This window comes from Streptomyces sp. cg40, from assembly GCF_050320165.1.
Classification (GTDB): Bacteria; Actinomycetota; Actinomycetes; order Streptomycetales; family Streptomycetaceae; genus Streptomyces; species Streptomyces hokutonensis.
In genome coordinates, this window is sequence record NZ_CP190128.1 from 4,971,141 (window position 1) to 5,084,496 (window position 113,356).

General features: G+C 70.4%; 97 protein-coding genes, 1 tRNA gene and 2 pseudogenes (2 of these 100 only partly in view). 49 read left to right on the forward strand and 51 right to left on the reverse strand.

Annotation, left to right across the window (positions count from 1 at the left end; all coding sequences use genetic code 11):
- A protein-coding gene (locus tag ACQHII_RS21915) for an alpha,alpha-trehalose-phosphate synthase (UDP-forming) (protein WP_427920899.1) crosses the window boundary here: on the forward strand, positions 1-357 show its 3' end. The gene continues 1,125 nt to the left of window position 1, outside the view; 357 of the gene's 1,482 nt are visible here — the last part of the coding sequence; its start codon lies off the left edge, out of view; the stop codon is at positions 355-357.
- Positions 358-640: 283 nt separating this feature from the next.
- Here ACQHII_RS21915 and otsB read toward each other — a convergent pair whose 3' ends face one another.
- The 3 genes from otsB to ACQHII_RS21930 form a co-directional block, all read right to left on the reverse strand.
- A complete protein-coding gene (otsB, locus tag ACQHII_RS21920) occupies positions 641-1,513 on the reverse strand; it encodes a trehalose-phosphatase (RefSeq protein ID WP_427920900.1) in 873 nt (290 codons plus the stop codon).
- Positions 1,514-1,575: 62 nt separating this feature from the next.
- Positions 1,576-1,827 (reverse strand): DUF3263 domain-containing protein, encoded by a 252-nt coding sequence (locus ACQHII_RS21925; protein WP_381243906.1) that lies wholly within the window; start codon positions 1,825-1,827, stop codon positions 1,576-1,578.
- A 53-nt stretch (positions 1,828-1,880) separates the two neighbouring features.
- Positions 1,881-3,116 (reverse strand): extracellular solute-binding protein, encoded by a 1,236-nt coding sequence (locus ACQHII_RS21930; protein ID WP_427920901.1) that lies wholly within the window; start codon positions 3,114-3,116, stop codon positions 1,881-1,883.
- Positions 3,117-3,260: 144 nt separating this feature from the next.
- On the opposite strand from ACQHII_RS21930, the gene ACQHII_RS21935 reads away from it, so the two are divergent.
- From ACQHII_RS21935 to ACQHII_RS21945, 3 genes are all read left to right on the forward strand, one after another.
- Complete coding sequence (locus ACQHII_RS21935; RefSeq protein ID WP_427920902.1) at positions 3,261-4,202, forward strand: ROK family protein; 942 nt, start codon at positions 3,261-3,263, stop codon at positions 4,200-4,202.
- Complete coding sequence (gene nagA, locus ACQHII_RS21940; RefSeq protein WP_427920903.1) at positions 4,202-5,413, forward strand: N-acetylglucosamine-6-phosphate deacetylase; 1,212 nt, start codon at positions 4,202-4,204, stop codon at positions 5,411-5,413. Before ACQHII_RS21935 ends, nagA begins: the two co-directional genes overlap by 1 nt.
- A gap of 120 nt (positions 5,414-5,533) precedes the next feature.
- Entirely contained in the window at positions 5,534-6,463 is a 930-nt protein-coding gene (locus ACQHII_RS21945; RefSeq protein ID WP_427920904.1) for a 1-phosphofructokinase family hexose kinase, read from the forward strand.
- 126 nt (positions 6,464-6,589) lie between these two features.
- Here the strand turns inward: ACQHII_RS21945 and ACQHII_RS21950 are convergent, their stop codons facing one another.
- Positions 6,590-7,543, reverse strand: coding sequence for a CBM35 domain-containing protein (locus tag ACQHII_RS21950; protein ID WP_427920905.1), 954 nt, complete (start codon positions 7,541-7,543; stop codon positions 6,590-6,592).
- A gap of 153 nt (positions 7,544-7,696) precedes the next feature.
- On the reverse strand, positions 7,697-9,355 hold the full coding sequence (cdgB, locus tag ACQHII_RS21955) for a diguanylate cyclase CdgB (RefSeq protein ID WP_427920906.1): 1,659 nt from the start codon (positions 9,353-9,355) through the stop codon (positions 7,697-7,699).
- 305 nt (positions 9,356-9,660) lie between these two features.
- On the opposite strand from cdgB, the gene ACQHII_RS21960 reads away from it, so the two are divergent.
- Positions 9,661-10,233 carry a flavin reductase family protein gene (locus tag ACQHII_RS21960; protein WP_427920907.1) on the forward strand — a complete coding sequence of 191 codons (573 nt, stop codon included), beginning with the start codon at positions 9,661-9,663 and terminating at the stop codon, positions 10,231-10,233.
- Positions 10,234-10,281: 48 nt separating this feature from the next.
- Positions 10,282-10,761, forward strand: coding sequence for a GNAT family N-acetyltransferase (locus ACQHII_RS21965; RefSeq protein ID WP_427920908.1), 480 nt, complete (start codon positions 10,282-10,284; stop codon positions 10,759-10,761).
- 7 nt (positions 10,762-10,768) lie between these two features.
- On the opposite strand, the gene ACQHII_RS21970 is transcribed toward ACQHII_RS21965, so the two are convergent.
- Both ACQHII_RS21970 and arfB read right to left on the reverse strand, forming a co-directional pair.
- Positions 10,769-11,644 carry a sigma-70 family RNA polymerase sigma factor gene (locus tag ACQHII_RS21970; RefSeq protein WP_427920909.1) on the reverse strand — a complete coding sequence of 292 codons (876 nt, stop codon included), beginning with the start codon at positions 11,642-11,644 and terminating at the stop codon, positions 10,769-10,771.
- A gap of 87 nt (positions 11,645-11,731) precedes the next feature.
- Positions 11,732-12,160, reverse strand: a complete 429-nt coding sequence (arfB, locus tag ACQHII_RS21975) for an alternative ribosome rescue aminoacyl-tRNA hydrolase ArfB (RefSeq protein WP_019072464.1) — start codon at positions 12,158-12,160, stop codon at positions 11,732-11,734.
- 208 nt (positions 12,161-12,368) lie between these two features.
- Between arfB and ACQHII_RS21980 the strand changes: the two genes are divergently transcribed.
- From ACQHII_RS21980 to ACQHII_RS21995, 4 genes are all read left to right on the forward strand, one after another.
- A complete protein-coding gene (locus tag ACQHII_RS21980) occupies positions 12,369-12,944 on the forward strand; it encodes a TerD family protein (RefSeq protein ID WP_200717071.1) in 576 nt (191 codons plus the stop codon).
- A gap of 199 nt (positions 12,945-13,143) precedes the next feature.
- Entirely contained in the window at positions 13,144-14,406 is a 1,263-nt protein-coding gene (locus ACQHII_RS21985; RefSeq protein ID WP_427920910.1) for a DUF1266 domain-containing protein, read from the forward strand.
- Between the two features lie 147 nt (positions 14,407-14,553).
- Positions 14,554-15,240, forward strand: coding sequence for a DUF4232 domain-containing protein (locus tag ACQHII_RS21990; RefSeq protein WP_427920911.1), 687 nt, complete (start codon positions 14,554-14,556; stop codon positions 15,238-15,240).
- Between the two features lie 51 nt (positions 15,241-15,291).
- Entirely contained in the window at positions 15,292-16,182 is an 891-nt protein-coding gene (locus ACQHII_RS21995) for an NAD(P)-dependent oxidoreductase (RefSeq protein ID WP_427920912.1), read from the forward strand.
- A 54-nt stretch (positions 16,183-16,236) separates the two neighbouring features.
- On the opposite strand, the gene ACQHII_RS22000 is transcribed toward ACQHII_RS21995, so the two are convergent.
- Positions 16,237-16,647: a peptidase inhibitor family I36 protein gene (locus ACQHII_RS22000; RefSeq protein WP_427920913.1), complete on the reverse strand. Its 411-nt coding sequence runs from the start codon at positions 16,645-16,647 to the stop codon at positions 16,237-16,239.
- 191 nt (positions 16,648-16,838) lie between these two features.
- Here ACQHII_RS22000 and ACQHII_RS22005 point away from each other — a divergent pair, with 191 nt between their 5' ends.
- Positions 16,839-17,801 carry a GNAT family N-acetyltransferase gene (locus ACQHII_RS22005; RefSeq protein ID WP_427920914.1) on the forward strand — a complete coding sequence of 321 codons (963 nt, stop codon included), beginning with the start codon at positions 16,839-16,841 and terminating at the stop codon, positions 17,799-17,801.
- Positions 17,802-17,849: 48 nt separating this feature from the next.
- Here the strand turns inward: ACQHII_RS22005 and ACQHII_RS22010 are convergent, their stop codons facing one another.
- Positions 17,850-19,268 carry a M1 family metallopeptidase gene (locus tag ACQHII_RS22010; protein ID WP_427920915.1) on the reverse strand — a complete coding sequence of 473 codons (1,419 nt, stop codon included), beginning with the start codon at positions 19,266-19,268 and terminating at the stop codon, positions 17,850-17,852.
- Positions 19,269-19,309: 41 nt separating this feature from the next.
- Between ACQHII_RS22010 and ACQHII_RS22015 the strand changes: the two genes are divergently transcribed.
- Positions 19,310-19,756: a hypothetical protein gene (locus ACQHII_RS22015; protein WP_427920916.1), complete on the forward strand. Its 447-nt coding sequence runs from the start codon at positions 19,310-19,312 to the stop codon at positions 19,754-19,756.
- A 48-nt stretch (positions 19,757-19,804) separates the two neighbouring features.
- The gene (locus ACQHII_RS22020; RefSeq protein ID WP_427920917.1) at positions 19,805-20,305 is read left to right on the forward strand and encodes a hypothetical protein; all 501 of its coding nucleotides are present in this window, start codon (positions 19,805-19,807) and stop codon (positions 20,303-20,305) included.
- Positions 20,306-20,333: 28 nt separating this feature from the next.
- Here ACQHII_RS22020 and ACQHII_RS22025 read toward each other — a convergent pair whose 3' ends face one another.
- The gene (locus ACQHII_RS22025) at positions 20,334-21,014 is read right to left on the reverse strand and encodes a pentapeptide repeat-containing protein (RefSeq protein ID WP_427920918.1); all 681 of its coding nucleotides are present in this window, start codon (positions 21,012-21,014) and stop codon (positions 20,334-20,336) included.
- Between the two features lie 83 nt (positions 21,015-21,097).
- On the opposite strand from ACQHII_RS22025, the gene ACQHII_RS22030 reads away from it, so the two are divergent.
- Together ACQHII_RS22030 and ACQHII_RS22035 are read left to right on the forward strand one after the other, a co-directional pair.
- On the forward strand, positions 21,098-22,063 hold the full coding sequence (locus tag ACQHII_RS22030) for a zinc-binding dehydrogenase (RefSeq protein ID WP_427920919.1): 966 nt from the start codon (positions 21,098-21,100) through the stop codon (positions 22,061-22,063).
- 59 nt (positions 22,064-22,122) lie between these two features.
- Positions 22,123-23,628, forward strand: coding sequence for an MFS transporter (locus ACQHII_RS22035; RefSeq protein ID WP_427920920.1), 1,506 nt, complete (start codon positions 22,123-22,125; stop codon positions 23,626-23,628).
- A gap of 177 nt (positions 23,629-23,805) precedes the next feature.
- Here the strand turns inward: ACQHII_RS22035 and ACQHII_RS22040 are convergent, their stop codons facing one another.
- On the reverse strand, positions 23,806-25,224 hold the full coding sequence (locus ACQHII_RS22040; RefSeq protein ID WP_427920921.1) for an NAD(P)/FAD-dependent oxidoreductase: 1,419 nt from the start codon (positions 25,222-25,224) through the stop codon (positions 23,806-23,808).
- 9 nt (positions 25,225-25,233) lie between these two features.
- On the reverse strand, positions 25,234-25,887 hold the full coding sequence (locus ACQHII_RS22045) for a rhomboid-like protein (RefSeq protein WP_427925387.1): 654 nt from the start codon (positions 25,885-25,887) through the stop codon (positions 25,234-25,236).
- On the opposite strand from ACQHII_RS22045, the gene ACQHII_RS22050 reads away from it, so the two are divergent.
- The 4 genes from ACQHII_RS22050 to ACQHII_RS22065 all read left to right on the forward strand — a co-directional run bounded on the left by ACQHII_RS22050 (position 25,886) and on the right by ACQHII_RS22065 (position 29,741).
- Positions 25,886-26,821: an aminoglycoside phosphotransferase family protein gene (locus ACQHII_RS22050; protein WP_427920922.1), complete on the forward strand. Its 936-nt coding sequence runs from the start codon at positions 25,886-25,888 to the stop codon at positions 26,819-26,821. The two genes, ACQHII_RS22045 and ACQHII_RS22050, sit on opposite strands and share 2 nt — an antisense overlap.
- 143 nt (positions 26,822-26,964) lie before the next feature.
- Positions 26,965-28,215 carry an MFS transporter gene (locus ACQHII_RS22055; RefSeq protein ID WP_427920923.1) on the forward strand — a complete coding sequence of 417 codons (1,251 nt, stop codon included), beginning with the start codon at positions 26,965-26,967 and terminating at the stop codon, positions 28,213-28,215.
- Positions 28,212-28,688: an N-acetyltransferase family protein gene (locus tag ACQHII_RS22060; RefSeq protein WP_427920924.1), complete on the forward strand. Its 477-nt coding sequence runs from the start codon at positions 28,212-28,214 to the stop codon at positions 28,686-28,688. Before ACQHII_RS22055 ends, ACQHII_RS22060 begins: the two co-directional genes overlap by 4 nt.
- 72 nt (positions 28,689-28,760) lie before the next feature.
- Positions 28,761-29,741, forward strand: coding sequence for a DUF4037 domain-containing protein (locus ACQHII_RS22065; RefSeq protein ID WP_427925388.1), 981 nt, complete (start codon positions 28,761-28,763; stop codon positions 29,739-29,741).
- Here the strand turns inward: ACQHII_RS22065 and ACQHII_RS22070 are convergent.
- From ACQHII_RS22070 to ACQHII_RS22080, 3 genes and pseudogenes are all read right to left on the reverse strand, one after another.
- Positions 29,679-30,551, reverse strand: a pseudogene (locus tag ACQHII_RS22070) (helix-turn-helix transcriptional regulator); the annotation flags it as partial. The gene ACQHII_RS22065 and the pseudogene ACQHII_RS22070 overlap by 63 nt on opposite strands.
- Before the next feature lie 74 nt (positions 30,552-30,625).
- Positions 30,626-34,078, reverse strand: coding sequence for an NACHT and WD repeat domain-containing protein (locus tag ACQHII_RS22075; protein ID WP_427920925.1), 3,453 nt, complete (start codon positions 34,076-34,078; stop codon positions 30,626-30,628).
- A 151-nt stretch (positions 34,079-34,229) separates the two neighbouring features.
- A complete protein-coding gene (locus tag ACQHII_RS22080) occupies positions 34,230-36,176 on the reverse strand; it encodes a protein kinase domain-containing protein (RefSeq protein WP_427920926.1) in 1,947 nt (648 codons plus the stop codon).
- A gap of 158 nt (positions 36,177-36,334) precedes the next feature.
- Between ACQHII_RS22080 and ACQHII_RS22085 the strand changes: the two genes are divergently transcribed.
- The gene (locus ACQHII_RS22085) at positions 36,335-37,129 is read left to right on the forward strand and encodes an FHA domain-containing protein (protein WP_427920927.1); all 795 of its coding nucleotides are present in this window, start codon (positions 36,335-36,337) and stop codon (positions 37,127-37,129) included.
- Positions 37,130-37,189: 60 nt separating this feature from the next.
- Here ACQHII_RS22085 and ACQHII_RS22090 read toward each other — a convergent pair whose 3' ends face one another.
- The 3 genes from ACQHII_RS22090 to ACQHII_RS22100 form a co-directional block, all read right to left on the reverse strand.
- Positions 37,190-37,423, reverse strand: a complete 234-nt coding sequence (locus tag ACQHII_RS22090; protein WP_427920928.1) for a hypothetical protein — start codon at positions 37,421-37,423, stop codon at positions 37,190-37,192.
- Between the two features lie 35 nt (positions 37,424-37,458).
- Complete coding sequence (locus tag ACQHII_RS22095; protein WP_427920929.1) at positions 37,459-39,951, reverse strand: ATP-binding protein; 2,493 nt, start codon at positions 39,949-39,951, stop codon at positions 37,459-37,461.
- Between the two features lie 81 nt (positions 39,952-40,032).
- The gene (locus ACQHII_RS22100; protein WP_427920930.1) at positions 40,033-40,767 is read right to left on the reverse strand and encodes a Crp/Fnr family transcriptional regulator; all 735 of its coding nucleotides are present in this window, start codon (positions 40,765-40,767) and stop codon (positions 40,033-40,035) included.
- 205 nt (positions 40,768-40,972) lie between these two features.
- Here ACQHII_RS22100 and ACQHII_RS22105 point away from each other — a divergent pair, with 205 nt between their 5' ends.
- The 7 genes from ACQHII_RS22105 to ACQHII_RS22135 are packed head-to-tail and all read left to right on the forward strand — an operon-like array spanning position 40,973 to position 45,778.
- Positions 40,973-41,758, forward strand: a complete 786-nt coding sequence (locus tag ACQHII_RS22105; RefSeq protein WP_427920931.1) for a hypothetical protein — start codon at positions 40,973-40,975, stop codon at positions 41,756-41,758.
- A gap of 9 nt (positions 41,759-41,767) precedes the next feature.
- Positions 41,768-42,184 (forward strand): hypothetical protein, encoded by a 417-nt coding sequence (locus ACQHII_RS22110; RefSeq protein ID WP_427920932.1) that lies wholly within the window; start codon positions 41,768-41,770, stop codon positions 42,182-42,184.
- Complete coding sequence (locus ACQHII_RS22115; RefSeq protein ID WP_427920933.1) at positions 42,181-43,410, forward strand: protein phosphatase 2C domain-containing protein; 1,230 nt, start codon at positions 42,181-42,183, stop codon at positions 43,408-43,410. Before ACQHII_RS22110 ends, ACQHII_RS22115 begins: the two co-directional genes overlap by 4 nt.
- Positions 43,407-44,498 carry a hypothetical protein gene (locus ACQHII_RS22120; protein WP_427920934.1) on the forward strand — a complete coding sequence of 364 codons (1,092 nt, stop codon included), beginning with the start codon at positions 43,407-43,409 and terminating at the stop codon, positions 44,496-44,498. Before ACQHII_RS22115 ends, ACQHII_RS22120 begins: the two co-directional genes overlap by 4 nt.
- Positions 44,499-44,512: 14 nt before the next feature.
- Entirely contained in the window at positions 44,513-45,163 is a 651-nt protein-coding gene (locus ACQHII_RS22125) for a vWA domain-containing protein (RefSeq protein ID WP_427920935.1), read from the forward strand.
- Positions 45,163-45,492: a hypothetical protein gene (locus tag ACQHII_RS22130; protein WP_427920936.1), complete on the forward strand. Its 330-nt coding sequence runs from the start codon at positions 45,163-45,165 to the stop codon at positions 45,490-45,492. Before ACQHII_RS22125 ends, ACQHII_RS22130 begins: the two co-directional genes overlap by 1 nt.
- A 31-nt stretch (positions 45,493-45,523) precedes the next feature.
- Entirely contained in the window at positions 45,524-45,778 is a 255-nt protein-coding gene (locus tag ACQHII_RS22135; RefSeq protein ID WP_427920937.1) for a hypothetical protein, read from the forward strand.
- 22 nt (positions 45,779-45,800) lie between these two features.
- Here ACQHII_RS22135 and ACQHII_RS22140 read toward each other — a convergent pair whose 3' ends face one another.
- Positions 45,801-50,771 (reverse strand): DUF3320 domain-containing protein, encoded by a 4,971-nt coding sequence (locus ACQHII_RS22140; RefSeq protein WP_427920938.1) that lies wholly within the window; start codon positions 50,769-50,771, stop codon positions 45,801-45,803.
- A 500-nt stretch (positions 50,772-51,271) separates the two neighbouring features.
- On the reverse strand, positions 51,272-52,948 hold the full coding sequence (locus ACQHII_RS22145; protein WP_427920939.1) for a hypothetical protein: 1,677 nt from the start codon (positions 52,946-52,948) through the stop codon (positions 51,272-51,274).
- A gap of 527 nt (positions 52,949-53,475) precedes the next feature.
- Here ACQHII_RS22145 and ACQHII_RS22150 point away from each other — a divergent pair.
- Complete coding sequence (locus tag ACQHII_RS22150; protein WP_427920940.1) at positions 53,476-54,714, forward strand: IS256 family transposase; 1,239 nt, start codon at positions 53,476-53,478, stop codon at positions 54,712-54,714.
- Between the two features lie 913 nt (positions 54,715-55,627).
- Here the strand turns inward: ACQHII_RS22150 and ACQHII_RS22155 are convergent.
- From ACQHII_RS22155 to ACQHII_RS22170, 4 genes are all read right to left on the reverse strand, one after another.
- Positions 55,628-56,140 carry a hypothetical protein gene (locus ACQHII_RS22155; protein WP_427920941.1) on the reverse strand — a complete coding sequence of 171 codons (513 nt, stop codon included), beginning with the start codon at positions 56,138-56,140 and terminating at the stop codon, positions 55,628-55,630.
- Positions 56,141-56,310: 170 nt separating this feature from the next.
- A complete protein-coding gene (locus ACQHII_RS22160) occupies positions 56,311-56,709 on the reverse strand; it encodes a toxin-antitoxin system YwqK family antitoxin (protein ID WP_427920942.1) in 399 nt (132 codons plus the stop codon).
- Positions 56,710-57,238: 529 nt separating this feature from the next.
- Positions 57,239-57,727, reverse strand: coding sequence for a hypothetical protein (locus ACQHII_RS22165; protein WP_427920943.1), 489 nt, complete (start codon positions 57,725-57,727; stop codon positions 57,239-57,241).
- Between the two features lie 23 nt (positions 57,728-57,750).
- The gene (locus ACQHII_RS22170; protein WP_427920944.1) at positions 57,751-65,571 is read right to left on the reverse strand and encodes a ricin-type beta-trefoil lectin domain protein; all 7,821 of its coding nucleotides are present in this window, start codon (positions 65,569-65,571) and stop codon (positions 57,751-57,753) included.
- Between the two features lie 302 nt (positions 65,572-65,873).
- Here ACQHII_RS22170 and ACQHII_RS22175 point away from each other — a divergent pair, with 302 nt between their 5' ends.
- Positions 65,874-70,301, forward strand: a complete 4,428-nt coding sequence (locus ACQHII_RS22175; protein WP_427920945.1) for a ricin-type beta-trefoil lectin domain protein — start codon at positions 65,874-65,876, stop codon at positions 70,299-70,301.
- A gap of 434 nt (positions 70,302-70,735) precedes the next feature.
- Here the strand turns inward: ACQHII_RS22175 and ACQHII_RS22180 are convergent.
- Positions 70,736-70,812, reverse strand: a tRNA-Thr gene (locus ACQHII_RS22180).
- A gap of 235 nt (positions 70,813-71,047) precedes the next feature.
- On the opposite strand from ACQHII_RS22180, the gene ACQHII_RS22185 reads away from it, so the two are divergent.
- The 3 genes from ACQHII_RS22185 (at position 71,048) to ACQHII_RS22195 (ending at position 73,697) form a co-directional block, all read left to right on the forward strand.
- Complete coding sequence (locus ACQHII_RS22185) at positions 71,048-72,184, forward strand: ABC transporter ATP-binding protein (protein WP_427920946.1); 1,137 nt, start codon at positions 71,048-71,050, stop codon at positions 72,182-72,184.
- Positions 72,185-72,413: 229 nt separating this feature from the next.
- A complete protein-coding gene (locus ACQHII_RS22190) occupies positions 72,414-72,869 on the forward strand; it encodes a hypothetical protein (protein WP_427920947.1) in 456 nt (151 codons plus the stop codon).
- Between the two features lie 96 nt (positions 72,870-72,965).
- Positions 72,966-73,697: a nucleotidyltransferase family protein gene (locus tag ACQHII_RS22195; protein WP_427920948.1), complete on the forward strand. Its 732-nt coding sequence runs from the start codon at positions 72,966-72,968 to the stop codon at positions 73,695-73,697.
- Between the two features lie 164 nt (positions 73,698-73,861).
- On the opposite strand, the gene ACQHII_RS22200 is transcribed toward ACQHII_RS22195, so the two are convergent.
- From ACQHII_RS22200 to ACQHII_RS22225, 6 genes are all read right to left on the reverse strand, one after another.
- Positions 73,862-75,487 (reverse strand): DoxX family protein, encoded by a 1,626-nt coding sequence (locus tag ACQHII_RS22200; RefSeq protein WP_427920949.1) that lies wholly within the window; start codon positions 75,485-75,487, stop codon positions 73,862-73,864.
- 118 nt (positions 75,488-75,605) lie between these two features.
- On the reverse strand, positions 75,606-76,550 hold the full coding sequence (gene rlmB, locus ACQHII_RS22205; protein ID WP_427920950.1) for a 23S rRNA (guanosine(2251)-2'-O)-methyltransferase RlmB: 945 nt from the start codon (positions 76,548-76,550) through the stop codon (positions 75,606-75,608).
- Between the two features lie 121 nt (positions 76,551-76,671).
- The gene (gene cysS / locus ACQHII_RS22210) at positions 76,672-78,072 is read right to left on the reverse strand and encodes a cysteine--tRNA ligase (RefSeq protein WP_427920951.1); all 1,401 of its coding nucleotides are present in this window, start codon (positions 78,070-78,072) and stop codon (positions 76,672-76,674) included.
- A 110-nt stretch (positions 78,073-78,182) separates the two neighbouring features.
- Positions 78,183-78,680, reverse strand: a complete 498-nt coding sequence (gene ispF, locus ACQHII_RS22215) for a 2-C-methyl-D-erythritol 2,4-cyclodiphosphate synthase (RefSeq protein ID WP_026179106.1) — start codon at positions 78,678-78,680, stop codon at positions 78,183-78,185.
- Positions 78,670-79,422, reverse strand: coding sequence for a 2-C-methyl-D-erythritol 4-phosphate cytidylyltransferase (ispD, locus tag ACQHII_RS22220; RefSeq protein ID WP_427920952.1), 753 nt, complete (start codon positions 79,420-79,422; stop codon positions 78,670-78,672). The genes ispF and ispD overlap by 11 nt, the downstream gene beginning before the upstream one ends.
- A gap of 306 nt (positions 79,423-79,728) precedes the next feature.
- Positions 79,729-80,211 (reverse strand): CarD family transcriptional regulator, encoded by a 483-nt coding sequence (locus tag ACQHII_RS22225; RefSeq protein WP_003953493.1) that lies wholly within the window; start codon positions 80,209-80,211, stop codon positions 79,729-79,731.
- Positions 80,212-80,801: 590 nt separating this feature from the next.
- Here ACQHII_RS22225 and ACQHII_RS22230 point away from each other — a divergent pair.
- Positions 80,802-81,461: a DUF461 domain-containing protein gene (locus tag ACQHII_RS22230; protein WP_427920953.1), complete on the forward strand. Its 660-nt coding sequence runs from the start codon at positions 80,802-80,804 to the stop codon at positions 81,459-81,461.
- Positions 81,462-81,563: 102 nt separating this feature from the next.
- On the opposite strand, the gene ACQHII_RS22235 is transcribed toward ACQHII_RS22230, so the two are convergent.
- Positions 81,564-82,244 carry a response regulator transcription factor gene (locus tag ACQHII_RS22235; RefSeq protein ID WP_009340348.1) on the reverse strand — a complete coding sequence of 227 codons (681 nt, stop codon included), beginning with the start codon at positions 82,242-82,244 and terminating at the stop codon, positions 81,564-81,566.
- A complete protein-coding gene (locus ACQHII_RS22240; RefSeq protein ID WP_427920954.1) occupies positions 82,241-83,494 on the reverse strand; it encodes a sensor histidine kinase in 1,254 nt (417 codons plus the stop codon). Before ACQHII_RS22240 ends, ACQHII_RS22235 begins: the two co-directional genes overlap by 4 nt.
- Positions 83,495-83,726: 232 nt before the next feature.
- Between ACQHII_RS22240 and phoU the strand changes: the two genes are divergently transcribed.
- Positions 83,727-84,416: a phosphate signaling complex protein PhoU gene (phoU, locus tag ACQHII_RS22245; RefSeq protein ID WP_200712019.1), complete on the forward strand. Its 690-nt coding sequence runs from the start codon at positions 83,727-83,729 to the stop codon at positions 84,414-84,416.
- A gap of 137 nt (positions 84,417-84,553) precedes the next feature.
- Positions 84,554-84,709, forward strand: coding sequence for a hypothetical protein (locus tag ACQHII_RS22250; protein WP_019062518.1), 156 nt, complete (start codon positions 84,554-84,556; stop codon positions 84,707-84,709).
- Between the two features lie 58 nt (positions 84,710-84,767).
- Here the strand turns inward: ACQHII_RS22250 and ACQHII_RS22255 are convergent, their stop codons facing one another.
- Complete coding sequence (locus ACQHII_RS22255; RefSeq protein ID WP_427920955.1) at positions 84,768-85,316, reverse strand: hypothetical protein; 549 nt, start codon at positions 85,314-85,316, stop codon at positions 84,768-84,770.
- 29 nt (positions 85,317-85,345) lie between these two features.
- Here ACQHII_RS22255 and ACQHII_RS22260 point away from each other — a divergent pair, with 29 nt between their 5' ends.
- From ACQHII_RS22260 to ACQHII_RS22270, 3 genes are all read left to right on the forward strand, one after another.
- Positions 85,346-85,594 (forward strand): SCO4226 family nickel-binding protein, encoded by a 249-nt coding sequence (locus tag ACQHII_RS22260; RefSeq protein WP_427920956.1) that lies wholly within the window; start codon positions 85,346-85,348, stop codon positions 85,592-85,594.
- 156 nt (positions 85,595-85,750) lie between these two features.
- A complete protein-coding gene (locus tag ACQHII_RS22265) occupies positions 85,751-85,942 on the forward strand; it encodes a hypothetical protein (RefSeq protein WP_427920957.1) in 192 nt (63 codons plus the stop codon).
- Between the two features lie 157 nt (positions 85,943-86,099).
- Entirely contained in the window at positions 86,100-87,479 is a 1,380-nt protein-coding gene (locus tag ACQHII_RS22270; RefSeq protein ID WP_427920958.1) for a S53 family peptidase, read from the forward strand.
- Positions 87,480-87,508: 29 nt separating this feature from the next.
- On the opposite strand, the gene ACQHII_RS22275 is transcribed toward ACQHII_RS22270, so the two are convergent.
- The gene (locus tag ACQHII_RS22275) at positions 87,509-87,859 is read right to left on the reverse strand and encodes a hypothetical protein (RefSeq protein ID WP_427920959.1); all 351 of its coding nucleotides are present in this window, start codon (positions 87,857-87,859) and stop codon (positions 87,509-87,511) included.
- 291 nt (positions 87,860-88,150) lie between these two features.
- Positions 88,151-89,551, reverse strand: a complete 1,401-nt coding sequence (locus ACQHII_RS22280) for a macro domain-containing protein (protein WP_427920960.1) — start codon at positions 89,549-89,551, stop codon at positions 88,151-88,153.
- A gap of 64 nt (positions 89,552-89,615) precedes the next feature.
- Between ACQHII_RS22280 and ACQHII_RS22285 the strand changes: the two genes are divergently transcribed.
- Positions 89,616-90,536 carry a macro domain-containing protein gene (locus ACQHII_RS22285; RefSeq protein ID WP_427920961.1) on the forward strand — a complete coding sequence of 307 codons (921 nt, stop codon included), beginning with the start codon at positions 89,616-89,618 and terminating at the stop codon, positions 90,534-90,536.
- Positions 90,537-90,591: 55 nt separating this feature from the next.
- Here ACQHII_RS22285 and ACQHII_RS22290 read toward each other — a convergent pair whose 3' ends face one another.
- The 4 genes from ACQHII_RS22290 to ACQHII_RS22305 all read right to left on the reverse strand — a co-directional run bounded on the left by ACQHII_RS22290 (position 90,592) and on the right by ACQHII_RS22305 (position 94,624).
- Positions 90,592-91,308 carry a TIR domain-containing protein gene (locus ACQHII_RS22290; protein ID WP_427920962.1) on the reverse strand — a complete coding sequence of 239 codons (717 nt, stop codon included), beginning with the start codon at positions 91,306-91,308 and terminating at the stop codon, positions 90,592-90,594.
- Positions 91,308-92,927: a hypothetical protein gene (locus tag ACQHII_RS22295; protein WP_427920963.1), complete on the reverse strand. Its 1,620-nt coding sequence runs from the start codon at positions 92,925-92,927 to the stop codon at positions 91,308-91,310. Before ACQHII_RS22295 ends, ACQHII_RS22290 begins: the two co-directional genes overlap by 1 nt.
- A gap of 31 nt (positions 92,928-92,958) precedes the next feature.
- A complete protein-coding gene (locus tag ACQHII_RS22300) occupies positions 92,959-93,651 on the reverse strand; it encodes a hypothetical protein (protein WP_427920964.1) in 693 nt (230 codons plus the stop codon).
- A gap of 211 nt (positions 93,652-93,862) precedes the next feature.
- The gene (locus ACQHII_RS22305; protein WP_427920965.1) at positions 93,863-94,624 is read right to left on the reverse strand and encodes a phosphoglyceromutase; all 762 of its coding nucleotides are present in this window, start codon (positions 94,622-94,624) and stop codon (positions 93,863-93,865) included.
- 163 nt (positions 94,625-94,787) lie between these two features.
- Here ACQHII_RS22305 and ACQHII_RS22310 point away from each other — a divergent pair, with 163 nt between their 5' ends.
- The gene (locus tag ACQHII_RS22310) at positions 94,788-96,056 is read left to right on the forward strand and encodes an MDR family MFS transporter (protein WP_427920966.1); all 1,269 of its coding nucleotides are present in this window, start codon (positions 94,788-94,790) and stop codon (positions 96,054-96,056) included.
- 129 nt (positions 96,057-96,185) lie between these two features.
- Here ACQHII_RS22310 and ACQHII_RS22315 read toward each other — a convergent pair whose 3' ends face one another.
- Positions 96,186-96,410, reverse strand: a complete 225-nt coding sequence (locus ACQHII_RS22315) for a hypothetical protein (RefSeq protein ID WP_427920967.1) — start codon at positions 96,408-96,410, stop codon at positions 96,186-96,188.
- Positions 96,411-96,756: 346 nt separating this feature from the next.
- Positions 96,757-97,203, reverse strand: coding sequence for a DUF2000 family protein (locus ACQHII_RS22320; RefSeq protein WP_427920968.1), 447 nt, complete (start codon positions 97,201-97,203; stop codon positions 96,757-96,759).
- A gap of 49 nt (positions 97,204-97,252) precedes the next feature.
- On the opposite strand from ACQHII_RS22320, the gene ACQHII_RS22325 reads away from it, so the two are divergent.
- Both ACQHII_RS22325 and ACQHII_RS22330 read left to right on the forward strand, forming a co-directional pair.
- The gene (locus ACQHII_RS22325; RefSeq protein ID WP_427920969.1) at positions 97,253-98,077 is read left to right on the forward strand and encodes an AraC family transcriptional regulator; all 825 of its coding nucleotides are present in this window, start codon (positions 97,253-97,255) and stop codon (positions 98,075-98,077) included.
- A gap of 9 nt (positions 98,078-98,086) precedes the next feature.
- On the forward strand, positions 98,087-98,731 hold the full coding sequence (locus ACQHII_RS22330; RefSeq protein WP_427920970.1) for a class I SAM-dependent methyltransferase: 645 nt from the start codon (positions 98,087-98,089) through the stop codon (positions 98,729-98,731).
- 19 nt (positions 98,732-98,750) lie between these two features.
- On the opposite strand, the gene ACQHII_RS22335 is transcribed toward ACQHII_RS22330, so the two are convergent.
- The 3 genes from ACQHII_RS22335 to mshA all read right to left on the reverse strand — a co-directional run bounded on the left by ACQHII_RS22335 (position 98,751) and on the right by mshA (position 102,358).
- Positions 98,751-100,397, reverse strand: coding sequence for a glycosyl hydrolase family 28-related protein (locus ACQHII_RS22335; protein ID WP_427920971.1), 1,647 nt, complete (start codon positions 100,395-100,397; stop codon positions 98,751-98,753).
- A 121-nt stretch (positions 100,398-100,518) separates the two neighbouring features.
- On the reverse strand, positions 100,519-101,028 hold the full coding sequence (locus ACQHII_RS22340) for a YbjN domain-containing protein (RefSeq protein ID WP_427920972.1): 510 nt from the start codon (positions 101,026-101,028) through the stop codon (positions 100,519-100,521).
- Positions 101,021-102,358, reverse strand: a complete 1,338-nt coding sequence (gene mshA, locus ACQHII_RS22345) for a D-inositol-3-phosphate glycosyltransferase (protein ID WP_427920973.1) — start codon at positions 102,356-102,358, stop codon at positions 101,021-101,023. Before mshA ends, ACQHII_RS22340 begins: the two co-directional genes overlap by 8 nt.
- A 194-nt stretch (positions 102,359-102,552) precedes the next feature.
- On the opposite strand from mshA, the gene ACQHII_RS22350 reads away from it, so the two are divergent.
- The 3 genes from ACQHII_RS22350 to ACQHII_RS22360 all read left to right on the forward strand — a co-directional run bounded on the left by ACQHII_RS22350 (position 102,553) and on the right by ACQHII_RS22360 (position 106,318).
- Positions 102,553-103,365, forward strand: a complete 813-nt coding sequence (locus ACQHII_RS22350) for a class I SAM-dependent methyltransferase (protein WP_427920974.1) — start codon at positions 102,553-102,555, stop codon at positions 103,363-103,365.
- A gap of 201 nt (positions 103,366-103,566) precedes the next feature.
- On the forward strand, positions 103,567-104,646 hold the full coding sequence (locus ACQHII_RS22355; RefSeq protein WP_427920975.1) for an NlpC/P60 family protein: 1,080 nt from the start codon (positions 103,567-103,569) through the stop codon (positions 104,644-104,646).
- 283 nt (positions 104,647-104,929) lie between these two features.
- Complete coding sequence (locus ACQHII_RS22360; protein ID WP_427920976.1) at positions 104,930-106,318, forward strand: PP2C family protein-serine/threonine phosphatase; 1,389 nt, start codon at positions 104,930-104,932, stop codon at positions 106,316-106,318.
- A 40-nt stretch (positions 106,319-106,358) separates the two neighbouring features.
- On the opposite strand, the gene ACQHII_RS22365 is transcribed toward ACQHII_RS22360, so the two are convergent.
- The 4 genes and pseudogenes from ACQHII_RS22365 to ACQHII_RS22380 form a co-directional block, all read right to left on the reverse strand.
- Complete coding sequence (locus ACQHII_RS22365) at positions 106,359-106,694, reverse strand: DUF2516 family protein (protein WP_078532710.1); 336 nt, start codon at positions 106,692-106,694, stop codon at positions 106,359-106,361.
- 136 nt (positions 106,695-106,830) lie between these two features.
- Positions 106,831-107,484, reverse strand: coding sequence for a hypothetical protein (locus tag ACQHII_RS22370; RefSeq protein ID WP_427920977.1), 654 nt, complete (start codon positions 107,482-107,484; stop codon positions 106,831-106,833).
- A 94-nt stretch (positions 107,485-107,578) separates the two neighbouring features.
- Positions 107,579-108,025, reverse strand: coding sequence for a helix-turn-helix domain-containing protein (locus tag ACQHII_RS22375; RefSeq protein WP_381243724.1), 447 nt, complete (start codon positions 108,023-108,025; stop codon positions 107,579-107,581).
- A gap of 79 nt (positions 108,026-108,104) precedes the next feature.
- Positions 108,105-108,397, reverse strand: a pseudogene (locus ACQHII_RS22380) (DUF1330 domain-containing protein).
- 307 nt (positions 108,398-108,704) lie between these two features.
- Between ACQHII_RS22380 and ACQHII_RS22385 the strand changes: the two are divergent.
- The gene (locus ACQHII_RS22385; RefSeq protein WP_427920978.1) at positions 108,705-109,001 is read left to right on the forward strand and encodes a hypothetical protein; all 297 of its coding nucleotides are present in this window, start codon (positions 108,705-108,707) and stop codon (positions 108,999-109,001) included.
- 51 nt (positions 109,002-109,052) lie between these two features.
- Positions 109,053-109,919: a phosphotransferase gene (locus tag ACQHII_RS22390; RefSeq protein ID WP_427920979.1), complete on the forward strand. Its 867-nt coding sequence runs from the start codon at positions 109,053-109,055 to the stop codon at positions 109,917-109,919.
- 16 nt (positions 109,920-109,935) lie between these two features.
- Here the strand turns inward: ACQHII_RS22390 and ACQHII_RS22395 are convergent, their stop codons facing one another.
- Entirely contained in the window at positions 109,936-111,057 is a 1,122-nt protein-coding gene (locus ACQHII_RS22395; RefSeq protein WP_427920980.1) for an FAD-dependent oxidoreductase, read from the reverse strand.
- Positions 111,058-111,110: 53 nt separating this feature from the next.
- Here ACQHII_RS22395 and ACQHII_RS22400 point away from each other — a divergent pair, with 53 nt between their 5' ends.
- Positions 111,111-111,803, forward strand: a complete 693-nt coding sequence (locus ACQHII_RS22400; RefSeq protein WP_427920981.1) for a TetR/AcrR family transcriptional regulator — start codon at positions 111,111-111,113, stop codon at positions 111,801-111,803.
- Between the two features lie 58 nt (positions 111,804-111,861).
- On the opposite strand, the gene ACQHII_RS22405 is transcribed toward ACQHII_RS22400, so the two are convergent.
- Positions 111,862-112,434 carry a DUF6817 domain-containing protein gene (locus ACQHII_RS22405; RefSeq protein WP_427920982.1) on the reverse strand — a complete coding sequence of 191 codons (573 nt, stop codon included), beginning with the start codon at positions 112,432-112,434 and terminating at the stop codon, positions 111,862-111,864.
- A gap of 185 nt (positions 112,435-112,619) precedes the next feature.
- On the opposite strand from ACQHII_RS22405, the gene ACQHII_RS22410 reads away from it, so the two are divergent.
- Positions 112,620-113,356, forward strand: partial view of a LysR family transcriptional regulator gene (locus ACQHII_RS22410; protein ID WP_427920983.1) — the 5' portion only. 196 nt of this gene lie beyond the right edge of the window; only the first 737 of its 933 coding nucleotides appear in the window; its start codon is at positions 112,620-112,622; the stop codon falls past the right edge of the window.

Consider the following 113,356-nt stretch of genomic DNA (forward strand, 5'->3'; position numbering starts at 1 on the left):
GTCAAGGACGACTTCGCCCGTTCCCTCGCCGCGTACCGCCTCGCCGACGTGGCCCTCGTCAACCCCATCCGCGACGGCATGAACCTCGTCGCCAAGGAGGTCCCGGTCGTCTCCGACGAGGGCTGCGCCCTGGTCCTCTCCCGGGAGGCGGGCGCCTTCCAGGAACTGGGCAAGGACGCCATCCCCGTCAACCCGTACGACGTCATCGGCACGGCCGACGCCCTCCACGAGGCCCTGACAATGCCGCACGAGGAACGCGCCGAACGGACAAAGAGGCTGGCCGTCGCGGCCACGGCCCTCCCCCCGGCCCAGTGGTTCCTGGACCAGCTGAACGCCTTGCGGGATCAGGCGAGTTGATCGCGGGGCGCGGGCGGCAGAGCACCGGAACGACCGACCGGGGACGCCGGGGCCGGCGTGACAACCTGGCCCAACCCCCGCCAACACCCACGCCCGATCCGCGGAGTTGAGCATCGAGCCCGAGGCGCCGCCAACGGGGCCACGGTCCCGCCGGGCGGCGTCCGCCACGTCGTTGCGGCGGACCCGGCCCGTCATCGCCGACACGGAGCCCGGAGGCCGCCGACCGACGACACCCGGGCCGCCGCGAAACCCTGGCCCAACCCCCGCCAACACCCCCACCCCATCAGCCGAGTTGAGCCGCCAGCGTCGACAGCAGCCCCACGACCCCCGCCGCCCCGTCCACCACCAGGTCGGCCCGTTCCCGTAGTTCTGTCACCTCGTCGTTGCCGCTGCACACGAGGAGGCCGGGGAGGCCGTCGGAGCGGAGTTTTTCCACGGCGGCGAAGGCGGGGAGGTCGCCGAGGTCGTCGCCGGCGTAGAGGACGGACTCGGCGTTCGTCTCACGGAGGTAGTCGGCCAGCGCCACGCCCTTGTCCATGCCGGGTGGGCGCAACTCCAGGACCAGGCGGCCGGGTTCGACGATCAGGCCGTGGCGGGTGGCGAGGTCGGTGAGGGGGGCGCGGAGGGCCTCGAAGGCGGCCTGGGGGTCGGTGGCGCGGCGGGTGTGGATGGCGACCGCGCGGCCCTTCTCCTCGATCCAGGTGCCCTGCCAGGCGCCGATCCGGTCGAGGAAGCCCGGGAGTTCGGCGCGGACCGCCGCGACGCCCGGGTGCGGGGCGGGGGCGCTGACCGTACTGCTCACCGCGTCCCAGCGCTCCGTGCCGTAGTGGCCGAGGACGACCAGGTGTTCCAGGCCCGGTACGCCCGCGAAGCCGCCGTTGCGGACCGCGACGCCCGCCGGGCGGCCGGTGATCACGGCGACGGCGGCGACCTTCGGGGCGAGAGCGGCCAGCGCGGGCACCGCGCCGGGGTCGGCGCGCGCCTGCTCGGGGTCCGCGACGATCGGTGCGAGCGTGCCGTCGAAGTCGAGCCCGACCACCGCGGCGGAGGGGCGCGCGAGGATCGCTTCCAGGCCCTCGCGCCCGGCACCGGTGCGAGGGATCGGCAGTACATCCGGGGAATGGACGGGATCGGTGGAGTCCTTGGGGCTGCCCATACGGCGACCCTATCCGGGCGGAGCCGACCGCACCCCTCGCCCGCCACCGCTCGGCCGGACCCTCACCTCTCCGAACGCCGCGTCTCACGCACCCGTCTCAGCCTGTTCACCGTCACCGGGTCGTGGGCGAGCGCCCGCTCGTCGTCCAGCAGGGCGTTGAGCAGCTGGTAGTAGCGCACGGGGGCCAGGCCCAGCTCCTCGCGTATCGCGCGCTCCTTCGCGCCGGGGCCCGGGAAGCCGCGGCGCTCCAGCGCGAGGATGTCCTGTTCCCTCCTGTGGAGCGGAGGAAGACGCGAGGGTCGGTCCTTGTCCATGTCCTGCACCGTAACCTCCGCCACTGACAACGGCCCCGGCCCGTCCCGGTCGCCTACTTCCCGCTCTCCGCCAGCGTCGCCGCCGCCTGAAGCTGCCCCAGCACCGCGCCCGGGCTGCCGTTCGCGGCGACCGCCTTCCCTATGCGCTTCTTGATGTCGGCGCTGACCGTGGCCCAGGAGGTGTTGCCGACCGGGTAGAGCGTGGAGAGGGGGAGCTCCTCCAGGAACGGGCGGAGGTCCTGGTCCTCCTTCGACGCCTCCATCACCTTCGACGCGGAGTTCGTCACCGGCAGCAGGTCGTACTCGCGGGAGAAGGCGAGGACGTTCTTCTCGCTGTAGACGTAGTCGAGGAAGTCGCCGATCTGGTCGCGGTGGCCGTTCTGCTTGAACGCGGTCATCCAGTCGGCGACGCCCATCGTGGTCTTGGCCTTGCCGGTGCGTCCCGGCATCGCGACCGTGCCGAACTTGACGCCCTTCTTGGCCGCCTGCTGGATGAGAGTCGGGTGTCCGTTGAGCATGCCTACGTCACCGTTCGCGAAGGCGGCGAACGCGTCCGCGCGGTTCAGCTCGGCGGGTGCGACCGGTCCGGTCAGCCCCTTGCCGACGAGGTTGTCGCGCAGCCAGGTGAAGGTGGAGATGTTCTCCGCGGAGTCCAGGGTGTAGGAGCTGCCGAGGTCGTCGGTGTAGCCGCCGCCCCCGCCGAGCAGCCACTGCATGGTCTCGGCCTGCGCCTCCTCGGAGCCGAGCGGCAGCGCGAACGGGTACTTCACGCCCCGCTCCTTCAACGCCTGGGCGTCGGCGGCCAGTTCGCTCCAGTTCTTCGGCGGGGTCAGTCCGGCCTCGGCGAAGAGGGTCTTGTTGTAGAAGAGGACGCGCGTGGACGCGGCGAACGGCATGCCGTACTGGACGTGGTCGACATTCCCCGCGTCCGCGAGCGGCTCCAGGAAATCGGCCTCCACGGGGATGGAGAGCAGGTCGGCGGTGGAGTACAGCCTGCCCTCGTCGGCGTAGTCGGCGTACGCGCCGATCTGCGCCATGTCCGGGGCCCTCCCCGCGTCGACCATGGCCCTGACCTTGGCGTCGACCTCGTTCCACGAGTACACGCTGACGTCGACCTTCACCCCGGGGTGCTTGGCCTCGTACGCCTTGACGAGCGTGTCCCAGTACTTCCGCGAACTGTTGGACGCCGAGTCGCCGTAGTCGGCGGCGACGAGTCTCAGGGTGACGTCACCCGAGTCCCCGCCGAGGCCGCAGCCGCCGAGGACCGCCGTCATGCCCAGTACGGACATCGCCGCGATCATTCCTGTCCTGCGCCGCTGCACTGCTGACTCCCCAAAGCTTTGCTGTCGTGACGTTCACTCCGCGAACCCATAAGGTCTACACCACGTGAGTGGACTAGACCTCTCCAGGGTAGACGGGCCACACTGTCCCCCGTGAGACATGTCATCGCCCTCGACGTGGGCGGCACCGGGATGAAGGCCGCCCTAGTGGGGGCCCACGGCGAGCTGCTGCACCGGGCCCGCCGGGCGACCGGCCGCGAGCGCGGACCGGACGCGGTCGTCGAGCACATCCTCGGCTTCGCCGCCGAGCTGCGCGCGTACGGCGAGGAGCGGTACGGCGAGCCCGCGTCCGCCGCCGGCGTCGCCGTCCCCGGCATCGTCGACGCCGAGCGGGGCGTCGCCGCCTACTCGGCCAACCTCGGCTGGCGCGACGTACCCCTGCGCGACCTGCTGGCCGGAGAGCTGGGTGTCCCGGTCGCACTCGGCCACGACGTCCGCACCGGCGGCCTCGCCGAGGGCCGGATCGGCGCGGGCAAGGGCGCCGACCGCTTCCTGTTCGTACCGCTGGGCACCGGCATAGCGGGCGCCATCGGCATCGACGGCCGGGTGGAGGCGGGCGCGCACGGCTTCGCGGGCGAGATCGGCCACATCGTCGTACGACCCGGCGGCGCTCCCTGCCCCTGCGGCCAGACCGGCTGTCTGGAGCGGTACGCGTCCGCGGCGGCGGTGACGGAGGCGTGGGCGGCCGTTTCCGGGACCCCGGACGCGGACGCGGCGGACTGCGCGAAGGCGGTGGCCTCCGGGGACCCCCGCGCGGAGAAGGTCTGGCAGGAAGCCGTCGACGCCCTCGCCGACGGCCTCGTCACCGCCCTCACCCTCCTGGACCCCCGCACGATCATCATCGGTGGCGGTCTGGCCGAGGCGGGGGAAACGTTGTTCACACCGCTGCGGGAGGCGGTCGAGCGCCGGATCACCTTCCAGAAGCTGCCGGCGATCGTCCCCGCGGCCCTGGGGGACACAGCAGGGTGCCTCGGTGCCGGCCTCCTGGCCTGGGACCTCCTGACCACAACCGACCGTATGGAGGTAACCCCCTAATGCCAACCCACCCAGGGGCGCGGGGAACTGCGCGACCAGCCACGACGAGCCCGCACCCCGCAACGTCCAATGCGCCCCTGATCCTGTCCGGCGCCACAGTGGTACTCCCCACAGGAACCGTCCAGAACGGCCGAGTGATCGTCGACGGCACCCGAATCGCCGGTGCCGCCCCCGAGAACGCCCAGGTACTCGACGTCACCGGGTACACTCTGGTCCCAGGATTCGTCGACATCCACAACCACGGCGGCGGCGGAGCCTCCTTCACCTCCGGCACCGTCGAGGACGTCCTCAAGGGCATCCACACCCACCGCCTGCACGGCACGACGACCCTCGTCGCCTCGACCGTCACCGGCGAGATGGACTTCCTGGTCCACCGTGCCGGCCTCCTCTCCGAACTCGCCGAACAGGGCGATATCGCCGGCATCCACTTCGAGGGCCCGTTCATCTCGCCGTGCCGCAAGGGCGCGCACTCCGAGGCTCTGCTGCGCGAGCCGGACCCGGCGGACGTGCGCAAGCTGGTCGACGCGGCGCGCGGCAGCGCCAGGATGGTCACGCTGGCGACCGAACTCCCGGGCGGGCTCGACTCCGTACGGCTGCTCGTCGAGCACGGCGTGATCGCGGCGATCGGGCACACGGACGCGTCGTACGAGCAGACGGTGGAGGCGATCGACGCGGGCGCGACGGTCGCCACGCATCTGTACAACGCGATGCCGCAGCTCGGTCACCGCGAGCCCGGTCCGATCGCGGCGCTCCTCGAGGACGAGCGCGTCACCGTCGAGTTGATCAACGACGGTACGCATCTGCACCCGGCGTCCCTGGAGTTGGCGTTCCATCACGCGGGTGCGGGCCGGGTGGCGTTCATCACGGACGCGATGGACGCGGCGGGCTTCGGCGACGGGCGTTACATGCTCGGCCCGTTGGAGGTCGAGGTCAGTGAGGGCGTGGCGCGGCTGGTAGAGGGCGGTTCGATCGCGGGGTCGACGCTGACCCTGGACCGGGCTTTCAAGCGGTCGGTGACGGTGGACCGGCTGCCGGTCGAGGAAGTGGTCGCCGCGATCTCGGCCAACCCGGCGCGCCTGCTCGGGAGTTACGACGAGATCGGCTCGCTGGAGCCCGGCAAGTACGCCGACCTGGTGCTGCTGGACTCCGAGTTCGGCCTCAAGGGCGTGATGCGGCGCGGCGCTTGGGTGGTCGAGCCCCAACTGGGCTGATATGTGACGTGGTTGACGTCGGCGGTTGTCCTGGGGGACTGGGAGGACCGCCGCCCGTTTGGCATCATCGAGCCTCCGGAGCAAGCGCGTTCACGCGGAAGTCGGGGGAGGTCGACGCGGGTGATTCTCACGGTCACACTGAACACCGCGCTCGACATCACCTATCGGGTAAGGGAGTTGCGGCCGCACGGCACCCACCGCGTGTCCGAGGTGACCGAGCGGCCCGGCGGCAAGGGGCTGAACGTGGCCCGCGTGCTGGCCGCCCTCGGCCACGAGGTGACGGTGACCGGGTTCACGGGCGGCGCCACCGGACGGGTCGTACAGGAGCAACTGGCCGGTACGCCGGGTGTGCTGGACGCGCTGGTCCCGGTCTCCGGGGCCACCCGGCGCACGACGGCGATCGTGGACGAGCTGACCGGTGACACGACTCAACTCAACGAGCCCGGTCCGACGGTCACTTCGGCGGAGTGGTCGGCGTTCCAGGAGGCGTACGAGGGCCTGCTGGGCGGGGTGTCGGCGGTGGCGCTGTGCGGGAGTCTGCCGCCGGGGGTGCCGGTGGGCGCGTACGCGGGCCTGGTCCGCACGGCACGGACGGCCGGCGTCCCCGTATTGCTGGACACCAGCGGCGAACCCCTCCGCCGCGGAGTCGCCGCCCGCCCCGACATCGTCAAGCCCAACACCGGCGAACTGGCCGAACTCACCGGCTCCCACGACCCGTTGCGCGCCACCCAGGACGCACGGCGCCGGGGCGCCCGCACGGTGGTCGCCTCCCTGGGCGCACGGGGCCTGCTCGCGGCGACCCCGGAGGGCACCTGGCACGCGACGCCCCCGGCCCGCATACACGGCAACCCGACCGGCGCGGGCGACTCGGCGGTCGCGGGCCTGCTGTCGGGATGGGTGGAGCGACTGCCGTGGCCGGACCGGCTGGCCCGCGCGGTCGCCCTGTCGGCGGCGACCGTACTGGCGCCGGTGGCGGGCGAGTTCGACCGGGCGGCGTACGAGGAGCTGCTGGGGCGGGTCGCGGTGACCGGGGACGCCAGCGCGGCCTAGGGCCTGTCCGACAATTCCCGTGGTCGCCCGGAGGGCGGCCTCGCGCCCGCTGCGGCAGCAGCTCATGTCACAGAAGGTGCGTGCTCTGGGGTCCCCCCCGGCCGAAGGCTGGGGGAGTGCCCTAGGTCAGCCGTTCGCCAGGTAGACCTGGTCGAAGTTGACGTCGCACTCGTCGCCCTGCTCGCAGGAGATCTTGATGGTGTTGGTGCCCTTGTTGAGCTGGACGGACGCCCAGGTCTCCGTCCAGCCCTTCTCGTAGTCGCCCTCGGCGGCCTTCGCGAAGTTGCTCAGGTTGAGCGGGCGGGACTGGGCCGTGCCGTTGACCGTGAGGGTGGCGGTGGCGTCCTTGCCGGGTACGCCGTAGTTGACGTAGAGGCGGTAGCCGCCGCTCTTCGTGATGCCGCTCACGTTCCACGTCAGGGTCGCGCCGACCGCGTTGAAGCCCGAGACATAGACACCGCCGTCGGCCTTGGCGCCGTCCACGTCGGATGCCGTGGTGGCGCCGCCGCCCAGCAGCAGGGCCTTGGCGTCGATCTTCGGCAGTTCCGCCGCGTCCGACGCGCTGCTGCTCGGCGACGGACTCGACGAAGCACTCTGCGAAGTCGAGGGTGTCGAGCCCGCCTCGTTGCCCGTCTTGCTGTCGTCGTTGCCGTTCATCATCGCCACGCTGATGCCGATGACCACCGCGGCGACCACCGCGATCGCGCCGATCAGCAGGCCCTTGGTGTTGGGGCCGCGGCCCCGGCCGCCGCCGCGGCCGCCGTCGTAGGACGGGGGCTGCTGGGTGGGCGGGGCGCCGAAGGACTCGGGGGCCTGGTAGGCGGCGTTCGGCTGGGCGCCGTAGGCCTGCTGCTGCGGGACGGTCTGGCCGTACGGCTGCTGGTACTGGGCGGTGGGGGCGGCGGGCGGGCCGCCGTACTGGCGCTCGCCGACCGCGCGCACCCGGTTGACGGAACCCGGGTAGCCGTAACCGCCGCCGCCGGACGGCGGCTGGGCGCCGTTGGCCTGGCCGTCGGCGTACAGGTAGCCGAACGGGTCGTCGTCCTCGGGCGTGCTCGCGCCGTTGTTGCCGGGCGTCATCCCTAGGTACTCCTCAACAGGTGCGGGTGCGGGTACGTCAGCTTCAGATGCGTCTTCGATTGCGTCTTCGATACGTCTGGAGAACTGCGAGCCTACCCGCTCCGCGTGGTCCAAACGGGTGACTCGGGCCGCATCACAACGCTGACCTGGAGATCATCCCGCGCGTCTGTGCTGTTTGGGACGAGATCGTTTCTCGATGTACATCCGTTCGTCGGCGGACTTCAACACCTCGTCCGCCGTCATGCCGCAGTGGGCCCACCCGATGCCGAAGCTGGCCCCGACCCGCATGGCCCGGCCGTCGACCCGGATGGGCTGGATGATCTCGTTCCGCAGGCGTACGGCGAGGTCGGCGGCGTCTGCCTTGCCGAGGCCGTCGGCGAGGACGACGAACTCGTCACCGCCCAGCCGGGCCACCGTGTCGCCGTCGCGCACGGCCCGGCCGAGCCGCCGGGCGACCTCGATGAGGACCGCGTCGCCCGCGTTGTGCCCGAACCGGTCGTTGATCGACTTGAAGCCGTCGAGGTCGCAGAAGAGGACCGCGAGCCCCTTGGTGCCGTCGTCGCGCTCGCCCTCGGGGGCGATGGTGTGGACGTGGTGGTCGTAGGCGTCGAGGAGATCGGCGCCGCGGGGGTAGTCGAAGCCGTGGCCGTTCGCGTCGTAGGCCGGGTGTCCGTAGGCGGCGTCGAGGGACTCGACCTCGCCGGGGAACGCGGAGGTCGGGCGCTGGCAGAGGCGGGCGGAGAGGCGGGTGCGCAGCTCGGCCGAGTTCGGCAGGCCGGTGAGCGCGTCGTGCGCGGCACGGTGGGCGAGTTGGAGCTCGCGGCGCTTGCGGTCCTCTATGTCCTCGACGTGGGAGAGGAGGAAGCGCGGCCCGTCGGCGGCGTCGGCGACGACGGAGTTGCGGAGCGAGACCCAGACGTAGGTGCCGTCCCGGCGGCCCAGGCGGAGTTCCGCCCGTCCGCCCTCCGCCGAGGTTCTCAGCAGGGTGCCTATGTCCTCGGGGTGGACGAGGTCCGAGAAGGAGTAGCGGCGCATCGCGGAGGCGGGGCGGCCCAGCAGGCGGCACAGGGCGTCGTTGCTGCGGAGTATTCGGCCGTGCTGGTCCCCGCCCATCTCGGCTATCGCCATGCCGGAGGGGGCGTACTCGAAGGCCTGCCGGAAGCTCTCCTCGCTTGCGCGCAGGGCCTGTTGCTCGCGTTCGAGTCTGACAAGTGCGCGCTGCATATTCGCACGTAGACGCGCGTTGCTGATCGCGATGGCGGCCTGGAAGGCGTACATCTGGAGCGCTTCGCGCCCCCATGCGCCGGGCCGGCGGCCGTTGCGCGGGCGGTCCACGGACAGGACGCCGATCAGTTCGCCGCATGAGCCGCCGGCGACGCCGGGCGTGTACATGGGCGCGAACAGCCGGTCGGAGGGGTGCCACTCGTCCTCGAAGCGGGGCGCGGGGCCGTCGGTGTACCACTGCGGTACGTCGTCCTCGTCGAGGACCCAGCCCTCGGTGTGCGGTATGAACCGCAGGTCGCCCCAGTCCTCGCCCATGCCGAGGCGGCGCTCCCAGGAGGCACGGGAGCCGACCCGGCCGGTGATGAGCGCCTCGGCGGCGGAGTTGCCGGAGAACGCGGCGACGACGAGGTCGCCGTCGGGGCGGACGAGGTTGACGCACGCCAGCTCGTACCCGAGGCCCTTGACCACGCCGTCGGCGACGGTCTGAAGGGTGTCCGCCAGGCTGCGGGCGGTGTTCATGTCCGCCATGACCGTATGCAGTTGCCGCAGGTTCTCAAGACGGACGTAGGGTTCCGACTCGGTCTCCATACTCGCCCTCCCCCCGAGACCTCGCAGCGAATCAAGGGTCTTCTTCCCCGCCACTGAATCACAGCGCGCTGCCCACTCGGTACACAGGGTCAACAATTACTACCCCTTGTGACTCAAGTCACAGCGGAAGATGAACAATTGAGTGGAGTTTCTGCATTTTCCCTGTGCGTTTACTGAACGCAAACTTTGTGGGTGTGTGGACATGATGCACGACGATGTTCCGCCGCGTGGGCCATTGGTCCTAGGACCCGTCCGGGACCGAAGTCCGATGCGGTGCGCGGCACTCGGAGATTAGCGTTCCCGGCGTGCTGAACACCGCGTCGATCACCGAGTCCCTCCCCTCCGGGCATGCTGTGGGGGTGAGCAACGACGAGTTCCGCGCCGCCCTCGCCCGGCTGGCCGCGGGCGTGGTCCTGGTGACCGCGCACGAGGAGCCGTACGACCCGGACGACCCGCACGCCCCGGTCGGCGAGGACGTCGGCATGACCGCGACCGCCTTCATGTCGGTGTCCCTGGACCCGCCGCTGGTCCTGGTCAGCCTCCGCAACGGCTCCCGCATGGACGACCTCCTCGACGAACAGCCCCTGTGGGCCGTCTCCGTCCTCTCCGAGAGCCAGCGCCACATCGCCGGCCGCTTCGCCATGAAGGGCCGCATCAGCGACCGGCTGCTCTTCGACGACATCCCCTACGTCCACGGCGCGGCGTCCGGCGCGCCCCTGGTGCGCGGCGCCCTGGCCACCCTCGAATGCCGCACGGAGCAACGGGTGCCGGCCGGGGACCACACCCTCGTCATCGGCCGCGTACTGACGGCGGAGGCGACCAGCACGGACGGCGGCCCGCTGACCTATTTCCGGGGCAGATACCGGCAGTTGGGGTGACCGCGAATTCGGTCGCCCGCCGGTGAGCGCTCCGCCTACCGTGCACCCATGACGACGACCACCACCGGCCCCGGTCCCCGCCTCGAAGAGATCACCCCGGCCAACTTCGAGGCAGCGACAGGCATTCGGGTCCGCCCCGACCAGGAATTCGCGGTCTCCCCCGTCGTGAAATCCCTCGCCGAGGCCTACGTCCATCCCGGCACCGCCTGGCCCCGCCTGATCGTCGACGAGGACCGCCCCGTCGGCTTCCTCATGGCCTTCTTCGACATCGACTGGAACCTGGACGGCACCGTCGTCCGTTCCGGCCTGTGGCGCCTGAACATCGCGGCGGACCAACAGGGGCGCGGCTACGGCCGGTTCGCCGTCGAGTCCGTCGCCGCCGAGATCCGCCGCCGGGGCGGCAAGGAGCTCTACGTCACCTGGCACGAGGGCCCGGGCGGGCCGGCCGGGTTCTACGCCGGCCTGGGTTTCCGCCCCAACGGCGAGCTGAGCGAGGGCGAGACGGTCGGCGTGCTGGAGCTGCCGTAGCCGCGCCTCACACGAGCCGTACGTCCAGCAGCGCCACCTTCTCCGGCTCCGTCACGATGTCGATGGCGGCGATGCGGTCGCCGACGAACGTGAAGGCGAGGGTGCGCACGGGACGGTCGTCGACGAGCAGGGCGATGCCCGTGACGCCGTCCACCAGTGCGGGCCACGCGAAGCTCGCGAAGTGCGCGAAGCTCGCCGCGCCGGACGCCACCGCGGTGGCACCCGCGGTCACCGTGTCCCCGGAGCGCGCCACCACGTCCGGGTCGAGGACCTTCACCAGCGCCTCGAAGTCGCCCTCCCGCACGGCGGCGAGAAACGCGTCGGCGACCACCCGCTGCCGTACCGGATCCCCGTCCGGCGCCGGCGCGCCCCGCACCCGCCGCCGCGCCCGGCTCGCCAACTGCCGTGCCGCCGTGGGCGTACGGCCGACGATGGACGCGATCTCCTCGAACGGCACCGCGAACAGGTCGTGCAGCACGAACGCGAGCCGCTCGGCGGGCGTCAGGGTCTCCAGTACGACGAGGAGCGCGGCCCCGACCGAGTCGGCGAGGAGCGCGTCCTGTTCGGGACCGGGCGCGGCGGCCGGGACCGGGGCACCGGCGTCGAGGGGCTCCTCGGCGCGGGAGGTGCGGGACCGGAGCATGTCGAGGCAGACCCGGCCCACGACGGTGGTGAGCCAGCCCCCGAGGTTCTCGACCCTTTCCGCGTCGGTCCGGCTCAGCCGTACCCAGGCCTCCTGCACGGCGTCGTCGGCCTCGGCGGACGAGCCGAGCATGCGGTGCGCCACGGCGTGCAGGCGCGGGCGGTGGGATTCGAACCGGGCGGCGAGAAATTCACCGTCCCGTCGTCGGGTGAATTGGCGGTGGAATTCGAAGTCGCCCACGGGTGAACACTCCTCGTCGCGGTCCGTCGTCACCGCTACGACGGAGCGCGGGCCGGGGATGTGACAGCCGGCGGCGGGAGCCGGGGATTATCCCCAGTCGCGCCCGGTCCGCCCCCGCTTGGTGTCGGAGCGGGCCTTCTTCTCGCGCAGCCGGCGTTCGTTGATGCCCCGGGGAATCCGGGTGGGCCGGCGCGGCTTGGGCGGTGGCGCGGTGGCCTCGGCGAGGAGCGCGGCGAGGCGTACGGCGGCGGTCTCGCGGTTGCGCCACTGGGAGCGGTGCTCGGAGGACCGTACGGTCACGACGCCGTCGACGAGCCGGGAGGCGAGGCGCTCCAGCGCGCGGGCCTTCCACACCTCGGGCAGGGCCTCGGTCTTCGCCAGGTCGAAGCGGAGCTCCACCTGGGAGTCGCTGGTGTTGACGTGCTGCCCGCCCGGCCCCGACGACCGCGAGAAACGCCACATGAGCTCGGCCTCGGGCAGGGAGACGGAGCCGCGGATGAGATAAGGACCGGACATGCCTCCATGGTCGCCTGCCTGTCCGGTCCACGTCACGCCAATTACCCCGGACGTTCCGGAAACGGCGGGAGAAGAGGCGGGCCAAAGGGCGGGTAAAGAAAGTAAAGCCACGTGGAACCTTCGATACCCCTCTTGGCGTTCATAGAGGTACCGGTAGCTTCGTCCCCAGTACGAAGCCCGCACCGCAACGAGGGAAGGACTCCCAACAATGGCTGTAAGCCTGTCCAAGGGTGGCAACGTCTCGCTCACCAAGGAGGCCCCGGGCCTGACCGCCGTCACCGTAGGCCTCGGCTGGGACGTCCGCACCACCACCGGCACGGACTTCGACCTCGACGCCTCCGCGATCGCGGTCAACCCCGAGGGCAAGGTCTACTCGGAGGGCCACTTCATCTTCTTCAACAACAAGTCGACCCCGGACCAGACCATCGTCCACACCGGCGACAACCGCACGGGCGAGGGCGCGGGCGACGACGAGGCGATCAACGTCAACCTGGCCGGCCTCCCGGCGGACGTCGAGAAGATCGTCTTCCCGGTCTCGATCTACGACGCGGAGACCCGCTCGCAGAACTTCGGCCAGGTCCGCAACGCGTACATCCGCATCGTGAACCAGGCGGGCGGCGCCGAGATCGCCCGCTACGACCTCTCCGAGGACGCGGCGACGGAGACGGCCATGGTCTTCGGCGAGCTGTACCGCAACGGCGCGGAGTGGAAGTTCCGCGCGGTGGGCCAGGGTTACGCCTCGGGCCTGGTCGGCATCGCCCAGGACTTCGGTGTGAACGTCTGACGGACACCCCGCCCGCAGTGCACTGTGCGAGGCCCCTGACCGCGTGACCGCGGCCGGGGGCCTCGGGCACAGGGAAGGGCGTTTCCGGAGATCCGGAGATCCGGAGATCCGGAGATCCAGGGGCCCACAGGGGTGTCTCAGACCCGTGTGGGAGTGTGCCGGGGTCAGCAGCGGCTGGACCCTGGAAGGACAGCGCACCATGTCGTTCGGACCGCCCTCGGCCGGTTTCGGGCCTCCCCCGCCCGCCGGTCCGCCCGCCTGGATTCCGCCGACCGAGACCGAGCGGGCCCTCGCCGGGGCCAGGGCGCGCGGCGACCGGCCCGCGTACTACGACGTACTCGCCCGGACCCACCTCTACTACGAGATGTCCCGCGAGGCCTACGACGCCCAACCCGACCGTGTGCACCGGGTGTTCATCCGCGACGTCCGACGCGGCACCCGCCACTGGGAGCTGTTCACCGACGGCATGCTCCCCGCGCCGCGCCCCGACATGGTCTACTCGCGCGCCTCGCTGCGCTGGATCGCCGACGCCTGGACCCCGCAGTGCCCGCCCACCCTCGTCGTCAACCCCGGCACCCCCTGCGAACTCCCCCTCCCCTACGGCCCCCCGGGCACCACGGACTGGTCGCGCGCGGCCGAACACATGGGCACGCCCGCCACCGCGATGCGCCTGCGCGCCCTGCACGTCGGCGGCGCGCTGCACGGCCCCGTCGCCCACGGCCTGGCCTGCGGAGCCCTCCTCTGCGTCAGCAACGGCTCGCTGTGGAACGCGCCGGCCTGGCACGGCAGCGGCTACGACGGCGAGCGCCGGCGGCTGCGCGAGTGGTGGGGCATCACCACCCGCGCCGAGTGGCAGCACCATCTGGGCAACCTGCTGGCCCGCGAAGCGTCCAGCTCCGTATGGGAGTTCGCGCTGAGCCTGCGCCGCACCATCGCCCGTGACTTCGGCGGCCACGTCGACACCGGCTACTGGCGCGAGGCCGTCGCCACCGTCATCCGCGCCGAGTCCGAGGGCTCCACGGTCATCACGGAGGACGGCGTCACGAAGACCGACCCGCGACCCGCCTCCGAGACCGAGGCCCGGATCGAGGGCGTCCAACGCCTCATCGGCCGCATCACCCGCTACGAGGCCCGGATGCGGGCCGACGGCATCCTCGACGAGAACCGCCATGTCACCTCCGTCGAGGCCTGGGACCTGGGCCGCGCCTCGAAGATGGCCCGCTGGGGACTGGGCGCCCGCTTCTGCACCCTCGCGGAGACCGAGTCGGCCCTGGTCCGCGCGGGCCGCGCCGCCACCCTCACCCACCGCTCCTGGCCGGACTTCTCGGCCGGCTACGTCCTCGGCCGCTGCCTCCACTTCGACGAGGAGGAGTTCGGCCCCTGGTACCAGGACATGGTCACCGCGCACCGGATCCTGCTGTCCGATCCGGGGAGCCCCTGGCTGAACATCCCCTTTCGGTAGGCGGAACACAGTCTGGCCGAGATCCGTCTCCTGGAGTCTGATGCGACGTCAGAACACCTCGGTTACAAGTCTGTTGAAAATTCACACGTACTGTGGTGATCAACACGGCGCCTGTCGGCGCCACTTATCCCACGGAGAAGTACCACGATGCGTCTGCTCCACGCCGCCACGGCACTCGCCGCCACGTCCGCGCTCGCCCTGGCGCTCACCGCCTGCGGGAGTGGGAGTGACAACGACACCGCGGGCGACCAGTCGTCCGCACCGACCTCCTCGTCCTCGGCCACCGCGGCCGACGGCGCCTCGGCCGAGAACGCGGGTGACACCAAGGACGCGGGCAGCAGCACCAGTGGAAGCGGCGGCAGCACCACAAGCGGCAGCAGCACCAGTGGCGGTACGGGAACGAGCACGGGCAGCGGCACGAGCCGTTGCCACACCGCCGGGCTGGGCTTCTCGTTCGGCTCCGGCGACGGCAAGGTCAGCAGCTCGGACGACCAGCAGCAGCTGGCCGTGGTGCTGAAGAACAAGACGTCCGCCGCGTGCACCCTCCAGGGCTTCCCCGGGGTCGACCTGAAGTCCTCCGGGGGAAGCTGGTCGCTGACCCGCAGCGGTGCGACGCCGAAGAAGGTCACCCTGGCCGCCGGCGACAGCGCGACGTTCACCATCAGCTTCCTGCCGTGGACCCAGGGCAGCGGCACCGAGTTCAAGGCCACCTCCGTCGTCGTCACGCCGCCGAACGAGACCACCTCGGCCACCCTGACCTGGCCGGGCGGCAGCGTCCTGCTCCAGGACGGCGCCACGCACCCCGGCACGTACACCGGCCCCGTCGGCAGCTGAGGTCCGCCGGACGGAAACGACGGACGCGACGACTGCCCTGGCGGTGATTCCGTGCCCTCGCGTGTAGCCCTCGTCGGTGCCGGCCGGATGGGGACACCTCTGTGCGGACGCCTCGTTGCGGCGGGTCACACGGTGACCGTTTCCGACCTGCGTCCCGAACGGGAGGAAGCGGTGCGCGCGTTGGGCGCGGACTGGGCGCCGTCCGTCGCGGCGGCCGCGGCCGGGGCGGACGTCCTGGTCACCGTGGTTCCCGGACCCGCCGAGGCGGCGGCAGCTCTGCCGGATGCCGTGTTCGCCGCCCTGGCGCCCGGGGCGGTGTGGATCGACATGACGAGCAACTCCCCTTCAGTCGCAAGGGAGTTGCGCGAACGCGCCGGCGCCCACGGCGTCGACGTCCTCGAAGCGCCCATGGGCGGCAGTCCCGACGACGCCGAACACGGGCGCGTGCGACTGTTCGTGGGCGGTTGTGCCGAAGTCCTCGACCGGTGCGGGCCGCTGATGGAGGCCGTGACGACACCGGACCGGATCCGCCACATGGGCGGCCCGGGAACCGGCTGCACGACGAAACTCCTCATCAACCTCCTCTGGTTCGGGCAGGCCGCGGCAACCGCCGAGGCCCTTCTGCTCGGCAGCCGAGCCGGCATCGACCTCGCGACCCTGCGGGACACGCTGGCCGGCAGCGCGGCGGGGAGCGACTTCATCCGCCGGGACCTGTCGGCGCTGTTCGCCGGGGACTACCTCCGCTCCTACGGCCTCGACCGCATCCACGACCAGCTCGAGGTCATCACCGGTGAGGCCCGCGACCTCGGTACCCCGCACGAGATGGCCGACACGGTACTGCGCATCCACCGGCTGGCCCTGGAACGCTTCGGCCCCGTGGACGGCGAACTCCTGGCCGTGGCCCTCCTGGAGGAGGCCGCCGGCACCCTGCTGCGCCCCTGACGGCCCCACCGGGCGCTCGGCCCGAGCCGCGCCCACCCTCTCCGGCGTCCGGACTCAGCAGTTGGCGAGCCACTTGTGGGACAGCACCTTGAGGCCGGGGCCGCCGCTGACACCAGGGCCCTTCACGCCCTGCCCTATGCAGCCGAGATACCCCGTGTAACCCGTTCCGGAATAGAGGCCGACCCCCTCGTACGAGGAAGAAGTCCCGTTGTTGTAGACCGACTTGACGTTGCGGTCGTCGGCCCATGAACACACCACGGATCCGCTGGTCCAGTTGTCGTCGGCGTTGCTCCAACTGCACCGGTTTCCGGTGTAGTTGATCTGGTCCCAGACGCACAGGCTGCCGGAAGGGCAACTCGCGGCGGCTTCGGCGGAACCCGGTGCCAACAGGCCCAGAGCCGCTACCGTGGCGGCGACGACGGTCGCGCTCAGAGTCCTGCGGACGGTGCGTGTCGTGACGTTCATTCATGGTCCTTTTCCGTGAGTGATCCGTCCGGCCGAGAACACGTCTCGGGCCGGCCCCTCGGCGGTGCGTGCACGGACTGTCGAACGCCGACCTTGTCGCGATCTTGTCGAAACCTTGCCGGACCTGTACGCGACTGCTGTGCGGCGCGTACGACGAGAACGGCGGAGCCCCCGGCGGCTAGCGTGCCCCCATGTTCCTCGAACCGCTCACGTCGACCGAGGCCGGCGCGCTGCCCGGTGAGCTGCTGACCGAACTCGCCGCCCTCTACGCCTCCAACCACGCGTTCCACGCCCTCAGCGGCGACTTCCCGGACCCGGAGGACATCCGGCCCGAGCAGGTGGCGACGGCGCTGGCCGACGAGCTGGCCGACCCGGAGGTGGAGGTGCTGCTCGCGCGCAGCGCGGGACGGCTCGTCGGCATCGCGATCACCCTCGGGACCCACCCTGACCCGGCCGACGAAGACCCCTGGATCGGCCTGCTGATGATCGACGCCACACAGCAACAGCAAGGCCATGGACGGCAGTTGGCGTCCCTCGTCGAAGACCGCTTCCGCACGGCCGGCCGAACCGCCGTACGCCTGGCCGTCCTTGACAACAACCCCCAGGCCCTCGCCTTCTGGACCACCCTTGGCTACGAGGTCATCGACCACCGCCCCGACCGCCAACTCGGCCGCCCCTGCGCGGTACTGCGCAAGCAGCTCCGCACAACCCGCCACTCCGCCCGCGTCGCGGTACTCGACCCCACCGGCGCCGTCTTCCTCTTCCGCTACGACGACGCCGAGACCGGCGGCACGTTCTGGGCCCTCCCCGGCGGCGGCCTCGAAGGAGACGAGACGCCGCGCGAGGCCGCCCTGCGCGAACTCCGGGAGGAGACCGGCTGGACCGACCTGGAACCCGGCCCCCTCCTGTCCACCAGAGAGGTCGACCTCACCTTCGCCGGCACCCCGACCCACCAGCACGAACGCATCTACGTCACCCACGGCCCCCACCGCGAACCCACCGGCACCCACCTCACCGCCACCCACACCCAGGAGGGCATCCGAGCCTGGCGATGGTGGTCCCGGGAGGAGCTGCGAGAGGCGACGGAGACCGTGTGGCCCGCCGAACTCGCCGTACTCCTCGACGAGTTGAACGAGAAGGGCGATGCGCCCTGAGGGTCGCCCGCTGACCGACCCGAGCCAGCCCGAGCCAGCCTGCCAGGGTCAGGCGTGGGCCGGCTTCCCGTCCCCGTACAGCCAGTCCCGCCAGATCACCCCGAAGTCCTTCCCCGGTGCCATCCGCTCCACGTAGGCCGTGAACTGCGCGGTGTCCGCGTTCCCGTGGCGGTGGGCGGCGGCCCAGCCCTGGACGATGTCGTAGAACCGGGCGTCGCCGACCGTCTGCCGGATCTTGTGCAGCACCATCGCGCCACGCTCGTAGACGGGGCTGTCGGAAATGTGCGCGGCGGAGCTGGGACGGGCCGGCGGGAAGGCCCAGACGGCGTCGCTCTCGGACGGGTCGTCGAAGTAGGTCCCGTCATAGAGCGCGTCAAACGACTCCTGAGCCGTGTCGCCGCCGTGGTCCTCGGACCAGAGCCACTCCGCATACGTGGCGAAGCCCTCGTTGAGCCACATGTCCCGCCAGGTCTTCGGGGTGACGGAGTCGCCGTACCACTGGTGGGCGAGTTCGTGGACGAGGGTGGCGGTGTCGGGGGCGCCGGGGAAGAAGGGGCGGTTCTGGGTCTCCAGCGCGTACCCCGCGTCACCCCGCCGGTCGACGATCGCGCCGGTGGAGGAGAAGGGATACGGGCCGAAGTTGTACTCCTCCCACTCCATGATCTCCGGGATCCGCGCCAGCACCTTGCGGCTCGCTGCCGCCTCCTGCGGATCGACCGCCACATAGACGGGAAGGCCGTTGCTCGTCGTCGTGCGGGTGATGTCGTAGTGGCCGATCGCGACCGTGGCCAGGTACGTCGCCATGGGCTGGGCGGTGCGCCAACGGTAGGTCGTCCGGCTCTTGTTGGTCGTCTCCGTCCTCAACTCCCCGTTGGAGACGGCCTGCAGACCCTTCGGAACGGTGATCGCGATGTCGTACGTCGCCTTGTCGGAGGGGTGGTCGTTGCCGGGGAACCACGCCATCGAGCCGACCGGTTCGCCCAGCGCCACCGCACCGTCCGCCGTACGCAGCCAGCCCTCCTCCGAACCGTCCGCGTCGGTGAGCGTCTCCGGGGCGCCGGAATAACGGACGGTCGTCTCAAAGGTCGCGCCCTCACGAAGGGCGGAGGACGGCCGGACCGTCAGCTCCTGACCGCTGCGGGTCCAGCGGGCTTTCCGTCCCCCCACCGTCAGCGACTCGACCGTCATGCCCTTGAAGTCCAGGTGGAAGGAGGAGAGTTCGGCGGTGGCGCGGGCCGTGATCGTCGCCGTGCCGGTCAGTTCAGGTGCGTCGGGGGTGTAGGCGAGGGCCAGGTCGTAGTGGGTGACGTCGTAGCCGCCGTTGCCCGCCTTCGGGAAGTACGGGTCCCCCAGGCCGGAACCGCCGCTCGCGCCCCGGGCACCCGACCCCGACCCCGAGCACGCGCTCAGGGCGAGGGCCAGCACACAGGCGAGGGCCACGGGAACAAGCCGTACGGATCGGGGCACGTCCGCGATCCTACGAGTCCGGAGCTCGTACGCTCGGCTCCATGCCCCGCTCCGCCAAGAAGCCCCGCCGACTCGTCGCCGACGGACGCACCTACCTCTGGAGCCTGCGCCACAGTCACACCGACGACAGCCACACCGACAGTCGGCCCGTGGACTGCGTCTGCGTCTGCGTCCACACCCTCACCCTGCGCCCCCAGCCGGCCGGCACCGGTGGGCCGCTGCGCATCGTCTTCGTCGCAGGACCGGGGCGGTACGTCCCGGGCGGCGCCCCTCTGGGCTCCGGGGACGTGGGGTACGTCCGGGGCGCCTCCCTCAACCTGCACGAACCCGGCGCCGTCCGCGCCCTGCTCGACGCGGCGTCGGCCCGAGGGTGGCTGCCACGAGCGGAAGAACCGCAGGCCGTGGAGGTCGACGGCTGGTCCCTCCTGGAGGCGGCAGCCGCCGCACGGAACAAGGACGGAGACCGTCCCACCGGCCGGCGCGAGTGATCGCTCCGGCTGCCGTCCGCCCTCCCGAACCGTGACACCATCACCTACGTGCTCGACATCGGCTACGCCCTCTCCAACCGCTTCCCGGACCCCCCGCAGACCGACTACCGGCGCGCCGACGTCCACGCGCTGCGGCACGACCTGTTCTGCGGTGACGTGTATCTCGCCGACACCAAGGCGGACCGTGAGGTGGCCACGGCCTGGGGCTGGGTGCCGGTGCTCGACTTCGCGTGGGCGCTGTGCGACATCGTGGAGCGGGTCGACCAGGACCCGGCGGGTTCGCGGGCGTCCCGCCCGCAGCGGGCGGAACTGGACTTCACCGAGTCCACGGACCGGATGCTCTTCGAGCGCCGCTTCGGCTGGGTGGACGTGGAGGCCGACTGGATGCGGCGCGACGAGGAGCCGCTGACCTTCTCGCACACCGAACTCCGCCGCGAGGCAAGGGACTTCCTGCACGACCTGATCGCCGACCTGGTCGACATGCACGAGGACCTCGGCGAGAACCCGGCGATCTGGACGCTTCAGGCGAAGTTCCCCCGGGTGCGGTGAGCGACCGGGGGCTGCGCCCCGGAGTCCCTCAGCCCTCCACCCGGATCCCCATCTGCACCGCCAGCACCGGCGCCAGATCCAGCAGTTGCCCCATGCTGATCACGGCCCCCGACAGCCGGTCGATGCCCCGCGTGATCTCCAGCTCGGCCGCCCCGCGCAGATCCACGTCGGTGAACGTCACCCCCGTGAAGTCCACCCCCTTCAGCGCGCAGTCCACGAACTCGACCCGCTCCAGCCGGGCATCGAGGAAGTCCGGCTCCACGAGCACACACCCCTCAAAAACCACATCCCGGAGCCGCGCCTTGCGCAGATTCAGGTAGTCGATCTTCCCGCCCCGAATCACCACCCGCTCCAGCACGGCACCGTGCAACTGCACACCCCCCATCCTGGCGTCGACGATCTCGACATCGCGCAGGGTCGACTCCGCGAGGTCGGTGCCGACACCCCGTATGCCGGTGAGGACCGAGTCCAGTACCCGGGCGTGGTGCAGCCGCGTCTCGTCCAGCGCGCAGCCCGTCAGCGCGCAGTCCATGAACCGGGCGCCCCCGCCGTCCTGCCCGGCGAAGTCCGCGTCCTTGATCTCGAGCCCGTCGTAGTCCCCGTCAGGCTCCAATTCCCCACCCCCATAAGCCTCCAGCGCCGGCAACCGCACCTCCGGCCGCCGCGCCCCCTTCACTCCACCCGTCCCGCCAGCCGCTCTCCTCGCCATGCCCCCATCCTGCACCCCACCACTGACAACGGGACCGGCGAACCCTTGACCTCAAGCATGCTTGAGGTCGAAGAGTGACCTCCATGCATGCCATACGACTCCACGCCTTCGGCCCCGCCGACAACCTCGCCTACGAATCCGTCGACACTCCCTCCCCCGCCCCCGGCCAGGTCCGTATCACCGTGGCCGCCGCCGGCGTCCACCTCCTGGACACCGCGCTCCGCAGGGGCGAACAGGGCCCGCTGCCCGAACTCCCCACCCTCCCCACGATCCCCGGCCGCGAGGTCGCCGGAGTGGTCGAGTCGCTCGGGGAGGGGGTCGCGGACCTGTGGCTGGGGAAGCGGGTGGTGGCCCACCTCGGATTCGCACCCGGCGGCTACGCCGAGTCGGCCGTGGTCGACGTCGACCGGGTGCACGAGATCCCCGCGAACCTGGACTTCGACCAGGCCGTGGCCATGATCGGAACGGGCCGTACGGCGATGGGAATCGTGCAGTTCAGCGAGCTGAGCACGGACTCCGTGGCCATCGTCCCGGCCGCCGCCGGAGGACTGGGCACCCTCCTGGTCCAGTACGCCAAACACGCCGGCGCCACCGTGATCGGCCTCGCGGGCGGCCCCGAGAAGGCAGCCCTCGCACGGGCGAACGGCGCCGACCTGGCCGTCGACTGCACAACCCCGGACTGGCCGGAGAAGGTACGAGCCTGGCTGGACGGCCGACACGCGACCACGGTGTTCGACGGAGTGGGCGGAACGGTCGCCCGCAAGGCGACGGACCTGCTGGGCCCCGCCGGACAGCACATCGTCTTCGGCTGGTCGAGCGGAGAACCGTACGAAACCGAACACGCATCCGAACGAGTGCTCGGCCCCGCGATGATGCAGAAGACCGGCGGCCCGAGCCCCGTCCGCACCCTCGAACTCCGGGCCCTCACCGAGGCCGCCGAGGGCCGCCTCGTACCGGCCGTACAACGGTTCCCCCTGTCCGCGGCAGCACAGGCGCACCAGGCACTCGAGACCCGGCGGACGACCGGAAAGGTGGTGCTGGAGCCGTGACCCCACCGAACCACCCACCCGCAGATGCGATACATACCGATTCATGGTCTTCTGGGCAGATGAGCGTCACCCAAACAGGTGAATCATCGACCGCGGAGTCCGATCCCCGGCGTTGGTGGGGCCTGGTGATCATCGCTCTCGCGCAGCTGATGGTCGTCCTCGACGCGACGATCGTGAACATCGCGCTCCCGTCGGCACAGCACGACCTGGGCATGTCCGACGGCAACCGCCAATGGGTCATCACCGCCTACACCCTCGCCTTCGGCGGTCTGCTCCTGCTCGGCGGCCGGGTAGCCGACCTCGTGGGCCGCAAGCGAACGTTCATCATCGGCCTGATCGGCTTCGCCGGGGCCTCCGCGCTGGGCGGCGCGGCCACCACCTCGGGCATGCTCTTCGGCGCCCGAGCCCTCCAGGGAGTCTTCGCGGCAGTCCTGGCCCCCTCCGCCCTCTCTCTCCTCACCACCACCTTCACCGACCCGAAGGAACGCGGAAAGGCCTTCGGGATCTACGGCGCACTCGCGGGCAGCGGTTCGGCGATCGGCTTCATCGCGGGCGGCCTGCTCACCGAGTACCTGAACTGGCGCTGGTGCCTCTACGTCAACATCCCCATCGCGGTCATCGCCGTCTTCGGCGCCGTAGCCCTCCTCCACGACCGCCCCGGCCACACCGGCGCCCGCCTCGACGTACCCGGCGTCATACTCGGCTGCGGCGGACTGGTGGCCATCGTCTACGGTTTCAGCGAGGCGGAACCACGAGGCTGGACGGACTCGATGGTGCTCGGCCTGTTCGCGGCCGGTGTCGTGCTTATCGCGTCCTTCGTGTGGTGGCAGACAAGGGCACCCAGCCCCCTCCTCCCCCTGCACATCATCAAGGACCGCAACAGGGCCGGCTGCTTCCTCACCATGGGCCTGGCCGTGATCGGCATGTTCGGCATGTTCCTGTTCATGACCTACTACCTCCAGGTCATCCTCAAGTACTCCCCCGTGAAAACGGGCCTGGCCTTCCTCCCCCTCACGGTCGCGATCATCATCGGCTCCACCCAGATCTCGGCCCGCCTGATGCACCACGTACCACCGCGCACCCTGATGGTGCCGGGCGCGATCCTGGCCGCAGCGGGCATGTCCTTCTTCACCCGCCTGACCGTCGACTCGGACTACGCGACGGAACTGCTCCCCGGCCTGATCCTGATGGGCCTCGGCATGGGCCTGATCTTCATGCCGGTCTTCGCCACCGCCACCGCAGGCGTAGCCCCCCAGGACTCGGGCGTGACGTCCGCAACGGTCAACACGTCACAACAGGTGGGCGGTTCGATCGGCACGGCCCTCCTCAACACGATCGCCACCACCAGCAGCACGGCCTACATCACCGCCCACCTCCACAACCCGGCCCACAAAGCCCTGGTCACCAGCAAGGGCATAGTCCACGGCTACACGGTCGCGATCTGGTGGGCCGTAGCCGTCATGCTCCTGGCAGGCCTGGTAGCGGGCCTGATGGTGACGGCACGAGCACCGAAGCACAACACGACACCGCAGACACAGCCGAACGAGTCGGAGCCGGCGATCTGATCAGCCGCGTACGGCGCGAAGGTGACGTGTCGGGGGGTGTCCGCCCGCAGCGGTTGGCGCGTCAACACCCTCAAATTCCTGCGAGACCGATTCCGCGCCGTTCCGAGGACGGACACCCCCCGACACGGCACCGACCCACAACGAACCGCAGGCGACCCACCCACACACCCGCAGATCTCAGTGGCGCCCGGCCACCCGATCGGCAATCCGCGCCAACCGCGAAGACTCCGCACCATGCCCGCCCAGTTCACGCCGGTCCGCCGCACGATAGGTCGCGTACATCCCCTGCACCCCCAGCCAACGGAACGGCTCCGGCTCCCACTTGCGCACCTTGTGGCCGACCCACGGAAGACCGGTCAGATCAGTAGCCGCACCCTCCCCGGAATCCAGCCGAACCAGATCCCGCAAGGTCCGAGCCGCGAGGTTGGTGGTCGCCACCCCCGAGCCGACATAACCACCGGCCCACCCCAGCCCCGTAGCCCGATCCAAAGTCACCGTCGCACACCAGTCGCGCGGCACCCCGAGCACCCCCGACCAGGCATGCTCGATCCGCAGCCCGGCCAGCGACGGAAAGAACCGCACGAGAATCTCCCGCAGCGCCTCGACAGTCGCCGCCTGCGTCCGACCGTCGTTGTCGGTCCTCGACCCGAACCGATACGGCACCCCACGCCCGCCCAACGCGATCCGCCCATCGGCGGTCCGCTGCGCGTACATGTACGCGTGGGCCATGTCGCCCAGCGTCTCCAGCCCGTCCCACCCCACCGAAGCCCACTGCTCGTCACTGAGCGGCTCGGTGGCGATCATCGAGGAGTTCATCGGCAGCCAGGTCCGCCGCTGCCCCTTGAGACTCGCGGTGAAGCCCTCCGTGCACCGCAGGACATAGGGCGCACGCACACTGCCGTACGGCGTGACCGCGCACCGGGGCCGGATCTCGGTCACGGGCGTCGACTCATGGATGACAACGCCCAGCGCCTCGGCGGCCCGCGCCAGCCCCTTCACCAGTTTCACCGGATGCAGCCGAGCCCCGTGCGGAGTCCACGTCGACCCGACCGCGTCCGCGACGCGAATCCGCTCGGCGGTCTCACGGGCGCCGTACAACTCCCGGTCCTTCTCGCCGTACGACAGCTCGTGCTCGTGAAAGGCCTTCAGCCGGGCCAACTGCGCGGGCGTACAAGCGACTTCGAGCACACCACCCCGATGGATGTCGGCCTGGATCCGCTCCACGTCCGCGACCTTGACGACCTCGGCAACGGTGTCGTTCATGGCCTTCTGCAACCGTACGGCGGCTTCAGCCCCATGGAGTTTGGCGTACCGGTCCCGCCCGGCGATCCCGTTGTACAGCCACCCGCCGTTGCGCCCCGAGGCGCCGTAGCCGCAGAACTTCTGCTCCAGGACCGTGACGCGAAGAGAAGGATCGGCCTTCTTCAAGTAGTAGGCGGTCCACAGCCCCGTGTACCCACCGCCGACGATCACGACATCGGCGGAGGCGTCACCGCCGAGGGGCTCCCGCCGCGCGGGAAGCCCGTCGTCCGCGTACCAGAAGGAGACGCCACCGTTCACGACACCGCTGACCGAACCGCTTGCCGAGCTGCTCATATCCGGACGCTAACCCCTGAGGGCGGCCACTGTCTCCTTCGGATTCCATGCTTTTCCGCACCCTCTGACCAGCGGATAACACGCCAGCCCGATCGCCATGGAGGTGAAATGCCCGAGATCGGTGAACGTCCGATGGGTAGCCAGCGGCACCCCATAAACAGCCAGCACAACCACCAGATACAGATACCGCCAAGGCACGGCGATCCGATACACCAGCACACCCACCACCCCCGCCAGCGCGTAACTCACCCCGATATCAAGGGTGTCGACGGACGGCTGCGGCGCCATACCGTTCTTCACGGCCCACAACAACGCCCCCTCGCTGATCAGCGAGGCCAGCACATGCGCGGCCACACACACCATCAGCCACCGCGCAGTCCCCAGCCACCGCTCCGCCTGCGCGTGGAACACCGTGTAGAGCACGGCGTACGGGAGCCAGCGCCCCCCGTCGATCCACATCGCGCTGGCGAACAGCACCCGCACCGGGTTGTTGGACAACTCGTGGATGTTGGTGGACCGCTGCCGCAGGAAGTCCTGCTCGAAATCCGGCGACATATGGTGCATGGCGACCGTGGTGACAAAGAGAATCCCCAGCCAGACATACGTGCCGGGGGCGCTGCGGACGTAAGTCCACACCCTGTGGAGGCCCCGGGTAATTCGCATGAGCCGATTCACGCACGCAAGTATCGTCCGAGGCGTGATCGACATTCCGGCCGGCCTAGCCGCCTCCCAGCAGAGGTTCAACGGCGAGGCCGGCCGGGCCTTCGTCGCCGAGCTCCCCCAGCGGGCGGCCGACTTCCTCTCCCGCTGGTCACTACGGCTCGACGGCCCGTCCCACTACGGCATGTGCGCCCTGGTCCTCCCCGTACTGCGCGCCGACGGCACCCGGGCCGCGCTGAAACTCCAGTACCTGGACGACGAGACGGCCGGCGAGCCGATCGCACTGCGCGCTTGGGCCGGCGAAGGCGCCGTAAAACTTCTGAAGTACGACAACACAACCGGCACCCTGCTCCTGGAACGCCTCGACGCGTCCCGCGCCCTCACCCACGAACCGGACACGCGCACCGCGACCCTCGTCATCGCCCGCCTCCTGGCCCGCCTGACGACGGTATCCGCACCACCGGAGCTGCACCGGAGCCTCGGCACACTGACGACGGCCATGCTGGAACGCACCCCCGCAGCCCTCCACCGCCTCCCGGACCCGTCCGACCGAGACCTGCTCGCGGACTGCGCGGCGGCCGTACGCGAGGTGGCCGCGGAGCCAGGAGACCGCCTGCTGCACTGGGACCTGCACTACGACAACGTCCTCGGCACCGACAGCCCGAACCGCGACGATCGCGGCCCCTGGCTGGCGATCGACCCCAAACCGCTGGCGGGCGACCCCGGTTTCGAACTCTTCCCGGCCCTGGACAACCGCTTCGAGCCCGACGAAATCCGTTGGCGCTTCGACGCCATGACCGACGTGATCGGTATCGACAGGGCACGCGCACGGGCCTGGACGCTGGGCCGGGTGCTGCAGAACACGCTGTGGTCGATCGAGTCCGGCCGACCACCGGCATCCGACCACCTGGAGATCGCCCGCCGGCTGCGCGGCTGACCGACCACCGTTCGATACAACCCCTGGTTGTGGCTGTGCGGCGGGTCGGTTGTTTGACCTGTGGCGGTGGCACTCGCTTGGATCCCTGAGGTCAACGCGGGGTTGTTCGGCAGACCTCAGCAGACTTCGGCAGAGGGAGTGCGGTGGCCAGGCGAGCGCTGGGCCGGCAGTTCGGCTGGCTGTGGGCGGCGTTCGCGGTCAGTTCCTACGGCACCGGCCTCGGCTTCGGCGCCTTCTCCGTGCTGGCGATCATCGTGCTGCACTCCGGCCCGACCCAGGTGGCGGTACTGGCCGCCTCCGGGCGGGCCGTGGGCTCACTGATCGCGGTGCCGCTCGGCCCCTGGGTGGAGTTCCGCCGCAAACGCCCGGTGATGATCGCGATGGACCTGACCCGTTTCGCGGCCCTGCTGAGCATCCCGGTCGCCTACGCACTCGGCGGGCTGACCTTCGCCCAGCTCCTCCTCGTCTCCATCACCGTCGCCGCCGCGAACATCGCATTCAACGCGGCGAGCGGCGCGTACCTGAAATCCCTGGTCCCGTCCGAGGACCTGCTCGTCGCGAACGCCCGCTTCGAGTCCACGACCTGGACCTCGACCATGCTCGGCCCTCCGCTCGGCGGGGCCGCGATCGGCATGCTCGGCCCGGTGACGACCGTAGTGGCCGATGCGGTCAGCTACCTGCTCTCGGCCCTCGGCATCCGCGCCATCGGCGGAACGGAACCGCACCCCGCCCGAACCGGCGCACCACGACTCCGCGCGGGCGACCTGCTCGACGGCTGGCGCTACATCCTCGCCCACCCCACCCTCCGCCCCCTGCTCCTCAACGCGATGACGGTCAACGGCCTGATCATGGCCTCCGAGCCGCTGCTCGCCGTCCTCATGCTGGGCCAACTCGGCTTCGCGCCCTGGCAGTTCGCGCTCGCGCTCGCGGCCTCCTCCGGCGCCGGCGGCTTCGTCGGCTCACGCCTCGCACGCCCGCTGGCGGCCCGGTTCGGAGAGCACAGGGTGCTGCGGACCTCCGGAACGCTGCGCGCGTGCTGGCCGCTGGGACTGGCGTTCGTCGGCCCCGGGGTCCCCGGCCTGCTCCTCGTCGCCGCCCTCCAACTCGCCCTGGTGACCTGTATCGGCGTCTTCAACCCCCTCCTCGCCACCGCCCGCCTCACCCGGACCGCCCCGGACCGCGTGGCCCGTACCCTCACCGCGTGGTCGGTCAGCACCAGCGCGGCGATCGCACTGACGACGGCCGCGTGGGGATGGGTGGCCGCGGCCACGACCCCCCGCACGGCGATCGCGCTGGCCGGAGTCCTCCTGCTGGCCAGTCCGCTCCTCCTCCCCCGCCGCGAGCCAGCCGAACGGGACGTGGACCCGAGCCCGTCTTCTACTCTCTCCGCATGATCCGCACCGCGAACCCCACCGACATCCCCGTCATCCACGCCCTGATCCGCGAACTCGCCGCCTACGAGAAGGAACCCCAGGAGGCGAGGGCCACTCCGGAACAGCTCCACGAGGCCCTCTTCGGCGAACACCCCGGCGCCCACGCCCACATCGCGACCGACGACACCACCGGCGAACCGGTCGGCTTCGCCCTGTGGTTCCTCAACTTCTCGACCTGGCGCGGAGTCCACGGCATCTACCTGGAGGACCTCTACGTCCGCCCCACCGCCCGCGGCTCCGGCCACGGCAAGGCCCTCCTCACCGAACTCGCCCGCATCTGCGCGGCCCGCGGCTACGAACGCCTGGAGTGGTCCGTCCTCAACTGGAACACTCCGTCGATCGCCTTCTACGAATCACTGGGCGCCCGCCCCCAGGACGAGTGGACGGTGTACCGGCTGACGGACGACGCGCTGAGCGCACTGGCCGGGAACTGACGGCCGACGGTGCGAATTCGCGCACACGATCATGCGCGGACTGGGCAGGGTCCCCGCATGAGCTTCACGAATATGCCAACTTTCTTACCGGGCCTCGAACTCTCCCGCCGTTTCTACACAGAAACCGTCCGCCCCCTCCTCGAAGAGGCCGCCCCCGGCCTCCCCCACTCCGCCGCCCGCATCGGCGGCGGCTCCGAGGTCCTCGGCTACGACACCCCCCGCTCGCGGGACCACGGATGGGGCCCGCGCCTCCAACTCTTCCTCCGCCAAAGGGACTTGACCCGGCACGCGGGCCGTATCAGACACCACCTCGCCGAACACCTTCCGAGAACCTTCCACGGCCACCCCACCCACCACTGCGTCGAAGTCACCCACACCACCGCGTGGTTCACCGACACCCTCGGCTTCGACCCGACCGACGGCATGACGCCCACCAACTGGCTGACCACCCCCACCCACCTCCTCACGGAGGTCACGGCGGGCGCGGTGTTCCACGACGGCCTCCACCAACTCGGGCCCCTGCGCCACGACTTGCGCTGGTACCCGCACGACGTCTGGCTGCACGTCCTGGCCCGCGAGTGGCGGCACGTCACCGACCGCGAGGCCTTCGTGGGCCGCTGCGGCGAGGTGGGCGACGAGCTGGGTTCCGCGGTGGCCGCGGCCCACCTGAGCCGCCGCCTGATGCGCCTGTGCCTCCTCATGGACCGCCGCTACCCGCCGTACGACAAATGGCTGGGCACCGCCTTCGCCCGCACGACGGCCGGCCACCGTCTCACCCCGGTCCTCACCTCCGCCGTCACCGCCACCGACTGGGGGACCCGCGAGAAACACCTGGCCTACGCCTACGAAGCCGTGGCGGGCATCCACAACCAGCTGAACCTGACCGACCGCGTCGACCCGACGACCCGCCCGCACCCCTCCGGCCCGTTCCGCGTCCTGACCGCCGAACGCTTCACCGCCGCCCTCCTCGCCCGCGTCACGGACCCGGCGCTGAGACACCTGCCCGAGCGCCGGGTCCGTGACGCGGGCGAGCAGCGAGAGCGCGGATGCTGACGGACTGTCGTCGTCCGCCGTGGCCACGACGATCCGCTGCCCCTCGCCCTCCGGAACGCCCAGGGACTGGAGGTTGAGCTCCATGCGCCCGACGACCGGATGGTGCATGCGGTAGCTCGCGAGGGCCCACTTCCGGACCCCGTGCTCGGCCCACATCGTGGCGAACTCCGCGCTCTTCATGGCCAGTTCGCCGATGAGCGAGGCCAGCCGGGGGTCGTCGGGGTGCTGCCCGGCGGCGAGCCGCAGCTTGCCGACCACGTTCCTGGCCTTCTTCGGCCAGTCCACGAACAGGTCCCGGGTGTGCGCGTCCAGGAACACCAGCCGCGCCATGTTCGGCCGCAGATCGGCCTGTTCGGGGATCCGTACCTCCAAGTGCCCGGCGAACAGGGCGTGTCCGGTCCGGTTCCAGGCCAGTACGTCGCTACGACGGCCGAGCACGATCGCGGGCGCGTCACCGAGGGCGGCGAGGAGCTGCCGGGTCGCGTCACCGGCCCGCTCCGGCGCGGACCGGCGCGGGGTGGCGACCCGCCGCGCCGCACCGGCCAGGTCGTGCAGATGGACACGCTCCACCTCGTCGAGCCCGAGCGCACGGGCCAGCGCCTCCAGCACCTCCACCGACGCGTTGAGCGAACTCCCCTGCTCCAGCCGCGTGTAGTACGACAGCCCCACCCCGGCCAGCCGGGCCAACTCGTCCCGCCGCAGCCCCGGCACCCGCCGCCGCTCCCCGTACTCCGGAATCCCCACGTCCGCCGGCCGCAACCAGGCCCGACGGCTCCTGAGGAACTCTCCCAACTGCGGCTTGCTGTCCATGGGCCGAGTATCCGGGAAGGGGGTGGCGGGGTGCCTGCCCCTGGCATGGGCAGGCAGGGCGGCATCGGCCCCGGTTATTCGGGGAGCAGGTGGGTCCGGCGCTCGTTCGGCGTGAGCGTGCGGAAGATACGTTTCCTGGCGGTCGCCAGCAGGGCGTCGAGGTCTCCCTCGGCACCCCAGACGCGTACGGTCCCGTCCTCGGAGGCGGTGGCCACCCGGCGGCCGTCGGGGAACCAGGCCAGCCGCTGGACCCGGTCCCGGTGGATGCCGATCACCCGGTGCTCCCGCCCGGTGCGCGCGTCCCACAGCCGCACCGTGCGGTCGTCGGAGGCCGTGGCCAGCAGCCGTCCGTCGGGGGAGTGGGCGACGGCGCGGATGCGTGCCTCGTGGCCGCGCAGCTCGGCGGCCTGCTCGCCGGTGGCGACGTCCCACAGCCGTACCGTGAGATCGGCCGAGCTCGTCGCCAGCCGGGCGCCGTCCGGGGCGAACGTGACCGCGTCGACCCAGCTCTGATGCCCGGTCAGCCGGTGCCGCAGGGTGGCCGAGGCGACGTCCCACAGCTGCGCCGTGTGGTCGTCCGAGCCGGTCGCCAGCAGATCGGCGCGGGGTGACCAGGCCACCGCGCAGACCCACTGGGAGTGCTCGCCGTACCGGCCGAGCACCTGCCCGGTCCCGGCGTCGAGCACGGTGGCCCGCCGGTCCCGCCCGGCGAGGGCCAGGCGCCCGCCGTCCGGTGACCAGGCCAGTGCCTCGACGGTCTCCTCGGTGGTGAAGACGGTCTCCGTCCCGGCTTCCGCTCCGGCCCAGGTGCCGTCGGCGGCGGGTTTCCAGATCCGGACCGTGTCGTCGTCCGCGCAGCTCGCCAGCGCCCCGCCGTGCGGGTGCCAGCGCAGGTCGTTGACACTGGTGCCGTGCCCGGCCAGGGCGACCACCGGGCTGCCGTCGGGCGCGCCCCAGACCCGCACCACACCGTCGACGTCCCCGGAGGCGATCAACTCCCCGTCCGGGCTCAGGTCGAGGCCGGTGACCAGGCCCGGATGCCGGGCCGTGGCGTACAGCTCCGCGCCGGGGACGTCGACCGACCAGATCCGGGCGGCGCCGTCCTCCGCACCGGCCGCCAGTTGCTCTCCGGCCGGGGACCAGGCCACGGTCTCCACCCGGGTGGCGTGACCGCAGAGTCTGGCCCGCACGTCGCCGTGGTCGAGCGTACGGACCCTCACCTCGGGCCCGCGTGTGGACAGCGCGAACTGGTCGCCGGCCGGTGAGCAGCGCAGGCTGACGATCAGTTCGTCGCGCTCGGGAAAGGTCCGCCGCACCTGGCCGGTGGCGGCGTCGATCACCTTGATCCACTGCTCGCCGGAGACCAGGAAGGCCCCGTCCACGGTCCAGCCGAACGGCGTGGCATGGCCCGAGGGCCGGTCCCCGACCCGCTGCGGCCGCCAGTTCTCCCGCGTCCAGAGGATGTAGCTGCGGTCGTAGGCGGCGGAGAGCAGCCGAGTCCCGTCCGGGGACCACGCCAGCTGGTATATCTCGCCGCTGTGCCCGGCCGGTTCGGCGACCTGGGCCCACCCGGCGGTGGCGAAGATCCGGATGCGCCGGTCCCTGGAACAGGTGGCCAGCAGCTCGCCGTCGGGCGAGAACGCGACGTCCCGCACGGTGTCGGTGGCCGCGTCGAGCACGGCGACGGTCCGGCCCGTGGCCGGGTCCCAGACCCGGGCCGTACGGTCCCGCGACCCGGTGGCCAGCAGCCGCGCGTCCGGCGACCAGTGCACCGCGACGATGCCGTCGCCGTGGCCTTCCAGGACCGCGCCCGCCGCCCCGGTGGCCGCGTCCCACAGACGTACGGTGCCGTCGAGCGAACCGGTCGCCAGCCAGACACCGTCCGGGGACCAGGACATCGCGCGCACCCCGGCCCGGTGGCCGGTCAGCACCGCCCGGGTGTGGTTGTGGGCCAGCGCGGTCATCAGCGCGCGCACCGCCGTCGAGGTGGGCGGGCACTCGGTGAGGACGGTCGCGGCCAGCAGGGTGCCGAACTCGGGTTCGCGCTCGGCGTTGGCCAGGACGTACTGGCCGATCGACTCCGAGACCCGCAGCAGGAAGTCCCGGTCCCGGCTGCGCGAGGCCACGACCAGTTCCCGCACCGCCACCGTCGCACCGTCCGCGGTCTCCAGACCGGCCAGCCAGCGCCCGGCGACCGCCAGCCGCTCGCCGGTGAGCAGGTAGTCGGGGCTGCGTCCCGAGGCCTGCCAGTCCGCGGCCCAGCGTTCCAACTCGCTGCGGCTCTTGAGGAGTTCGGCCCGGACCGTCACCTGCTGCTGGAGCGGCGGCCACTGCCGGAACAGCGCCTCGTGGGCGACCTGGACCGCGGGCACGTCGTCGACTCTCGTGACCACCAGCAGCCGGGCCGCGTCGAAGGGCCGCAGGATCTCCCGCTCGGTCGGCGAGAGCTCGGCCGTAGGAACCCGGCGTTTGACCGGTTCGCCCGCCTCCATCCCCACCAGGAGCAGCAGCGCGGTCAGCACGGTGTCCGCGCCGTGCTCGTCGACGACCGTGGCGAAGACCTCGTCGGCCTGACGGGCGAGGGCGCCGGTGACGCCGCCGAGCGCCAGATAACTCTCCTTGGTGGCGATCTTGGAGTCGCCGACCGAGAGGTAGAGTTCCCGCAGCAGATAGGCGAGGAGCGGCAGCGCGTCGGCGGTGCCGGTGTCCTCCACGATCCGCGCGACCAGTCCCGGCTCGAACGCGCCGCCGGCCAGCCGGGCGGGCTGCTCGACGGCGGCCACCAGTTCGGCGGTGCTCATCGTGCCGAGGGCGGTGGGAGCGGTGAACAGCTCCTGCTGCGCCGAGGCGAGGAACTCCGGCAGGAACTCCACGCGCAGGGTGGCCACCACCCACAGCCTGCGGTCCTCCCGCAGCGCCTCGGCCAGCCCGGCCAGGAAGCGCTCGCGCCGCTCCGGCGGCGAGGCGGTCACCAGTTCCTCCAGCTGGTCGACGACCAGCAGGGTGCGCCCGGATCTGACCGCCGCCGCGCCACGGGGCCTGGCCGCCAGCGCCTCCTCCAGATGCCGCAGGGGGTCGGCGCCGGGCACGATCACCGGCAGCAGCCGCCACCGGGACTCCAGCAGCCGGGGCAGCACGCCCGCGTGCACCAGCGAGCTCTTGCCGCTGCCCGAGGTGCCGGTCAGACAGACGAACCGTTCCGCCGGCTGCTGCGCGGACAGGTGCAGCCGGCGGATGATCCCCGCGATCTCGTCCTCCCTGCCGAAGAACACCGCCGCGTCACCGCGGTCGAAGGCGGCCAGTCCCGGGTAGGGGGTGCGGTCGCTGCCCCAGGCGGGTCGCGGAGCGGCGGGGTTCGAACGCTTCTGGACGACCACCTGCCCGGCGATCACCACGCAGACCAGGACCACCACCGCCAGCGGCGCGATCCGGCTGACCAGCCTGACGGCCGGCGACTGCGCCCCGTTCGCGGCGAAGTTGGCCAGGACCTCCAGCAGGGTCGCCGAGACCAGCACGACAATTTGCACAGGAAGCAACGAGCGCTGCCGCATGAATCCCCCAAATGCCCTTTGTCATCAGCATCCTGACACTTCACCAGGCGCCGTGTCAGGAGCACGTCGGCGGTCGACGGCGGGCACGCGGGAGCGTGAATCCGCCGGTGCCCTCACAGCGTTCGTTTCACTGCCTGACCGGCGTATGCCCGTTCATGGTGAAGCGGGCGCCGCACTGCTCGTCGGAGCGGTCGCTCGCGTTCCAGACGCAGATCCACATCGTGGTGCCGACGTCCGGGATGAAGTTTGTTTTCGCGGCGCCCACGGAGGCCTGGAAGGTGTACGCGATGCCGTCGCTGCGGTAGAGCTCGGCGCCGCAGTCCTGGCCCAGGGAGGTGTTGAGGACGCCCGCGAGTTCACCGGAGCCGTTGTCGTCCAGCCAGGCGGAGCAGGCGGCGTCGTTGCCGACCCAGGAGGTGTCCGCCTCGGAGCCCTTGACCTGGGCCGGGTCTTCGTTGCCGCTGATGCCGCTGATCGACGACGAGGTGACGTGGGTGGGGGCCGCCGAGGTCGTGGCGGTCGTCGTCGCGGGGCCGGAGGGCGAACGCGGGTTGTCGGACGTGCTCGGCGGGACGGTCGTATGCGTGCCGGTCGCCACGACCGGGGTCGGGCGCCCGGACTCCGCGGTGGGCGAGGCCGAACCGCTCGGGCTCGCGGAGGACGTCCGGGTCGTCCCGGCCACGGGCTCGCCGCTGATCGAGGCGCTGCCGGACGGATGCGCGGCGCCGTTGTGCCGGGAAGGGGACGGTGCGAGCACGAAGGCCAAGACGGCGCCGAGGGCGATCACCGCGGCGATCGTGAGCAGGAGTGGGAGCGGGCGTTTGTGCCGGGGGCGGGGTAACTCGGTGGACGGGGACGTGGTTTCCGGCGCCGGATCGGCCGGCGGGTTCGGCGCCCGGTCCACGTCCGCCTTCAGGTTCGGCGTCCGGTCCGGGGTCGGGCTCGGCGTCGGGTCCGCACCCACGGCCGGCGTCCAGTCCGCGTCCGCGTCCGCGCCCACGTCCAGCGCCGGCCTCCGGTCTACGTCCGCCTTCAGGTTCGGCGTCCGGTCCGGGGTCAGGTTCGGCGTCCGGTCCGGGGTCAGGTTCGGCGTCCGGTCCGCGCCCACAGCCGCGCCCAGGACCGGCCTCCCGTCCGCGTTCGCGTCCAGCGCCGACCTCCGGTCCCCGTTCTCGCTCGCCTCCGCGCCCCGCTCCGGCGGCGGGACCGTCTCCAGTTTGCCGACCGGTGTCGCCGCGAAGGCGCGGCGCGCGGCGATGCGGGACAGGGCCTCGGAAGGCCAGGTGGGAGGAGGGGCGGGCAGGTGGGCGCGGGCCGTGGCCGCGACCTCGGCGGCGGTGGGGCGGGCTCCGGGGGCGGTCGCGAGGCAGGAGCCGATGACGGCGGCGAGGTCGGGGTCCACGGCACGCAGCGGTTCCGCGTCGGGGACGACTCCGGGCGTACGGCCCGACGCCGCGTAGAGCACGAGCGCCCCGAGCGAGTAGACGTCCGCGGGCGCGTCCACGTCCTCGTCGCCGGCCTGCTGTTCCGGTGCCGAGAAGCCCTGAGTGCCGTAACTGCCGCCGCTCCTGGTGAGCCTCGCCTGGTCCGCGGCGCGGGCGATGCCGAAGTCGATGAGCTTGACGCCGTCCCGTACCAGCATGACGTTGCCGGGCTTGACGTCACGGTGCACGATCCCGGCGGCGTGTACGGCCGACAGCTGGGCGGCCGTCTCGGCCAGCAGCAGCCACAGCGCCCCGGCGGGCAGCGGTCCGCGCAGCCGTACCGCCTCGTCCACGGTGAGTCCGGGCACGTACTCGGTGGCGAACCAGGGGCGTTCGGCGGTGCCGTCGCTCGCCAGCACGCGCGGCCCGACCCCGGCCGGCACCCGGTAGAGGAGGCCGACCTCGCGTTCGAAGCGCTCGCCGGCGACCAGCCTCGGCCGGACGCGCTTGACGGCGGCGTAGCCCTTGTCGGACGCCCCGAGGTAGACCTCGCCCATGCCGCCGACGCCGAGCAGACCGATGATGGTGAAGCTGCCGATCTCCTGCGGATCGTCCGCGCCGAGCGGTTCGGCGATCGTGCCATCCATCATCAGCAGTTCCCCGACCGCTCGCGTGCACGGGCGGGCAGGCTATCGATCAAGTCAGGGCGAGGCAACACGAGTTGGGGCAGACGTATACCCGTCGGCCGGAGGACCGGTCCCCGCGGCGCGTTCATACACTGACGCGAGCCGAGCGGAGGGTATGTGACATGGCGTACGGAAACTTCCCACCCCAGATGCTGCCGCCGGGCAGTCCCTCCGACCGGGTGCCCTCGGCGCCGCCGGGGACGATCTTCGTGCTGGGCCCGGAGGGCGGGTACGCCGTGCCGCCGCGCCGGTACACGCTGCTGTTCGGGCGCGACCGCGAGGACGTGCATGTGCCGGTCGGTGTCGACGACCCGACCGTCAGCCGCCGGCACGGGGTGTTCACCTGCACGGCCGCGGACGGCGACTGGTGGCTCGTCAACACCGGCAATCTGCCGATCGAACTGCCCGACGGCGTGCTGATGCTCACCGGCCACAAGCGGCTCATCGCCTCCGGGTACACCCCGCTGGTCATCAACTCGTCCAAACGGCGCTCCCATCTGGTCGAGGTCCGGGTGACGGACGAGGACGACCGGAATCCCCGCTCCACTAGCGGCGCGGAGACCGTGGACCCCGAGACGGTCTACGAACTCTCCCCGCAGGAGCGGCTGGTGCTCACCGCCCTCGCCCGGCGCTACCTGGAGGGCCACGACGCCTTCCCGCTCCCGCTGGCCTGGGAGGACACGGCCCGGCTGGTCAACGCCTCCCCGTACGCGACGAAATCCTGGACCCACAAGTCGGTCGCGAACACGGTCGAGGACGTCCGCGAACGCCTGCACCGCCGGGGCGTGCGCGGACTGCTGCGCGACGAGGTCGGCGAGCCGGTCGGCTCCACGCTCAGCGTCAACCTGATCAGGGAGCTCCTGAAGACGGCGACGCTGAGCGCCCAGGACATGGAGCTGCTGGCCGACAAGGACTGAACCGGGCGGATCGCAGGGTACGTGCCCCGGCCGGGCGTCGGCCGGGGCACCCCGCGTTCCTCAGCCTTCCGCCTCCCGCTCGGCCGCCGCGTGGTACGTGACGTACATGGGGCCGTCCTGAACCGCGAAGACGGCCGCCCGATCCTGCGCGGAGCTGTGCTGGCCCGATCGCGGCTCCGGCTCCGGCTGCTCGGGGGCGCGCGTCGTGTTCGTCACGCGGTTGTTGTCGCCTACGACGAAGGTGCCGGAGACGTCACCGGTGTGGATGTCTCCGCGGGTGGGTTCGGCGGACATGGGCGGCCTTTCTTTCGGTGGGTTACGAGGGGAGGTCAGGTGCCGCAGTCGGTCTGCAGGCTGGCTGCGGCCGATGCCAGGGCCGAGGCCTGAGCCGATGTGTCGATCTCGGCGCCGCCTCCCGGATCGCTCTCGAGATCGTTCTTGAACGACTGATTCAGGTCCTGGATCTCCTGAACGGCGGTCAGCATGTCGTCGAGGTCCGATTCCACGGCGCTGTCCTGGGCCTGCGAGATGGCTCCCTGCAAGGTGGACTCGACGGAATCCAGGTCGCTGATGACGGTGCCGATATCGGAGAGAAGCATGCTGTCGTCGGGCGTCGTGGACGACTGGCCCGAGTTGTAGGCGGCCATGTCACTGTTGTACGAGTCGATCGCGGCGGACATGATGTCCGCGTCGGCGCCGAACTGCTGCATCTCCGGCATCAGTTCGGGGATCCCACTCGCGCACACGGGATCGACGCTGGGCGAGGGCTCGTAGGCGGGCAAGGTCTCGTCGCTCAGGTCCGGTGTACCGACGGAGCTCGACACGACGGCCGGAGACGAGGTCGACTGTTCGTTGGCGTGGACCATGGCCCCCACCCCCACCACCGCCGCGAGGCCGAGCGTGCAGGCGAGGGCCAGTCCCGTCATGCCGCCCTTGGCGACTGCCCCACCGGCGACGACTCCCGTGTGACCGGTACTCGCCGCGGTCGTCGTGGTGTTCGCAGCGTGCGTCGAGTGGACACCGGAGGAGTGCGCCGCCGAGAGGTCGATCCGCTGAGGTACCGATGCGGTCGAGTGCGCGCCGGCCGTGTGGACGGCGAGATGCGGCTGCGCCGAGCCGCCGGAGAGGTCGACCACCGGCCGCACCGCGTGCACCGGAGCCGGGGCGGCGGAAGTGGCCGACGCAGCAGTCGAGTTGGCGACAGCCTGCACATGGACCACGCCGTGCGCCGAAGCAACTGGCGCCGACGCGACCGGCGGAGCGACGGTACTCGCCGCCCCGCCGGCGACCTGATGGGCCACCGCGTGGCCGGCGACCTGGTGCGCCACCGCATGCCCGGCAGCCTGATGAACCACCGACTGCCCGGCGACCTGATGACCCGCCGACTGCGCGTGCAGAACGGCGAGTTCGTGCCACAGCACCTCCGCCTCCAGCACCAGCGCCGTCGTCTGCGCGACCCGTCCGATCGCCTTCCGGCGGGTGCGGGCCTCGTGCAGGAAGAACTCCTCGCTCTCCCCGTCCCCCGCGCTCCTCGCCGCCGCCCAGCCGGCGCCGAGCAGGCTGCCCCACGCGTCGAACTGCCGGGACAGCGCCAGCTTCGGGGAGGCGACGCGGGCCAACTCCACGCCGAGCCGGGCGTGTCCGCTCCGCTCGGCGCGCAGCACCGCGACGTCCAGGGCCTGGAAGTGCGCGGCGACGTCGTCCGGCGTGGTGTCCACCGCCTCGGCCCAGACGGTGAACGCCCGGCAGAGCCGATCGGCGGGGAACTCCGTCCGCCGGCTGTTCAGCACGGCCTCGGCGACATCCGGCGGGCAGCTGTAGCCGGTCTCCGAGGCGAGCAGCAGACCGTGCCGCACCAGGCCCTCGGCGATCGTGTCGACGTCCGTTCCGCCGAGCAGATCGTTCAAGTGCCGCGCGGCCAGCTCGGCGCCGGACAGCGAGCCGAGCAGATGCAGCAGGTCGCGTTCCCGGGGCCCGAGCTTCTTCAGCAGCGCGGGAAGCAGTTCGGGGAGGTCGTCGATGCCGGGCAGGCCCTTGCCGGTCGCGGCCGACAGGGCGATGCGCCGCAGCCGGAGCGGGTTGCCGTCCACCGCGTCGCACAGCGCGGCCACGGTCGTCGCCTCGTCGGGCCGCAGCGCGCGGGCGAGCAGCGCCGTCACCAGTTCCGCCGCCGCCGGGGCAGCCAGCCCGTCGAGCCGGATCGCGTGCACGCCGTCGAGCGCGGAGCGCGCCTGCGAGGTGAAGACGAACGTGGACCGCGACGCCATGTCGAAGAGCCGGCGCAGGTCCTTCTCGTCGAGTGCCGCGTCGTCCAGGTAGATCCGCAGCCGCAGGGTCTTCAGATGCTCCTTCAGCACCTCCGTCGACGGCTTGTAGTTCGGTGCGTCGAAGCTGATGTCGAAGATCGCCTGCGCGAGGTCGTCGGCCGTACGTCCGCCGGCCTCGACGTAGGCCACGCCATCGTGCCCGCGCGGCAGTTCACGGGCGAGGTGGCGCAGCAGCGCGCTCTTGCCGACCCCGGCCGCGCCCCAGATCTGTACCAACTGCCGTGTCTCGACGGCCTCTTGGAGTACGGCCGCGTCGCGTGCCCGGCCGATCAGCGGTTCGGCGGCGGATCGTGGCAGCTGGGAGATCGGCCGGCGCTTGACCGGGTCCGGCAGCGGTTCCTGTTTCACGGTGATGGTCGAGCCGGACTCGGCGGTGATCCTCAGGAGGTTCACGGTGTTGCCGTTGCCCACGACCATCGCTCCGGACATGTCGCCGGTCCGGATCCGGCCGGAGGCCTCCGAAGCAGCCTCCGGAGCACCGTTGTCGTCTGTCATCTGTTTCCCCCGTCTTCTCCGAGGCCCGGGTCCCGGCACTCGGTCATGCTGGCGCCGACCCGTCGTGCGAACCCGGTGCTTTTACGTGTTCGGCGAGATCGCCGGTGATCCGGCGGGCCCGGCCGCGAGGGCGATCCGGGCGAGGTGGTCCAGGTCGAGGATCGTGATCCTGCGGTAGCCGGTCACGACCGAGCCCGACTCGCGCAGCGCGCGCAGGGCCTTGTGGATCGAGGACTCGGCCGCGCCGACGAGGGTGGCCATCTCCGGCTGCGACAGGGGGAGTTGGGCCTCGTTGCGGCCGGGAGGGCCGTAGGTGACGGCCAGGTGGTGCAGGATTCTGGCCAGCCGTCCGAGGACGTCGCAGCCGGTGAAGTCGACGATCCGGCCGGTCGCCGTGCGCATCTTGGCCACCACGCTCGCGCTGACGGCGAGTCCTATGGAGGGGTGCTGTTTCGCGCACTCCAGCAGTTCGGAGCGGAGGATGTAGCGGGCCAGCACCCTGCCGCAGGCGGTCACGGTGCCGACGCGCGGCCGGCCGTCTATCCCGGCGAACTCCCCGACCAGGTCCCCGGCCATCCGTACGGCCAGCAGCGCCTCGCGGCCGTCCTGCGCGTGCGCGGTGACCTTCACCATGCCGCCGAGCAGGAGCAGCGCGAAGTCCGAGGTGTCGGCCTCGCGGATGGTGATCTGACCGGCCGGGTAGGCCACGTGGTGGCCGAGTCCCATGAGGATCGCGCGGTCGGTCTCGTCGACCCGGCCGAGCAGTCCGGCCGGCGGCCAGTAGGTCGCGGCCCCGCGCACCCGTGTGTTGTTCATCGGCCACACCTCTCTTCCCTCGTGCAGCCGAAACCGCACAAGCCGTAGTAGTAGCCGTTCTACCCGGGGACCCCTCCTCTACGGTCTCGTCAATCATCTTGTCGACACCGAATAACAGGGACGACGGCGTATCGATCTTCGAATTGCCGGTCCCCGTCGTGATCGCGTCACATCGCATCACATCGCATCGCATCGCGGAGGAATCGTGAATCCGAGGTACGAATACCGAGCCCTGATCGCGTGCGACATCGCGGGCTCCGCGGGCCGCGGCGAGCGGCGGCTGCAGGAGATCCGCGGAGTTCTGCGTTCCGCGCTGTCCGACGCCCTGAGCATCGCGGGCCCGGACCCGCGGACCTTCCTGTACGTCGACACCGGCGACGGCTGCCACCTCGTCGCCCCGGCCGCGCTGCCCAAGGCCGGACTGCTGGTCCCGCTGCTCCCTGAGCTGAACGCGCGGATCCGCGAGCACAACCGGAACACCGCCGCGGAGACCCGGCTGCGGGTGCGGGCGGCGGTGCACGCGGGCGAGATCAGGCTCGATCCGGACGGCACCGTCTCCGGCGCCCCCTTCGAGGCGCTGGCCCGGCTGCTGGACTCGGCCCCGCTGCGGGACGCGACCCGGGCCGGCACCGGCGGCACCCCGGTGGCCGCGATCCTCTCGCACCACTTCTACGAGGAGACGGTCGGCCACGGCCACGAGGGGCTCGACGCCGACGCCTTCACCGCGGCCGACGTCCGGGTCAAGGAGTACGCCGCGAGGGCCTGGCTCTGGTATCCCGGCAGCCCTGTCGGGCCACATGTCGACCCCGGCCGCAACCCCAGCCACAACCCTGGCCACGGCCACGGCTCCGGCTCCGGCTCCGGCTCCGGCGAGCGGCCCGCATCACCCGAGCCGCGGAGTGTGGAGCAACTCGTCCAGGCCACGGGAAACGGCACGGTCTTCGCCGTGCACCGGGGCGTCCAGCACATCCGCCACCACGACCGGGGTTGATCCGCGCCGATGAACGAGGAACTCGCCGAACTGGCCGTGAGCGGCGCCACCGCTCTGGTCTCCGCGATGGGCACCGATCTCTGGCAGGAGGCGAGGTCGCTGATGGGCCGCGTCCTCGCCCAGGCGCGCGGCAGCCGCCGAGAGGAGCTGTCCGCCGCACTGCGCCGGCAGTCGACCGCCGCGAGGGGAGCGGTCGACTCCGGTGCGGTGGCCTACTGGACCGAGGCCCTGTCCCAGCTGCTCGACCGGAATCCGGATCTCGCCCGGGAGATCATGACCCTGGCCGCGCTACGGCCCCCGGAAAAGCCGGACATCGCGATCCAGCTCAATTCCGCCACCCATTCCGGTGAGGTATTCGCGGTACAGCGGGGCGTTCAGAATTTCGCCTCCGGGCCGAATTCCGGCGATTCCGGAGAACGGCCGTGACGCGGGACGACGGCCGGTACGACAGCCGACGGGACGGCCGGCGGGACGGCGGCCTCATGGACGGACGGCTGCGGGCGGTGCTGTTCGTGGCCGTCGTCATCGGCGCCTTCATCGAGGTCAGCACCCCGCACCGGCGGTACGGCCCGCTCGTGGACATGTTCGCCCTCGCGGCGGTGGGTGTCGTAGGCGCGGCAGCGGTATGGGGATCCGAGTCCGCCGCACCGCCGGCCGGGCAGCGCGACCGGCCCGGACCGGAAGACCGACCAGGCGCTACGGCTCCGGTCTGCCGGTACGTCACCGGGCCTCCGGTGCCGCAGTCGCAGCCCGCGAGGCCCCGGCCGTTCCTGCGCGAGCGGCCGACCGACCTGAGCGTGCCCCGCTTCGGCGACGGCGCCCGGGCCCAGGGCTACCCCTGGCTGCTGCCGGAGCGCACGGTGCAGAACGGGATCGCCGCCGACGAGGCCACCGTCGGTGCCTTCACCGTCCGTGCGGCCTCCGTCATCGGGCCCGGCCACCGCTGCGGCCAACCGGCCGGGCCGCGCCAGGACTCGTACCGGATCGGGCGCAGCCGGGACAGCCGGTACGCGATCGTGGCCGTGGCCGACGGTCTGTCCAGCGCGGCCTGGTCCGATGCCGGGGCCACCACGGCCTCCAGCCAGGCCGTCACCCTGCTGCGCGAGCGGATCGAGACGGCGGGCTTCGGCGGGCTCGACGTCAAGGACCTGTACGGGCGGATCGCGGCGGCGATCGCCGGGCACGCGGCGGGCCGCGGCGTCGACACCTCGCACCTGGCCACGGTCCTGATCACCGCGGTGCTCGCCGAGCCGGACGCGAACGGCGTCGCGAGGGCCTGGGTCGCGTGGCTCGGCGACAGTTCGGCCTGGACCCTCGACCCGCACGCCCCGCTGTGGCGGTTCTCGGCCGGCGAGACCAAGGACCGTACGGCCGCGGTGGTCTCGAACGAGGTCGCCGGGCGGCTGCCGGACACCCCGCACCTGGCCAGGGACCACTACGTCACGCTCGCTCCCGGCGCCGCCCTCGCGCTGGTCACGGACGGGATCGGCGACGCGTGGGCGGACCCGGCGGACAACGTCAACACGTACTTCGCGAACGCCTGGCGCTCGCCCGTCCCGGCCACGCGGTTCACCGCCGACGTCGGCTTCGACGCACCGCAGTGCCTCGACGACCGGACCGCGGTCGTGCTGTGGAACGGCGGCCGGGCATGACGGAACCTCTTCCCCTCAGCGGCCCGGCGGCCGATCCGCGGGGCTGGACTCTGCCGCGCGCGGTCAGCGTCGGCGACCTCGGACCACTGGACGAGCCGATCTCCGAACACAACGGCCAGGCCATCGCCGTAGCGCCGCTGACGGACCATCCGGGCTGGCTGGCGAAGCTCTACCGGCCCGACCAGCACCGGGAGGACGCCGACCGGCTCGACCTGTTGGTCTCCGCGCCGGACACGCTGCCGGCGGCGGAGCGCGCGCTGCTGTACTCCGGCACGTGCTGGCCCGCCGCCCGGATCCACGACACCGACGCCCCGGCCGTGGGCTGTGTGATCCCGATGGCGCCCGAGCCGTACCGTGCCGAGCTGCGGCGCGGCGACTTCCGCGAGCACCGCTTCGTGGAGATCGACTGGCTGGCGAAGTCCGACGAGTCGATCCTGGGCGTCGGACTGCCGCCTCCCGGCTTCGCGGGCCGGCTGGCCGCCTGTCGCCAACTCACCGAGCTCGCCGCGGTGTTGGAGAGCCTGGGCCTGGTCTACTCGGACTGGTCGTTCTCCAACGCCTTCTGGAGCCCGGACCAGGACTCGGTCTACCTCATCGACGTCGACGGCTGTCAGCCGCAGAAGATGTCCGACCTCCACCAGCCGAACTGGGCCGACCCGCTCACCCCGCCGGGCACCGACGCGGACACGTACACCGACCGCTACCGGCTCGGACTGCTCGTCGCCAAGTGCCTGACGGGCCGGCGCGACGCACACGCCTTCCACACCGTCGCCGCGTCCCCCTGGCCGAACCAGCCCGCGGTCTCCGAAGTACTGCTCGACATGCTCCTCGCGACCGACCGCGAACGCCGCCCCTCGGCCGCACAGCTGGGCCAGGCCCTGGACAGCGGCCCCTACCTCAGAACCCTGCCCCGCCCGCCCCGCACGGAACTGCCCCCACTCCCCCCACCGCCGGTCACGATCCCGCAGCCCCGCACCACCACACCCGTGCCGCTCTCCGATCCACCCCGATCCGATCTACGGGCCGGCTGGATCCTCGTGCTCGCCCTGGCCGTGATCGTGCTGTTCGTCATCGCCGCCAACCACTAGCCCAGAGGTGCACCATGTCGCTCTGCCTGCCCACCTACGTGGTGATCGACGCGTCCTCGTCGATGAAGCCGCACGAGAAGGTGCTCAACGCGACCCTCTCCCGCCTGCACTACAACCTGGCGACGAATCCCCGCGTCTCGGAGTTCGCCCGGGTCAGCGTGGTCGCCTTCTCCACCGATGTGCACGTGGTGATCCCGATGTCGGACATGGAGCAGGTGCCGGCCATGCCCGAGGTGATCTGCGGCGGCCGCACGGAGTACGGCAAGACCTTCGACCGGGTGCGGGAGCGCATCGAACAGGACGTCAGCGATCTGCGCGCCCAGCACTTCAGCGTGCTGCGGCCGACGGTCTTCTTCCTGACCGACGGCGCTCCCACCGACGCGCACTGGCAAAACTCCCTGCGCACCCTGGTGAACCGGGACTGGCCGCGCCACCCGCACGTGATCGCCTACGGCTTCGGCAGCGCCAAGCGCGACGTACTCCAACAGGTCGCGACCAAGGCCCTGTTCATCGCCGACGGTTCGGACACCGACTCGGCGCTGAGCGGAGCGATCACCGGCCTCCTCAACAGCCTGATCGCCTCGTCGAAGACCGGCCGGATGCAGATCGCCACCGAGGTCAAGGGCTTCGAGTACGTCGAGGTCGCCCAGGAATACGTCGACTGATGCCGGACACCGACCCGCGCTCCACGACCTCCCGAGCCCGCCGCGCCTCTACCGGCCTGACCGCACTGGCCATAGCCCTGCTCACCTGCGGCGCGGCGGTCGAGGTGACGGGCAATGTCCTCGCCGCTCCATCGAACGGCAGCGGAGCGGACTCACACCCGACGAAGACCGCGCAGCCCACCCCCACCCACTCCCGCACGCCCGAGGCACCGTCGCCACACCCGTCGCTCGCACTCCCGCCCCCGCCCTCGACCTCACCGACCGACTTGCCCAGCCCCACAACCACAACCACCGGCAGTTCGCCGAACACCCACACACCACGGCAGTGAACCGACCGTCCCATCCAAGCGGGAGACGCACATGGGAATGCTGCACGCGATCCGGATGCAGAAACTCCTCGCGGACGCCAGACGCGCACACGCACAGGGCGACCACACCTTCGAAGCGTCCATCGACATCGACCCCCGGGGCATGGCCCGGGTCAGGAACCCCATGAAGAAGATCCGCAAGGAGATCGACCTCGTCGTACGCTCCGTCGAAGCCGTCGGCTGGGAGTGCGTGAGCGTCGGCCAGTTCATGTACTCGATCAACATGGAGTTCGTCCGCACGGGTTGACGGGGCTCGCCGAAAGGTTCCGTCATCCGACCGCCGTGATCTGCCCGTCCGTCTCCTTCAGCCTGCCCCGGCGGCGGAGTTCGTCGATGTCGGAGTCCAGGAAACCGCGGATGTCCCGGCCCATCCGGCGCCATCCGAAGAACTCGCCCGCGTGCCGGACGAGTTCGTCCTGGGACATGCCGGGGCACTCCGCCGCCAGTTCGTACAGGGCCAGTTGCCGCTCGGCCGGAGCCACGTGCGCAACCTTGCGGACGGCATCGCCCTCTGCCGGAGCGCGGGCGTCCAGTTCCTCCCGGCCTGCCACGTCGAGGAACAGGCCGTCGACACCGACCTTTCCCGAGCGGACGAGACCGCGCACCACTTCCCGTACGTTGTCGCGGATCCTGTTGCCCGCCCGGGCCACGCCCCACGCTTCCCGGGCACGCTGCACCAGCAGTTCCTCGTGAATGGGGCCCTCGATCCCGATGACCCTGGTCAGAAGCGTGCGCAGGGCCGGTCGGGCCTCCGGGGTGTGCAGTTCGTACGGCGAGGAAACGGCCATCCCGCCCGTCTCGTACAGGGAGCTCCAGGGCCGGTCGGGCTCGGTGTCGACAGGAACGCGCTCAGGGTCAACCGGCGCCGAGGCAGTCTGCGGCATGCTGTTGTGCGGTTCCGAGGCACCAGGGGAGACCGGCACGTCGGGGAGCGGCACAGACGGCCCGGCGTCCGAGGCGTTCTTCGCTTCGTCGTTCTCGGCGGCCACCGCCGATGGTGTCCGTGCCGCCGTCGGTGCGGAGTCGGACATCGGCCCCCGCTCCACCGCCAACTCGACGGCCTCACGGAGCCTCAGCTGGGCGGCGGCCCGCCCGCGGTACCAGTCGGTGCCCCAGATGCGGTGCAGCCGCCAGCCGAGCCCGGCGAGTACCTCTTCTCGCAGTCGGTCGCGGTCCCTGGCCGTCCTCGACGAGTGGTACATCGCGCCGTCGCACTCGATGCCGAGCGCGTAGGCGCCGGGGAACTCCGGATGCCGTACGCCCATGTCGATGCGGTATCCGGCGACACCGACCTGCGGCTGTACGCGGTAACCCCAGTCGCGCAGCACCTCCAGCACCGACTCCTCGAACGGGCTGTCCGGCTCGGCGTCGGCCTGCAGCACATCCTGGGCCAGGACGGCGGGGCCGTTCTCGGCGTACTCCAGGTACCGCTTGAGGTGCTGGACGCTCTCGTTCGGGCTGTCGGGCAGGCGGCCGGCCCGGAAGGAGGCGACGACCTCCATCCGGAACCGCGCCCTGGTGACCGCGACGTTGAGGCGCCGCCAGCCGCCGTCCTTGTTGATGGGCCCGAAGTTCGTGCCGAACTTGTTTTGCTCGTCGGGGCCGTACCCGATGGACATGATCATGACGTCGCGCTCGTCGCCCTGGACGGATTCGAGGTTCTTGACGAAGAACCCGTCGAGCCGGTCCTCGGTGAAGCAGTGCTCCAGGTCGGGCCGGAGCAGCCGGGCCTGCTGGACGGCCTGATCGATGGCCGCCGCCTGCGCCTGCGAGAGGGCGACGACGCCGAGGGTGCGACCGGGGCGGGTGTCGAAGTGGTGGATGACCCGCCCGGCGACGAACTCCGCCTCCAGCCGGTTGTCCCGCCGGCCGCCGCGGTCGTAAACGCCCTGCGCCGGGAAGAACTCGACGCCGATGTCGTCGCCCAGGTCCAGCGCTCCCGGGAAGGTCACCATGGAGTTGCCGTAGAACGACCTGTTGCTGAAGGTGATCAGGTCCTCGTGGCGGCTGCGGTAGTGCCAGCGCAGGGACAGATCGCGCAGGGCCCCCGCCTTGCAGGCGTGCAGCAGGGACTCGAAGCTGTCGGGTACGTCCTCGTCGTACTGGTCCGAGTCGTCCTCGACCGACGAGTCGAAGAAAGACGTGGGCGGCAACTGCTTCTCGTCACCGGCCACGATCAGGGAGTCCGCCCGGTACACGCAGTTGATGGCGTCGGCCGGGCGCACCTGTGACGCCTCGTCGAAGATGACCACATCGAAGTGGTAGTCGGCGGGCAGGAATTGACTGACCGTCAGAGGACTCATCATGAAGCACGGCTTGATCAGTCGGACGACGTCGCGGGTACGGCCGAGCAGGTCCCGCACCGGCATGTGACGACGCTTCAGCTCGGCCTGCTTCTTGATCACCAGCGCCGCTCCGCCGCTGAACCGGCGTGGGCGGCGCTTGTTGCAGGCCTCGATCACGGCTCCGCTCGCGGCGGCGACCAGCCGTCGGTCGGCCTCCTGGAAGTCCGCCACCCGGGCGTCCAGGTCCGCGGAGCGGGTCGTGGCCAGCCGGCCGTCGGTGGCCAGGAGGTCGTCGGCCCAGCACTTGAGCACCGCCTGCTCGACGACAGCGGCCAACTGCCCGGGCAGGACGCCACGTTCGACCGCGCGGGGGACGAGTTCGTCGACACCGTGCCGCGCCAGGACGTCCAGCCCGGAGCGGTACGCCCGCCATTCCTCCGGCCCGCGCGGATCGGCCCCGAGCTCGTCGACGGCCTGCTGCGCCTGTTCGAACGTTCCGAACAGGGCGAAGGACAAGGGGACTTGGCGCGACTCCTCGAAGAGGTCGTGCAGCGCGGCCGAGGACTCCGCCCACCGAGCGGCCCGACGCGTCGTCGTGTCGCACCACCCCGCCAACGCGCCCCGAACAACCCGGGCCAGCAGCCCCGGCATCGGATCGATCTCCGTGCCGTCGGCCAGCCGAGCCGTGAGCAGGTCCCGCTCGACGGCCGCCCCGGCAAGTGCCGCGATACGGTCCGCCGCGGCCAACACGGCGTCCAGCGTCGCCAATTCGCTCTCGTCGTGGGGGACATAGCCGCCCAGGGCCGCTTCGTGACGTACAACAAGACGGTCGACGTCGGCAGCCGCGTTCTGCCACGCGAGCGCGTCGCTCAAGCGCTGGGGCAGGGCCTTGTCCCACACGCCCGCTCGTGTGAGGGCGACCACCGCGTCCCGGTCCTTCCGGTACTGGCCGGACATCCGCGCGAACACGCCCCGGTGCTGTTCGCCGAACCTCTCGACCAACGCGGGCAGTTGGTCGGCCCCGAGCACCTTTGCGTCGAAGACGTCCTCGGCCGCCGCACGAGCGGCCGTGCGGGCGGCGAGCGCGCCCCGCATCTCCTCGGCGGCCAGGTGCGCCTCGCGCAACCCGTCGTCGTCGAACCACCGCGCGGGCGGTCGCGCCGACGCGGAGGCCAGATCGGCGAGTTCCAGCAGGCCGAACGCGGCCTCGGCGGTCTCCGGCTTGGGCAGTCCGAACAACTCGGCCAGTTGCGCGAGACTCCCGGACGGGTCCTCCGGCAGCCCGCCGCCAACTCCTTCTGCCCCAGCGGGATCCCGCTCCGGCAGCCCCGCCTCCAGCACCCGCACGAACTGCCGTACCTCGTGCACGGTGCCCGGTTCGGCGGTCGTCATCGCGAACGGACGACGCTCCACGGCCGTCCGCAGATCCGCGAGCGCGTCCGCGGCCTCCGCGAGCACCGAGGCCGCGGCGGAGTCCTCCTTCAGCCCGCGCCAGACGAACGCCTCGCCCTCCGCCGCCGGCCGCCAGGCCCGGCTGATGGCACCGACGGCCTCCACGAGCGCCTGAAACTGTCCGGCGGTGAGCCGCCGTATCGTGCCGGTGCTCCTGGCACCGAGGGTCAGAGGCGGGGTGTCCGCCCGCTCCAGCAGAACCAGACGGCCCAGGACGTCATGGAGCGTACGACCGAGCGGTGCCCGAGGCAGGTTCATCGCCGCCGCGTAGGCGGACAGCTCCTCGCGCAGTCGACGGGCCCGGTCGAGTTCGTGTTCGGCCGCGCCGGTGATCCGCACCTCGGTGGTCAACACCCGTTCGAGCTCCGTCGCCACCGCCTTCTTGCTGGTGTCGCCGCTGTGCAGGGCCATCACGAAGTCGCCGAGGCCGACCCCCCGAAGTCTGTTGCGGACCACGTCGAGCGCGGCGGCCTTCTCACTGACGAAGAGAACGGACCGGCCGGCATGCATCAGCGCGGCGATCATGTTGGTGATCGTCTGGCTCTTGCCGGTACCGGGAGGACCGCTCATCACGAAGGAACGCCCGTCCACCGCGGCCGCGATGCACTGCCGCTGCGAGGAGTCCGCGTCGAGCACGAGCGGGGTCCGCTCCGGGAGCTGGATCTCGTCGATCCGGTCGAGGTCCGGCGGCTCGAAGCCGATCAGGTCGTCGGGCAGCCCGGCGTCGGGTCCGAGGCCTACGGCCCGGACCAGCGGATGAGCGAGGATGCGCTCCTCGTTCTGCTGGAGGTCCTGGTACATGGCCTCCTTGTGCGAGGCGAACAGCCCGAGCACCACACGCTGGTCGACCGACCAGCAGTCCTGCGTCGCCGCGACCTCCCGGGCGGCGGCGAGAACGGCACCCGGATCGGTCACGTCGCAGTCGGCCACCGGGGTCCAGTCGACGCCCAGCCGTTCCAGCTTGACCGCGAGCGCGGGGTTGTGGATCCGGTCCTGCTCCTCCGCCAGGTGGAGGAGCGACTGCCCACGGCCGTCCCGGCGAATCTCCACGGGTACGAGCAGCAACGGAGCGGAACTCGTCTCCTCGGCGCCCGCTTCACGCCAGTCCAGCATGCCGATGCCCAGCCAGAGCACCCACAGACCGTAGTCGTTGTACATCTGCCCGGATTTCTGGCGCAGTTGGTAGAGCGACGCGTCCAGAGCCGTCTGCGTGGTCTTCTGTGTCACCAGGCCGGGGGCGCGATCGGGACGACGGCCCGCGGGGGCGGTGTCGTACTCGTAGAACACCCCGCCGGTCGGAGCCACCCCCTCGTCGCCGTCGACGGGTTCGGCGTCCTCGACAGGAGCGAAGGACCAGCCTCGCGCCAGCCCGGCGAGCACAGCGGTGACATCGGGAGCCGTGATCTCCAGAGTGCCGGTCCTCGTATGACGGAAGTTCAGCAGGCGGTTGCGCCCACCCAAGTCCAGCAACGAGCTGCGCCAGCTGCCCAGAACGACTTTCAACCGGTCGAGGGCGGGGTCACCGCCCCCTGCGGCACCGCCATCGCCACGCTGTGCGGCCCCGGTTGTACGCGAACTGGGCATACAGACATACCTCCGGAACAGAAGACGCGCAGGAGGCAACCCACCCGCAACCCCCCAAGTCCGTTAATTATTCAGTGTTTACAGCCCGGCGCACCCGCTTCAGTGAAGATCTCCGATCTCCCCGGAGCGTCGGACTGATGCTGTACTCGCCTTCTGATGCTGTACTCGCCTTGGCAGCGACGCTCAACGACACGGCCGGCACGATTGCGTTTCTGCCCGCCCCGGCACCTGCCCCCACCGCCGTGCGGCCCGCGCTCAGCGTCGCCACCACATCCGACAAACACAAAAGACCAGCTCGGAAACTGTCTGGGCTGGGCTTCGGAGAGCCCCCCGTCGGATTCGAACCGACGACCTACGCATTGCGAGACCACGAGGGTTCACACTCTGGTGCCACACCGGTTGTGACAGCCCTACAAATCTCACCGGACGTCGACGTAGTCGGTGACCCGGGCGCTTCTGAGGTAGTGGTCTTCGGTCTCGCGGCTGAGGGCGATGGCCCACGTGCCGTCCTTCTCGGCGGTCACCATGCCGATGAGGTGGCCGCGTCTGTCGGTGCCCAGTTCGGTGACGTAGCGGTAGGTGGTGGAGCCGCGGGGCTTGAAGTAGAGGGTGGGGGAACCGCCGTGGAGCGGCTTCCAGGTGGTGCCGTTCTTGTACTGGAGGGTGCCGGCGAAACTGAACGCCTGGTTCTTGCGGACCGGGTCGGATGAGGCGTGGAAGCCGGTGATGCGGGTGGCGTAGCGGTAGAGGCGGACGGGTTTGGTGGTGTTGGTCGCCAGGTCCGGATTGCCGTCGAAGCGGGCGCGCCAGTAGCCGTTGGTGTTCGTGGTGGTGAGGGTGCGGGCGAAGTCCTCCTCGAACAGGGGCTTGTTGTAGCGGATCTTGATGGGGACAGTGGCGGCGTTCTTCCAGCCGCTCCTGCCGTCCTTCGAGTACTGCAGGGTGATGGTGGGCTTGGCGGGCCAGTGGGCGCGTGCGTCCTCGTAGTAGACGTAGCCGGAGACCTTGAGGGACGAGGTGTCGGTGAGGTCCGCGCTCATGTCGAGGTGAGTGGCGTAGGCGACATGGAGGCTGAAGGGCTCGGTGGCGACCTGCTGGAAGGGCATGTAGTCGGTGCCCGCGGCGAGTTGGGCTGCCGGGGCGGCGTTGTAGGAGGAGACGGGGAGCGTGTAGGCGCCGTGGCTGTCGGTGGTGGTCTCGCCGACCAGGTATTCGGGACGGTTGCGGGCGTCGAGTCCGGAGAGGGTGATCGTGGTGTTCGGCAGTGGCTGCCAGCCGGCGGTGGTCTGGATCTCGGCGTGGCCGGTGACGGTGCCGGTGGCGCCCTGTTTCAGGTTCAGGGTGTGTGTGCTGGCGGTGAAGCGGACGGGTGCCTGGGTGGTGTGCAGGTGCTGCTTGGGGCTCAACAGGTCGATCGCGCCGGGGTAGTTGGCGGAGGCCCCGGGTGCGGCGGTCAGGTCGACGGACGTCTGGACGGGTACGAAGGCGCCGGTGAAGCGGCCGTCGTCCGTGCTGGTCGCGTTCACCCGGCCCCGCCCGGTCTCGATGTCGACGGGTACGCCGGCGGCGGGAGTCGGGGTGTCCGGGTGGCGGGGGTCCGTGGCGAGGACGGTGCCGCTGACGGTGACCTGCTGGTGGAGGTAGTCCGGCACGGTCGGGGTGGCGGTCAGCTCGGGGATCCTGACGACGGTCTGGTACCGCAGGGTGTGCGGGGAGAGAGCACCGGTGACGGTGGCGCCGGAGGCGTCCTGAAGGTCGACGGTCACCCGGTAGTCGCTGAGGTCGGCCAGATGGACCGGTGCCCGCCAGGTGCCGGACGTCGCGTCCTGCCCGGTGTACTGGGTGAAGTCGGCGGTCTCCCCGGCCTCCGCTCCCCCGTCCGGCGCGTCCAGCGGATAGAAGTGCGCCGTGATGTGCGTGAGCGGGCTGGCGGAGTGCGCGGTCACGAAGACCAGCCCCGGCTCGTACCAGCCGTCCGCGTCGGACAACACGGGTCCGCCGGTGACGTTGTCCGCGTGGGCCGGAGAGAAGCCCGTGAAGAGGGTGGCGGACAGGGCGGTCGCCGTGGCTGCCGCCAGGAAGGCGCTGCGTCTCAAGATGGTTCCCCCCCAGGGAATCGGCCGACTTCGAACGGGCGCGCAAGGATCGAGGACCGGCCCGGATTCCAAGACCACCCGAAACAAGAAACCCCAGGTCAGAAATCTGACCTGAGGGTTGCCTTGGAGCCCCCTGTCGGACTCGAACCGACGACCTACGCATTACAAGACCACGAGTGATCATGCTCTTCGGTGCCGCACCGTGGTGCTGAGTGATGTTCGGCCTGATCAGTGCATGTGCGACCGATTATCCTGTGCCTCCTCGTTTCACGTCGTCCGAAGGCGTCCGGCCACCGGGCGGCCACCGCGAGCGTCACTGTCGCGAGCACTGCCGCATTCACGTACCCGCCGCGCCAGTTGTGGCGAGCCTACAAGTCTCGGAGGATGCGCCCTGGTTGCGTCCAGGGAAGTGGTGTACGGGTTCGACCTGATCCGGGGGTTTGCTCCGGCATCGGGATGGTGCCCGCATAGTTGAACGGCCACCGGCTGATCTTCGAAGTGTCGAAGCCTCGAAGGAGATCAGCACGATGACCGCACCAGACAGTCTGCCCCTGCACGCCCTCGCGGAAGACAACCTCGCTTCGGCGAGTCCCGATCTGCTGCGCGCGATGGTCAAGACGTTCGCCGACGCGCTCATGTCCGCGGAGGCCGATGCCCTCTGCAATGCCGAATACGGGCAGGTCAGCGACGAACGCGTCAACTACCGCAACGGCTATCGCCCGCGCGAGTGGGACACGAGGGCCGGCACCGTCGAGCTTGCCATTCCCAAGCTGCGCCAGGGCAGCTACTTCCCGCACTGGCTGCTGGAGCGACGCCGCCGGGCCGAACAGGCCCTCATCTCAGTGGTCGCCACCGCCTACCTGCTGGGTGTCTCCACCCGAAGAGTCGAGAAGCTCGCCGAGTCCCTGGGCGTCACCCAGCTGTCGAAGTCCCAAGTCAGCGCGATGGCCAAGCACCTGGACGAACAGGTCGCCGCGTTCCGCAACCGCCCCCTGGACGCCGGCCCCTACGCCTTCGTCTGGGTGGACGCGCTCACCCAGAAGGTCCGCGAGGGCGGCCGCATCATCAACGTCCACGCGCTGATCGCGGTCGGCGTGAATGCCGACGGCCACCGTGAGATCCTCGGCATCGACGTCGCCACCGCCGAGGACGGTGCCGGCTGGCTCGCCTTCCTGCGCTCCCTGACCGCCCGCGGCCTGTCCGGCGTCCAACTCGTCGTCTCCGACGCCCACATGGGCCTGGTCAACGCGATCGGTGCCACCCTGCCCGGCGCGAGCTGGCAGCGCTGCCGCACGCACTACGCCCGCGCGTTGCTGAGCCAGGTCCCCAAGTCGGCCCAGCCATGGGTGGCCACCCTGCTGCGGACCGTCTTCGAACAACCCGACACCAACGCCGTGAAGGCCCAGATGCGCCACGTCCTGGACGCGTTGGAGGCCAAGTTCCCCAAGGCCGCAGCCCACTTGGACGCCGCCCAGCACGACGTCCTGGCGTTCACCGCGTTCCCGCGTGAGATCTGGCGGCAGATCTGGTCGAACAACCCGCAGGAACGACTCAACAAGGAGATCCGCCGCCGCACCGACGTGGTCGGCATCTTCCCCGACCGCACCGCCCTGATCCGCCTCGTCGGCGCGGTCCTGGCCGAGCAGAACGACGAATGGACCGAAGCCCGCCGCTACATGGGACTCGACCTCCTCGCCAAGACCCGCCTCCACCCGATCGAGTCACAAACCGACGAGACCATCGTCCCGACCGAACTCACCGCCTAGCCTCAAAGAAGAGATCACCGAGTGGCCGTCGATACACCACTCCAGCGGACGTGACCTGCGCCCTCCGGCGCTCGGCCAACGAAACTTGCAGGGAAGCGGCATCGACCGTGACAGCAGTAGCTCCAAGTCTCCCTACATCTCGGCCACCCTGCGGAGTTGGCAGTGAGACAGCATCCGTCGCCGCTGATTGGTGCGGCCTCGCGTGGGCATGAATCGCGTCCGCTCAGGGGTGACGTGAAATCCCACGCAATGCAGCAGAAAAATCTTCTGTTCCTCTTGGGTCGCGGCCAATGCCGTCCAAAAAGTGTGCTCCGGGTACAGCGCGCGCAGCGGGGGCTTCGGCGCGCAAGGCTCGTAGCCCGTCTGGAATTTTTAGTCGGCGAGATAGTCGGGCAGATCGATCTGCCCTGAATCCCGGTAGGCGCGGAGGCGGTCATTGTCGTCCTCGATCACCCTCAGGACCTTATAGGCGCCAGCGACGATTCCAGGCAAAGTGCCGGACCATAGATCCCGTTACAGCAACCAGAGCCCCTGCCGCGCGATCCGCTGGCACTGCTCTGACGAATCGTCGTCGTTGGACACCAGCCCGCTGAGTAGATCCAGACATACGATCTCGCGCCGGCGGAAAGGCCACCCGCAAGCGCCGCCATGAGCACCGAGACGACGGGCACCGCCGGCTCCTGCGGGATCGACTGGATCATAGCGTGGTTCTCGATATGAAGCGCCCGAGCCTCTTCGCTGGACTGCTCCGCTGCCAACCGCCGCAGGTCGTCGGCCAGATGCGCAGCCGTTCTCGTGCAGCCACAGGCATACGCCGATCAGTCGTACCGGCCGATCTCTATATCGATCAATCGCACGCTCGCGCGTTCCTTCTTCTCACACCTGCCGGTCCAGTCGATTCGAGATCAATTAGTCATGGGCGCTTCGCTCGCTTTCGGACCCGGTCGATCAGCTTGGCGTCGAAATACTCGAACCGGTCTCGGTCGGCGTCAACCTCATCGAGAATCATCCGAGCCATCGATGCGCGACCGGTCGCGTACTCCTGATAAAGGGCCCAGATCCCCTCGCGTGCCGCGATTTGGCAGTCGATCTCCAGTTCTGGAGTGCCTGCCTCGACTTCGGTCCAGTGAGACTCTCCGCCGATGCAGGAAATGAGCTCGTCGAGGAGGCGAAAGTGGACGGCTTCTGAAGTCTCCTCGACCAGCGCCGCCATAATCATGGAGGTCACAGGAACCGCCACTTCGAACAGGAGGGACTGGATGTGGACGTGTCCGTCCAGGCTTGCCTTCGCCATCTCCTCCGGGGTACTCGCGTCAAGCAAATTCGTAAAAGTCTCGGGAATGTGGGCGCCTGTCTCACCGCATCCGCAGCGCAGGGAGGCCCAATCCACGCGCTCGGCCTGGATCAGCGACGGCCTGACAGTCATTTCCCTCCCCCGATGTGATCGCTTCTCGAAGGACGGCATGTTCGAGCCTGCTGCACAACTCCGGGTCCGACAGCGCCACACTGGTGATCATGCCGGTTTCGGGCACAATGCCCGTGATGCGGGGCCGGCTCAGTGGCAGGACGTTGTCGGTGAAGGAGTTCGCCAAGGTCTTACCACTCGAAACGTTCCCGGAAGTCGCTCAGAGTCTTCCAGAGCGGATCCGCGCGCTTGAGCTCATAGTTGCTCGTCACGACCCCTTCGGCATCTCTCTCGACCTTGGACAGCAGGATTCCGTACTCGTACTTCTCCTCCAGCCGCACGCGCCCCTCAGTGTCATAGCGGACACGTTTCCCGTGCAGGACGTTCTGGCGGTAGGAGGTCTCTTCGCACAGGCTCCCGTCCGCGTACCAACCGCGGGCAGCTCCCTCCTGCCTGCCGTTCACGTAGTGGATCTCGGAGATCCGCCGGCCTTCCGACTCTTCGTATCCGATCCCCGTGAACAGCTCGCCCCGGTATGTATAGATCAGATCCTCATCGAAATCGAGGTCGTCGTCGGAAACCTCATCCAATTTCCCGCACCCCGTCCGTTATTTGCTGACAGTTGTCGCACCGAATGATGCGCTATCCTTTCAAAGTTCCCTTGAGTCGAACATTGTAGACAGTGAACTCTTCGAGGGTGGAGCCCGGACGAGCCAGCATCCCTTCGTTCAGGGCGTTGATCTCAGAGTGGTAGCCGTTTTCGTACAGCCACAAGCATACGCCGACCAGGCGTACCGGCCGATCTCCACATCGATCAATCGCACGCTCGCGCATTCCTTCTTCTCACACCAACCGGTCCATTCGATTCGAGATCAACTGGTCATGGGCGCTTCGCTCGCTTTCAGACCCGGTCGATCAGATTGGCGTCGAAATACTCGAAGCGGTCGCGGGCGGCGTCGACCTCGATTTCGGTCCAGTGAGACTCTCCGCCGATACAGGAAATGAGTTCTCGGGAATGTGGGCGCCTGTCTCACCGCATCCGCAGCACAGGGAAGCCCAATCCACGCGCTCTGCTCTCGGCCAGCGTCGGTGCGTGAGCCTCTGGACTCGCCCGGATCTTCAGTCAGCGAGGTCGTCGGGCAGATTCAACTGCCCCGAGCCCCTGACGGCGCGAAGCCGATCCTCATCGGTTTCGATCACCTGGAGGATTTCGTAGGCGTAGCCGACAAGGCCGCGCGAGGCGCCTGACCACAGGTCTCGGTACACCCCCCAGAGCCCCTGCCTCGCGATCTGCTGGCACATGTCCGCTGATTCGTCATCGTCGGTGTCGACCAGCCGGATGAGCAGGTCCAGACATTGAATTCGCGCCCCATGGGACAGGTCACCCGCCAGGGCGGCCATGAGCACGGAGGTGACGGGCACCGCCGGCTCCTGCGGAAACGACTGAATCAGCGCGTGGTCCTCGATATGAAGCGCCCGCGCCTCCTCCCGCGACTGCGCCGCAGCAAGCCGCAGCAGATCGCCGGCCAGGTGCTCCGCCGTCTTACCGCATCCGCAGCGAATCGCCGACCAGTCGTACCTGCCGACCTCGACGTCGATCAGTCCCATGTGCCGTTCCACTCCGTTCGTCCTTACGGTAGGTCGTCCCAGGAGCCCCCGGGCTTGTGCTGTATACCGGAGATGAAGTATTTGCGGCTGGGGTAGTCGTCCTGGCACTTCACGCACACGTCCTTCGGGACGACTGTGAGACCGTTCTCCCCACGCTCCACCTGGTACGCGTGGGTCAGTCGCACGAGTTCCGGATCGCCGCCGAGAGCGCGCACCACATTACCCTCGGCGCAGAATCCGCACGTTGGACCGATGCCTCCGGGGGCACCTCCACCTCCGGACGATGCGAGGGCGATCTCCCCGGTTTCGATGTGGGTGCCACCGACGTAGGTTCGGTTCATCGGCTGGTTGCCCTTCGCGTTCTTGATGGCGAAGCCCGGCACCATGTCTTCGGCCGCCGCGAGCTGCCCCTCATGCGTCCAGCCATCAGCCGCGGGAATGGTCTTGACGGCAGGCGGCCGCTTGGCGCTGCCCGCCCCACGCGGGGTGACCTTCGCCGGTTTGGTACCGGAGGCCCCGGTGCTCGGTGAACTCGGCTTGGCGGCCGCCGCCTCTGCTTCCTCGGAGTACGCCTGAGCGTTCGCCCGCTTGATCGCCGCCATATCCGCGATGTCGGCCGCCGCGTTGTCCAGCGCCTCGGCGCCCGCTCCCGCCGCCGCGGCCGCGTCGCCGCCGGCAGCGTCCTCGGCCGCGCCCCTGAGGTCTCCCGCACCGCCCTTCACGATGCCGACCTCGCCGCCCTCCAAGCCGCCGCCCGAGACGACGCCGCCCGCGATCTCGCAGGACGCGTCGTGGTCGGCGCCACCGCCGGTCAGCCAGAACGTGCAGTTGGCGACATGGAACGGTGCCAGCAGGACAGAGTCCAGCAGGTTCGGGGCGACCTTGTCATCGAGGTTCGCTTGAGGCAGTTGCTGTGCCGCCGCGACGGTCGAGGAAGAACCCGTGTCACCGCTGGAGGTGGTGGTCGGCGGAGATCCCGGTGACGGCGACGGAGTCGGCGTGCCGCAGTCGACGGCGCACGGGTTCTGGCCGGGGTAGGTGTACCAGTCGTCGAACCCGGTCGGGTCGGAGCTGCTCGCCGGATTGTCCGCCGCGTACGTGTACCCGCCCATCTGGTTCGGATCGCCCGCCTGGAAGAGCGGGTCGGCGGTGAGGAACCGCCCCAGCGCCGGGTCGTAATTCCGCGCCCCCAGCAGGTCCAGTCCGGTCACCGAATCGTTCGGCTTGCCCAGGAAGCCGTGGTTCTCGTCCCCCGCCACCCACGTCGACGGAGTCGTGCCGCGCGGGTTGCCGTACGGGTCGTAGTACCGGCGGGTCACCGCGAGGGTGGTCGCGTCGACCGCCGTGGTCGCCGTGCCCTGCGAGGTAGCCACCTGGTAGGTGACGCTGCCGCTGCTGGAGCGGGTGACCTGGGTGCCGTCCGGCCCGGCGTAATAGCGCAGTGCCGTGCACGTCTTCGCCGCCACGTCCAGCGTCAACTGCTCGGCGCCGCCGAAGAGATAGAGGACTCGGGTCTTGTCGGTGCCGCCGACAGTCGCCGTCTGCTCCAGCAGATTGCCGTCGGCGTCGTAGAGGTACTCGCTGGTGCGGGTCGTCGTCCCGGTGGGGGTCGAGACCGTGGCCGTCCGGCCTTCGGCGTCGTATGTGAAGGTCTGCGTCTGGCCGGCCGGCAGTGCGCCGGACGTGATCGTCGACCAGGTCTGGCCCTTGCCGCCGCACGTGGTCAACGTCAGCTGGGTGCCCTTGGTGGCGCTGGCGCTCGGGTCGGTCAGGCACAGGGTGCTCTTGGCCGCGTTGACCAGCGTTCCGGTCGACGTCACGCGCCACTTCTGGGTGGCGTCGGTCGAGCAGGTGTCCATCACCACACCCGTGCCGGACGCCGTCGCGTTGCCCGCCGTGTCCAAGCACAGGTTCGCCGCCGTGACAGTGCCGTCGGTATTGACCGTCCACTTCTGCGCCGCGGCTGTCGAACTGCATGTGTTCACGTCGACCTTGACGCCCGAGCCCGTCTCCTCCACGCACAGCTTTCCGCCGCCGGTGAGGGTGAAGCCCGTGGTCAGCGGGCCCGTGGTCTTCGTGGCCCGGCTGACCGTGTTGCCCGCGTTCTTCCCGGCCGTGTCCGTGTACGAGGGGGTCTGCGTGGCCGTACCCGTGCCCGGGTTGGTGGTCGTCGTCGCACCCGCCTGGTCCGGTCGGGTCGCGGACGTGGTGCCGTCGGTGCCCGGGTACGAGGTCGACTGGGTAGTGTCCGCGAGTGCGTTGCCGGTGGTGTCGTGGTTCACCGTGCCGGTGCGGTCGCCGAGCAGGTCGTAGGTGTACGTCTGCCAGTACGGCGCGGGCCCACCCACCGTCTTCGTCTTCACCGGGGACGCGCTGGTCTGCACGGAGGCCGAGTTGCATCCGCCCACGGCGCCCACCGGTGCGGTGCCGGAGTCGGTGATGCCCGCGGTGTCGCTCCAGGCGGCGGTCAGCCGCTGGAAGGAGTCATAGGTGAAGCACTGGGTGTCGTGTGTGGTGTTGTCCTGGAGATCGTCCGTCGCGGTGAGTTCGCCGGCCTGGTTGTAGCGGTAGTTGACGACGTCCAGGGCAGTGGCCGACGTCTGGACCATGCTGCTGGTCTGCGTGGTGGCGCCGGTCGTCGCGTCGTACTGGGCGAAGGTGGCCAGTTCCTTGCCCGTGGGGCCGTAGTTGGTCTGCAGGACCCGCCCGAACGGGTCGTGGACCGTGCCGTCCAAATACGAGGGCGTATTGGCCGCGTTGATGTAGCCGCCGAAGCCGTCCAACGCGCCCTGCAGGGTGTAGCCGTAGCCGACACGCTCGGCCGGGAGGCCGCCGTCCGCCTGGTACTGGGTGGTCGCCAGCAGACCGGTGTTCGGCGTGTACGTCGACGTCAGGGCGTACGTTGTCGTGCCGCCGGCGCTGCCCGCCGTGCCCGGGAAGCCGTCTGCGGACGGAACCGTGAGGGTCGAACCAAGCGGCTGGTAGGCCGTGTTGTAGCCGGTGATCGCCTCGGTGTACGCGCTGCCGCTCGCGCCGCCGACGTAGCGGGTCGAGGAGGTCGGGTAGCCCTTGGCGAGCGTGTCGTAGACCCGGGAGGTCTGCTGTTTGGCCGGGTCTGGGGTGGCGGACCAGGGGGCCGCGTACTCGGCCGTGACGCGGTTGTCCCAGTCGTAGGCGTACGACAGGACCTGGCCGCGCGGGTCGGTGCTCTGGAGCAGGTTACCGACCGCGTCGTACTTGTCGAAGGTCGTCATGCCGGTGTTGGGGTCGGTCTGGGAGGTCCGCTCACCCATGAGGTCGTACTTGTAGGACCAGGTGTTGCCCGCGCTGTCCTTGACCGAGTCGAGTTGGCCGGCGGGCGTGTAGGTGTAGCGGGTGGCGGCGTCGGCGGCCGGGACCGCGCCGGCCGTGCCCTGCTTCCACAGGACCGTGCTGCCGTCGCCGCCGACGACGGCGAGCGTCGAGTCGGTGCGGATCTGGAGCGTCGCGCCGGTGGTCGCGGTCAGACCGCTGCTCCACTTGGACACGCCGGCGGTGGTGAGGACGGCGAGGTTGCCGTCGGTGCCGAACTGGGCGTACGCGCCCTGGTTTCCGCTCGTGTTGCTGGACCAGAGGGTCTTGCCGCTGCCGAGCGCCGTGAGGACCAGATTGCCGTCGGCCTGCATGGTCAGGCGGACGCTGTTGGAGGTCAGCGAGATGCCCGACGGGATGATGCTGCCGCCCTTGAGCGTGACCGTGGCGCCGGTGTTCTTCACCACCGATTTCACGGTCTGGCCGAGTGCGTTGGTGTAGGAGGCGGTCGAGGAGCCGCCGGCAGGCGGGGTCGTGTCCGTCTCGTCGGCGCCGGGGTAGGCCGTGCTCGTGGACCACTGCTTGACTGCCTGGTGCCACAGGGTGCTCGATGCGGCGCGGCCCTGGCCGTCGTACGTCGTTGTGGTCTCGGCAGGGATCTCGTTCTCGTTGGCCGCGTACAGGGTGGCGGACGGAGTGTGGTCCGGGTCCGAGTAGGGGGTGTAGGAGGCGCTCGGCCAGCCGTGGGAGTCGTAGAACGTGTCGGAGATGATCCGGCCGGAGTCGGAGTCGCCGTCCGCGGTCGTCTGGACCTGACGGGGCTGGAGCATCCCGTCGTAGATGCTGGTCGACGTCGAGTAGGTGCCGTCCTCGCGCAGGGTGCGGGTGGTGACGGACGACGGGGCGCCGGGCTGGGTGATCGTGCCGCCGGGGGCGGGGACCGCGCCGGGGTTCACGGAGTACGCGAACGTCATGTCCGCGCTCTGCGTCGCCTTGTCACGTCCGGGCAGCCAGACGGCGGTACGGCGGCCGAGGGCGTCGTAAGTGATGTCCGTGACGCGGTTGTTGGCGTCGACGTTCTCGACAGGGAGTCCGCGCAGCCGGTCGAGGGTGGACGTGACTTTCCACTGCTGCTGGTTGGTGGAGACGATGCTCGTCGGGTTGGTGTTGCCGCCCGCGCTGTTCCACTTGGGCAGGTAGTCGGTGTGGGTGCCCTGGCCCGTCGTGTCGAGGGAGTCGGTGACGCGGCCCGCGGCGTCGTAGGAAATGCCGCTGGTGGTGCGCCAGTTCTCGGTGCCGTCGGTGGCGAAGCCGGTGCCGACCTGGGTGCCGGTGACGCGCGGGTGGGTGACCGTGCCGTAGGCGCCGAGGGCGCTGACGGAACCGTCGCCGTCGTAGTAGACCTTCTTGTCGGAGAGCAGGGTGTCGGTGCCGGGCTTGGTGCCGCAGGGGCCGGAGACCGCGGTGATGCGGTCCGGGTAGGCGAGCAGCATGGTGTTGTCGGCCGACGAGGAAGGCGCCGCGTAGTCCGTGGTGGCGCATTTCTCCTGCGCCGCCACGGAGACGTCGCCGTGCGCGTCGACGGACTGCACCCGGCCCTGGTCGTCGTATGACGTGTCGGTGCGGGTGTGCCGCCAAGTGCCGTCGGCGAGCAGGGAGTAGCCGTGCGACTGGCTGGACTTGATCCGGCGCGCGGTGAGGTCGGGCAGGGTGGCCTTGTCCGGCGCGGTCTCCCCCGGGTGGTCCTCCTGGGTCCAGGCAGTCCACGAGGTGCGGCCGGTGTGTGCCGTGGTGGTGAAGGAGAACGGGCCGCTGACGGTGGAGGCGTTCACCGTGCCGCCGGAGGCGGTGTATGTGTCCGACTGCAGTGCGGTGCCCGCGAGTTGGTCGGCGTCGGTGACGCTGAGCACGGTGTTGCCGCCGACCTTGGCGTCCACGGTGACCGAGCGGCGGGTGCCGTCGGCCTTGTAGTCGCCGTCCATGCCCTGCAGATAGGTGGTGGTCTGCTGGGTGACCGGCTCGGGTTCCTTGCCGGTGCGCACGGTGACCGTGCGGAAGCCGCGGAACTGGTCCCAGGTGCGGTACTGGTCGTCGGTCAGGTCGGAGTCGTCACGGTGCCATGCGGCGCCCGAGTAGGCGTATGTGGAGACGTGTGCCTCGGAGCCGGCCGGGATCTTCGAGGCGTCGGGGGTGTACTGGCCGGCGACGGTGAGGTCGGCGACGGTGACGCTGTGGACGGTCGTCTTGTTGAACCAGTCGGCGATCGGCTTGGAGGCGCCGGGCACCGTCCAGTAGGCGGGATAGCAGGAGTTGGTGTTGGAGTCGGCCGACTTGATGTCGAGCGACTTGCCCGCGCATGGGTTCTGGTTGTACTCGACGGTGATGGACTCTCCGGTCTCCGTCTGCACGTTGGAGATGCGCGGCCGGTACAGCGGCGGGGCGGACGGGGAGTCGTCGTCCACCCGGTTGTCGATCTCGGTGCCGGTGAAAGAGACCTGGTTGAGCGCGAGGTCGCTGTTGCCGTTGCCGTAGGTGTCCTTGCCTGTGTGCCGGATGGACTGCAGCCACATCACGGCCTGGAGCGAGCCCGCGTCCTTGGGGTCGACAGTGGTGCCGCTGACTGGGTCGACGGCGCCGCCCGCGTCGGAGTACACCTGCCCCAGGTCGTAGCTGTCGACCGGGATCAGCTTGTCGGTATCGCCATCCTTGACGTGGACCTTGGTGGTGATGTTGTCCAGGCGCGTGGTCGACCAGAACGTCGGCGAGGAGACGACACAGACGTCCGTCGGCACCTTGGTGGCGTCGTCGGGCAGTTTGGTCTTGTCGGTCGCATCGCAGTGCAGGTCCCAGGGGACGTCCGGCCAGTGCGGTGCGGTGTTGTCGTCAAGGTTTCCGGCCGAGCAGTCGGTGAAGCCGGACGTCGTCTGGCAGCGCTGCTTGGAGGCGAAGGTGACCTGCGCGGACGGGGCGCGGCCGGCCTGCTCGTCGTCGAGGGCGTAGCCGTACGAGATCGAGGTGAGCGTGCCACCGTGAACGTACGAGGTGAGGGTGCCGGTGTCGTCCGTGGTGTCGGTCGCGGCCGCCTGGCCACCGCCGAGGTCGTAGTAGCCGGTCTCGGTCGAGTAGTCGTAGCGCTGGACGAATCCGCTCGGGGAGACGACGAAGTCCAGGTTCCAGCGCCAGCCCTCGGGCTTGTCGCAGCGGGACTTCTTGCCGTCGGCGTCGGTGTGGCACGGGTCGGAGGACCGCGGGTGCAGGACGGGAACACCCCAGGCCGCGTGTGTGGAGTCGTCGCCGGAGTCCGACGAGGCGAGCCCCTTGGTTCCGGGCCCGGTCGGTGAGTGGTCGGCACCGAAGTAGGCGGCAGTGCCGTCAGTGGTCAGAACCCGGAAGTAGGTGCCGTCGTACAGGCCGTTGGAGGCTCCGGACAGCTCCTGCACTACCGTGCCGTCGTCGCCCTGGAGCCTGAACTCCCTTATTTCGCTGGGCAGTCCGGAGGAGGTGGTCGGGACCAGGACACCGGAGTGGGAGCCGAAGGAGACGGTCGCGTTGGCGCCGCCCCAGCACTCGTCACCGGAACCCTTGAGGATCTTCTTGCCGTCGGAGTCGAGCAGCGAACCGCAGGAGCGGTACGACCGCTCCACGAAGCCCGGCTGGTAGCTCCAGCCGTCGCCGATCCAGGATGCCTGCGAATTGCGAGCCGAGGTCTCGCCGTCCACGGACTGCGAGTCGTACGCCAGTGCCACCGAGGGGCCGGTGTCCCCGACCCCCGCCGGCAGGTCGATGGGGTATGAGTACGAGTAAGCGCCGGTGCCAGTGGCCTGCCAACTACCCGCCGGGGTCAGCGAGGTCGCCGAGTAGTCACCCTGCGAACCCCGGCTGCCGGAGGTGACGGCGATCGCCGAGTCCGCGGTGGTGGTCGCGGTGAGTTGGTTCGCGGTGGCGCGGTTGACGGACTTCAGGGGCGTGCGGGTGCGGCATTCGGCGCGTTGTGGAGTCGTCAGGGCACAGGCGGGGAGGCGGGTGAGGGTGAGACGGGCTCCGTAGCCTCCGCCGTAGGCCTTGGCCACGGACGAGTAGTCGACGACCACGCTGACCTTGGCGGTACGGGACGTGGCCCTGTCCAGTCCGACCAGGAGGCCGGTGTCCGCTCCGGCCCGCAACGCCTGAGTGCGGGAGGCGAGTCGGACACGGACCTGCTGGGACTTCGCCTGCGGAGACTTCGCCTTTTCGGACGATGCCACCCACACCGGCAGCGAACCCGCCCTGGACGGCTCGGCCTTGAGGGCGACGGTGTGTGATCCAGCCTGTGGCGAGGGGGCCTTGACCGCCTGGTAGCGAGTCAGCGCACGGTAGCCGCGGGGGTGGACGGCTGTCGGGCGGGTCAGCTCGTGGTCGCCCACGGCCGGTGTCGCCGGCAGGGGCTTCGGCTTCCAGATGTCGCCGTCGAAGACGTAGGGCCCGACTCCGTTCTGTGCGACGGCACCCGTCACGAGCAGCACCATCACGGCCAGCAGAGCGGAGACAAGCGTCAGCGTTCTTCGCACACCCACGTGTGACCTACCCCCGTATGAAACGGACTTGGTGGTCCGTTGACTGAAAGGTCACGTGGTCGGCGTGATCCAGGTTGGGAGGTTAAGAACGGCCTTGACCGAACCTCAACACTTTTTGCCAATGCCATGACAATGTTGTGATTCTCCTTGACGTTTCCTGTGTACGTTTTGTGCCGGGGGAGCGAACATCACCGCCGCACGCCGTCGCCGGCGTCCTGACCCGTCGTCCGGCGAGCCGTTTACTGGCGCGGATGGTCGCAGATCTCGTGTCTGCACTGTCCGTCGTGCGAAGGAGTTGTTCCGTGCTGGCGTCATCCACCCGAAGACTGGCGCTGTTCCCGGTGCTCGGCGCACTGCTGCTGTCGGCTCTGGCCGTTCCGACCGCTGCGCTCGCCGACGGCGAACCCGCCGACACCGCCGACCCGTTGCTCGCCGCACAGGCCCAGGCGGTCGCCGACGGCACCTCCGTACCGGTCGACGCGCTGACCAGCCAGACGGACACGGTGGCGGCCAATCCGGACGGTTCGTTCACGACGACCTCGGCCGTCCTGCCGGTCCGCGTGCGTCAGGACGGCGCCTGGGTTCCGGTGGACGCCACGCTCACCGCCAGCGCCGATGGCACCTACTCCCCCAGGGCCACACCCAGCGGCGTACGCCTGTCCGGTGGCGGCACCGGCCCGCTGGCCACGCTCACCGACCCCGCCGGGCACAGCATGAGCCTGACCATGCCCTTCGCCCTGCCCGCCCCGCAGGTCAGCGGTTACACAGCGCTCTACGCGTCCGTGCTGCCCGGAGTCGACCTGTCGGTGTCGGTCACGGACCAGGGCGGCTTCAGCGACGTGCTGATCGTCCACGACGCACAGGCGGCGGCCGACCCACGGGTCCGCCGGCTCGCGGTGTCCACGGACACCGACGGCCTGGATCTGTCCGCCACCGGGGCGGGGGGCATGACGGCGACCGCACCCGACGGCTCGGTGTCGTACACGAGCCCGCCGCCGCTGATGTGGGATTCCAGCACGACAGCCGGCACGACGACGGCGCACTCGGCCGGCGTCGTCGAGCCCGCCTCCTTCGCACGGGCCGCCGACGACGAACCGATCGCCCCCGCCGTCGCCTCGTCGTCAGCCGGCCCCGGCTCGGGCGCCCAGGTCGGCCAGGTCCCGATGACCACCACCTCCAGCAGCCTCACGCTGACACCCGACACCTCGGTGCTGAACGGCCCGGACACGCACTACCCGGTCTACATCGACCCCTTCGAGAACCCGGTGACCAGCAAGTCCGGCGCCTTCGACGAGGTGTACTCCAGCTCGGCCTGCTCCGACGCCCCGCAGTACAACAAGCCGCAGACCAACGGCGAGGGTGTCGGCTACCAGCAGTGGGGCGGCGCCTGCGGGAACGGTCTCGAACGGTCGTACTACGCAATCAACACCTCCGGCCTCGACCCGTCCATGAAGGTCATCAAGGCCGAGGTGAACGTCAGCACCAAGTACGCGGCCAGCGTCGACTGCTCCCACAACCAGCCCATCACCCTGCACACCACGGGCACGATCAACGAGAACACCGACTGGAACCACCAGCCCGGAACTCTCGACGACAACGGCTACCCGGCGGTGAAGACGACCGTGCCGAGCGGGGAGAACGGCAACAGCAGTTGCAGCAACAGCACCGCTTCCTTCCGCGTCGACACCCAGGCCCAGAAGATCGCCGACGGCAACAAGGGCATCTGGACGATCGGCCTGTTCGGCAACGAGTCCAAAACCAGTTCCAATCTCGACTACCTGCGGATGTCCCAGACGCTCGCCCTGACCACCAACTTCGACATCCCCCCGGACATCCCCACCAAGGTGCACACCACACCGCCGCCGCTGGGCGCGGACGGCGACTGCGTCACCGGCAGTGCGGCCGGCTGGATCGGCGCGACGACGTACAGCGGCGCGGGCAGCAACATCCAGTTGCACTCCACCGTCACCACTCACATCTCCGGCGAGCACGCCGAAGCTCACTACCACGTCTGGGACCGCTCCGACCTCGACGCCGACGGAAACGCCGCGGACAAGGGCACGCCGGACAGCGGCATGGTCGCCTCGGGTGCGGACGCGGACGCGCCGATCGGCTTCACCCTCAAGGACGGTCACGGGTACGGCTGGGACGTCTACGCCCAGGACAACTCCTCGATCAAGATGACATCGCCGATCAGCGACCACTGCTGGTTCAACACCGACTTCACGCCGCCACAGACACCGACGATCGCCGACAACCCGCACTTCCCGCCGGTCGGCAGCGGAACCGGCGACACCTACGCGGGCAGCGACGTCCACGCGGACTTCGCCGTCTCCGCGGCCGACAACACCCCGGCCGACACCTGCGCCCCGGCCGCCTGCCAGGCCAGCGGCATCGACCACTTCCTGTGGCAGCTCGACAGCCAGCCCACCATCGCCACCGGCCAGCCCGCCAAGGTGACGTCCACCAGCGGCGCCACCGCGTCCGGCACCGTCACGATCAAGGTCACCAACTGGGGCGTGCACACCCTGTACGTCGGCGCGGTCGACCGGGCCGGCAACCTCTCCCAGAATCCGGTGAGTTACACCTTCACCGCACCATGGGACCCGAAGACCAAGATCGCACCCGGGGACATCACCGGCGACGGCAGCCCCGACCTGCTCGCCACCACGAGCAGCGGTGACTTGGAGCTGGTCCCCGGTGACAGCGACCCCGCCCAGGCACCCGCAGCGGTGCAGGACGGCCCCGTCGGCAGCAATCCGCCCGCGATCACAGGCCCGGTGATCGTCTCAACGCCGAAGGGTGCGCCCACCGGCACGTGGAGCGACTACCTGATCGCCCACCGCGGCAATCTGCACGGTGAGACGCACGACGACCTGTTCGCGTACAACACCAAGACCCAGCAGTTGTACGTGGTGAAGAACGACCTCGATCCGAAGGAGGACGGCGCCTTCCCGAGCACCCCCTACTCCACCTTCCCCGGCTTTGTCGGCCGCCGCTACGACGTCGTCACCAAGGACGACTGCGAGGCCACCGACACGGTCCCCGCCGACCGCTGCGCGAACGCGGGCTATGACCCGACAGAGCCCTGGGACATATCCCAACTGGTCGTCGACGGAGACGTGTACGGCAACGCCGACCATCCCGCTGTGCTCACGGTGGAGGGTGGCAAGCTCTGGCTCTACCAGTCGTACGGCGTCAACCACCTGGGCCACCCACTGCTGCTGGGCGACGGCGACTGGTCCGGCCTGACGCTGATCGCCCCCGGCCGGGTGGGTGGCACCTTCTCGGTCGACGGTGCCGGCAACGGCAAGGTCACCGGCGGCACGCCCACTCTGTGGGCCCGCGACGACGTCTCGGGCACCGTCTACACGTTCCCGATCGACGTGGACGGCGGCACTCTCCTGCCCAAGCTGCTGCACGCCCCGGTGCGCACCCCGCTCGTCTCAGCCGTGAAGACGTCCGCCGACGGCACAGTCTGCCTCGACGACGCGGGCGGACACACCGCCGACCACACCAAGATCCAGATCTACACCTGCAACAGCAGCGCCACCCAACAGTGGGTCCTGCACGACGATGGCTCACTGCGCGTCCTGGGCAAGTGCCTCGACGCCACCGACGGCGGCACGGACAACGGCACCCTGCTCCAGCTCTACACATGCGACGGCGCAGGGTCCCAGAAATGGACCGCGGGCGCCTCCGGCAGCCTCGTCAACCCGCAGTCCGGCAAGTGCGTGGACAATCCGGGCGCGGCCACGACCAACGGCACCCAGGTCCGCCTGTACACCTGCAACGCCTCCGCCGCCCAGAACTGGACAAGCAGCGCCGCCGCGGGTTGGAACACCCACCCCGCCACGGCCCTCTCCGTGGTCCTGCGCAAGCGTGACTTCCCGACCGTCGCCTCCCCCGGCGACGTCAACAGCGCCACCGGAGGCCCCGACGGCAAGCCCGACCTCTACGCCACGGACACCGCGGGCCAGCTGACCGAATTCCCGGGCGCCACCCCGTCGGGCACGACCGCCACCTTCGCCGACCCCGCATCACTCGGCACCGTCACCGACACGGCCACCCACCGCTGGAACCTCGCCGACGGTACGGGCACGACCGCGGCCGACCCGACGGGCAACGCGCCCGCCGTGCTGGCCGGCGGTGCCACCTGGACCTCCGACACCGACCGGGGCACTGTCCTGAACCTCAACGGCAGCACCTCGTACGGAGCGACCACCGCGACCGGCGTGAACACCGCCGGCAGCTTCACCGTCTCGGCCTGGGTGAGGCTGAACTCCCTGTCCAGCACGAACTCGACGTTCGTGTCGCAGTCCGACGACCCGGCCGTCGGCGCGGCCAACGGCTTCCAGCTCTACTACTCCTCCGCCAGTCAGGTCTGGGCTTTCGGCCGCCACGACGACGACAGCACCAGCACCGCCTTCACCGCGGCCTACGGCGCGAAGGCCGCGGCCGCGAAATGGACCCACCTCGTCGGTGTCTACGACGCCGTCGCCGGCCAGTTGCTCCTGTACGTGAACGGCCACCTGTCCGCCACCAAGACCTACACCGGCACCGACTGGAACGCCGTGGGCCCCGTCCAGTTCGGCCGCCGCCTCTTCCAGGGCACCTACGGCGAGTACGCGAACGGCCGCCTCAGCGACGTCCGCCTCTACCCGACGGCACTGCCCCCGGCGGACGCGACGGCACCCGGCAACAGCGTGGTCGTCTCACAAATCGGGTGAGGCATGAGGCACCGATGAGCTGCAGTCGTACCTCCTGTTGGGCAGAAGACGACACTCCGCCCGGACACGGGCCTCGCCCTTGGGCGCGGCCCCCCACAGGGGAAGCGAGCAGCAGGCTGACCGCGTAATCATCGGGGTGCCACAACAATCGCCCTCGCGTGCACGTCCGCTTATGCGGTTGACCAGGGGCCGATCTGCACGGTGGCCGCACGCTCGGCCACCAAGTGGCCACCACGCCGCTCCGAGCAGATCGAGGCAGATCAGCAGCAGGGGACAAAAGACCAGTTCACGGGCTGACAAAACGAAATCACGACTGGCTGCCAATCTCGGACCTACGCATAGCGATGCGTAGCCCGCAGGTGCCCGATCAGCCTGATTCCAAGGTCAACCAAAACAAGAAACCCCAGGTCAGAGTCCTGACCCGGGGTTTTCCATGGAGCCCCCTGTCGGATTCGAACCGACGACCTACGCATTACAAGTGCGTTGCTCTGGCCAACTGAGCTAAGGAGGCCTGCACGGGTGCGAGACGTGTACGAGACGTGCGCGATCACGTGCCTGGTGCAGTGTACCCAGGTCCCCGCCGCGCCCTGTCGAAAATTTCCGCGAAGTTCACATGCCCTCGGGTACTGACAGACCGGGCAAACGCCAGGTACCGTCCGTACCCAGTTCACTCGCGTGGACTACACCACCACCTTCCTACAACGGATCGTCCGGCACGTTCCTGCCGGTAGAAGGGGGCCTTCACCATGGCCACTGTTTCGTTCGACAAGGCGACCCGGATCTACCCGGGCACCGAGAAGCCCGCCGTCGATGGTCTGGAGATCGAGGTCGGGGACGGCGAGTTCCTCGTCCTCGTCGGTCCGTCCGGCTGTGGCAAGTCCACCTCGCTCCGCATGCTCGCGGGGCTCGAGGACGTCAACGCCGGCGCCATCCGCATCGGTGACCGCGACGTCACGCACCTGCCGCCGAAGGACCGGGACATCGCCATGGTGTTCCAGAACTACGCGCTGTACCCGCACATGACGGTCGCCGACAACATGGGCTTCGCGCTCAAGATCGCCGGCGTCAACAAGGCCGAGATCCGCCAGAAGGTCGAGGACGCGGCGAAGATCCTCGACCTCACCGAGTACCTCGGCCGCAAGCCGAAGGCGCTCTCCGGCGGTCAGCGCCAGCGTGTCGCGATGGGCCGCGCGATCGTCCGCGAGCCCCAGGTCTTCCTCATGGACGAGCCGCTGTCGAACCTCGACGCCAAGCTCCGTGTCTCGACCCGTACGCAGATCGCCTCGCTCCAGCGCCGTCTCGGCATCACCACCGTCTACGTCACCCACGACCAGGTCGAGGCCATGACGATGGGCGACCGGGTGGCCGTACTCAAGGACGGTCTGCTCCAGCAGGTCGACTCCCCCAGGAACATGTACGACCGGCCCGCGAACCTCTTCGTCGCCGGCTTCATCGGCTCCCCGGCCATGAACCTGGTCGAGGTCCCGATCACCGACGGCGGTGTGAAGTTCGGCAACTCGGTCGTCCCCGTCAACCGCGAGGCGCTCAAGGCCGCCACCGACAAGGGTGACCGTACGGTCACCGTCGGCGTCCGCCCCGAGCACTTCGACATCGACGAGCACAACGGCGACGCCGCGAAGTCCCTCACCAAGGACACCGAGGACGCCCCCGCCGGTCTCGCGGTCACCGTGAACGTCGTGGAGGAGCTGGGCGCCGACGGCTTCGTCTACGGCAGCGCCAAGGTCGGCGACGACCTGAAGGACCTGGTCGTGCGCGTCAGCGGCCGTTCGGTGCCGGACAAGGGCGCCACCCTGCACGTGGTGCCGCGTCCGGGCGAGCTGCACGTCTTCTCGACCTCCACGGGCGAGCGCCTCACCGACTGATCACACGGTCACGGGAAGGGCCCCGCGGTGATCCGCGGGGCCCTTCCCGTTTCCGGTCCGCTCCGGTCCGCTCCGGTTTACATCGGCCGACCGATATGACAAATACCCCGGCAGACCCGTCATTTCGAGCAGTGTTCGTCAACGCCCTACCCAATTCGAGGCACCAATCCATCCCCCGAATTGGTGACTAAATGTCGCCAAATCATTACCGGGCGCTACCCTCACACGCGTGAAGCACTCCAATAACCAACAGCCGCGACGCGGCCGGGGCCCCGCCCGCCGGGTCGGCCGCACCCTCGCCCTCGTCCTGCCCGTCATGATGGTGCTCTCCGGGACCCTCGCGGTCACCCGGGTCAACTGGACGGGAAGCCCCTCCAGTTCGACGCTCACCGCGACGGAGGTCACGGCGGCCGGAGCCTCCTCGCGGGCCGCCGCACGCGCCCCGCAGGACGTCCTGCGCGACCAGCTCATGACGGAGCTCCAGGACAAGAACCCGGGCGTCGTCCTGACCCACCTCCAGGAGGCGGTGAACGGCCACCCGTCGCTCGCCACGCACTGCACCTCCATCGCCCGCGCACTGGGCCGCGCAGCGGTCCGTATCTACGGCGCCGCACGCGCCCAGTCCTACGCCCGCCCCGTGTGCGACACCGCGTTCGCCTCCGGGGTCATGGCCGCGCACAGCTGACCGGAGCCGGCGCCCGGAGTAGGAGGTCGGTAACGGCTGATTAAGGAACGGTTGCAGCCGAAAGATGCGGTGGGGCCGCCACGTACAGTTCGGGTCATGACCGATCCGAACGCCGCGTCGCGCCCCACCCAAGCCGTGATCCTGGCCGGTGGCCAGGGGTCCCGGCTGCGCCCCTACACCGACGACCGGCCCAAGCCGATGGTCGAGATCCCGGGCACGGGGACGCCGATCATCGGCCATCAGCTCGTCTGGCTCGCCGAGGAGGGCGTGACCGACGTCGTCGTCAGCTGCGGGCACCTCGCCGAGGTGTTGCAGGACTGGCTGAAAACAGCCGATCTGCCCGTGAACGTGACCACGGTCGTCGAGACCGAGCCCCTGGGCCGCGGCGGCGGCCTCAAGTACGCCGCCGCGCGTCTGCCCCGCCCGGACAGCCCCTGGTACGCCACCAACGGCGACATCTGGACCCGCTTCTCGCTCCGCGACATGGCGGACTTCCACACCGAGCGCGACGCCGTCGCCACGATCGCGCTGGCCCGGCCGCGGATCCCCTGGGGGGCCGTACAGACGGACGACTTCGGGCGCGTGACCGACTTCATCGAGTCACCGCCCACGCAGTACGCGATCAATGCGGGGGTGTACGTCTTCTCGCCCGAGTTCGCGGGGTTGCTGCCGGAGCGGGGGGATCATGAGCGGACGACGTTTCCGCACCTCGCGCGTGAGCTGCGGTTGGCCGGGTTCCCGATTCCGCAGGGGGCGTACTGGCGGGCCATCGATACTGCCAAAGATCTGCGAGAAGCCGCGAAAGAGCTTGCTGCGCTTGGTCGTTGAGTGCGGGTCGGTGGGGGCTGAGCGCGCAGTTCCCCGCGCCCCTAAAAACCAAAAAACCAAAGACCGAAGGGGCCCGCACTTTTCAGTGCGGGCCCCTTCGTCATACGTACCGGAGTCTCAGCCGGTGGACGGCGACTGTGTCAACAAGCCCCCCACCGGCCCAGCTACCCCAACAGGCCGCCCACCAGGCCCGGCTGGCCGGAGGAGGACGAACCCCCGGTGCTGGAGCCGCCGCTTGAGCCGGTGCCGCCACTCGTGCCGCCGCCCGACGTGGGGCCGGAGGTCGTGCTGGGGGCCTGGCCGGCCGGGGAGGACTGCTGGGGCTGGGTGCGGCCCGCGGTGCCCTGGGTCTGGCTGGGGGTGCCGCCGGTGGCCGTACCGGTGGAGGAGTGGGTCGCGCCCGGGCTCGTCGCGGCGTGCGACGGGCTGGCCGAAGCGGCCTTCCGGGAGGGCGAGTTGGCCGCCGAGGGGCTGCTGCTACGGCTCTTGGTCGGTTCCCCGGGGAGCGGGGCGCCGGGCAGTTCGTTGCGCGGGGCCTCGCCGGGGCCGGGGACGACCACGCGGCTGGAGTCGCGCACCGCGCCGCCGAGGAGCGAGCCGATGAGCAGGGTGAGGCCGATCGCGACCGCCGTGACCAGGGCGCCGCGGCGCAGGACGTAGCGGCGCAGTTCCCAGATGTCGGCGCGGGGTCCCAGGCGCCGCCAGGCGCTGCCCGCGAGGCGGCCGTCGACGGAGTAGACGGGGGCGCCGGCGATGATCAGCGGGGACCAGGCGGCGAGGTAGATGATGTCGGGGGCGTCGTAGGCGGGAACGGTCTTCCAGCTGACGGTGACGATGAGCGCTGCGGAGAGCAGCGCGCCGCCGACCGCCGCGACCCGCTGCCAGAGGCCGAGGATCGTCAGGACGCCCACGATGACCTGGGCGAAGGCGATGACTAGTCCGGAGCCGACGGGGTGCTGGAGGGCGAACTGCCGCAGTGGCTCGGCGACTTCCCAGGGGTGCAGGGTGTTGAGCCACTTCACCATGGAGCCGCGTTTGCCGCCGTCGAAGTAGACGGGGTCGCAGAGCTTGCCCATGCCGGCGTAGATGGAGATGAAGCCGAGGAAGATGCGCAGCGGGAGCAGGACGACGCCGAGGTTCATCCGGCGGCCCGGGTAATAGGCGTGCCGTACCGGGTCGTTGGGGTGCCGCCCGGTGCGCCGCTCGCGCTCGCCGTCCGCCTCGAAGTCCTCGAACTCCCCGTCCGCGTAGGCGGGTTCGTCGTAGGCGCTGCCCACGGTCCGCATCTGCGGCAGGAGCCGGTTCTCGCCGGTGTCGTGGGCGTGGCCGCGCTGGGCGCCGACGATGGGGGTCTCGAGGGTCTGCGCGGTCAGGTCGCCGTCGTAACCGCCGTCCGCGATACGGGGGATGACCTGCGTGGCGCCCGCGTCGGCGGCCGGCTGCTCGCCGTGGCGGACGCCGCTGCCCCGCACGGCCTGGAGGAGCCGGTGGGCGCCGGTGTCGTCCGGGGCGGACCGGCCGCTCCAGACGACGGGCCTACGGCGCGCGGCACCGGCCGCGGGCATCCGGGCGGTGTCCTCGGCGGTGCTCGACTGCCGTGCGAGGCGCGGGTTTCGGGTGCGCGTCGAGGCGCCCAGCTGCACGCGGAAACTCGCATGGTTGACGATGACCTGGGCCGGATCGCTCGGCACCTTCACCATGCTCAGCGCGGGAGCGTCGTCCAATCCGGACTGGAATCCGGACGAGCGGTCCCCCGTGGGTGTGCGGGGTGTTCTGGTGTCCACACTCATCTAACCGAGTGACGTGTGTTTAGGACACTGCTTTGACTTGCCGGATGTGTCCGGACAGCGTCAAGCTCGCCCTCGACCGCCAGATTGCCCCGAGTGGGTGACCGCGCCGAACGTCCGTTCAGGAGCGCTTGCGGGCCGCCTCGTAGAGGACGACCCCGGCCGCCACACCGGCGTTGAGCGACTCCGCGCCGCCCGGCATCGGGATCCGGACCCGGAAGTCGCAGGTCTCGCCGACGAGTCGGGAGAGGCCCTTGCCCTCACTGCCGACGACGATGACCACCGGGCCCTCCAGCGCGGCCAGTTCGCCGAGTTCGGCCTCTCCGTCCGCGGCCAGACCGACGATCGCGATACCGGCCTTCTTGTACGCCTCCAGGGCGCGCGTCAGGTTCGTGGCGCGGGCGACGGGCGTACGGGCCGCCGTACCGGCCGACGTCTTCCAGGCACCGGCGGTCATGCCGGCCGCGCGGCGCTCGGGGACGAGGACGCCGTGGCCGCCGAACGCGGAGACCGAGCGGACGATCGCGCCGAGGTTGCGCGGGTCGGTCACCCCGTCGAGGGCGACGATCAGCGGGTCCTCGCCCTTGTCGTAGGCCGCGTTGGCGAGGTCCTCGGCGTGCGCGTACTCGTACGGCGGGACCTGGAGGACCAGGCCCTGGTGGTTGAGGCCGTTGGTCATGCGGTCCAGCTCGGGGCGCGGGGCCTCCATGAGGTGGACGCCACCGCGCTCGGCGACCAGCTGGAGCGCCTCGCGCACCCGCTCGTCGTTGTCGATGAACTGCTGGACGTAGAGCGTGACCGCCGGGACGCCCTCGCGCAGCGCCTCCACGACCGGGTTGCGGCCCACGACCATCTCGGACGTGCCCTTGCCGCCGCGCCCGCGCGCGACCGGTGCCCGGCGCTGGATCTGCCTGGCCTGGGCGTTGGCGATGCGGTTCTTCTTGTGGCCCTTGCGCGCCTCGGCCGGCGGGGTCGGCCCCTTGCCTTCCAGGCCCTTGCGTCGCTGGCCGCCACTGCCGACCTGCGCGCCCTTCTTGCCGGACATGCGGCGGTTGTTGGCTGCCATGACCTACCTGTCTGTTCAGAGTCTTTTCAGAAGCGTGCGTACGTACGTCTATGCAGTGTGCCGCCCGGAGGGCCGGGCGGCACAGTCGATCTTCGTTGACCAGGGTGTGACCGGAGTGGGTTCAGCGTGGGCCGAGGGTCCAGCGGGGGCCCTGCGGGCCGTCCTCGATGACCAGGCCGGACTGGTTGAGCTGGTCGCGGATGGCGTCCGCGGTGCCCCAGTCCTTACGGCCCCGGGCGGCCTCGCGCTGGTCGAGGACCATACGGACCAGGGTGTCGACGACGCCGTGCAGGTCTTCGCCCCGGTCCGTCTCGCCCGCCCACTGCGGGTCCAGCGGGTCGAGCCCCAGGACGCCGAGCATGGCGCGCACCTCGGCGAGGCGGGCCACGGCCGCTTCCTTGTCGTCGGCGGCCAGCGCGCTGTTGCCCTGCCGGACGGTCGTGTGCACGACGGCCAGGGCCTGCGGCACGCCCAGGTCGTCGTCCATCGCCTCGGCGAACGCCGGCGGCACCTCGGCCGCGGGCTCGACGACTCCTCCGGCCTTCTCCACCACCCGCTGCACGAAGCCCTCGATCCGCGCGAACGCGGACTCCGCCTCGCGCAGGGCCTCCTCGCTGTACTCGATCATCGAGCGGTAGTGCGGGGTGCCGAGGTAGTAGCGGAGCACGATCGGCCGCCACGCCTTGACCATCTCGCTGACCAGCACGCTGTTGCCGAGCGACTTCGACATCTTCTCGCCGCTCATGGTGACCCAGGCGTTGTGCACCCAGTACTGCGCGAAGTCGTCGCCGTAGGCCTTGGCCTGGGCGATCTCGTTCTCGTGGTGCGGGAAGATCAGGTCGAGGCCGCCGCCGTGGATGTCGAAGGCGGGGCCCAGGTACTTGTGCGCCATCGCCGAGCACTCCAGGTGCCAGCCCGGCCGGCCGCGGCCCCACGGGGTCTCCCAGTCGGGCTCGCCCGGCTTGGTCGCCTTCCACATCGCGAAGTCGCGCGGGTCGCGCTTGCCGGTGATGCCCTCCTCGGAGGGCTGGCGCAGGTCGTCGATGTCCTGGTTGGAGAGCTGGAGATAGTCCGGGTACGACCGCACGTCGAAGTAGACGCTGCCGTCCGCCTCGTAGGCGTGCCCGCGCTCGATCAGCCCGCGCATCATCTCGATCATCTCGGGGACATGACCGGTCGCCCGCGGTTCGTACGTCGGCGGGAGGCAGCCGAGTGCCTGGTAGCCGTCGTTGAACGCGCGCTCGTTCTCGTAGCCGATCGCCCACCAAGGGCGGCCCTGGTCACGGGACTTGGCGATGATCTTGTCGTCGATGTCGGTGACGTTGCGGATGAACGTGACGTCGTAGCCGCGGTGTTCGAACCAGCGGCGCAGGATGTCGAAGTTCAGGCCCGAGCGGATGTGGCCGATGTGCGGGGCGGCCTGCACGGTGGCACCACACAGGTAGATCGAGACACAGCCCGCTGTGAGCGGGGTGAAGTCGCGAATCTGCCGGGTGCTGGTGTCGTACAGGCGAATGGTCACAGTACAAGGGTAGTGGGCGGTACGGGGTGCGCGGGACCGTATGTCGGGTACCGGCCGGTGGGGGCTGGGCGCGCAGTTCCCCGCGCCCCTAAAAGCAAAGGTCGGGCCAGTTAAGCGCGTTTCACCACCAGCGCCGTTGCCACCGCCATCAAGCCCTCGTCCCGCCCCGGAAAGCCCAAACCGTCCGTCGTCGCTCCCGACACCGACACGGGAGCCCCCGCCGCCTCCGACAGCAGCTTCTGCGCCTCGTCTCTCCGCTTGCCGATCTTCGGGCGCGGGCCCACCACCTGTACGGCCACGTTGCCGATGGTGAAGCCCGCCTCGCGGACAATCCTCGCCGCCTCTGTCAGCAGGGTGACGCCCGACGCGCCCGACCACTCGGGGCGGCCGGTACCGAAGTGCTGGCCCAGGTCTCCCAGCCCCGCCGCCGAGAACAGGGCGTTGCAGGCCGCATGCGCTACGACGTCCGCGTCGGAGTGGCCCGCCAGGCCCGGGCCCTCGCCCTCCCACTTCAGGCCGGCGCACCACAGCTCGCGGCCCTCCTCGAAGGCGTGGATGTCGGTGCCGATACCGACCTGGGGGAGCACGAAGGGCTGCTCAGAAGCCATCGTTCAGCCTCCTGCGGGCGAGGACCGCCTCCGCGAGGACCAGGTCCAGGGGGCGGGTGACCTTGAAGGCCTCCTCGTGGCCGGGGACGACCACGACCGTGAGGCCGAGCTGCTCGACCATGCTCGCGTCGTCGGTGACGTTGTCGGTGACCGTCTCGTGGGCGCGGACGAGTGTGGCGCGGTCGAAGCCCTGCGGTGTCTGTACGGCGCGGAGGCGGGCCCGCTCGGGGGTGGCGACCACCGGTTCCGGGTCGCCGGGGTGCGCGGCCGGCTCGACCTCCTTCACCGTGTCGGCGAGCGGCAGGGCCGGTACGACGGCGGGGGCGCCGTCCCGTACGGCCTCGATGACCGCGTCGACCGTGTCCACGGGGACGAGCGGGCGGGCCGCGTCGTGCACGAGGACGACGTCGTAGCCGGGGGGCAGCGCGTCCAGGCCGAGCTTCACGGACTCCTGGCGGGAGTCGCCGCCGGGGACGACCAGGAAGTCGGTGCGCTCGGGCAGCGCGTGCGCGTCGAGGAGGGTCTTGACCTCGGGGGCGCCGTCGGGCGGGGCCACGACGACGACCAGGGTGACGGCGCGGGAGGCGGCGAGTGCGCGGACCGCGTGGATGAGCATGGGGGTGCCGTTCAGCGCGCGTAGCGCTTTGGGGGCGCCGGGGCCGAGGCGTACGCCCCGTCCGGCGGCCGGGATCACGGCGGCGACGGAGGACTGCGCCTGCGAAGAGCGCGAATCGTCAGACATCGGTTCCTGTCAGGTTTGTGTGCTCGACCTACGTGGGTATGGCCTGAGGAGTGCCGGGCGCGACGCCTTGACCGGACCCTTCCGTGACACCGGTCGAGCCTGCTGCCCGGGCCCGGCACACCATTATCGGGGGCATGTCTCCGGCGTTCGACACAGAGTCACACGGTGTTCGACGGAGTCGCGAAGTCCGTTCCGACGGAGTCGCGAAAATCCCCCCGAACATGCCGAAGCGCCCGGCGACAGGCGGGCTGTCATCGGGCACCACGGCATTTCAGTGTGCTGAGCAGGGCGTACCAGGTGCCTGCGTCAGGACGCGAGAACCTCGTCGAGCAGGGCCTCGGCCTTGTCCTCGTTCGTGTTCTCCGCGAGCGCGAGCTCACTCACCAGGATCTGGCGAGCCTTGGCGAGCATGCGCTTCTCACCTGCGGAGAGTCCGCGCTCGCGCTCACGACGCCACAGGTCACGGACGACTTCCGCGACCTTGATGACATCGCCGGAGGCGAGCTTCTCCAGATTTGCCTTGTAACGACGCGACCAGTTCGTGGGCTCCTCGGCGTACGGAGCGCGCAGCACCTCGAAGACCCGGTCCAGCCCGTCCTGACCGACCACATCACGTACGCCGACGAACTCCGCATTGTCCGCTGGCACACGCACCGTCAGGTCACCCTGGGCGACCTTCAGCACCAAGTAGGTCTTGTCCACGCCTTTGATCTGGCGAGTTTCGATAGCCTCGATCAGCGCGGCCCCGTGATGGGGATAGACCACGGTGTCGCCAACCTTGAACGTCATGTGACAGGTACCCCTTCCGTGGCTATCCAGGGTAACACGGAAACTGCGTGTTCTGAATGGCGTTTTCGCAGGTCAGGGCATATCTCGGGGCTTGACAACAGCAACAGGAACGTGCTGCGGAGGCCGAGCGGAGGAGGGTATTCGCAGGTCGGAGCGGCTCTCCGGGCGAGGTGAAACGCGTACGTTACACACATCCGGAGGCGCCTCCAAGTGGACGAACGTCCCCAAATGTCTGGTTCCAAGTGCTCGACTTCCGCTACTCCGTTCGGTGCGCGGAGCCCGGTGCGAGGCGAATCCGGAATTGATCACCGAGAGTGGCGCGGAACGGCCGGTGATCAATTCTTCGAGGTGTCCCGCATTCTTCACGGAAAATCCGTCGACGGGCGGCTGAGCTGCTTATGTGAATGCCGGACGAGTGCCGGGCACAAGTGACCCGCGGGTCACTTGTGGCACACGGGTACCCGGTTGGGGGAGGGTCGGGTGCGGTGGCGCGGGAACGGCTCGGTAACCTAAGGCCGCTGACAGACACTTAGGGCGGCTTTATTCGGGAGTCGCCCTGCTCCGCCCACGTTCAAGGAGTAGCCGCCGCCGTGAGCAGCAGCCTTCGACGCGGCGCCCTCGCCGCCGCCGCCATCGCGTTCTCGATCGCCTCGCTCGCCGCGTGCGGTGCCGGCAACGACGCCCAGACGCTTGAGGTCAAGCCGGACAACGCGGCCGTCTCCGTGGGTGTCATCAAGGTGCAGAACGCGCTGGTCATCACCCAGCCCATCACCGACTCCAGCCCCCAGCCCTCGGGCCCGGCGGTGATCTCCGCGACCCTGTTCAACAACAGCAAGGACCCCCAGACCCTGGACTCGGTCAGCGTCGACGGCGTCGGCACGGCCACGCTGACCCCCGCCAAGGGCAAGGGCAAGCTGACCGTCCCGGCCTTCGGCTCGCTCGTCCTGGGCGGCAAGGGCAACGCCTCCGCCGCGCTGACCGACGTCGGTACCGGCCTGGAGGACGGCAACGCCCAGAAGGTCACCTTCACCCTCAGCACGACCGGAGCGGTGAGCCTGAGCGCGTTCGTCGTCCCGGCCGACAGCTACTTCACCAAGTGGGGCCCGACCGCGATCCCGACGCCCGCCCCGGGCGCCACCGCGACCGCGACCGGTTCCGCCTCGCCGAAGCCGCACAAGAGCACGTCGGCCACCCCGTCCGACTCCGCCTCCGAGAGCACCACGGCGACGGCCACGGCCTCCGCCGGCTGAGCGGCGGCCGCAGAGCAGCAGTCGTAGCGCTACGACGATGGGCGGGACCTCACGGAAGAGGTCCCGCCCATCGTCGTAGCGCGTTAAGCGTGTGTACGCGGTTTACGGCTCGAACTTGTAACCCAGGCCGCGGACCGTGACCAGGTAGCGCGGCGCGCCCGGGTCCGGTTCGATCTTGGCGCGGAGGCGCTTGACGTGGACGTCCAGGGTCTTGGTGTCGCCGACGTAGTCGGCGCCCCAGACGCGGTCGATGAGCTGCATGCGGGTCAGTACGCGGCCCGCGTTGCGCAGGAGCATCTCCAGCAGGTCGAACTCCTTGAGGGGCAGGTCGACCTTGGAGCCGGAGACCGTGACCACGTGGCGATCCACGTCCATGCGGACCGGACCTGCTTCGAGGGCCGCGGGAGTGACCTCCTCGGGCTCGCCGCGGCGGCGCAGGACGGCCCGGATACGGGCGACCAGTTCGCGGGACGAGAAGGGCTTGGTGACGTAGTCATCGGCTCCTATTTCCAGGCCTACGACCTTGTCGATCTCGCTGTCCTTGGCCGTCACCATGATCACGGGGACGTTGGAGCGGCCGCGCAGCTGGCGGCAGACCTCCGTGCCGGGCAGCCCCGGCAGCATCAGGTCGAGCAGGACGAGGTCGGCGCCGTTGCGCTCGAACTCGTCGAGTCCGTCGGGCCCGGTGGTCGCGATGGCGACCTCGAAGCCCTCTTTGCGAAGCATGTAGGACAGGGCGTCGGAGAAGGACTCCTCGTCCTCGACGACGAGCACTCGGGTCACGGAAGGACCTCCGGGGCGGGAAGCGGTTCGTACGGGGATGTGTCAGGGGACCCCTCGGCCTCGTCGTCGAGGTCGGGGTGCTGGTGGGCGCGGTCGCGGGCCGCACCCGCCTCCGGTAGCCGCAGGGTGAACGTGGAGCCCTGTCCCTCGGAGCTCCACACCGTGACCTCCCCGCCGTGCGAGGCGGCCACGTGCTTGACGATCGCCAGCCCGAGACCCGTACCGCCGGTGGCCCGCGAGCGGGCCGGGTCGACACGGTAGAAGCGCTCGAACACGCGCTCCTTGTCCTTCTCGGATATCCCGATGCCCTGGTCGGTGACGGCGACCTCGATGTGGTCGCCGCCGGGCGCGGACACCCGGCGGGCGGCTATGCCGACACGGGTGCGGGCGGGCGAATAGTTGACGGCGTTCTCGACCAGGTTGCCGAGGGCGGCGGCCAGCTGGCCGCGGTTGCCCCAGACGTGCAGGTCGGCGGTGCCTCCGGCGGCCATGGTGATCTGCTTGGTGCCGGCCTGGTGCCGGCAGCGGTCGATGGCCTCGGCGACGAGTTCGTCGACGCGCACCGGTTCGGCGTCTTCGAGGGGGTCGTCGTTCTGGACCCGCGACAGGTCGATGAGCTCCTGCACGAGGTTGGTCAGCCGGGTGGCCTCGATCTGCATCCGGCCGGCGAAGCGCTCCACCGCCTCAGGATCGTCGGAGGCGTCCATGACCGCCTCCGACAGGAGGGAGAGCGCGCCGACCGGGGTCTTCAGTTCGTGGCTGACGTTCGCCACGAAGTCCCGTCGTACGGCCTCGATGCGGCGGGCCTCGGTGAGGTCCTCCACGAGGAGCAGGACGAGCCGGGAGCCGAGCGGGGCCACACGTGCGGACACGGCGAGTGCCTCGCCGCGTCCGGTGCCCCGCCGGGGGAGGTCGAGTTCGACCTGGCGTATCTCGCCGTCGCGCCGGGTGTCCCGGGCCATCTGGAGCATGGGGTCGACGGAGAGTTTCCCGCCACGGACCAGTCCGAGGGCGTACGCCGCCGAGCTGGCCTTGACCACGGCGTCCGCTTCGTCGAGGACGACGGCCGAGGAGCGGAGCACCGAGAGGACGGTGTCCACGCCCGGCGGAAGCACCGGGTCCGTGTGCAGGGAGGTCCTGGTCGGTCGCTTCTGGTCGCGTTCGCTCCAGCGGAACGCCAGCATGGCGATGACACCGGTGAGTACCCCGGCGATCGCTGCCGCTGCGGCGACCGCCGCGTTCACGTCCATGCCAACAGGTTAGGCATGGGATACCTCCTGGCCACAGCCATCGGAGTGCGACCTCGAACACTCGTCGCCCAGAGTTCACCTTGGAGCCAGTATTGGTTCATTTGGGGTGGCGGAAACCGTCGCGTAGGAGCGGGAACGTGGGAGCGTGGGGTGGAAGGGCCGGTTTCTAGTCACAGTCGGACGGGCCCGGGGCCCCTGAGCCCCCGAAGCGAACGTAGGAGAGGGAACCCTGATGCGGGACGCGTACCACGAGGAACTTGACTCGATCGGTGACGGTCTGGTGGAGATGGCCCGGCTGACCGGGTCGGCGATCGGACGCGCCACGACGGCGATCCTGGACTCCGACCTGAAGCTGGCCGAGAGCGTCATCGAGGCCGACAAGAAGGTCGACGACCTCCAGCACGACCTGGAAGCACGGGCCATAGCCCTGCTGGCCCGGCAGCAGCCGGTGGCGACGGACCTGCGGATCGTCGTCACGTCCCTGCGCATGTCGGCCGACCTGGAGCGCTCCGGCGACCTCGCCCAGCACGTGGCGAAGCTCGCCCGGCTCCGCTTCCCCGACCGCGCGGTGCCGCACGACCTGCACGCGACCATCCTGGAGATGGGCCAGCTCGCCCAGCGCCTGATGGCCAAGGCGGCCGAGGTCATCATCACGAAGGACGTCGACCTCGCCCTCCAGCTGGAGCAGGACGACGACGCGATGGACCTGCTGCACCGCACGCTCTTCCAGCACCTGCTGGACGACAAGTGGAAGCACGGCATCGAGACCGCGGTCGACGTGACCCTGCTCGGCCGCTACTACGAGCGTTTCGCCGACCACGCGGTGTCGGTCGCGAAGCGCGTGGTGTTCCTGGTCACGGGTGAGCACGCGGACGAGCTCCAGCCCGACATCCAGCCGGCGACGGGGGCCGAGGGGGCGTAGGTCCCAGGTCGGGGGGCGTGGGCCTCGGGTCGGGGAGCTTGCGCGGGAAGCCTCAATGCGCCGTTGATGCGCCCGCCGCAGCGGGCATCCAATGGGCAGCATCCGATGGGCACAGGCACCAGCCTCCAGGAGGACCCATGGCCGAATCCCCCGCCACGACGCCGGACCCGACGCAGGAGCGCGAGACGCAGCAGCCCGCCGAGATCAAGAGCCTCCCGCTCTTCGGCGCCTGCGGCTGCGGCTCGGGCTGCGGATGCGGGTGCCAGTCGGGCAATCCCTGCCAGTGCGGCTGACCGCCGCCCGCTCACGGAGGGGCCCCGGTGCTACGGCGCCGGGGCCCCTCCGGCGTGCTCAGAGGTTGTTCCCTGCCACGGTGAGCAGGACGTCGGTGGTGGCCGGGAGGGTGCCGTACCCGTCGGGCAGCGCGACGGCGAAGTCGAGCGCACGGCGGTTCCCGTCCAGGCCGGTCACCCGCCGGTCGACCAGCACGGAGGGCGCGAAGATCTCCTTCCCCCCTCCGCACAGCCCCAGGGTCGCCGGGTCGGCGCCGGAGTCCCCGGTCGCGTAGGGCCCGTTGACGAGCCGGTCGACCCCCGCGGGCACGATCCTGTTCGCCCGCAGACAGCGGTCCATCGCCGCCCCGGAGACCCGGAAGGCGACGGCCGGCGACACCTGCCCCGGCGTCGCGGGCGAGTGCGTCACATGGTGCACGTCCTTCGCCCCGGCGGGCAGCGGGAGCCGTACGGCGTCCAGGGCCGCCTGGAGCGGGATCTCGCTGACCTCGCAGGCCCGCGCGTCCCCGAACGGACGCCCCTCGTCGCAGCCCCACCCTCCTCGTGATCGTTCCGCACGGTAGCCCCGGCGGCCGGGGAAGCGCAGCATGGGGAGGGGGAACAGCACGGGGGAACAGCACGAGGAGGTGCGAGGCCATGGCTCAGTACATGGACGTACATCACGGAATGAAGGGCATCACGGCCGACCAGTTGATGGCGGCGCACAAGGCGGATCTCGCCGTGGAGAAGGACGAGGGCGTGCACTTCGAGCGGGCCTGGGCGGATCCGGAGTCCGGGACCGTGTACTGCCTGTCGGAGGCTCCGTCGCCCGAGGCGGTCCAGCGTGTGCACGAGCGCGCGGGGCACCGGGCGGACGAGGTGCACCCGGTGCCGGTCTCGATCTGACACCGTACGGGGGCTCGGCGGTGCCCGGGGGTGCGGTCAGCCCCACCCCCGGTCGGGTGGGGCGCTCCATGGTCCGGGCGGGCGAACGACGGCATCGTAGAAGGCAGTTGGCCCCCAGTCGATCGGAAGCGGTCGCCCGTCCGGAAGGAACGTCCCATGGAATCAAGGCAGTTCAGCGACCCGGCCGAGGTCTCCGGCGAGAGCGCGCTCGCTCCGCTGCTGGCCGCGTGGGACCTGGCGCATCCCGCCAAGGGTGACCCCGAGTGGCGGCACCTGCTGGACGAGATCGCGCATCCCCGCACCACGGAGGCGTTCCGCCGGCTGGCCGGAGCCGGGTCCGCGGTCTGACCGAACCCGCCCGCCCGGCAGGACCGTTCGAGCATTGGGTGCTGTTTGGGCAAAAGCTTCGGCATCGGCAGTTCAACTGACTTGTCCTGTGCATGTCTCACTGGATGAGATGCACGCAGACCATCGCGTGCAACTCACAATCATCCAGGGGGCATTCATGCACATAGCCCGCAACAGACGTGGCATCGCGGCTTCCACGGCCGCCGCCGCCACGCTCGCCGCAGCCGCACTGGCAACCGCCCCGCTGGCCGGCGTCAGCAGCGCCGCACCCGCCGCCGTACCGCAGACGAAGGCGATACCGGCGATCACCGGACACACCCTCGCCCGACACGTGTCGAGCCCGCTCTCCAGCGAGCAGTGCGAGGCGAAGTGGGGGATCGCCTGCTACAACCCGCTGCAGTACCGCACGGCGTACAACCTGAACTCCCTTTACAAGAAGGGCATTACGGGCAAGGGACGCACGATCGTCATCGTCGACTCGTTCGGTTCGCCGACGATCCAGCACGATCTCGACGTCTACAGCAAGCAGTTCGGCCTGAAGAGCGCCAAGGTCAACGTGGTCAAGTGGGGCAAGGTCCCGGTCTTCGACCCGAAGAACGCCGACATGACCGGGTGGGCCGGCGAGACCACCCTGGACGTCGAGATGGCCCACGCGGTCGCGCCCGACGCGAAGATCGTGCTCGTGGAGACGGCGGTCGCCGAGACCGAGGGCGTCACCGGTCTGCCCGAGATGATGGACGCCGAGAAGTACCTGATCGACCACGGCGTCGGCGACGTCATCACGCAGAGCTTCGGCGCCACCGAGAACACCTTCCCCGGCTTCGACCAGGGCGACTTCTCCAGCATCAAGAAGCTGCGCTACGCCTTCCAGGACGCCAACCGCAAGCACGTGACCGTCCTCGCCTCCTCCGGCGACGGCGGCGCCACCGACTACAACCTGGACGGCTCGGCCTTCTACGACAAGCCCGTCAACTCCTGGCCGTCTTCGGACCCGTTGGTCACGTCGATCGGCGGCACGCAGCTCCACCTGAACGACAAGGGCGAGCGCGTCACCCCGGACAGCGTCTACAACGACTACGGCGCGAGCGGCGGCGGCCAGTCCCACGTGTTCTCCCGCCCGTCCTTCCAGAACGGCGTGAAGAGCGTCGTCGGCACCCAGCGCGCCACGCCCGACGTGTCGATGGCCGCGGCGGTCAACGGCGGCGCCTGGGTCTACTCCAGCTACGACCCGACCGCGATCGGCTGGGACGTCTACGGCGGCACCAGCGAGGCCAGCCCGCTCTTCTCGGGCATCGTCGCCCTCGCCGACCAGGCGGCGGGACACCGGGTGGGCAACATCAACTCGGCGCTGTACACGCTCGCTCGGCACGGCGCCAAGAGCAACGGCATCGTCGACGTGAACGACGGCACGAACAACACGTACGCGGGCGTGACCGGTTACACGGCCGGCAACGGCTACGACATGGCGACGGGCGTGGGCACGGTGGACGCGCTGCGCTTCGTTCCGGCGCTGGCGAAGGAGAGCTGGAAGCGCTGAGGCGCTGCGGGTTCGCGTTCTGAACTCCCCTACGGACGGCCCGGGTTCGCATCATCCGATGTGAACCCGGGCCGTCCGCGTCCCTGGAGGAAATGACGTGCGACCCGGAGGACCAGGACCACCGTCGTGACCGCCAGTACGAGGTTGAGGGTGTCCAGGGTCATGACGACGGCGTGGGACGCGTGCAGCAGTCGCGGCAGGTTGCCGCCGATCATCCCCAGGCCCAGCAGCAGAGGGAACCAGGCCCAGAAGAAGCGCGTGCCCCGAACAGGACCGGCTCCCTTGCGCGCCTTGACCCGCTCCCACCACCGCCCACCCAGCGCCACCAAGATCAGCAGACCCCCCATGGCGACCACGGACCAGTCCATCAACTGCAGCATCGCCGCTCCCCCAAATCGCCGGGCTCCGAGTGTAGTTGGGGACCTCCGCGCCGCCCCGGGACCTGCCCGTCGGAATCGGATCGGAAGCGGGTGGTGGCTACCGGCGGAAGCGCCGGCGGCGGTGCACTGGGATCCGGTGAGGCCGGGTGGCGGTGGCGGGCCAGGACCGGCGGGCGATGCCGCGTGGGGGAGCCGTAGATGCGGAGGAACCTGTCGGAGCGGGGGACGGACGCCGTCGGCCGCCCGGTCTCACCTCGGGGTCGGTGGCATCAACTTCCTTGCCGGTCTTGGTCACTCCGCCCGGTCGGGCCCCGGAGCGGGCTCCAGGTCCGGCACCAGTTCGTGGAAGCGCCGTTCGACCGGCGACAGATCGGTGCTGGCCAGGTCCTCCGGGCGGACCACGATGCGCAGTTCGGGGGTGAGCGCGGGGTAGCGGCGGCACGCGGCGATGAACGAGTCGACGATCAGGGCCACGAGCTGGCTGCGGTCGAGGTCGGTCACGCGGGCCAGCCCGGAGCCGATGAGCGGGACGGCGACCGGTCTGAACAGGCCGTGCACGGCCACCGAGGCCCAGAGGTTCTCCAGGCCGGAGCGCAGGTCCTCGTCACCGGAGCGGGCCACCAGGTCGTTGCCGAGCCGCGAGTAGGCGACCGCGAAGATCCGGCGGCCGTCGACGGGTACGGCGACGGTCGTGCCGACTGGGTAACGGACCCGTCGGCCGCGCGGCTTGGCCCGCGCGCTCTCCGTGGCGACGGCCCGCACGGCACGCAGCCCGGTCTTCAACTTCTCGTCCAGCAGGCGCCGTCGGCCGCCGAAGACCCGGTCGACGAGCTGGCTCTGCACGCTGTCGCGGCTGATGACGATGTCCTGGTCGGTCTCCGTGTCGAAGGTATCCGTGAAGCCGACCACCAGATTGCAGTCCGTCTGCTCGAACAAGTCGCCGCGGACGAGGACGACATCCGCCCGCTGACCGGGCAACGGGACGCGGTGGCGCAGCAGTTCGGCACCGTGCCGGGCGCGCAGCGCGGCCCGCAGGGAGTCCAGGGTGCGCGCCGCGTCGACGTCGTCCGGATGGTCACGGACGATCAGCTCGGCGACCGGCAGCGCGAGGTCCGGGCGGCCCAGGTCCGCCTGGACCCGGACCAGTTCACGCCGCGCGGAGTCCAGCAGCATGGTGAGCCGGCGGATGAAGGGGGCGGCGAAGGTCTCGCCGTTGACCTCCGCCAGCGGCCGGCCGCGGATCAGGTCCAGCGCCTCGGTGAGCTCATGGGCGGCGGTGGCGGGCGGGGCCAGCAGCGCGGCGCCGACGACGGCCGTGAACCGTGCGCTGTCCAGTTCCTCGGGCCGCAGCACCAGCCGGTAGGCGGTCTCCGGACCCTGCACGGTGACCTGCTGCTCGGTGCGCAGCACACGGGCGGCCGTACCGTCCTGGCCGGGATCGAGCGCGCGCCGCAGCTCCAGGACGCGCTTCTGCACCTCGTTGCGGTTGCGCTGGTCCAGATGGCGCGGACCGTCCGCCAACCCCCATACGTCACGCCGCAGTTGACGCACCGGCACGGCCTCGCCCTCGGCGGCCACCAGACGGACCAGCAGCCGGGTGGTCAGTGGGGTCAGCCGGACCGTGATCCCGTCGACGTCGAGCCGGACCGGCCCCAGCACTTTGACCTGAATGCGCCCTCGTCCATCGGCCACCCGCGTCGCCCCCGCCGCGCCCGTGTATCACCCTGTGTCACCGAGAAGTGACAAGAAGATTATCATGATGCCTTGGAGAAACCGTGTGGTCCGACTCCGCATACCGGTCCGCTTTCTACGGCTCTACGGCACCGGGCGCGCCCGGAGGGTTTTCGCGCGCAACACGATGGTGGCCTTCGGCGGAATATCGGCGGTGCTTCAGTTCGTCGGGCAATTCTTTCCCCGGAGCTTTCCCGATCCCGGCACGGTCACGGTGGTGTCCGTGGCGGCCTGCCTGGTGTGGGGGCTGGTCCAGGCGCGGCCGGTGGAGCGGGTGGAGCAGGTGTTCCGGCGGCCCGATCTGACGGTGGTCGTCGAGGCGGGCGACCTGTTCGACCAGCCGGCGCATCTCGTCGTCGGTTTCTGCGACACCTTCGACACCGCGTCGGCCGCCGGCGAGGTCATCAACGCGGCCAGTGTGCAGGGGCAGTTGCTGCTCCGGCGGTACGACGGTGACGTACGGCGCCTGGACGCGGAACTGGTCGCGGCGCTCGCCGGGACCGCGCCGGTCGGGCGGGAGGACCGGGACCGCAAGCCGCTGGGCAAACTGGACCGCTACCCGGTCGGCACGGTGGCGGTCCTGGGCGCCCGGCCGCGGCTGGTGTTCGCGGTCGCGTACAGCCGTATCGGCAACGACTGTGTGGCCGCGTCCAGTGTGGAGGAACTCTGGCTCGGCCTCGGCCGGTTGTGGGACGCACTGCACCGACACGCCCAACTGGAGCGCGTGGCCATGCCGTTGGTCGGATCGGGGCTGTCCCGGCTCGACCATCTCGACCAGGACAGCCTGCTGCGGCTGATCCTGATGTCCTTCGTCGCCCGGTCGCGGGAGGGCGCGGTCTGCCGGGAGTTGCGGGTGGTGGTGCGGCCCGCCGATCTGGAGCGGATCGACATGCGGGAGGTGGCGGCCTTCTTGAGGGTTCTCGCGTCGGGACTGGACCGCGTATGACAAAGGGAAAGGGGGGTCCGGACGCCTGAGCGTCCGGCCCCCCTTTCCCGCGGATTCAGGCGAGCCTTCGATACGCGGACAGGTTCTGGAAGTGCCGGGTCTCGCGCCATTCCGGTCCGCTGTCGTCGAGTTGGCAGCCCGCCAGCCTCAGTCGCGCGGCGATCTTCGCGAGGGAGGCCTCCGTGCCGTCGAACCGGATGACGTTGATGCCCGCGGTGTCGGCGACATGCCGTAGCCGGCCGACCTCGACGATGACGGTTCGCTCGGGGTAGGCCATCAGCACCATGCCGAGCTCGATCAGGACGTTCTGCCTTGGCTGGCCGGTGAGTTGGGTCTCGTCGTCCGGTTCGCGGTTGCCGAGCAGGTGCGGGTGGAGCTTGGCGACGTCGTCCGGGGTGAGCAGGACCAGGGCGGCCTGCGCCTGCGCCGGTGCGTTCATGACCACCTCGCCGAGGAAGGGCGCGGTCTTGCCGGTGGCCCGCACCAACTCCTCCCACTCCAGGGGCCGTAGGTCGAGCCGGCGCAGCAGTCCGAACATCGCCCGCCGCACCTCTTCGTCCCGGCCGTGCACGACGAAGACGCTCCGGCTGCGGTCGTGAACGGCCGGTGCCTGCCCGGACGGCTGGTCGGACGGCTGGTCGGACGGCTGGTCGGACGGCTGCGATGGGGTGTCCGAAGTCTCGGGCGCCGCATGGTAGTTGTAGCCGAAGCCCTTGTTCTCCCCGCCGAGGATGACCTGGCTGTTGTCGCCGAACGTGTGGCTGTCGCTCATTACTGATCCCCTCGGCTGTCGGACGAATCGGGGCCCTGCGGGCGGTAGTTGTAGCCGAAGTTCTCGTTGTGCCCGCCGAGGATCGCCTGGGCGTTGTCCCCGAAAAGGATGTTGGTCTGGGCGCGGTCGTGGTCGGCGAGATCCACGTCCTGCTCCTCCAGGAACTGGCGGATGGTGTGCAGCAGTCGGCGCTCGACGATCTGCGAGTACTTCAGGGCGTCGGTCTTCTGGAAGAAGTGGTGGTAGGTGTCGCTGGTGGCCATCTCCCGGACGCTGGTCAGCGCGCCGCAGTCCACCGACTCGTTCGCGTAGCGGGCGAGCCGGAACTCGCTGGTGTCGACCGTCGCGCCCACCGCGGTGAACTCGATGGTGGACCGCCCGCCCCTCCGGGGCCACACCCACCGGCGCACCCGCCCCGGCAGGAACCGCTCGGGGAACAGCCGCAGCGGCGACAGTCCGAAGGCCCTGCACCAGCTCGGCACGGCCTTGACCATGTCCCACGCGACCCGCACCGCCAGCCGGGCGTCGAAGGAGTCGGGCAGTCGGTCGACGAGGTGGAACTCCCTTACCAGCGGCCCGAGTACATAGGTGTAGAACTCGGTGTGCAGGGTGTCGCCCTTGAGGTCGAACCCGACGAAGATCGAGGTCACCAGCTCCTCGTTCCAGGATCCGACCCGCACGCACAGATACTCGCGGGCCGCGTCGTAGTCCTCCTGCCAGTGGATGTCCGGCAGATCGTCCATGCCGGGCAGCTGGGACCAACCGACGCCCAGCGTACGGTCGTTGGTGCGGATCGCCGTCGTGTAGCGGCGCTGCTCGACGGCCAGCCCCTCGATCCGTTCGTCCTGGCGGACCTCAGCGCGCAGTTCCGCGTCCATCCGGGCGGCGACGTACGAGGTGATCTTGTGGACGGTGAACGGCTTGACCGGTTTGCGTTCCACGTCGTCCAGGTCGGCCCCGGACCCCGTCCCGTTGACGTCGAAGTCCTTGCGCGCGGCGAGGCGGTTCTTGGGCGCGCCGAGCAGGAGTTGGGCGTTGGCCCAGTCGCGCAGGGGCAGTCCGGCGCCGACGAAGGGCCGGAACCCGCCGTAGAAGACCAGGCCTTCGTGGCTGCCCTGCTCGGCGTCGATCTTGCCGATCAGGGCGGGGGTGAGCCTGCCGTTGGCGGGGTAGGCGCCGTCGAAGCCGCCGGCGGGACCGGTCTCCTTCAGGCGGGTCATCAGGATGTGCAGGGTGACGACCCGGCGCAGATAGGCCGCGCCCCACACCACCCAGAACAGGAGCGGCACGGCGACGAGGGGACCCAGCGCGCCGTTGCTCAGCAGGATCAGCAGCAGGACCGCCGCGCCGACCCCAACTCCCCACTGGATACGGCGCAGTCGGCGCGCGGCGAGGGCGTGGGCGAGGACCGACACGGCGTCGTAGCCGTACGACGGTGCGACCACTCTGAAGCGCCGCTTGAGCAGTTCGCGGATGACGTCCTTGCGGTAGCCGGGGTCGAGGTAGGTGCCCGCGGACAGCAGGCGGGTGGCCTTGGTCCGCGCGTACACGCGGGTGACCGGCGGCGGCGCGGCGGGCGGCGGGCCGGGCGGATTGCGGTGCGGTGCCTGTGTGCTCACGATGGTTCAGCGCTCCACTCGTGCGGGATGGTCAGCCGACCGGGGTTGCCGTGCCCTGGGTGATCACACCGTCGAGCACCGTGTAGGCGGCGTTGTACGCGTGCGAGGTGCCGTCCGTCTGAAAGGCGGTGAGGACCAGCGTCACGACGCTCCCCCGCACGGACACCTGGCTGATGGTGTCGCGCTCGGTGGTGGCGTAGCCCGCGACGAACGCGTCGTAGTCGGGGTCCCCCAGGTTCTTGCCGCCCAGGGCCCAGGCCGTCGAGTACTCACGGTTGTTGATCGCCGCGAAGTAGGCGGTGACGGCGGCTTCCGGCGCGAGGGCGGTGGCGGTGGAAGTGGGGGTGTCTGTCGGCGTGACGTCGTCGGTCGAGGCCGGGGCGGTGGTGGTGACCGGGTCGGGCGTGGTGGCCGGGTCGGAGGCGCCGTAGGGGGTCGCCGCGACGGATTCGGTGTACGTGTACGACGGCGTGGGCGGGGTCCACGGCTGGGCCTGCGCTGCCCCTCCCCCGCCTCCTCCCCCGGTCGGGAAAGAACCGTCGACCAGCCCGAGGAGCAGGACGAGCAGCAAGGGCACCCCGATGACGGTGAGCCCCCAGGTGCGGGCGGCTCCGGGGGGCGGTATCAGCCCGCCGGCACGGTAGGACGCGGGCGGGTTCGGGACGGCGGGAGCGGGGGCGGGGACGGGCGGCGGCGGTCCGAGGTCGTTCATGGGGTCGTTCATGGGCACTCCAACGGTCGCGACAGTGCGCTGACTTCACCCACACGTCGCACAGAGCCTGAGGGACACCTCGCATGCCACCGCCACCACCGCTTCCGCCACCAGAACCGATCCGCTTCCGATCCACTTCCGGGCGGGTCCCGGGCAGGTCCCGGGACATGAAAACGCCCCCGGGTCGCGCGATGTGCGCGGCCCAGGGGCGTGATCAAGAAACCTACTTCTTCTTGCCCTGGTTCTTGACCGCCTCGATCGCCGCCGCGGCCGCGGCCGGGTCGAGGTAGGTGCCGCCGGGGTTGAGGGGCTTGAAGGAGGCGTCCAGTTCGTACGCCAGCGGGATGCCCGTCGGGATGTTCAGGCCCGCGATGTCCGCGTCGGAGATGCCGTCGAGGTGCTTGACCAGGGCGCGGAGCGAGTTGCCGTGGGCGGCGACCAGGACCGTGCGGCCGGCGAGGAGGTCGGGGACGATGCCGTCGTACCAGTACGGGAGCATGCGGACGACGACGTCCTTCAGGCACTCCGTGCGGGGGCGCAGCTCCGGGGGGATGGAGGCGTAGCGCGGGTCCGCGGACTGGGAGAACTCCGTGCCGTCCTCAAGCGGCGGCGGCGGAGTGTCGTAGGAACGGCGCCACAGCATGAACTGCTCCTCGCCGAACTCCGCGAGGGTCTGCGCCTTGTCCTTGCCCTGGAGGGCGCCGTAGTGGCGCTCGTTCAGGCGCCAGCTGCGGTGGACCGGGATCCAGTGGCGGTCCGCGGACTCGAGCGCGAGCTGCGCCGTGCGGATCGCGCGCTTCTGGAGGGACGTGTGAACGACGTCGGGGAGGAGGTCGGCGTCCTTCAGGAGTTCGCCACCGCGGACCGCCTCCTTCTCGCCCTTCTCGTTCAGGTTGACGTCCACCCAGCCGGTGAACAGGTTCTTCGCGTTCCACTCGCTCTCGCCGTGGCGGAGGAGGATCAGCTTGTACGGTGCGTCGGCCATGCCTCAGAGCGTAATCCACGCATTCGGGCCACGGTCGGGTGCCCGCCTCCCGGCCCGACAGTTGACGGCTTCTGTTAATTGAGTGGTCCGCCGACCCTCCCTCTTCGTAAGTTGTGATCGCCGCCTTGGCCACTTACACCTGCCCGACCGTGGGGGATCCGCCATGTCACTCGCCGCCCTGAGACGCGCCGCCCGGGAAACCGTCTCCGGTCTGCCCCGCGAGTTCTGGTGGCTGTGGACCAGCACCCTCGTCAACCGGCTCGGGGCGTTCGTCTCCACCTTCATGGCGCTGTACCTGACCCTCGACCGCGGCTACTCCGCCACCTACGCCGGTCTCGTCGCCTCCCTGTACGGGCTCGGCGGCGTCGTCTCGTCCATCGGCTCGGGTGTCATGACCGACCGGCTCGGGCGGCGGCCCACCCTGCTCATCGCGCAGTCGTCGACCGCCGCCTCCGTGGCCCTGCTCGGTTTCGTGCGCGACCCCGTCGCCATCGCCGGTGTCGCGTGCCTGGTCGGGGCGGCGAGCAACGCGTCCCGCCCGGCCGTGCAGGCGATGATGGCCGACATCGTGCGCCCCGAGGACCGCGTCCGCGCCTTCTCCCTCAACTACTGGGCGATCAACCTCGGCTTCGCCGTCTCCTCCATGGCCGCCGGGTTCATCGCCGAGGTCAGCTACCGCGCCGGGTTCCTGCTGGAGGCCGGGATGACGGCCGTCTGCGCCGTGGTCGTCTTCCTGAAGCTGCCCGAGTCCCGGCCGACGGTCGCCATGGACGACGACGGCGGGAAGTCCGCGGACTCGGTGGGCCTCGGGACCGTACTGCGCGACGGGCGGTTCATGAGCGTCGTAGGACTGTCCTTCCTCGTCGCGCTCGTCTTCCAGCAGGGCTCGGTCGGACTGCCGGTCGCGATGGGCGAGGCCGGGTTCACGCCCGCCGACTACGGCACCGCGATCGCCGTCAACGGCTTCCTCATCGTCGCCCTCCAGATCCCGGTCACCCGCCTCATCGAACACCGGGACGCCAAGCGGCTGTTGGTGGTCTCCTCGCTCCTCGCGGGCTACGGCTTCGGGCTCACCGCGTTCGCCGGCTCGGTCGGTGTCTTCGCGCTCACGGTGTGCGTGTGGACCCTCGGCGAGATGATCAACGCCCCGACGCAGACGGGCCTCGTGGTCCGCCTCTCCCCGGTGCGGGGACGCGGGCGCTACCAGGGCATGTACACCCTGTCGTGGGCCGTCGCCGCGCTCGTCGCCCCGCTGATGTCGGGCTTCGTCATCGACCGGTTCGGGGCGGAGTGGCTGTGGGGGCTGTGCGCGGTCGTGGGGACGGGGGCCGCGGTGGGGTACGGCCTGCTGATGCGGCGGCTCCCGGCGAACGAGACGGCAGCCGCCGAGTCCTCCGCCGCCGTGGCGGCACCGGAGGTCAGCGCGGCCTGACGGCCCTGCGACGACACGGCCCCGCCGTCGGCTTCCCGACCACGGACCACGACGAGTCCCCTGCCCGCGGAAGACGTGCGGGCAGGGGACTCGTCGTCGTGGCCGGCGACGACCGCCGACCGGCACCGGTCAGTAGCCGACGTTCACGCCGACGCTGTGGGGGAGCGCGCCGAGGGTCCCGTCGAGGGTGCCCAGGACCGTCGCCTTGACCGAGTCGACCTCGGCGAGGAGGTCCGCACTGCTGAGGGTCGTCGAGCCGACGCTGACGCCGACCTGCGGGCTCACACCGCCGGAGACGGTGTCGAGCTCGGTGTCGGAGATCTCGAGGGTCTGAACCTGGGGAGCGGAGTTCATGGGGAGACTGCCCTTCGCGTGGTGGTCCACATGGGGATGCGGTCCCGCTCGGGGACGGGCTGCGGGCCGCGATGCGCAGGATCAAACCACGCGATGTGCGGGGCATCCAGCCCGAACCCTTTCCCCGCAGGCGAGTTGAGCCCGGCGGCGACCGAACCGTGTGCGTGTGCACACGAGTTGGGTCCGGGTTCTCTACACGCGGCGGCGCACAGCGGGCCGACAGGCAGTACGGCGGCCGGTTCGAACCGGACAACTCGGCCCCAACGGGCCCCGCCCGCCCCGCGGTTGCGCACGCCCTGTGCAGATTCGGTCATGGCTGGCGTCACAGACGGCATCACGGACGGCGTCACGGATGCATCCGCGCCCCCTTCACCACCTTGTCCACCCCGTTCCGCGGTCCGTACACCGCCAGCCCCACCACATCCAGCCCGGCCGTGGCGACGGCCCGGACCGCCGCCCGGTTGTCGCGGTCGTTGCCGGTGGCGAAGAGGTCGGAGGTGAAGACCGCGCGCGGCAGGGACCGGGACAGGACCCGGGCGTGGGCCGCCACCAGGACCTCCTTCGTGGCCTCGAAGACCATCACCGGCTGCCGGAACATCGGCAGATAGCCGACCCCGTCGGCGTCCTCGTACGGCTCCCCGATCACCTCGGGGATCTGCGTTCCCAGGCCGCTGACCAGGAAGGACGTGACGTTCAGCCGCTGCCAGGGCTCAAGGTCCTCCCGCAGCAGGACGGCGATCTTCGTGTCGAAGCGGATCGGTTCACCAGCGATGTCAGTGCTGTCAGTGCTCATGCACCGAGACTGCCGAGCACCCCGCTCCCCCGTCTTGTACGTTCTTTGCATGGCCCCGCACCACGGCCCTGCCCGCCCCGGGCAGGAGGTCTCCGCGTGGCGGCCCCGCATCCCCGGTGTCGTCGAGGTCTTCCACGCCCACTTCACCGAGTACGCGTACCCGATGCACGTGCACGACGCGTGGACGCTGCTGATCGTGGACGACGGCGCCGTACGGTACGACCTCGACCGGCACGAGCACGGCACCCCGCACGACACGGTGTCCCTGCTCCCGCCGCACGTCCCGCACAACGGCTCCCCCGCCACCCCGCACGGCTTCCGCAAGCGCGTCCTCTATCTCGACGGGACATACCTGACGGACGACCTCATCGGGTCCGCCGTCGACCGTCCCGACCTCCGCGACCCCCAACTCCGGCTGCGCGTCGGCCAGTTGCACACCGCGCTCGACCACCCCGGCGACGAACTGGAGGCCGCGAGCCGCCTCACCCTCATCGCCGACCGGCTGCACGCCCACCTACGGCCCTCCTCCCCCGCCCCCACCGAGGACCCCGCCCTCGCCCGCACCCTCCGCGAACTCCTCGACGAGCGCGTCACCGAGGGCATCGCGCTCGACGAGGCCGCGCGGCTCGTGCACGCCCATCCGGCCCATCTGGTACGGGCGTTCAGCGGCGCGTACGGCATCGCACCGCACCAGTACCTGATGTCCCGCCGCGTCGACCGCGCCCGCCGCCTCCTCCTCGACGGCCGTCCGCCGGGCGAGGTCGCGGCGGCGACCGGCTTCTACGACCAGTCCCATCTCACCCGCCATTTCCGGAAGTTGGTGGGCGTCACGCCGGGGCGTTATTCACGCGACAGAGATCAGCACCGCGGTTAGGTTCCCGGCATGGACTGGCACGAGTGGCACGACGCCTACGACTCCCCCGACTCCTACCTCAGCGCGCGCCTCGCCCTCGTCCAGGAACACGTCCGGTACGCCCTCGACACCGCCCCGGCGGGCCCGCTCACCGCGATCAGCCTCTGCGCCGGGCAGGGCCGCGACCTGATCGGCGTACTGGCGGACCATCCGCGCCGGGCCGAAGTCCGCGCCCGGCTGGTCGAGTTGGACGAACGCAACGTCGCCCACGCGGCAGAGAGCGCCCGGGCCGCCGGCCTTCCCGGGGTCGAAGTCGTCGCCGGGGACGCCTCGTCGACCGACCAGTACGCCGACCTCGCCCCCGCCGACCTCGTGCTCCTCTGCGGGGTCCTCGGCAACATCACCGACCCGGACGTCGAACGCCTCCTGGACCACTGCACCGCGCTGTGCCGGACCGGGGGCACGGTGATCTGGACCCGCAACCGCAAGGCCCCGGACCTCGTCCCCCAGATCTGCGCCTGGCTGGAGGAGCGCGGCTTCGAGCGGCTGTGGGTGTCCGACCCCGCGCTCACCGCGTCGGTCGGCGCCCACCGTTTCACCGGCGAGAACCGCCGACTCCCGCCCGGACAGCGCATGTTCGACTTCATCGGCTACGACACCCTGTGGCGCACGTGAGCCACAGGTCCCGCCGCGGTCACAGCTTCCGCTGCGCCTCGTACAGGTTCCGCGGCCGTACGGCGTCCGTCGTGCCGTAGAGCTCCAGGCGGGAGTGGAGGTCGCCGGTGAAGTCGGGGACGTCGATCTGGTCGGACTCGGTGACCGTGTTCAGGCCCACCGTGGCGCTGTACGGGGCCAGTTGGTCGATCTTCATCAGGCCCGCGCGGCCGTTGGTGACGCGGATGTTCCAGTGGGTGAAGCGGGCGCCGAAGAGCGGGCCGGCGTTCAGGTCGCCGCCGTGACGGCCGTTGTTGTCGACCGTGATGTCGGTGCGGACGTCGGCGAAGGGCAGGCCGCGATGGCTGTCGAAGGTGCCCATGCGCATGTCGCCGCGCGACCAGACGTTGTAGGAGGACAGGCCCTCGACGTTGATGCCGTGGAGCTGGGTGTTGGGCGGGGCCGGGACCGTGCGCTCCTCGATCGTGAAGTCCTCGACGAGGTTGTCGTGCGAGCCCTCGCGGCAGAAGTAGGGGTGGTGGGAGCCGCGGCCCGCCACGGTCGTACCGCGCAGGGTGCACGCCGAGGCCGCCACCAGGCCGAAGCCGTTGTCGACATGACGAACCGTCACGTCGTCCACCCAGCAGTCGTAGGCGCATTGGAGGACGACCCCGTTGTAGCCCTTGTCGAGGAGGTGCGGCTGCTGCGGGGTCTCGACCGCCTCCAGGGTGAGTCCTTCGACGCCGGAGCCCGTCAACTCCTCTACATGGGTGGTGAATTGGGGGTTCCACTCGGGGCGCAGGTCGAGGGGCAGCGGGCGTTCGAGAGTGACCCTGCGGCCGTGGACGTGGGCGATGCGGACGGGCCATTCGTAGGGGACGTACGACAGGAGCTTGGTCTTGTCGTCCCAGTAGTACGCCTCGGGGCCGGGGCCGCCGCCCGCCATGTGCTGGAGGAGGGTGTGGGCGGGGTCGTCGGAGAGGCGGAGCAACACCAGGGTGCCGGGCGCGAGTTGCGAGGCGTCCGCGACCCGTACCGTCCAGTCGCCCTGCCGGGCCGGTTCGACGGTCGTCAACTGCCGCCATTCGTCACGCCTGTTGCCGGTCCAGCCCTCGAAGGGCCAGGCCTTCGCCCTGATCGCGGCGACCAGTGAATCCCAGCGGGCCGTCGGGGCGAGCCAGATGAGGCCGCCCGCCCAGGACCAGGACGACTTGTCGCCGCCGTAGCGGGAGCCGTAGACGCCGATGAGTTCGGTGAGGTTACGGGTGGCGTAGAGCTTCGTACGGTCGCTGCCCGCGCCCCTGACCACGACGTTCGAGTGGCCCACGCGGATCACGTCGTCGATGCGGAAGGTGCCGGGCGGGAGGTGGACCGTGCCACCGCCGGCCCTGCCGGCAGCGGCGATGGCACGGTTGATCGCGGGGGCGGAGTCGGTGGTGCCGTCCGGGACGGCGCCGTAGCGGAGGACGTCGAACACCCGGGAGGGGCGGGGGTGGCGCCGGGCGCCCGCCCTGCCGATGTAGGGGATCTGCGGGTGGGTGTACGGGGTGCGGGTGAACTCCCGCCAGAGGCAGGGGACTTGGCCTTGCGATCCGCCCTTCGGGAGGGGGACCGCCAGGGCCAGCGCGCTTCCGAGCAGGGTTCGTCTGGTGAGACGGGTGTGACGGGTCTGACGGGTGCGGCTCATGTACGTACGTCCTCCCACGCGGCTCTTCATGGATGTGAACGACGTTCAGAAATGTGCTGGCGGCGAGCATGCCACGAAGCCCCGTTGGCGGGGAAGGGGTTGGACTGGGGTCAGGCTGGGGTCAGTCGGTCGGACGCTGGGTCAGGTGGGTGAACGCGTCCAGGTTCCGCGTGGACTCCCCGCGCGAGACCCGCCACGCGTACTCCTTGCGGATCGCGGAGGAGAAGCCCAGTTCCAGGAGGGTGTTGAAGCTGCCGTCGGCGGCCTCCAGGACCTGGCCGAGGAGGCGGTCGATCTCGGCCTCGGTGACGGCGGGGAGGGGGAGGCGGCCGGTGACGTAGACGTCACCGAGCTGGTCGACGGCGTAACTCACGCCGTACAGCTTGAGGTTGCGCTCCAGGAGCCAGCGGTGGACGCCCGTCTCGTTCTCGTCGGGGTGGCGGACCACGAAGGCGTTGAGCGAGAGGGAGTGGCGGCCGACGAGGAGGGAGACGGTCGTCGACAGCTTGCGGGTGCCCGGGAGTTGGACCACGAACGTGCCCGACTCCGGGCTCTCCCAGTCGAGTTCGGCGCCCTTGAGGAAACCCTCGATGACCTGCGCCGCCCGGTCCTGGTCCGCTTTCTCACCCATGGTGCGAGCGTACGTGACGGCGGTGGGCCTGGGCCGCCGCCGCGTAGACGTCGGCCGTGGCGGCGGCGGCCGTGTCCCAGCCGAAGCACTGCGCGTGCCGGGCGGCGGCCTCGCCCATGCGGGGCGCGAGATGGGGGTCGTCGGCGAGGGTGCGCAGGACGCGCGCGTAGGCGGCGGGGTCGTGGCCCTGGACGAGGAAGCCGGTCTCGCCGTCGCGCACGGCCACCGGGAGGCCGCCGACCGCGGCCGCCAGCACCGGCGTACCGGCCGCCTGCGCCTCTATGGCGACCAGCCCGAAGGACTCGCTGTACGACGGCATGACCAGCACGGACGCGGCCCGGAACCAGTCCGCGAGCTGCTCCTGCCCGACCGGCGGCCTGAACCGCACGACATCCGCGATACCCAGCCGCGCGGCCAGCTTCTGCAACCCCTCCGGCTTGGCGAGACCGCTGCCGCTGGGCCCGCCGACGACGGGGACGACGATGTTCGAGCGCAGCTCGGGCCGCTCGTCCAGCAGCACGGCGACCGCGCGCAGCAGCACGTCCGGCGCCTTGAGGGGCTGGATGCGCCCGGCGAAGAGCGGGATCAGGGCGTCCTGCGGGAGCCCGAGGCGGGCGCGGGCCGCCGCTCGGCCGTCGGCCGGCCGGAAGCGTTCGAGGTTCACGCCGGGGTGGACCACGGCGACCTTGGCGGGGTCGGCGGCGTAGTGCCGTACGAGCTCGTCGGCCTCCTCCGCCGTGTTGGCGATGAGGCGGTCGGCGGCGGCGACGATCTGGGTCTCGCCGATGACGCGGGCGGCGGGCTCGGGGGTGTCGCCGTCGGCCAGGTTGGCGTTCTTGACCTTGGCCATGGTGTGCATGGCGTGCACGAGGGGGACGCCCCAGCGCTGCGCGGCGAGCCAGCCGACGTGGCCGGAGAGCCAGTAGTGCGAGTGGACGAGGTCGTAGTAGCCAGGGCGGTGGCCCGCCCACGCCTGCATCACTCCGTGCGTGAACGCGCAGAGCTGGGCGGGCAGTTCCTCCTTGGCGAGACCTTCGTACGGCCCCGCGTCGACATGCCGGACGAGGACGCCCGGGGCCAGCTCGACGGCCGGGGGCAGGACGGCGGTGGTCGCCCGCGTGAAGATCTCCACCTCGATGTTGATCGCGGCGAGACGCTGCGCGAGCTCCACGATGTAGACGTTCATGCCGCCCGCGTCGCCCGTACCGGGCTGGTGCAGCGGCGAGGTGTGCACGGAGAGCATGGCGACCCGGCGGGGTTTCCGGTGCAGCCGCAGCCGGGCCGACGACGCCTGGGAACGCCGCCCGAGCCTGCTGACGTACTGGCTCACGTGGCGTTCCTCCTCGCTGCGGGCATGCCTGAGGGAGGGCGTGGGGTTCCCTCCAAGGGGGTGCAACGCCCGGGGGCGGGATTCTCATTCCGGCGCATGGGGATTTTGCCTGGACATTACTGAGGGTCGCTCAACCGTTCGAGGTGCTGTTGCGTCATCCGCGCCACCGACAGCACCCGCCTACCCTCGTACCCATGACAGCCCGCGCAGCCGCCCGCCCCATAGGAACAGTCACGCGCGGGACGACCAACCCCAACCGGCTGCGCCGTATGGACCGCTGGATCGTCGCGACGCACGGCGCGGAGCTGCGGCGGGCCGACGAGGCGCTCGCCGTCGACCTCGGGTACGGCGCCGCGCCCTGGACCGCCGTGGAACTGCTCGCGCGACTCCGTACCGTCGCCCCGCGCGCGTGTGTGGTCGGGGTCGAGATCGAACCGGCGCGGGTCGCGGCGGCCCGGCCGTACGAGCGGGAGGGGCTGGTGTTCCGGCACGGCGGGTTCGAGATCCCCGTGCCGCAGCGGCCGTCGCTGATCCGCGCGGCGAACGTGCTGCGGCAGTACGACGAGGCGCGGGTCGCCGAGGTGTGGGCGCGGCTGTGCGGGCGGCTCGCGCCGGCCACCGACCTCTCCCGAGGGGGTCTGCTCGTCGAGGGGACCTGCGACGAGATCGGGCGGCGGCACGTGTGGGTCGCGCTCGGGCCCGAGGGGCCGCGGACGGTCACCTTCGCGGCGCGGCTCGGTTCCCTGGAGCGGCCGTCCGACCTCGCCGAACGGCTCCCCAAGGCCCTCATCCACCGCAATGTCCCCGGCGAGCCGGTGCACACCTTCCTCCGCGACTTCGACCGTGCCTGGGCCGCCGCCGCACCCTACGCCTCCTACGGCGCCCGTCAGCGCTGGATCCGCGCGGTGCGGGAACTCACCGCCGACTGGCCGGTGGTGGACGGTCCGGCGCGGTGGCGGCAGGGCGAAGTGACCGTGGAGTGGGGGGCCTTGGCCCCACTGGGGTGAACGGGCGGCCTGCGGGGAACGATCTCCGTCGGCCGTTCGTCACACGGGCGGGGAAACGCCGTGACCGGTCATGACCTGGAAGGAAAGGGGAGAAGTACGAGTAGTGCTGCCTCTGTCGTTTTCTGTGCGGACATGGCACGATCCCCCAGGCGTCCGTAAGTTACTGACGGTCAATCAGATACGGGATGTGGGGGCAGGGGTATGGGAGCGGGCAGGCGAGCCCTGATCACGACGGCCATCACGGTCGTCTGCGCGGTCACCGTTCTGGCGGCACCAGGTACCGCCTTCGCGAGCCCGTCGCCCACGCCGACCCCCTCGGCCACCGCGTCGCCAACCCCGGTGACCAACAAGGACCTTGAGGCCGTACGCGCGAAGCTCGACGACCTCTATCACGACGCGGCCGTCGCCACCGACGCCTACAACGCGGCCGAGGAGCAGACGCGGAAGCAGTCCGCGCAGATCGTCGAGCTGGCCAAGAAGATCGTCAAGGGCCAGGAGAAACTGGACGAGTTGAAGGACCGCGCCGGTGCCGCGGCCCGCTCCCAGTACCGCACGGGCGGGCTTCCCGACGAGGCGCAGCTGATCCTGAGCGACAACCCGCAGGCCTTCCTCGACGGTGCCGGTCGGATACTCCAGGGCCAGCGCGCCACCAAGGGCCTGATCGCCGAACTGACCCGCACCCAGGACGACTTGAAGCAGTACACCGCCGACGCCTCCGCCCAGTGGCAGCTGCTGGAGAAGAACCGCCAGGCCAAGGCCGCGGCCAAGAAGACGGTCACCACCCAGATCGCGGCGGCCGAGAAGCTCGAATCCCAGCTGGAGAAGAAGGAGAAGGAACGCCTCGCCAAACTGGAGCAGCAGGCCGCGCTGAAGGCGCAGACCGCCTGGCTGGACTCCGGTGTCCTCAAGGACATCAGCGGCAAGGCGTCCGCCGAGGGCAAGGCGGCGGTGGCGTACGCGACGGCCCAGCTCGGCAAGCCGTACGAGTGGGGCGCCGAGGGCCCGAAGTCGTACGACTGCTCGGGGCTGACCTCACAGGCCTGGGCGAGCGCCGGCGACCCGATCCCACGCACCTCACAGGAGCAGTGGAAGCAGCTCAAGCACGTCGACGTCAAGGACATGCGGCCCGGCGACCTGATCATCTACTTCGACGACGCCAGCCATGTCGCGATGTACATCGGCGACGGCGCGATCATCCACGCCCCTCGACCGGGGCGTACGGTGACGATCGCGGGGGCCGGCTCGATGCCGATATTGGGTGTTGTGCGACCGGATGCGTGATGTGACCGTCCGCTAGGTGTGGTTGCGTCCGGTGGCCCCGGCCACGTGACCCAGCACACGCACCACCCGCCCCAAACCCCGGTCCGGCGTGACCTTCGTCATCCCGGCCCCACCACCGTCCTGCCCAACTGCGGTACGGAACACGGCATATGACTGTGGCCGCCTGCCGGGCGACCTGCCTCACACCATTCCTTTCCGGCGCCCACTACCGCTATGGTCCCGGTCGGTGGGTCGAGGTCCCTCGCCCCGCCGCGCCCTCGGGGGGAGGGAAGGAAACAGGACGATGCCCGCACCCATACCGCGGCAGAGAGCGATCCCGGCCGCGGAAAGTGGTCAGGCGCCGGCCGCACCCACGATCGGCGACACCTCGGGAGACACCTCCGGGGCCACATTCGGCGAGATGCCGAGCGCTTCCGAAGGCATGGAAGCTCCGCGTACGCAGGACACCGCGAACGACGGCACGGTCACCGCCGCCGGTCCCGGCGGTCCCGCCGGTCACCTCACCCTGCTGATGATCGAGGACGACCCCGGCGGCTCGCCGATCGTGCCCGAGCTGCTCGACCCGACCGGCAAGCCGATCCGGGTCCGTACCGCCCGCAACCTCACCGAGGCCGAGCGGCTGCTCACCGACGACGTCCACTGCATCCTGCTCGACCTCGCGCTGCCCGCCCCCGGACGGGCCGCGGACGGCGCCGACGACGAGCTGGCCGTACTCAGGCACGTACTGAGGATCGCGCCCCGCCACGCCGTGCTCGCCCTCACCGCCTCCGGCGACACCGAGCGCGGCGCCGAGGCGGTCCGGGTGGGCGCGCAGGACTATCTCTTCCGGGACGAGCTGGACGGCCGGCTGCTGAGCCGCGCGATCCGGTACGCGGTGGAGCGGAAACGTTCCGACAGGGCCGAGCGCAAGCTCACCGAGTCCAAGCTGCGCGCCCAGGAGAACGCCCGCCTCGAACGCGGCCTGCTGCCCACGCCCCTCCTCGACGGCTCCCCGCTGCACTTCGCCGCCCGCTACCGCCCCGGCCGCTCCCGCGCGCTGCTCGGCGGCGACTTCTACGACACCGTGCGCACCCCCGACGGCACCGTGCACGCGATGATCGGCGACGTCTGCGGCCACGGCCCCGACGAGGCCGCGCTCGGCGTGGAGCTGCGCATCGCCTGGCGGGCGCTGACGCTGGCCGGGCTGTGCGGCGACGAGCTGCTCGGCACGCTCCAGCAGGTCCTGGAGCACGAGCGCGCCGACGACGAGATCTTCGCGACGCTCTGCACGGTCGACATCGCCCCCGACGGCCGCCGCGCGGGCCTGTGCCTGGCCGGCCACCCGTCCCCGCTGCTGGCCTGCCCCGGCCGCCCGGCCGAGCTCCTCCCCTACGACAACAACGGCCCCGCCCTCGGCCTGCTCCCCGGTGCCCGCTGGCCGCGGATGCAGGTGGAGCTGGGCGCCGAGTGGAGCCTGATGCTCTACACCGACGGTCTGATCGAGGGCCGGATCGGCGAGGGCCGCCGTGAACGGCTCGGCCAGGACGGCATGGTGGCGATGGTCCGCCGCCAGCTCGCGGAGGGCCTGCGGGGCGAGGCACTGCTCCGGGCCGCGGTGAACGAGGTCCGTGACCTCAACGGCGGCGAGCTGACGGACGACGTGGCGGTGGTACTGCTGGACCGGGCGCCGTGACCCCGGCTGCCTGGCCGTAGAGGCTTCCGGCCGCAGGACGTCAGCGTCCGCCGTTGTACGGGCCGTAGGGGCCGTCGCTGCTGGAGCCGCCTCTGCGGCTGCGGCCGCCGCCGGGGAGGCCGCGGAGGGCCGGGCGCACGTCGACCATGTACACGATCGTCGCGACGAGGCCGATGATCGGCAGGAACGACAGGATGTTGAAGATCAGGTTCACCACGAAGGCGAGCCCGAGGATGATCAGCCAGAACGGCTTGGTCTTCTTGTCCGCCGCGCGGTAGGCGTCCTCGCGGCGCGTCGCGGCGTCGACGAGCGCGAAGCCGCTGAACACGATCAGGGCGGTGCTCAACAGCCACATGAACCCTGTGAAGCCCTGCATCAGCACTACGTCCACCACCAGACTCGGCTAGTCATTACGCGGTCACCGTACCCGCAACCGGATTGCCGCTGAAGACAGAACGGGCCGGGCACCCTTCGAGTGCCCGACCCGTCACCGATCACCCGTTCGTGTCACTTCACTTCGCGGGCGGTGTGGTCTTCTTCGCGGTGGTCTTGCGGGCCGGCGCCTTCTTGGCGACGGGCTTCTTCGCCGGGGCGGCGGCGGTCGGGGCCGGGGCGGGGGCCGCAGCGGGCTCCTCGGCCTTGACGACGACCGGCTCGGGGTCGGGCTCGACCGCGACGGCCAGCTCCTCGATCTCGTCGGCGGCCTCGCCGCGCCAGGTCTTCACGGCCTGCTCGCCGTGCTCGGCGACCTTCTCGTACGCCTCGCGGGCCTTGACGGCGTACTCGGCGGCGACGCCGACACCGCGCAGCGCGAAGTCCTGGGCGGACTCGCCGAACTTCTTCAGGTCGGCGTCGAGCGTGCTGCCGAGCTTCTTCAGGTCGCCGTCGAGGCTGGTGAGGAACTCGTTGACCTTGGTCTGAAGGTTCTCCTGCGCCTCCTTGGCCTTGGCGCTCGCCTCCTTGGCGCGGGCCGCGGCCTTCTCCTGCACGGCCTTGGGGTCGGTGCCGCGCACGGCGTCGATCCGGGCCGGGGCCTCGGCACGCAGCTGCTCGACCAGGCCGGGAATCTTCTTGGCCTGCTGGAGGGCGAGGTCGGCGGTGCCGGCGGCGAAGTAGAGCGGGGTGGGGTCGCTCAGGGTCTTGCGCAGGTCATCGGTGATGGCCATGGTGATGGTCCTCCCGGTTGCTATCAGCTGAGGGTTTTGGTTGCTTCCGCGGTCGGCGGACAGGCCGTGTCGTCGTCGACAGGCTGTGTCTTCGTCACCCGGCCGTCTGCTCCCGCGGGTCGGCGTCGCTGCCGTCGGCACCGTCGCTCACGCCGGGACCGCTCTCCACGCCTTCGTCCCCGTCGGCGATCTCGAATCCGTTCTCCTTGCGGAAGGACTCGTAGATCTGAAGCAGCACCTGCTTCTGCCGTTCGGTGAGCGTGGGATCGGCGAGGATGACCGCACGTGTCTCGACCTCGTCCCGGTCCCGCTCGGCGTCGAGGATGCCGGCCCGCACGTACAGCGTCTCGGCGGAGATCCGCAGCGCCTTGGCGACCTGCTGCAACACCTCCGCGCTCGGCTTGCGCAGCCCGCGCTCGATCTGGCTCAGATACGGATTGGACACCCCGGCGGCATCGGCGAGCTGCCGCAGGGACAGCTGCGCGGTGCGCCGCTGTTCCCGCAGATACTCACCAAGATTGCCGACGTTGAGCGATGCCATGCCTTCACCTTGCACCACCTCTGCTAACTATTGCAAGCACCTGCTTGCAAAAGTGCGCCACGCCACTCGCTCGCCCCTGTCAGTCGATGCCTTCGACGATGCGGAAGTCGCGCTCGACGCCGTCGGAGAGGACGGCCAGCGCCTCCTGGTAGGCCGCGCTCTCGTACGCCGCGACGGCCTGCTCGAAGCTGTCGAACTCGATCAGGACGGTGCGCTCGGCGATCCCGGCGCCGTGCGCCACGACCCGCCGCCACGGACGAAGGTCCGGCCGCCCCCGGCCTTGACGGCCACGGCGGCCAGCTTGTTGTAGGCGGCCAGCTTCTCGGGGTCCGAAACGGTGCGGTAGGCGCTGACCCAGTAGCCCTTGGGCATGGAACCTCCAGTGTGGGAACGAGTGAGACTCACTGACGAGTGAGACTCACCGACGAGTGCGTCTGACCTACGAGCTGGTCTCGGACGGCGGTCGGCGGGCGAGCGCGAGGCTGGTCGGCGTCGTGATCGTGACCGCCATCGGGATCAGCAACCGCCCGGCCGAAAGGCTTCCCGCCGAGTCCTACGATGCCCGGGCCGAAGCAGCGGAACCCGTCGTCCGAACACCGGCCCCCGAAGACCGTTCGTCGCGCGGCCACCCGAGCCGTCTGTCACGGCCCCGTCCTGGCCGACGGACTATGTTCACGGGGTGGAGATTCCGGAGATCGTCATCAAGCTCACCCCGGACGAGGCGCTGGTCCTGTCGGACTGGCTGGAGCAGGTGCAGATGACGGACCTCGGTCGTCTCGTCGACGACCCGGCGGTCTGGGCACCCCTTCACCGCATCGCCGGAACGCTCGACCAGTCACTGCCGGAGATCTTCGCGGCGGACTATGCCGAACGTCTCGAAGCGGCCCGCAGCAGGCTTCGTCCGGCACTGGACGACAGCGCCGGTGAGGAGAAGGGTGCGGGGACGCCAGGCCGCACCACGTCTCCCCCAAGCTGACCCATCGCCGGCCACGGCCTCGCCGTGGTTCGCCCTCACTGAGACGGGACAATGGAGATCACCGACGTCACTCGTGCGACAGCGGCCGCGACTTCGATCGCCGTATCGCTTCACCTGCCGGTCGACGACGCGGTCGTCCTCCAGAACTCGAACAAGCTGGCCCTACGGCTGACGCCGTGCGACGTCTTTGCTCGGGTCGCCCATGTGGGGGAAGAGGTCGCGCAGTTCGAGGTCGAGCTCGCTCAGCGGCTCGTCGAGGCGGGCAGCCCGGTGTGTGCCCTGGAGCCTCGGGTGGAGCCGCGGGTGTACACACGGGACGGGTTCGCGGTGACGTTGTGGACGTACCGCGAGCCCGTGTCGCCGCACACCGCGCCGGTCGACTACGCCAAGGCGCTGGAGCAACTGCACGCCGGCATGCGGGAGGTCGACCTGCCGAGCCCGAGGTTCACTGACCGGATCACGGAGGCGGAGGCGGTCGTCGCCGACCCGGACCGCTCGCCCGAACTCGCCGACGCGGAACGCGTGTTCCTCGGCGGCAGGCTGGCGGGCCTGCGGCGGGCGATCGACGAGCGCGGCGCCGTGGAGCAGTTGCTCCACGGTGAGCCGCATCCCGGCAATGTGCTCGGCACGGCGAACGGCCCGTTGTTCATCGACCTGGAGACGTGCTGCCGGGGACCCGTCGAGTTCGACCTCGCCCATGTTCCGGAAGCGGTCCCGGCGCACTACCCGAACGTCGACCAAGGCCTGTTGGACGAGTGCCGGCAGCTCGTCCTCGCGATCGTCGCCGCGTGGCGATGGAGGCTCGGCGACCAGTTCCCGAACGGGAGGCTGTTCGGCGAAGAACTCCTGCGCGCCCTGCACGACGGTCCGCCCTGGCCGACACTCGACGCGCTGCACGAGCGACTGGGCGGCCTGTAGAGATCCTTGAGCGGCGCTACGACTGCACCTCGTCGAAGACCGCGATCGCCTCGGCGGGGTCCGGGCTCACCAGTCGTTCCAGGCCGGCCGTCGTGAACTGGGCCCACTTGCCGGCCCGGGCACACATCCGTTCCTCGAAGGCGCGGACCGTGGAGTCCAGGTCTCCGGGTGCGGTGGCGATGGACTCGGCGAGTTCGGCGCCGTCCAGCATCGCGAGGTTCGCGCCGACGCCGAGCGGGGGCATCAGGTGGGCGGCGTCGCCCAGGAGCGTCACGCCGGGGGTGTGGGGCCAGGTGTGGGCGATGGGGAGGACGTAGAAGGGGCGGTGGGCGAAGGCCGTGCCGCGGCGGAGGAGGTCGAGGACGGGGGCGGACCAGCCGTCGAACAGGGTCAGCAGGCTCGATCGCACCGCCTCGGCGTCGGCCAGGTCCACGTCCAGGTCCTTGTGCCAGTCCAGCGGTGCGCGGAACTTGGAGTACACCTTCACGTGCCCGCCGCTGTTGCGCTGCGCGACGAGGCTCCGGTTCGCGCCGTACACCGCCACGGAACCGTCGCCGATCAGCCGGGCGAGGCCGGGGTGGCGGGTGTCGACGTCGTCGAGGGAGGTCTCGAGCGAGGTGATGCCGGTGTAGTGCGGCGTCACTGGTGAAACCGCCGGGCGGACCCGGGACCAGGCGCCGTCCGCGCCGACGACGAGGTCGTACGACTCCTGCCGCCCGTCCGCGAAATGGACGTGTACGCCGTCCCGGCCGCCCGGCACCACCCGCGTCACTCCGCGCCCCCATCGCACGTCGAGCGGGCCGATCAGCAGGTCACGGAGTTGACCGCGGTCGATCTCGGGATTGGCCCGGTCGTCCGGGTCGGGCCGCCAGTCGCGCAGGACGGTTCCGTCGGGGGCCAGGATGCGCATGGCCTGTCCCTCGGGGCGCGAGAGTGCCTGGAAGTCGGCCAGTAACCCCGCCTTCTCCAGGGCGAGTTGGCCCAGCTTCTCGTGCAGGTCCAGGGTGCCGCCCGGGGGACGGGCGTCGGGGGCGGGGTCGCGTTCGAGGACGGTGACGGGGTGGCCGTAGCGGTGCAGGACCCGGGCGAAGGTGAGGCCGGCGGGGCCGCCGCCGACCACGGCGATGCGATGTCTCATGTCGATACACTGTATTGATGTGGGGCACTGTATCGCAACAGTACGATGCGTCCATGACTGTGTGGGACCGTCCGGAGCCGCCGACCCGGCCCGTGCCGCTGGACCGGGAGCGGATCGTCGCCGCCGCCGTCGCGCTGGCCGACGAGGGCGGGCTGGAGGCGGTGTCGTTGCGCAAGGTCGCCGCCCGGCTGAACGCCGGTCCGATGCGGCTGTACGGCTTCATCTCCACCAAGGAGGAGCTGTTCGACCTCATGGTGGACGAGGTCCAGGCCGAGATCCTCCCCGAGGAGCGGCCCGGTGACTGGCGGGAGGCGCTGCGCGTCCTCGCCCACCGCACCCGGCGGGCCGCCCTCCGCCACGAATGGCTGGCCGACCTGCTCGGCGGCCGTCCGAGCCTGGGCCCGAACGGCCTCGCCGTGACCGAGGCCACGCTGGCCGCGCTCGACGGTCTCGCCGACATCGACACCGTCATGCGCGCCGTGGAGACCGTCAGCGCCTACTTCACCGGCGCGATCAGACGCGAGATCGCGAACGTACGGGCCGAGCGCGCCACCGGCCTGTCCAAGCGCGACTGGCAGCGCGCCTCCGGCCCGCACGTGACGAAGATGCTGGCCACGGGCCGCTTCCCGGCACTGTCCAGGGCCGTGCACGACGGCACGGACGTGGACGCCGAGACCTCCTTCGCGACCGGCCTGGACTGGGTCCTCGACGCGGTGGCCGCCAGACTTGACGGGCCGTCGACGTAACCGGCGGACCGGATCCCCTACGGACGGGAGCCGGCAGCCCTCCGGATCGCGGAGTCCGTCACGGTGTGAGGTCCAACTGGCAGTCCGACCAGGCGGGTTGGCTGAGCAAGGGCTCGAACCGGGTCAAGAGGGCGAGGAGTTGAGGGCCCCAGCGCTCGCGGAAGGCCAAGTCCTGGCGGGCCAGGTCGAGTTCGTTGGCGGCGGTGAGTTCGGCGAGGTCCCGGCGGAGCTCCGGCTCCGGAGTGTGAGTACGGCCGGTGAAACGGTCCCGGAAGACCCCGTCCGCCTCCGCGAGCCTCGGATACGTCGCCTTCCTGTCGCACGCCCCGTAGAGATACACGATCCCTTCCGCCTCCGCGCCGATCACCCCGGCGAGTTCGGCGCGGCCCGTGTCCACCAGCAACAGCGCGGTGGGGAAGCCGTCGGTGCCGTAGCAGGCGTGGCACAGGCCCGCGAGTTGGAGGGCCGGGCGGGCGCCCCATGCGGCGAGGCGGTCCCGGACGCGTTGGAGGTGGGCGAGGAGGGTGCCGCCGGGGTGCGGGATGTCGGCGGCGCCGAGCCGGAGGAGCAGTGCTACGGCCGTATCAACACCACTGGGGGAGTGGCCAGTTGACGCAGGAAAGTCAGACACGACCAGGTGTCCTTCCGCGCTCGCCGGAAATCGGAGGTCGGCACCCGTCCGTGTCTTCGCCGTGGTCCGGACCCGGCGAAGACGCGGACGGGTTGCCGCCTGGGCCCTGCACTGAGCATGGTCGAGTCCGTGACCCCGGTCAATCCTATGGATTTCCGTCAACACCCAAGCTGTAGCTTGGAGTTGTGACTCTGGAGGATCTGCGTGTCTTCGTGGCCGTGTGCCGGGCGGGAAGTCTCAGCGCCGTCGCCCGCGACCTGGGCCGTACCCAGTCGGCGGTGAGCCAGCATGTGAAGCGGCTGGAGCGGGAGGCCGGTACGAGTCTCCTGGAGCGCCGGCCGCGAGGTGTCGTACCCACGCATGCGGGGCGGGTGTTGTGCGAGGCCGCCTCGGAGAGCGTGGCCGGGCTGGAGCTGGCCATGCGGCGGCTCGGGGACCTCGTCAACGGCGACAGCGGCTCGGTGCGGGTCACGACGGGCGGGACCACCGTGCGGCACTTCATGGCGGAGGCGGTCGTCGCCTTCCGGCAGCAGTATCCGAGGGTGGGTCTTGAGTTCCGGACCGAGACCTCCAGCCGCGCCTGCTTCGACGCGCTCGCCGCCGGTCACCTGGACCTCGCGTGGGTCACGATCGACGGACCGGTGCGCGGGATCGAGCAGCGTCCCGTCGTGGACCTGCCGTGGGTCCTGGCCGTCCGCGCCGACGATCCGCTCGCGGCCCGGCCCCATGTCGACACCGCCGAACTCGACGGCATCAGCCTCATCCGCCTGCCCCCGAACTCGACTTCGGGCGCCCGTCTCGACGCCGCGCTCGCCGAACTCGGCGTCCGCAGCAGCTCCGACACCGGAGTCGCCGACTGGGACACCGCCCTCCTGCTGGCCGAACTCGGCCTCGGTCACGCCGTCGTACCCCTCCTGCCCGG

What these genes read in the sequence shown, in the direction of transcription:
- otsB (WP_427920900.1), bottom strand. Translation starts at nt 1,513, where the DNA reads ATGGGCAGCCCCAAGGACTCCACCGATCCCGTCCATTCCCCGGATGTA.
- ACQHII_RS21925 (WP_381243906.1), bottom strand. Translation starts at nt 1,827, where the DNA reads ATGGACAAGGACCGACCCTCGCGTCTTCCTCCGCTCCACAGGAGGGAA.
- ACQHII_RS21930 (WP_427920901.1), bottom strand. Translation starts at nt 3,116, where the DNA reads ATGTCCGTACTGGGCATGACGGCGGTCCTCGGCGGCTGCGGCCTCGGC.
- nagA (WP_427920903.1), top strand. Translation starts at nt 4,202, where the DNA reads ATGCCAACCCACCCAGGGGCGCGGGGAACTGCGCGACCAGCCACGACG.
- ACQHII_RS21950 (WP_427920905.1), bottom strand. Translation starts at nt 7,543, where the DNA reads ATGACGCCCGGCAACAACGGCGCGAGCACGCCCGAGGACGACGACCCG.
- cdgB (WP_427920906.1), bottom strand. Translation starts at nt 9,355, where the DNA reads ATGGAGACCGAGTCGGAACCCTACGTCCGTCTTGAGAACCTGCGGCAA.
- ACQHII_RS21965 (WP_427920908.1), top strand. Translation starts at nt 10,282, where the DNA reads ATGACGACGACCACCACCGGCCCCGGTCCCCGCCTCGAAGAGATCACC.
- arfB (WP_019072464.1), bottom strand. Translation starts at nt 12,160, where the DNA reads ATGTCCGGTCCTTATCTCATCCGCGGCTCCGTCTCCCTGCCCGAGGCC.
- ACQHII_RS21980 (WP_200717071.1), top strand. Translation starts at nt 12,369, where the DNA reads ATGGCTGTAAGCCTGTCCAAGGGTGGCAACGTCTCGCTCACCAAGGAG.
- ACQHII_RS21985 (WP_427920910.1), top strand. Translation starts at nt 13,144, where the DNA reads ATGTCGTTCGGACCGCCCTCGGCCGGTTTCGGGCCTCCCCCGCCCGCC.
- ACQHII_RS21990 (WP_427920911.1), top strand. Translation starts at nt 14,554, where the DNA reads ATGCGTCTGCTCCACGCCGCCACGGCACTCGCCGCCACGTCCGCGCTC.
- ACQHII_RS22000 (WP_427920913.1), bottom strand. Translation starts at nt 16,647, where the DNA reads ATGAACGTCACGACACGCACCGTCCGCAGGACTCTGAGCGCGACCGTC.
- ACQHII_RS22005 (WP_427920914.1), top strand. Translation starts at nt 16,839, where the DNA reads ATGTTCCTCGAACCGCTCACGTCGACCGAGGCCGGCGCGCTGCCCGGT.
- ACQHII_RS22015 (WP_427920916.1), top strand. Translation starts at nt 19,310, where the DNA reads ATGCCCCGCTCCGCCAAGAAGCCCCGCCGACTCGTCGCCGACGGACGC.
- ACQHII_RS22025 (WP_427920918.1), bottom strand. Translation starts at nt 21,014, where the DNA reads ATGGCGAGGAGAGCGGCTGGCGGGACGGGTGGAGTGAAGGGGGCGCGG.
- ACQHII_RS22030 (WP_427920919.1), top strand. Translation starts at nt 21,098, where the DNA reads ATGCATGCCATACGACTCCACGCCTTCGGCCCCGCCGACAACCTCGCC.
- ACQHII_RS22035 (WP_427920920.1), top strand. Translation starts at nt 22,123, where the DNA reads ATGAGCGTCACCCAAACAGGTGAATCATCGACCGCGGAGTCCGATCCC.
- ACQHII_RS22040 (WP_427920921.1), bottom strand. Translation starts at nt 25,224, where the DNA reads ATGAGCAGCTCGGCAAGCGGTTCGGTCAGCGGTGTCGTGAACGGTGGC.
- ACQHII_RS22050 (WP_427920922.1), top strand. Translation starts at nt 25,886, where the DNA reads ATGAGCCGATTCACGCACGCAAGTATCGTCCGAGGCGTGATCGACATT.
- ACQHII_RS22045 (WP_427925387.1), bottom strand. Translation starts at nt 25,887, where the DNA reads ATGCGAATTACCCGGGGCCTCCACAGGGTGTGGACTTACGTCCGCAGC.
- ACQHII_RS22060 (WP_427920924.1), top strand. Translation starts at nt 28,212, where the DNA reads ATGATCCGCACCGCGAACCCCACCGACATCCCCGTCATCCACGCCCTG.
- ACQHII_RS22065 (WP_427925388.1), top strand. Translation starts at nt 28,761, where the DNA reads ATGCCAACTTTCTTACCGGGCCTCGAACTCTCCCGCCGTTTCTACACA.
- ACQHII_RS22080 (WP_427920926.1), bottom strand. Translation starts at nt 36,176, where the DNA reads ATGATGGATGGCACGATCGCCGAACCGCTCGGCGCGGACGATCCGCAG.
- ACQHII_RS22085 (WP_427920927.1), top strand. Translation starts at nt 36,335, where the DNA reads ATGGCGTACGGAAACTTCCCACCCCAGATGCTGCCGCCGGGCAGTCCC.
- ACQHII_RS22090 (WP_427920928.1), bottom strand. Translation starts at nt 37,423, where the DNA reads ATGTCCGCCGAACCCACCCGCGGAGACATCCACACCGGTGACGTCTCC.
- ACQHII_RS22095 (WP_427920929.1), bottom strand. Translation starts at nt 39,951, where the DNA reads ATGACAGACGACAACGGTGCTCCGGAGGCTGCTTCGGAGGCCTCCGGC.
- ACQHII_RS22100 (WP_427920930.1), bottom strand. Translation starts at nt 40,767, where the DNA reads ATGAACAACACACGGGTGCGCGGGGCCGCGACCTACTGGCCGCCGGCC.
- ACQHII_RS22110 (WP_427920932.1), top strand. Translation starts at nt 41,768, where the DNA reads ATGAACGAGGAACTCGCCGAACTGGCCGTGAGCGGCGCCACCGCTCTG.
- ACQHII_RS22120 (WP_427920934.1), top strand. Translation starts at nt 43,407, where the DNA reads ATGACGGAACCTCTTCCCCTCAGCGGCCCGGCGGCCGATCCGCGGGGC.
- ACQHII_RS22125 (WP_427920935.1), top strand. Translation starts at nt 44,513, where the DNA reads ATGTCGCTCTGCCTGCCCACCTACGTGGTGATCGACGCGTCCTCGTCG.
- ACQHII_RS22130 (WP_427920936.1), top strand. Translation starts at nt 45,163, where the DNA reads ATGCCGGACACCGACCCGCGCTCCACGACCTCCCGAGCCCGCCGCGCC.
- ACQHII_RS22135 (WP_427920937.1), top strand. Translation starts at nt 45,524, where the DNA reads ATGGGAATGCTGCACGCGATCCGGATGCAGAAACTCCTCGCGGACGCC.
- ACQHII_RS22150 (WP_427920940.1), top strand. Translation starts at nt 53,476, where the DNA reads ATGACCGCACCAGACAGTCTGCCCCTGCACGCCCTCGCGGAAGACAAC.
- ACQHII_RS22155 (WP_427920941.1), bottom strand. Translation starts at nt 56,140, where the DNA reads ATGACTGTCAGGCCGTCGCTGATCCAGGCCGAGCGCGTGGATTGGGCC.
- ACQHII_RS22165 (WP_427920943.1), bottom strand. Translation starts at nt 57,727, where the DNA reads ATGGGACTGATCGACGTCGAGGTCGGCAGGTACGACTGGTCGGCGATT.
- ACQHII_RS22185 (WP_427920946.1), top strand. Translation starts at nt 71,048, where the DNA reads ATGGCCACTGTTTCGTTCGACAAGGCGACCCGGATCTACCCGGGCACC.
- ACQHII_RS22195 (WP_427920948.1), top strand. Translation starts at nt 72,966, where the DNA reads ATGACCGATCCGAACGCCGCGTCGCGCCCCACCCAAGCCGTGATCCTG.
- ACQHII_RS22200 (WP_427920949.1), bottom strand. Translation starts at nt 75,487, where the DNA reads ATGAGTGTGGACACCAGAACACCCCGCACACCCACGGGGGACCGCTCG.
- rlmB (WP_427920950.1), bottom strand. Translation starts at nt 76,550, where the DNA reads ATGGCAGCCAACAACCGCCGCATGTCCGGCAAGAAGGGCGCGCAGGTC.
- ispF (WP_026179106.1), bottom strand. Translation starts at nt 78,680, where the DNA reads ATGGCTTCTGAGCAGCCCTTCGTGCTCCCCCAGGTCGGTATCGGCACC.
- ispD (WP_427920952.1), bottom strand. Translation starts at nt 79,422, where the DNA reads ATGTCTGACGATTCGCGCTCTTCGCAGGCGCAGTCCTCCGTCGCCGCC.
- ACQHII_RS22225 (WP_003953493.1), bottom strand. Translation starts at nt 80,211, where the DNA reads ATGACGTTCAAGGTTGGCGACACCGTGGTCTATCCCCATCACGGGGCC.
- ACQHII_RS22240 (WP_427920954.1), bottom strand. Translation starts at nt 83,494, where the DNA reads ATGGACGTGAACGCGGCGGTCGCCGCAGCGGCAGCGATCGCCGGGGTA.
- phoU (WP_200712019.1), top strand. Translation starts at nt 83,727, where the DNA reads ATGCGGGACGCGTACCACGAGGAACTTGACTCGATCGGTGACGGTCTG.
- ACQHII_RS22250 (WP_019062518.1), top strand. Translation starts at nt 84,554, where the DNA reads ATGGCCGAATCCCCCGCCACGACGCCGGACCCGACGCAGGAGCGCGAG.
- ACQHII_RS22260 (WP_427920956.1), top strand. Translation starts at nt 85,346, where the DNA reads ATGGCTCAGTACATGGACGTACATCACGGAATGAAGGGCATCACGGCC.
- ACQHII_RS22265 (WP_427920957.1), top strand. Translation starts at nt 85,751, where the DNA reads ATGGAATCAAGGCAGTTCAGCGACCCGGCCGAGGTCTCCGGCGAGAGC.
- ACQHII_RS22270 (WP_427920958.1), top strand. Translation starts at nt 86,100, where the DNA reads ATGCACATAGCCCGCAACAGACGTGGCATCGCGGCTTCCACGGCCGCC.
- ACQHII_RS22275 (WP_427920959.1), bottom strand. Translation starts at nt 87,859, where the DNA reads ATGCTGCAGTTGATGGACTGGTCCGTGGTCGCCATGGGGGGTCTGCTG.
- ACQHII_RS22285 (WP_427920961.1), top strand. Translation starts at nt 89,616, where the DNA reads ATGATGCCTTGGAGAAACCGTGTGGTCCGACTCCGCATACCGGTCCGC.
- ACQHII_RS22290 (WP_427920962.1), bottom strand. Translation starts at nt 91,308, where the DNA reads ATGAGCGACAGCCACACGTTCGGCGACAACAGCCAGGTCATCCTCGGC.
- ACQHII_RS22300 (WP_427920964.1), bottom strand. Translation starts at nt 93,651, where the DNA reads ATGAACGACCCCATGAACGACCTCGGACCGCCGCCGCCCGTCCCCGCC.
- ACQHII_RS22305 (WP_427920965.1), bottom strand. Translation starts at nt 94,624, where the DNA reads ATGGCCGACGCACCGTACAAGCTGATCCTCCTCCGCCACGGCGAGAGC.
- ACQHII_RS22310 (WP_427920966.1), top strand. Translation starts at nt 94,788, where the DNA reads ATGTCACTCGCCGCCCTGAGACGCGCCGCCCGGGAAACCGTCTCCGGT.
- ACQHII_RS22315 (WP_427920967.1), bottom strand. Translation starts at nt 96,410, where the DNA reads ATGAACTCCGCTCCCCAGGTTCAGACCCTCGAGATCTCCGACACCGAG.
- ACQHII_RS22320 (WP_427920968.1), bottom strand. Translation starts at nt 97,203, where the DNA reads ATGAGCACTGACAGCACTGACATCGCTGGTGAACCGATCCGCTTCGAC.
- ACQHII_RS22325 (WP_427920969.1), top strand. Translation starts at nt 97,253, where the DNA reads ATGGCCCCGCACCACGGCCCTGCCCGCCCCGGGCAGGAGGTCTCCGCG.
- ACQHII_RS22330 (WP_427920970.1), top strand. Translation starts at nt 98,087, where the DNA reads ATGGACTGGCACGAGTGGCACGACGCCTACGACTCCCCCGACTCCTAC.
- ACQHII_RS22335 (WP_427920971.1), bottom strand. Translation starts at nt 100,397, where the DNA reads ATGAGCCGCACCCGTCAGACCCGTCACACCCGTCTCACCAGACGAACC.
- ACQHII_RS22340 (WP_427920972.1), bottom strand. Translation starts at nt 101,028, where the DNA reads ATGGGTGAGAAAGCGGACCAGGACCGGGCGGCGCAGGTCATCGAGGGT.
- ACQHII_RS22350 (WP_427920974.1), top strand. Translation starts at nt 102,553, where the DNA reads ATGACAGCCCGCGCAGCCGCCCGCCCCATAGGAACAGTCACGCGCGGG.
- ACQHII_RS22355 (WP_427920975.1), top strand. Translation starts at nt 103,567, where the DNA reads ATGGGAGCGGGCAGGCGAGCCCTGATCACGACGGCCATCACGGTCGTC.
- ACQHII_RS22360 (WP_427920976.1), top strand. Translation starts at nt 104,930, where the DNA reads ATGCCCGCACCCATACCGCGGCAGAGAGCGATCCCGGCCGCGGAAAGT.
- ACQHII_RS22365 (WP_078532710.1), bottom strand. Translation starts at nt 106,694, where the DNA reads ATGCAGGGCTTCACAGGGTTCATGTGGCTGTTGAGCACCGCCCTGATC.
- ACQHII_RS22370 (WP_427920977.1), bottom strand. Translation starts at nt 107,484, where the DNA reads ATGGCCATCACCGATGACCTGCGCAAGACCCTGAGCGACCCCACCCCG.
- ACQHII_RS22375 (WP_381243724.1), bottom strand. Translation starts at nt 108,025, where the DNA reads ATGGCATCGCTCAACGTCGGCAATCTTGGTGAGTATCTGCGGGAACAG.
- ACQHII_RS22390 (WP_427920979.1), top strand. Translation starts at nt 109,053, where the DNA reads ATGGAGATCACCGACGTCACTCGTGCGACAGCGGCCGCGACTTCGATC.
- ACQHII_RS22395 (WP_427920980.1), bottom strand. Translation starts at nt 111,057, where the DNA reads ATGAGACATCGCATCGCCGTGGTCGGCGGCGGCCCCGCCGGCCTCACC.
- ACQHII_RS22400 (WP_427920981.1), top strand. Translation starts at nt 111,111, where the DNA reads ATGACTGTGTGGGACCGTCCGGAGCCGCCGACCCGGCCCGTGCCGCTG.